Consider the following 115,343-nt stretch of genomic DNA (forward strand, 5'->3'; position numbering starts at 1 on the left):
GCTGCCCGGCGGGAGAAGGCACAGGAACTGCCCGGCTGTCGGCATGGGCGGCGGGCCCGGCGGAAAGAGCCAAGGCCGGAACCGCGGCCGCGCCCATACCGGCCAGCACACTGCGACGACCGGGCCCCGAGACGGAAGTTGCTTTCTCATCACTCACCCGGTGAGTTTCCCCCGCGGACCACGCCCCACCGCCGCGGCACTGTCCCCGCCACCGGTGTCTCACCCGAATGCACCGCCCCCGGACACGGCACCTGTGGACTGATACGACCAGGTGAGCGGGGTGACGTGCTACCGGACGGCGCCTCCAGGCATCACGCCCCTTCCTCGCCGACGCGGCCGACCGCCACACACCCGGCCCACCGGCCGACCGCAGTTGCAGCCACGCTGCCACGGGCTTGGCCAGTCGTGCCTGAGCCGTCCCCGGCCGCCGACGGCGACTTCCTCGCCACCGTCGGGGCACCACGCCTGAAGCTGCGAGCCCTCGACCCGGTCGGCACCACGGCGGCTACGTCGCCGGTGAACCCAGCCGCGGACGACGACAAGGCGGTCGGACGGCGCGAGGCATTCGAGACGTACCGGCCATCGCCGGCCCCGCGGCGCTGCGCACCGCCCGGACACCGATCCCACGCCCAAGTGCTGGGCACGCAACCGGCCGCGCGCCGGTCGTGTCCGCCAGGCTGAGCGCGTCGAAGGTGGTTCGACGGTGGTCATACAGCGGTGAGGGCCAGGATGGCCAGGTCGTCGCGCAGGTGCGGGCCCCACCAGGTGTGTGCCTCGTCCATGAGGGCGGCGGCGATGTGGTCGGCGGGACGTTCCGTTCCCGCGGGGAGCTGATGTTTGGCGGTGATGGCAGCGAGATCTTCGGGTTCGCGCTGGTTGTAGGGGCCTGCTCCTTCGGTGAAGCCGTCGGTGTAGAGGATCAGGGTGTCCCCGGGACACAGATCGATTTCTGTTACCGGGTGCTGGACGTCGCCGAATGCACCGAGTAGCGGGCCGCGTACGTTCAGGAGCCTGGTGGTGCCATCCGCGTGGCGCAGCAGGGGTGCGGGATGACCGGCGGCGACCAAGTGGAGGCGGGCGGGTGTGGGGGAGGGGTCCAGTACGGCGTAGACGAGGGTGCAAAAAGGGGTGTTCTCGCGTCTGAGGGCGTGGTCGACGAGGGTGAGAACGTGAGCGGGGTCGGGGGTGTGCTGGGCCGCGGTCCACAGGGTGTGGCGGACCAGGCCGGTGATGGCGGCTGCCGTGGGGCCTTTGCCGCAGACGTCTCCCAGGACCAGGACGTGGCGGCCGTCGGGGGCGGTGAAGACATCGTAGAAGTCGCCGCCGATCTGCAGGCCGCTGCCGAAGGGGCGGTAGCGGGCAGCGAGGTCGAAGCCCGGCAGCTTGGGCAGGTGCGGGGGCAGCAAGGGCTTTTCCAGTGCCTGGGCGGTGGAGCGCAAACGGTTGAGGAGGCGGTCTTGCTGGATGCCCACGGCGATCTGGTCGGCGATGTTTCGCAGGACGTCTGCTGTCGTGGCCGGTGCTTTCGGTGAGGTGGCCAAGGAGAGGACGCCTATCAGTTCGCCGCCTGAGATCAAGGGGTAACCGACGAACCCGGCTTCCCCGTCGCCGGGCGTGCCGAGGTGGCGGCGACGCTGTGCGGCGATGTCCTGGACCTGCGATTGAACGGAGACTACGTGGTCCTGCGGGTCGCCCTGGCCAGGGTCCGCTGCGGCACAGGCCACGTGCTGAACCCTGCCGCTGGAGGACTCCACGGTCCACACACAGACGAACGTGGCGTGCAGTCGCTTCGCGGCGGCCTGCATGCACCGGTCCAGCCGCTCGTCGAGCGGGCCGGGCGCGGTGATGGCGGCGGCGACCTCCGCGCTGAGCAGGGCCTGGCTGGTGCGTTCGGCCAGCAGCCGCTCCGCGTGCAGCCGGGCGGTGACGTCCTCGACAAGAAGCAGGGTGCGCTCTCGCCCTTCGGCGTCGAGCACCTGTTGCGGTGCCAGGCGCAGGGCCTGGTCACTGCCATCGGGGCGCAGGCGCTCGAAAACCCTGTCCGGGGCAACGGGACGCTGCCGGATCGGGGCGGCGATATGGCCCGCCAGTTCGGCCTGGACACCGGAAGGGAAGAAGGCGGCCAGCGGGCGACCCAGCGAACCCGAATCGATCAGGGAGAGGATCTCGGCGGCCTTGTGGTTCCAGGCGGCCAGCGCGCCCTCGTCGTCCAGCATGAGCGCGCCCACGGGCGCCTGGGTGAGGAACTCGCCAAACAGGTGGTCACCGAGTTGTCGGCTGAGGCCCGCGCCCGAGGTGAGCTGGCGCTGGGCTGCGGCCAGTCCCACCGTGTAGGTATGCCGGCGAGCCATGGACTGGAGCATCTCCCGCGCCAAGTCAGGCAACTGGTCGACCCGGGTGGCCGGCAGTTGTCGTGCCTGATCGGAAGAGAACAGCAGGGGCAGTGTGGCCAGTTTCGCGGCGGTGACGGGTGTGGAGACCGCGATCACCGTCAGGTCACCCGCATGCGGGCGCACCGCGTGCACCAGACCCACCGGTGCTGGCAGCTGCCGGCCGAGCACCACGAGTGTGGGATGCCGCTCACCAGGCACACCCCGGCTATAGGAGACGACCTCTTCGGCGGCGACCTCCTGCAGGTCGGCCACTGGGGCGAGCTCTGTCCGCAGAGCCCCTGCGACCTCGGGGACCACCCCCACCATCAGTACACGGGGTCGTGGCATGCCAGTCACCGTCATTCCTCCAGCAGGGGCTGGTCGAGCAGGGCCCGACCGGTCCAGATCCGCAGTACGTCGGTGACGGGGGACATCACATGCGCGGCACGCGCGTCGCGCAGGAGCCGGTGCAACGGCGAGCTCTCGCCGTAGCCGATCCCACCGACCAGGGACAGCGCGTCATTGACGACCGCCTGCGCGGCCTCGGTGACCTCGGCCTTGGAGGACGCCAGCCCGGCCAGTGCCTCGGCGCCACCGGTCTCGGCTTCCGCAGCCGCGTGGTAGACCAGCCGCCGGGTGCGCTCGACCTGGGCCCACATCGAGCCCAACCGGTGCTGCACGACCGGCTGCGAGGCCAGCGCCCGGTTGCTGTGCGCGTGCCGGCGCCGCAGGAGATGCCTGCGGGCTTCCTCCAGCGCCGCGGCGGCCACCCCGAGATAGGTGCCGGCCATCGCCATCAGGAAGTAGGGGGCGACGACATTGAACACGTACCAAATCTCATCGCCCTCCTCGCCCAGCAAGTGTGAGCGGGGAATCTCCACGTCCCGGAGGTCAAGGGTGCGCGAGGCGTTGCCGCGCATGCCGAAACCCTGCCACGGCGCCCCCCACACCAGGTTCGGCGTATCGACGTCGACCACCGTGCACGAGAACTGGCCCGGCGGCGTGCCCGGATCGGCCGCCACCGTGGAGACGACATAGGAGTCGGCATGCCCCGCGTTGGTGACAAAGCTCTTGGTTCCGTTCAGCCGCAGCCGGTCGGGCCCGCTGCGCTCCATCCGCGTCTGCGGCAGCCAGAACTCACCCCCGGTGGCCGACTCCGACAGAGCCAGCGTGGTCAGGTGCTCGCCGGCCGAGATCGGCACCAGGTACCGCTCCTGCTGCTCCTCGCCGGCCTTCGCGGCGATCACCGCCGAGGCGACCAGATGCATTCCGAAGCAGATCGACGTCGACGCGCACGCCCGTCCTGTCGCCTCCCCGACCTGTGCCACCGCCAGCAGCCCGTGGCCCATTCCGCCGTAGCTCTCGGGCACCACCAGCCCGCCCAACCGGGACTGCAGCGCCAAGATGCCCTTCTGTGGCCACCGACGCTCCGCGTCCACCGTCGCCGCTTGCGGGGCAAGAACGTCCTCGGCGATCTCCCGGGCGAGGGACACCGCCTTGCCCAGTCCAGTTCGCGCCACCGCTGTGCTCCACTTCCCTGATTCCTACCCGTTCGAAGAGAGCATCGGCGGGCCTCCTGGGACCTTCAAAGACGTTGACAGCCCGGTACTAGCCTACCGACGAAGGAATCGGCCAGCGGTCCCCGTCCCCAGGCGCGAGCGGCGGGTCCGTACGGCGGCCTTCTTCAAGCAGAAACCACTGCCCTGGAATGAGCCCCATGCAGCCAGCGGAACCGTAGAAGGCAACCGCTGCCCGTGGACGTGTGGGATCCCAGATCCGGTGTCCCTTTCCCACCGGCGATGTCCACCGAGTGACCGAAAGGACACGGGGACGGAATTTATGCCCCGTGATCAAGTAGTTCCCCTCTTTGGGTACAGAAGCGTCCTGGCCGTCGTCTGCGTTCCTGGCCGGGGCCCCTGCGTTCGACAGCCGACGGGGCCGTCTCGGGAAACGCGGGGGTAGGGGTCCATGGGTACAGCGGTAGCCGCGCCGGTATGGCTGAGTTTCCGGCGTGGTGACGAGTCCGTGGTGGAGGACCAGGAGTGGCTATCGGTGCCGCTCGGGCTGCTGCGGGAGGCCCAGCCGTGGCGGACGTTCCGCTGGTCGGGACACCATGTCGGCGTTGTCACGTTGTGGGGTGTGCGGGTGTCTGGCGGCGTGTCGAGGTGTGGCGGGGCCGGGTGCCGGCTCTGGGTTCGGGCCGTGACAGGCCAGCTGGTGACACCGGTGACCTGCTCCCAGACAGTGAGGCGGACGGTCGTCTCGGCGCGGTGCTGGGTGCCGGTCATCAGGTGGCGGCGGGGGGGCGGAAGTGGGGTGAGATGCCGCTGAACGCGGACAGGAACCGCTGCGCGGCGCCCACGCCGCGGAAGCCTTTCATCGCCCGTTCTCGTTGCCGGGCGGGCTGGTGGCTGTTCTGGGCCCGGTTGTCCAGGCCCTTGTGGCAACGGTGCGGGGCGGAGGACACGACCTCGCGGTGGGCCGCGCCGCAGGAGCGGAGCTCGTCCGTGACGGTCACCCGCCCCGCCCCGCCCGTCTTCGTCGGCAGCGTACGGAAGAAGCGCCTGGCCGCAGCCGTGTCCCGGCGGCTCCGCACCAGGATGCCGGGCACCCTCCCGTCCTGGTCCACAGCCCGCCACAAATATTCCTGCTCACCGCTGATCTCGATGAAGACCTCGTCCGGATGCCACTTGCCGCCGGGCCGAGGCTGTCGGCGGCGCAGGCCGCTGGCGTACTGCTGACCGGACTTCAGGCACCAGCGCCGGACGGTCCCGTACGAGACGATCACGCCGCGCTCCAGCATCAGCTCCTCGACCTCCCGGAAACCGAGCGGGAAGCGGAAGTACAGCCACACGCAGTGCGAGATCACCTCGACCGGATACCGGTGCCCCCTGTACGACGGCGCACTGTCCACGGGCGCTCCCCCTCCACCACGACCAACCCGAAGATCACCCCACCCGGACAGCCAACGTGACAGCACCAGACGAGCTCCTTCTTCAGTACGCCTCGGGCCTGGATGAACGAGCTCTTGTAGATCGTCTCGTGAGACACGTACATACCGTCCTCGGGCGCGAAGGTGCGGGCGAGCCAGCCTGCGATCTGACGCGGTGACCAGTCTTCCTTCAGCTTGCCCGCGACCGTGTCCCGCAGGGCCGGACTCTGTTGCAGCAAACAGGACTTCGGGCGCCGGGGATTGTCCCAGGCCCCCTCGTCCGCGTGAGCGGCCCGGTACTTCTCACGTCCGCCGTGACGCCCCACCTCGCGGCTGACCGTGGACGGTGCCCGCCCCATCCGGCCCGCGATCGCCCGGAAGGAGTCGCCAGCGGCCAGACCCCGGGAGATCTCCTCCCGCTCCGCCAGCGACAGCACTCCGGCCGATCGGGCCCTGGCCGCCGGGACGAATCCGCCGTTCGCCGCGACCACTCCGTGGATTGACCCGGGCACCTTGCCCAGCGCACGCCCGATCTCGCTCAGCGACTGCCCGTCCCGCCATCGTCGCCACACTTCACGCTTTTGCTCGTCCGACAGCCCCGGACGCCCGATTCTCGCCACCCAGCAACACCTCCAGCAGCCGTTCTACCTGGGATGTTGCACCGACCCATTGACCTCACCGCGGTCTTTTTCGCGAAGGAGAGGGACCGATGACCGGGGTGTACGCGTCCATCGAGGCGGAGAAGACCACCCACACCGTTGCTCTGCTGTGCCGGCTGCTGAAAGTGGCCCGGTCCTCCTTCTACGCCTGGCGATCCGGCGAGCCGGCCCGCCGGGTGGGACAGGCCGCCGACGACGCCCTGGCCCACGAGATCACCGTGCTGCACGTCGCCTCCCGGCACACCTACGGTGTCCCCCGGATCCGCGCCGCCCTGTGCCGGCTCGGCCGCCGGGTCAACCACAAGCGGATCGAGCAGGTCATGCGCGAGCGCGGTATCACCGGGGGCACCCGGCGCAGGCACCGGAGTCCGACCCGTCCGGCGAAGCGGGCCGTGCCGGCGGTCGACCTGCTCGGCCGCGATTTCACCGCACTCGAGCCCGGCACGCGGCCGGCCGGCGACATCACGTTCATCGCCACCGACGAGGGCTGGCTCTACCCGGCGACCTGGCTGGATTTGGCCACCCGCGAGATCGTCGGCTACTCGATGGCCGACCACCACCGGGCGAGCCTGGTCGTCGGCGCGCTGGCGATGGCTGTCGGCCGCGGCCGGCTCCGGCCCGGCTGCGTCGCGCACTCCGACCGCGGCTCGGAGTGCACATCCGAAGGACTACGGGAAGAAATGCGCAGGTCGGGGCTGCGGCAGAGCATGGGAAGAACAGGGTCATGTTCCGGCAACGCCGCCGAGTCCTTCTTCGCGGTCCTGAAGGAGGAGATCGGCACCCGCCGCCGGCCCGACCGGGCCACCGCCCGCGCCGAGATTTTCGCCCTCATCGAGACCTTCCGCAACCGCAGGCGGCCGCGAAAACACCCGCACTGGGGCTTGCCTGACCCCGCTGGAGATCAGGCAGCGACACGAGCAAGGACACGCCCTCGCGGCGTAAGTACGGAGTGTCCAGCATCACGGGGAAAGTTCATCCCTTACCGTCGGAGCCGGTTGCGGAGGGGTGACCGGGAGCGGAAGTCGGGCAGGCGTCGTGGCCTATTCCGCCGACGTGCCTGATCCAGGGAAAGCCAAGCAGACCTGGAATCGCCGGGGCCGCCGGGCTGCTGCGTCTGACTCGATTGGGTGCAATCGAAGTTTGCGGCGTTTCCAAATGGGGTGGGCGCGGCGTTAAGCGGTGCGTTCATCTTGTGGTGCGGTTGTATGCCGTGCACTGGGACTGACTGGAGTGCGTGATGGAGTCAACCGCTGTTTCGGTGCCGGGTAGGGCGCATGTTGCGGTGTTCAATGTGCCGATGGCCGGGCATGTCGTGCCGACCTTGGGAGTGGTACGGGAGTTGGTGGATCGGGGGCATCGCGTGAGTTACGCGGTGACGCCCGAGTTCGAGTCTCAGGTGCGTGCGGTGGGGGCTGAGCCGGTTGTATACGACTCGCCGCCGCAGGGCGAGGCGCCGGAGGACATGGCGCAGGGGGTGACGGGCGTGCTGGGGGTGAATCTGGGCGCGCTGCCGCAGTTGGAGGCTGCGTACGCCGGCGACCGGCCGGATGTGGTGCTGTACGACGTCTACGCGTGGGCTGGCCCGTTGCTGGCTGCGCAGTGGAAGATTCCGGTGGTGCAGCTGGCACCGACACACATCCCGTACGACGGGCTGGTTCAGGACTTCTTCGGGCTTGCGGACATCTCCTTGATCCCCGGCTTTCCGGAACTGGCGCAGGCGCTGGCCAGCTTCGGTGTCCCGGGTGGTGTGCATGCGCTGACGCTCGCGCCGCCGCGGTGTGTCGCGTTCTTCCCCAAGCGCTTCCAACGGCGGGCGCACACCGTCAGGGCTGGTGAGGTGCACTGGGTGGGACCGGTGATCGGTGACCGTTCCTTTCAGGGCAGGTGGCGGGCGCCGGAGGGAGCCGGGCAGGTGGTGTACGTATCGCTCGGCTCGCAGTTCAACCGGCGTCCAGAGTTCTATCGAACCTGTGTAGAGGCGCTTGCGGGGCCGGGCCGTCATGTGGTGCTGAGTGTGGGTGAAGAGGTCGCACGGACGGGGATCGGTCCTGTGCCGGCGGGGGTCGAAGTGTATGCCGGGGTACCACAGATGGACGTGCTGGCGGCGGCTTCGGTGTTCGTGACCCATGGCGGCATGGGCAGTGTGATGGAGGCGCTGTCGGCGGGGGTTCCGATGGTGGTGGTGCCGCAGATGGCAGAGCAGCGGGTGAATGCCGAGCAGGTTCGTGACCTGGGAGTTGGGACGTATCTTCCGCGTGAGGAGGTTACCGCTGACGCCCTGCGTGAAGCAGTGCTGGCGTTGGGCTCAGATGAGCGTGTTGCCGGGGCGGTGGCGCGGATGCGGGAGGAGATCGAGGCCGCCGGCGGTGCGGCGGCGGCGGCGCAGGTCGTGGAGAAGGTGTTGGCCGACTGTCCGTTGGCCGCGCGTTGATCTCCACGTCTGAGGCCCGTGGCAGCGGCCGTCTCCGCATGGCGGTGGCGGCCGCCGTTCTGGCTGCGCTGGTGTGCCCGGCCCCAGCCGGGGCCACCCAGAGCGGCTTGACAGGTACCGAATCGGACGTCGGTGCGGGAGAGCAGCTTGATGTCGAGGTCCGAAGGGACACGGTCGAGGGGGCGGACGGGACACGGCTGGCGGCGACGGTGTACGAGCCGGCCATATCAGGTCCTCACCCGCTGCTGGTCGTCCCGGGGCCCTGGATTCGTCTGCCGCTCGATCATGTGACACACGTGAGTCGCTACCGGGCCCTGGCGAGGTCAGGGTATGTCGTGGTCGCCTACGACCCGCGCGGGTTTCGTGCGTCCGGCGGGTACGCGGATCTGGCAGGGCGTGCCGATGTCGCGGATGCCTCTCGTGTCGTGGACTGGGCCCTCGCCCACACAGCAGCCGACCACGGGCGCATCGGTGCGCTGGGAGCTTCCTACGGTGCAGTGATCGCCCTGAACGCCGCCGCACAAGACGCCCGGATCAAGGCGGTCGTCGCACTGTCCGGGTGGGCTGAGCTGTCCGGCGGTTTCCGCGTCAACGGCACCCGGGCGGCGAGTGTGGTGCTGTTCCAGGAACTGTTCGGCCGTGTGGACGGCCGCTATGGTCCCGAGGTTGAACGGGCATTCGACCAGGCGGTGTCCCAAGGGCTGGACGAATCCGATCCCTGGGTGAGGCAGCGCTCTCCCGCCGCTCACACCACCGGGCTCAATCGCAACCGGACAGCGGTCTTCATGGTGGGCGAATGGGATGACCCGATCGTGCCGGCCGGGCAGACGGGCGCCTTTCTGGACCAGTTGACCGGACCTAAAACGTTGCGCATGTACCCGGGCGGGCACGCCGACAGCCACACGGCCTCCACCGGCATCGCGGGCCGGCCGCAGGCATGGGAGGAGGCAATGCTGTGGCTGCGGCATCATGTGCGTGACCCCGGTGACGGCCGCAGGTGGCGGCCGCACCAGCCGACGGTCGTCTTGCAGCCACGAACAGGTGGTCCCTTGGAGGAGTACTCAAGCTGGGCAGTCCTGCAGCAGGCGTCCCGGATGGTGCCGCTCACGGCCGAGCCTGGGAAAGGGAGGTTGGTGGCTGGTCTTCCCTCGGCTGCTGAATCCGGTCCCTTTCCCGTCTCAGGGCCCCTTGACGCCGCCGGAGCCCCGCCGGTGACTGCCTGGCCGCTGCTGACGGCCCCGACGGCAGCCACTTTCACCAGCGGCTCCCACCAGGCGCCCGCAGAGCTGCGCGGCCATGCGCTCGTCGAGGGCACCCTGATCCCGTGCACCGCCCAGGGCACCGTCGTGGCCCACCTCTACGACATCGGCCCCCTGGGTACCGCACGGCTGCTCACACACGCCCCGTACACCTTTTGGGGCCGGCGGCCGGGCGAGGGGCACCGATTCACGGTGCGCCTGCCAGCCACTGCGTGGAACATCCCCGCCGGGCATCGCATTGGCCTCGTGTTCGACACCCTCGACCACCGCTATATCAGCGAGAACCCGATCGGCGCCGCTCTCATCATCGAACCGTCGTCGCTGCGGCTGACCGTGCCACTCATCGACTCGATCAACAGTTGAGCCGTTCAGTAACTTCCTCGGTCGGTGCCGGAGCGGTACCGGTCGAGGCCGCACTGGCCGGCACGAGGACGGCAGCTGCTGTCGCCGCCGCAGCGAGAGCAGCGCCTGCCCAGCATACGGCGGTCAGCCCGCTGGTGAAGCTCACCGGGCCCAAGACTGCAGCGTGCTGGGCGAACAGAACTGACGCGATCGCGACGCCTATCATCGCACCGGCTTCACGTACCGAGGTGTTGAAGCCGGAAGCCACGTCCAGGCGGGCAGGCGGCGCCTGATCGACCAAGGACTGAGGGGCAGCGGTGAAGTACAAGGCCATTCCGGCGCCGCCCGCCACCAGACCCGGCAACTGTGCCAGGTACGGGGTGCCCGGCTCGAGTACCAGTGCGAACCATAGGCAGCTCACAGAGGTCAGCGCGCATCCGGCCGCAAGTACCGCTCGAGCGCCCGATCGCCCCATCACGACGCCCGCCAGCGGCGCGATCAGCACAGGCAGCGCGGTCCAGGGCAGGATCCTCCACCCGGCCTCCCAGGCATTTTGTTCCTGCACTTCCTGAGGGAACTGGACCAGGTAGAGCACCGTGCCGAATACCGCGGCGTGAAGAAGAAAGCCACAGGCATGTACGTGCCACAGACGAGACCGGCCCGGCAAGCGGCCGAGGAGCCGACGGGGGGCATGCCCCGATGGGCGCCCGCGCGCCTCAGCCGCAGGTTTGGCATGCTCGGGCAGGCAGCGGCGTGCGGCCAGGGCCAGGATGCACCCGAGGGGCAGGTTCAGCCAGAACACCTGCCGCCAGCCACCCCACATCAGCACAGCTCCCCCTACGAGCGGGCCGACAGCGATCGCGACAGCCCCCAGGGACCCCCACACGCCCAGCATCACAGGGCGGCGCCGTGGTGGAATCACTGTCGTCACGAGGGTGAGGCTGAGCGGGGTGATCGCCGCAGCCCCGACACCCTGCACCAGGCGGGCGACGATCAGCAGCGAAATGCCGGGGGCCAGGGCGGCTGCTGCGGACCCGGCTGTGAAGAGCCACAAGGCCCAGGTGAAAACCCGACGCCGACCGCACCGTTCAGCCAGCACCCCCAGGAAGGGGGCAGGATCGCGACCGGGAGGATGTAGGCGTTGATCAGCCATCCCAACGCTGCTTCCTGCGCCGCGAAGGTGACGCGGATGGCGGGCATCGCAGTCAGCAGAACGAGATGATCCAGCCCGCACAGGAAGACCGCCACGCCGGTTACGGCGCACGCTGCCCACATCTTTTGCCCGATCATGACGCCGTCGACACCATGGCCGAATTCCTACTCACCGCCAGCCGCTGACCGGGCACGTAGCGGTGCATGGCCACCATCCCGCCGGCCGCCGGGACAGGGATGAAACTGGCCCCCGGCTCGCTCGTCACGCGACGCGCAGCCTGCCGCGTCTGCGGAAACACCACATCTGCCCGCTCCGCCGGAGTTTCCAGCCTGCCCAGCACACGGGCGGATGCCGCTTTCACCGCAACCGCGGCCCTCGTCTCGTAGTACAGATAGCCGTCGGCGTTCGGATGGAATCCATCAGGGCAATACAAGAGATCCGGTTGCCGGCGGAAGACGTCCGTTGTCAAGGACACCACCATCGCCCCTGCCGCCAACGACCGTGCTGCTTGACGACGCGCCAGTGTCTGCGAGCGCCGACTCGCCACATCACGCACCCCCCTGCGCAGCGAGGGAGCGGCACCGATGTCAGCACACGAACCGATGACGACTTCCCATCCGGCAGCGCGTAATTGCCGGACATACCTGCCCAGACGCCTGGCCGAGCGGCCCACAGGAGAGGGCAGCATCACGTCATTGCCGCCGATCAAAATGAGTGCAACGCCACGATCCGTGCGCATGGCCACAGCGTTGACCTGCCGGGCCATACCCGCTGTCGTCACACCTGAGCGGGCCAGTACCTCCAATTCCACCGCACAGCCCAGGCTCGCGACCACATCTCTGGCCAGGCGCGCCCCGTTCGTTTCATCGTGCTTCAGCACCCCCACCGCCAGAGCGGAAGAATCTCCCAGCACCACCAGGGACAGACATTCACCGTCTGCGGGGCCATACCGACCCGCTGACCGAGGAACACTCCGCCCGTCCCACAACTTGCCCCGCACCACCAACGACGCGTAGAAGACGACGACGCCACGCAGCACACTGCGCCGCAATGCCCTTCTCCAACATCTTCTGGCAACCACTACGCACTCCGTTCAAGACGCGCTCCGCTCGTATCAGGCGGACACCGACCGCCCTCAGAGCTCTTCGAGGCCACGGTGGGACAAACCACACACCGCAGATGCTCTGCAAACGATCAGACACGAATGGAGCAACGGCGCATCAACAAGGAGAGTGGGTGCAAAGTCTGCGCCAAAGGGACTGTACGAAGAGGGTCTGTCAATCGTTCGGCTCTGTCTCACATTCGGTGGTAACGGACAGCTACTCTCGTTACATATAGCGTTTGGTGCAGGTCAGCCGCAGCTTGATATCCCGGCTCTGAGTCCGCTGCAGGTAGGGCCAAGAAGTATGGAGTGGGCGTTCACGCGACTCGACCAGGCATTCTTTCCATCACATTCCGTTACCACCGAATGTGAGACAGGGCCGAACGATTGACAGTCCCGGCTGCCGTGCTCCAGCTCCCGGAACGCGCCCAGAAAGCGATCACGGGACGGGGAGGGTTCCTGGTGGTCGCTCAAGGTCACAAGTACTCCTGCGGTTGAGCCCAGGACATGGCGCGGGTATCGCCGGGGAGAAGGTTCTCCGCCAAAAATAATTCCACTGTCATCGGGCCGGCCTGGGGCTGGGCGAGGTCCTCGGTGTCCTTCAGGGCTTGCTGCGTTTCTGGAGCGGCGTCTGCCCTATCTGCGGCGGTTCACTGCAAAACCTCTAGAGCTGGATAAAGCGGGCAATCATTGTCCTGATGCGGCGTCGTTAGGGCAGCGCTATGGCTGCAGCCGTGCCTCGCTGGGACCGGGGGGTCTTGTCTCCGACCTTCTTCGGCGCGATGGTCCGGGGGTCCACCGCCTCGCCGGGGGCGCCGACACGGTAGGAGCCGTCAGGGTCGGTGTCGCGGTCGTGCGGGAGCAAGAAGAACACCCGGCGCTTTTGAAGTCCGCTGTCGGGATCGGCTTCCGCTGTCTCGTCGAGTTCGGTGTAGCCGACAAGGCGCCCGTCGCGGGCGTAGCGTGGCTTGCCGCGGCGACGGGGGGTTTTGTCGAGGGCCTGGCGTACGTAGTCGAGGTTGTCGGGGCTTTCCAGCCACACCACCGCGTCCTCGTGGGCGAGATCGCTCTCGTTCAGTAGCGAGCTCATGGCCGCAGCTCCTCCTCGTGACGTCCGGCCCTGCGGGGGCCGTGATTGCTGTGCGCGTCCTTGTGCTCCTGGCTTGGGGAGCCGGTCGGCGGGTTGTGCCGGGGTGCCGATGAGAGACTTTCTGCCCGGTTCTGGGCAGAGGTATGGGTAGGAGCGTGGTGTTCATCGTACGGCTGTCGTGCCGTGCGTCCCAGTGTGACTGCGGTCTTCATGGAGCAGTCGCCTCGCTTGCGGGCGGGGCGTCGTCGGCGTCGGTAAGCAGTCCGAGTCCGGGGTAGTACTTCTTGCCGCTGGACTTCATCATGTCGGCGGGTGAGGCCAGGCCGAGTTCTTGGCGAATGCGGCTGGCGAAGGAGCGGGAGGTGGCGGGGCGGATGCCTTCGCCGGCGTTGCACCAGGCGCAGTACGTGGCGTAGAGCAGGCCTTGCTCGACTCGGAACTCCGAGGTGTTCTCGGGCCTGTGGGTGCAGCACTCCTTGATGAAACGGCCGATGTGGTCTTCGGTCGTTTCGTACGCCTCGGTGGCGATCCTCACCGATGCCGGTCCGGTCAGCGGGTCGCGGGTGCGCAGGTAGGTCTGGGCGCCCTCGATGAGCCAGTGGAGGATGCCGGGGCCCTCGTCGCGGACGAGTTCGAATGCCAGGTTGTCGATCTTGCGGTGGTTGGGGACGACGCGTTCGAAGGGGATGAGGCGGATACGGCGCCAGAAGGCGTGGCCGCCGGTGCCGACCTCGGGGCGGTGGTTGCCCAGCAGCCAGAGCTTGTGGGTGGGGGCGAAGGAGAAGTAGTCCTGGCGCATGCGGCGGGCTTTGATGCGGTCGCCGCCGGTCAGGAGTTTGACTCGTGATTCGTCGAACTTGTCGTTGGGCTTGAGCTCGCTGCAGACCATGATGCGGCGGCCGTGCAGTTCGGTGAGTTCGGTGGAGTGCTCGGCGAACTTGCCTTTTTCCATCAGGAAGCCGGGCGGGGCGGCGTCCGCGTAGTCGCCCAGGACCTGGATCATCACGTCGAGCAGTACGGATTTGCCGTTCGCGCCGGCTCCGAAGAGGAAGGGCAGGACCTGGGCGCCGACGTCGCCGGTGATGGAGTAGCCGAGCAGCAGGTGCAGGAAGCGGATGGTTTCCTGTCCTTTGGCGTCGTCGCCGAAGGTGTCGTGCAGGAAGCGCTGCCAGCGCGGGGTCGGCATGTTCTCGGGGGCGACGCTGGTGGCACGGGAGTGCATGTCGCGGCTGGGGTCGGGCTTGCGCAGCTCGCCGGTGTGCAGATCGACGACGCCCGCGGGGGTGCACAGGGCGTACGGGTCGCCGTCGAGGACGTCGGGGTCGAGGGTGAGGGCCGGGGAGGCTTTGGCCTGGGTGAGGAGGGCCTTCATGCCCGGGGTGGACATGGTGCGGCGGCGGTGCAGGTAGAGCTCGCGGTCGGTGAAGAAGCCGCGGGGGTCGGTGGCCGGCATCTGCTCTGCCATGTCACCTGCGGCCCACAGGGCTGCTTTCTCTCCGCCGGTGCGCTTCCAGCGGTACTGGTCCCAGGAGTACCAGCCGAGTCCTTCGACGTGACGGAACTGGTCGCTGTAGAGCTGGGCGAACAGCTTGGCGTTGCCGCGGTCCGTCAGTATGCCCGGGAGCAGGCCGGTCTCGGCCGGGTGCGGTGACGTTGCATGGGCAAGGGGGGAGGTGGCTGCGGCATGCCGGACCGGCAGGTTCGTGGGAGCCGCGGCGTTGCTTTGCGAGGCTTGTTCCTGGGCTGCGAAGTCAAGCATCTGCTGAGCGGCGGCAGTGGCGTCGAAGCTCGGGCTCTCGGCGCTGCTCATGGGCGTCCTTGGGGATGGAGTGGGCGGGTCGCGCCTGCCGCGAGGGCGGATTCGATGATCGTGCGGTTGCGCTGAGGTTGATGGGGGCGGGCGGAGTGTGCCGCTTCTTCCAGGAGTTCACGGGCCTGCTTTTCTGGCAGGTGGCCCGCGGCGGTGAGGCCTCCGGCCGTGTAGGCGGCCCGGTTGAGTTTCTCCGTGAAGCTGGCTCCGTGCGGGGTCGCGGCACATGCGGCGACTTCCGCAAGCAAGGGGCCGAGCAGCTTGTGGGCTTTGGCGGGACTACGGGGTACGTACGTGCGCGGGGCAGGACGGACGGGTGCCTGCGTGGGCGGCGTCAGGGCATGACCGGTGCGCTGCAGCTCCTGCGCGAGCCAGTCAGGGAGAGGCCCCGGGAGCTTCGCCGGACCCACCCGGTGGTACGTACCGGCGGGCGTGCGGTTCAGGGGTGCGACGATGTAGCCGTTCTCGGCCCGGATATCCACCTGCCAGGCAAGCGCGACCTTCGAACTTGAGCCAGTGGACGAGCGGTAGCGGACCTGGCCGTGAGGAATCTTGTACCAGATGTGCAGACCGCCGGAGGGGGTCCGTACCCGTAGTGTCTGTTCGTCCTCGGCCGGATTCGGCTGCCGCCGGAAGGCCGCCAGCAATGCGAGGGTGTCGAAGCCCGAGGCAAGGCCGGCGAGGTTTACTTTTTCGTGGATGGGGATGCCTGGCAGGAGGCGGCTGCGGTCGGGTACTTCAGCGCAGTGGGCATCAACATCGATAACAAGTAGGCGGGCTGGACCGCAGGCGACGCCTACTCCCATCCCTGGGGCTTCTTGCCACCACGCATCGATGCGTGCCGGATCAGTGGTAGCAGCGCGGAAGCCGTGACACCAACGGCCTGCAGTCCAGCAGGGGCAGTCTTGTCCGGAGTGACGGCCCTCTGTGCATTCCGGGCAATTAGCTGCCGGGGTCTTCCTGCCAGGGGCCAGCGGGTGTACGGGCCAGCCGTTCTCGGCGCACCAGCGGGCAACGGCGTGCAGCCTTACAGTCCCTGACGGGTCTGTGGAGCTGATTTTGCCGTGGCGCTGCACGCGGTAGTCCTTGTCGGGGGCTGGGGCTAGGCATTCGGTCCAAGTGCGAAAAACCCTGGTCAGGGCACCTGCAGCACATGCCGCAGGGACTGTAGGGACTGAGTTTCCGCATGAAGTTCAGATGCTAGCGCAAGCCGCTGCTTCACCTGCTGATGTATCAACTCTTCAGTCCCTTGAGTCCCTACAGGCGGAGTTTTCTGGCCGACAGCGCGTCCGGCTTGAGGCGCCCGATGGGGTACGGGTCTGCCTTCCAGGCGGAGGGGCTCGTAGGAAGGGGAAGCATCTTCAGAACCGCAAGCTCAGGGACTGATGGTGCTGGCCCAGGAGGCAGCGCTTTGAGTCCCTCCCGTCAGTCCCTACAAGAAACCCCAGGTCAGAGCAGTTGCTTGTTCTGCAGCAGGGACTGAAGGGACTGAAAATCTCAGTTATGAACTGCCCAGCGTTTCTACCACTGTCTTACGCGTGCGCATACACGCACGCGCGCAATTGGCTGCAATCCGCAGGATGGGTCCCTTCAGTCCCTCAGGTCTGACCCGTAAGCCGCTGACCTGGCTTTTTTCGAGAGGGACCAAAACGACAGGGACTGAAGAGCCCCTCCCCCGGTCCCTGAGCTCTGGGCCGGCAAAGCCTTCGAGGGTCCCCAGCAGCCCCGATCATCCGGAGCTTGCCCCGAGCTGCCGCAGAGACTGCTGTCGGCCGACGCAGCGATCCCCCCACTAGCGCCGGCCGGGGACCATCGACAGCGAACCCGCTCCCCTGGCTCCGGCCCCGCAGTGGGGCTGCGCGCCGACGCCCCCAAGTGGGACACCGCCGACCGCCGTAGGACTTCGACGCGCACCTGGACGGCGACCGCGGCGAGCACCGATCCCGCGGACCCCGACGACCACCAGGAGCAGCTTCTGGTCCCGCTCGATGCCGAGGGCGTTGCCGCGAGCGGCAGAGAGCGGGGAGCAGCCGGCCGTACTGGTTCGCCACCGTGCTGCACGGGCTGGCGCTGCCGCGCACGGGCCACGCGAGCGCCGCCGAGCCGGAGAAGTGGTACGCGAAGGTCCGGGAGTGGACACCGACGGTCGACAGGGCAACGAAGACGGGTCATCTCCAGGCCGGTCTGCTGGCCCTGCTCTGCGCGGACGTGGTCCGCCCGGATACGACATGGCTCGCCGTGAACTACTCCAGGCACCTTCGGCCGGCCCTCGCGCAGTCCCGCGACCCAAAGGGATTCGCCAGCCTGGAAGCCTGGATACCTCAGAACGTGCGCGTCACCCGGCACGCTTCGGAAGCGCTCGCGGCCCTCGTCCAGGTGCCGGCGACCCGGGGCGGGAAGCTCCAGGACATCGTCGTCGGGGACCTTCTGGAGCGGTGCTACGCGCCCGTCGCCTACAACCGCACCACTCGCGGAGTGCGCCTCGCCTATCTCTGGCTCCGCGAACGCGGCCGGCTCCCCCACGACGCCCCCACGACCCTGCTGTTCACCACGCGCCGCGTCGGACAGATCACTCCGGCAAAGCTCGTGGACCGCTACGACCTGAAGTGTCAGCCCGTCCGCAGCCTGCTCTTCGACTACCTCATCGAACGCCAGCCCACCCTGGACTACGCCACTCTCAGGAGCCTGGCAGCGATCTTCGCCGGCAACTTCTGGGCCGACCTCGAGCAGCACCACCCCGGCATCGGCTCCATCCGGCTGTCACCCGGGACCGCCACGGTCTGGAAGACCCGTCTCGCGACGAAGACCGCCCGCCGCAGACAAGCCGACGGAACGGTGATCACGGTGACCGAACCGTGGACCAGCGCACCCGCGATCAGGATGACGGTGCACGCGTTCTACCTCGACATCGGCGAGTGGGCTCTGAGCGAGCCCGAACGGTGGGGACAGTGGGCCTCTCCTCCCCCAGTCACCGAGGCCGAGTGCTCCGTCAAGAAGCTGGAGAGGCGCCAGAAGTCCAAGTCCGACCGACGCACCCGGGAACGTCTTCCCGTCCTGCCGACGCTCGTCCGGGTCGCCATCCGCAGGCTGAAAGACGCTACGGCCAGGCTCGACGCGCTCAATGCGGCACCGCTGGGATCCACCTTCACGGCCCTCGGCGAGACCTTCACCGTCCCCAAGAGCAGCGTCCGTCCCGACGGGCACCCCACCGGGGTTCGTGACGCCGCAGGTGAGCGGCGCGACCTGGGCGCGGAGGAACGGCGGGCGTTCTGGGCCTGGGCGGCCATCGAGATCTTCCGTCACACCGGGATCCGGATCGAGGAGCTCCAGGAACTCAGCCACCACAGCGTCATCGGCTACCGGCTGCCCAGCGAAGCCACCAAGTAGCCGCTGCAGGGCCAACTCACCCACAGTTCCGCTCGTTCGAGACCACCGCCAGCTCTGGGCTCGCACCCCACGCCCCGCACCAACTCACGCACGCGTGCCAGGGCTTCCTGGCCGTCGGTGAGTTGCCTGCGCGTCACGATCGTCTTCCTACCGGATCCGCCCCCAGGCGGATCCGGATCGGCAAGCTGTCAGGACGGCACGGCGGGGCAGCTGGTGCCCCGGGGTGGAACTGCGAGGTCGATGAGGTAACTGTCCACGGCGTCCTCCATACACGGGCCGCTGGTGACGCTGCCGTGGCCGTGACCCTCGTAGGTGAGGAGCACGCCGCTGCGGCCGAGCTGCCGGGCCACCGAGACCGCCCACGGGTAGCCGGTGGCGGGGTCGTGCAGCGCGTTGGAAACCAGGATCGGCGGGGCACCGTGTGGGTCCAGGCGGTGCTGCGGGTTGGCGGTCGGCGCGCCCAGACACGCCGCTGCCATGTGTATCGGCAGCAGGTAAGGCAGGTCAGGCGCGGTCGTGTTCATCATGGCGACGAGCGAGGCGTACTCCTGGTAGTCGCGCACCGGCAGGTGCCAGTCCGAGCAGAAGACCGGGGTGGCCGAAGGCAGCGACGCTATCGAGGTGGGCGACGCGGGCAGCGGCTTGCTCGCGTCCATCCCCGCGATCGCCGTGGCCAGACCCGCGTAGTCGGCCTGGTAGAACTTCCGGAACGCGATCTTGTTGACCAGGTCCGAAGAAGACAGCGAGGTGCCCGGCTTCGCCGGGTCCTCCAGCTCGCCGCGCCCGGCCCGGACCAACAGGCCCTGCCAGACGGCGCGGACGTCGCGGGCGTGCAGCGCGCAGTCCGCGGCACCGTCGCACCACTTCACGAACTCCTGGAATGAATCCTCTGCGGTGGCCGCCTCGGACTGCAGGAAGTCACGGGTGGTCGGGACGCTGTGGTCCATGACGCTCTCCAGCACCATCGCGCGCACGCGGCGCGGGTAGGTCTCGGCGTACTGTGCCCCGAGCAGCGTGCCGTACGAGCTGCCGTGGAAGGTCAGTTTCCGCTCGCCGAGGGCGGCCCGGAGGGCGTCCAGGTCCCGGACCGTCTGGGCGGTGTCAAGGTGGTCGAACACTGGGCCGGTATGGGCCCGGCAGTCGGCACGGAGCCGCCTGTTGTACGCCATGGTGGCGTCGAAGTCCGCCTGGCTCTTCAGCTCCGGTGACGGCCGCTTGGCAAGCAGTTCGCCGGAGCAGGTCACCGGGTTGCTGCCGCCCACGCCGCGCGGGTCGAAGCTGACGATGTCGAAGCTGCGGCGGACCTCGGGGCTGAACCGGCTGATACGGCGCACCACCGTCTCCACACCCGAGTCGCCCGGCCCGCCGGGGCCGAACACCATCGAGCCGACGCGTGTGCCGGGGTCGGTGGCCTTGCGGCGGGCCACGGCCAGGTCGAGTCTCGGCCCGTCCGGGTGGGCCCAGTCGACCGGTACCGAAAGAGTGGCGCACTCGGCTCCCAGCTTCGCCGGGTCGTCACACGGTGCCCATCGCAGGGCCCCAGTGGCAGACGGCGACGCGTGGACCGCGGGAGCGGCGGCGAGGCCGGTGATGACGGCCATGGCGGCTCCCACCACCATGGCCGTGCCCCGCGCGGCGATGCTCCGCAGTGCGGATCTGTTCCTTAACGGCATGGATCCTCCTCGTGAAGAGAGCGGTTGTGCCAGACGTGCGGGCCCGGCCGGGGCACCGTCGTCACGTTAGGTGCACTGTCGCCCATGTGGTGCCCCTGTCAGGGGTTTTTCCGGGTCGGGTCGGGGACCACTCAGGGGTGATCGGGGTGCAGGGCGAAAACCGGTCAGGGTCGGGTCAGGGGAAGGAATCCGTCGCGCTCCCAATCGATCTGTCGGCCGCGACGCCGACTTCTGCAAGGAGGGAAACACCGTCGAACTGCTGACCAACAAGCTCAAAGCCGCGGCATCGCCACCCGAAACGACAAGACCCCAGACAGCTACTTCACCGACCTGGTTCAGAGGAGGCGACCGACACTTCACATGGCGCCGCATCGGCACCCACTCCATCCTCACCGGCCCGTGACCGGTGCCGGGCGAGCGCCCGGGGCATGGCCTCCGATCATGGACGTCATCATGTGATCAGCGTGTACGACCTCGCACGATCGTGATTCTGGGACGGGACATGAAGCTGGCTTCCGACGGCCGGCCGGACGGTGTGGAGGCGCCGGCCGAACAGGCCGTCGTCGCGGTGTGCACGCACCCTGGCCGACGACGCCGACCCGACGCGGTGGAGTGCGAGCGCGGTGGAGGACGCGGCCGCCGCCTTGGATGTGTTGGCCGGTGCCCTCGCGCGGCTCGATCCGGAATGGGCGGAGATCCTCACCGTCGTGCCCATCGCCGTGGCCGCCGTTCTGGAGCGGGCCGAACAGGCCCGCGCCGAAACCGGCCCGGGCGAGACTGCCCATGGCCGGGACGCCAGCGGGACGAGCACCGCGCTGCGCCAGGCGCTGACCGCTCACGGCAATCACACAGCACCGCGTCCACCAACTCGGCGCCGCCCTCATCACCGTCACCCTGGAACCGGCCGATGCGCAGACCCCGGCCGCGCTCCTCACACCAAGGGCCGATTCGATGAGGCTGGAGCACTGAGCGGCCAGGTCTTGTACGGAATATTGGCCCTCGCCCTTGGAGATCCGCCTCCTTGTAGTGCTGTGCCCGTACCTCGAGCAGTGACGGCGAAGGGCCGGCTCCTCCAAGAGGAGCCGGCCCTTCGCCTGGTGAACCGTGCACATGCTGGTCACGTCATGGTGTTTCCAGTGGAAACGGCCGGGTAACCAGCTCAACGATCCGAGGTGCGTCATGGTCTTGCGGTAGTCCACGACGGGGCAGGCTGCCTGCGTCCTGCTATGCGGCCAGGAGATCGGCGATCCGATGCAGGATCGTGGCGAGGTCGCGACGGTGTTCAGGCAGAAGTCCCCGACGGAGGTCTTCCGCTACTTCCTCCACGCCGCTGGCCACCTGGAAGTACCGCTGCAGCATGGCGCTGCGTTCCTCGGTGTTGAGGTGGTCCCGCACGTATTCCATCAGGGCCACGCCATCACTCGGCAATGTTGGCGGGGCCTCTTCTGGCGCACCGGTCGGCTGGGAAGCAGGCCGTGGTTCTGGTACGGGTGCTGTGGTCATCGCGACGACGGTTGTGCTTGCCGGGCCTGGTGTTGCTGGTGCGAGTGATTCGCTGGGAGCGCTCTTGGGCTCGGGCTTATCACGGCGTGATAGGTCGCTGGGAGTCTCGGGCGGTTGTGGAGAAGATTCCTTCTCTGATGTCTGAGCGGGCTGGGGGTTATCACGGCGTGATAGGCCGCGCGCGGCTGCGGGCTTGTTCTGCCTGGCCTGGGCTCGAGCGTCGGCCTTCTCGCGCTGCTGCTCAGGCGTCAGGTTGGAGAGGTTGCGGACGTCTTCGATTTTGCGGCGGCCCGTGATGAGGTCGGCTTGGAGGGCGGGGTCGAGGTCGAGGATCGAGAGTTTCGAGGAGATCGTCGACTGAGCCATACCGAGCCTCTTGGCGGCCTTGTTCTGCGAGCCGTAGAAATCCACCAAGGTTCGCAGGGCTTGTGCCTGCTCGAGCGGGCTCATGTCGTCGCGGTGCACGTTGGCTACGAACGCGGCTTCCAGCAGGGATTCGTCCGTGGAGACGCGTGCGTTGTCGATGCTGACGCGGATGGACTGGGCGCCGGCCAGGCGGGCGGCCTCGAGTCGGCGGTGTCCGTCGACGACGATGTAGCGTGCGCCGGCTTCAATGTCGGCGGCGCGGTCCGGGCGTTCTTGGAGGTAGGCGTCGGCGGAGGCGACCGTGATCGCGTTGACCAGACCGATCTCGCGGATGCTGTCGGCGAGGCCCTCGAGGTCGCGGAGTTCGTCTCGGGGGTTGTCCGGGTTCTGGCTGATCTGGTTGAGGGGCAGTTCGGTGGGGTCGGGGACGCCGACTGTAGGGGCTGCGGTTACCGCGCCGATCGCTGCTCGGCGGGCGCTGACGGGGCGGGCTTGGCCGAAGGACGCACCGGCTCCGAGGTTTTTGGCCTTGCTCACTTGCTGATCTCCCGGGCGAGGGCGCGGAGGGCGACGGATTGTTCGCAGCGGGGGGCGTAGGCGAGGAGGGGGCGCTTCACTCGGACGGCTTCCTTCTGTTCCTTGAGATCGCCGATGACGCCGACTACGCGGGGATCCTTTATTTCCATCCAGGACTGGAGGGAGGAGGTGGCGATGTAGCCGCGGCGGGCGTCGTAGTGGTTGACGACGATGCCGAGGTAGTCGAGGTCGAGCGCCAGGTCGGTGCGCATGTCTTCGATCTGTGAGGTGAGCAGGTCGTAGGCGTCGGCGCTGCTGTCTTCTGCCTGGACGACGATCAGGACACCGGAGTTGCCGGGGACTTCCTCGGGGCGGCGCCGTCCGTAGTAGGTGGCGGCGTCCATGCTCAGGCCGAGGCTGGGTGGGCAGTCGATGAGGATGACGTCGTAGTCGGCTTCGATGGGTGCGAGGGCGCGTTCCAGGGCGGCTTCGCGGGCGCGGACCGAGGCCAGGCGTACATCGAGCAGGAACGCGTCGGTGCATGCGGGCAGGAGGTGCAGGTCTCCCCCGAAGCGTTCTTCGTCGATGGTGACGATGACGTCGCGCAGCTCGCCCTTGGCGTCGCCTGCCATGTGGTTGGTGAGGGAGTCACCGGTCATGGGCAGTGGTTCTTGGCCGAGTTGCTTGGTGAGGTGGCCTTGGGGGTCGAAGTCGACCAGTAGGACGCGCTGGCCGAGGCCAGGCAAGTCTTCGAGGGTCAGTGGGTCGTTGTTCTCGTTGCCGTCGTCCTCGAGGAGGGCGGCGAAGTGCTTGGACACGCGGACCGGCACCAGAGCGTCAGGGCTTTCGGCGAGGGCTTCACCAGTACCGGCGGTGATGGCGGTCTTGCCGACGCCGCCTTTCTGATTGCAGACCACGATGCGTCGGACGATCGCGGGTCGCTTCACGGCCGGACCGGGATTGTTGTCCAGCCATACCTGTACGGACTGGGCGAGGCCCTGGATGAGGGAGACGCCTCGATCCTTGCAGTCGGCGCGGAAACCGGTCCACTGCGTGCCTGGCAGGAAGGTGGCGAAGGACTCGGCGCCCGAGGTGTCGATGGGGGAGAGGTTGGAGCCGAGACCACGCCAGGTGGTGATCCCGCTGTCTACGGCGTCTTGGATGTCGATGCCGAGTTGCGCTGCCCGGATCTTCAACTGCTGGCGGAGCCAGGAGGGAAGCTTGGAGACGACCTTCTCCCGGTCGCCCCTGGTGTCAGGTGATGTCATAACGCGTCACTCTACTAACGTTTAAGATCGATTGCCGCATCGACACGTTAGCTAGCTGACTTTAGGGCGCGTTGGGCTTATCACGGCGTGATAAGCCCGCAGGCATCGCACCTCGGCGGTGACGCAGGCAGCAACATCCCGGCCAGTGTTACCGGCGATGTGCGACCAGCCCCCGTGGCCGATAGTTGCTCGCGTGGCAACGCAGGCGCCAGGGTTATCACGCCGTGATAGGTAGAGCGGCTTCCTCATGTGAGAGGCAGCGCGCGCTCCTTGCCGCCGCAGAACTGATCTGCACTCCCCCGATCTCCAGGGGGCGCGTGCTCAGCGCCACGAAGAGGCCTCGGGTACGGATCGGCAGCAGCCGAAACACGACAAGGACCGTCCCCGCTCCGGCCGGGTGATCCGGCCGATGTCACGTTCCGAGGGGCCTCCTGCTTTGGGGACAGGGCAGCACAACCGCGCGGCCAACGTTGGGGGCACAGCGGATCCGGTCACGATCGGTTGGGTGAGTGGCGCTGTGGGCAGGGCGGTGCAGCGTCTGGGGCACAAGCGGGTGAAGGCTCGGGCGGAGGTACGCAAGGCTGAGTCGAACGAACGGGGCTTGTCGGAGCGGACCCGTTTGCTGCCGTCGGCAGTCGGTGGAGCGAGCGCACGGCCGAGCGCGAGACCGAGATCGTCGGCGGCAAGGAGAGTGGACGTGACGGAAGTTCCGGCGGCAGCCGGGCGTACAGGGCCGCAAGGTGCACCTGGGGGAGAAGCCGATGTGGCGGATGTTCTACGAGCCCGTTGCCTGCGCCGAGGAGATCCTGGGCGTTGGCATCGAGGAGCTGGACCTCGCCGGGCGCCGGGCGCCGGGCTCTGGTGAAGGCCAAGGGTGCTCGTTTTGGTGCGCGTCGCCGCGGTGCCGTCCGCGAGGACTTCGTCCTGGAGACGGTCTACTGGGACGCGGGTACTGCCCGGATGCCGCCTCGCCTTCTCACGGGCCGTACGTGCGGGTCGGTGTTCGTCACCCACTGACGACCCGGCCCCGGCAAGGTCGCCAGCCCGCGCGACGACTGCCCGGGCACCGGGCTTGCCCGGCTGTCGTAGGGGCAGGCCCGCGCCCTGCTGGACGGGCACAGGGCTGTCGGCGGTGCGCCGGGAACGGGCTGGGACCTGTGCGGGTGGCGGCACACCGGTCTCACCCGGCTCGGTGAGGCCGGGACGAGCCCGCTCATGCTGGTGACGGAGTCCCGGCACAAGAAACCGGAGAACGGCACTGTCACGTTGTTGAGTGCGTGAGTGCGTGACGGTATGTGGGGTGTGGTGAGGCCGGGTGGCCGTTTTGGTCAGGCCGTGGCAGGTGGGGCGGTGGTGCCGGTGATCTGGTTCCAGATGGCGAAGCGGGTGGTCATCTCGGTGCGGTAATGGGTGGCAGTCATCAGATGGCGGCGGGGTCGGAAGTGGGGTGAGATGCCGCTGAACGCGGACAGGAACCGCTGGGCCCCGCCCACGCCGCGGAAACCTTTCATCGCGCGTTCACGCTGCCGGTGGGCTGATGGCTGTTCTCGGCCCGGTTGTTCAGGCCCTTGTGCGAGCGGTGCTCGACGGAGGGCATGACCTCGCGGTGGGCCGCGCCGTAGGAGCGGAGCTTGTCGGTGACCACCACCCTCGGCACCGCACCCGTCTTCTTGAGCAGTTTGCGGAAGAACCGCCTGGCCGCAGCGGTGTCCCGCCGGTTCTGGACCAGGATGTCCAGCACGGTGCCGTCCTGGTCGACGGCCCGCCATAGGTACTTCTGCTCACCGTTGATCTTGATGAAGACCTCGTCCAGATGCCACTTGTCCCCGGGCCGGGGCTGTCGGCGGCGCAGCGCGCCGGCATAGGCCTGCCCGAACTTGGCACACCACCGGCGGACGGTCTCATGGGAGACGAGCACACCGCGCTCGAACACCAGCTCCTCCACCTCGCGGAACGACAGCGGGAAGCGGAAGTACAGCCACACGCAATGGGAGATCACCTCGACCGGGTACCGGTGACCCTTGTACGACAGCGGCGTACTACCCACGGACAACCCCCTCCACCATGACCAACCCGAAGATCATCCCACCCGGTCAGCCAACGTGACAGCGCCGCAGCATGTGGTTCTCCCTGGTCAGGTGGTGATTTGGGACGCTATCGGGCGAACGGCAGCAATGCGGGCAGGCGTGCGGTCGGCAGTCCGTGCCGCTATCGCACCGTGCCGGAGCGCGGCACGGCTCGTTGATCCGCTCAGTGGTGACGCGTTTCAGCCTTTGCCTGTGGTTCGCCTACCAGCGCCGCGGGCGGGGTATCACCCTGGGGGCTGGCAAGTCCTGCTGAGAGAGAGGCAGTCGTTGTGGGCGATCACCGCAAGCCGGATCCGGATCCGAGCCGGGGCAAGCCTCCGCCGGGAAACTCGGACGGGAAAGCCCCCGACCCGCCGCCGCCCAGCGGCACCCGCCGGAAGTAGTGACCCGTGGACGAGTTCACTGAACTCCGCCACCGGCTCGCGCGCGTCATGGACGACCAAGGGACCTGGCCGGCAGATTCCCCATGGGTCCGCCAAGCCGTCGAGAAGCTGCCTCGGCACCGCTTCGCCCCGGGCCGGGTATGGGCGTGGAACGGGTCGGCGTACATCCCCATAGACCGCGCTCACGACCCGGGGCGCTGGGCCGAACTCGTCTACCCGGGACCCGACGACTCCACCATCACGCAGATCACGGACGGGCTGGCGTCCTCCAGCCTGTCGTGTCAGTCGGTCGTGGTGGACATGCTCGACTCGCTGATGGTCGAACCGGGCCACCGCGTGCTGGAGCTGGGCACAGGACTGGGCTGGAACGCCGCGCTGCTGAGCGAACGGGCGGGCCCGGGACAGGTGACCAGTGTGGAGGTCGACGCCCAGCTTGCGGCCGCGGCGCGCGAGCATCTGAAGGGCGTGGGTGCTGAGGTCGCCGTGGAAGTGGGCGACGGTGCCTGCGGATTCCCGGAACGTCAGCCGTACGACCGCCTTGTGGCGACGTACGCAGTCGACGAGGTGCCGTGGCCGTGGGTAGAGCAGATGCGGCCCGGCGGCCGCATCGTCACCCCTTGGGGCAGACTCGGGCACGTAGCGCTCACCGTGGCCGCCGACGGCCAGTCGGCCAGCGGCTGGATGCAGGGCCTCGCTATGTTCATGCCCAGCCGCGACACCGACCCCGGCAAGACCTTGGGCCAGGTCCGCGGCGACGCCCCGCCCGAGACCGAAGGGCCCATCGCCAGGGACCTGCTGCCACTGCACGCGGACTGGAATGTGCGGTTCGCGCTGCGCGTCGTCCTGCCCGAGGTTCGGATCACGACGGAGGCCGCCGACGGCGTGGCCGCGTGGCTGCACGACGGTCACTCTTCGTGGGCCACCCTCGTCTCACCGGAGACGGGCCCCGCTGTGGCGTACCAGGGCGGCCCCCGGCGTCTGGCAGAAGAGGTCGACCAGGCGTGGCAGAAGTGGCAGGACGCCGGCGCACCGAGCCTCTACGACTTCGGCATGACGCGCACTTCTGAGCATCAATACATCTGGAGTGGCGACAAGGACACCGGACTGCACTGGGCAACGGGAGAGAGCAGGGAACGCGTTCGATAGACGTGACTGCGGCGTTGACCGGTGTCCACACCTAGGCTGACGCATTCATCAGACGGCCTCGCGCAGCCAGGTACGAGCTCGCTCATCGAGTTCCAGGGCCGGGCGCGCCCCACGTGTCCGGAATCGCCCAAGGTCTGAACGCATCGACTGCACGGCCTTACGCGTCCGGGAGGAGCGGATGCCGGTCATCGTGTCCAGCGCTCTGTCCCACGTCGCGCACGCCGCTTCGATCTGCCCCTGTTGCAGCTGGGCGTGGCCTTCTGCCGCAGCCGACAGCGCGGCAATACGCTGGTGCGTTGTCGAGCCGTACCGCTTCCTTGCATGCGCGTGATGCTGCTCGGCGGCGACGTGATCGCCGATCCGCGCGTGGATGGGCCTTGTCCCCGAGGGGTGGACACCTGTTCGTGTCGTTATGCGGCAAGTGTGAGAGTAGCTGACTGTTGTTCGTAAGCGATCGGTGCCTGTTGTCCGAGGCGTGAGTGCCTGCGGCGGGCGTTGTAGCGGGTGGTCCAGCGGAAGACGGCCAGGCGGCAGGCGCGTGCGCCGTCGAAGCGGCGGGTGCCACGGAGCGTTTCGCGTTCGAGGGTCGCGTTGAACGACTCGGCGAGAGCGTTGTCCGCGCTGGTGCCGACCGCGCCCATGGACTGCACCACCTCCAACTCGGCGCACAGGAGGGCGAATTGACGAGAGCTGTACTCCGTGATCACTGTGGAAGACGGCGCCGGCCAGGCTGCCGCGGATCCGGGCGGCAGCCTGGAGCGCGTCGGTGACCAGCGAGGTGCGCATGTGGCCGGCGATCGACCAGCCCACCAGCCGCCGCGAGAAGCAGTCGATCACCGTCGCCAGATGCAGGAACTCGCCGTCGCCCACCGGCAGGTAGGTGATGTCGCCGACGTACTTGGTGTTCGGGGCGCTCGCGGTGAAGTCGCGCCCCAGCCGGTCGGGAACCGGTGTGGCGGACGGTTCGGGCACGGTGGTGACCTGGCGCCTGCGCAGTCGCAGCCCGGCGATGCCGTACTTGCGCATGACCCGTCCGACGCGCTTGTGGTTCACGCGCTCGCCCGCGTCGCGCAGCTCGGCGGTGATCCGGGGGCGGCCGTAGGTGCCGTCCCACTCGGCGTGGACGGCCCTGATCCGCCCGGCGAGCGCGGCGTCCGCCCGCTCACGGGCAGTGCGGCTTCGCGGCCGGCCCGCCATTTGCAGAAGCTGGAACGGGCGACCTCCAGCACGGCACACAACCGCTTCACGCCCCAGGCGCGGTGGTGGTCCTCGATGAACTGGAAGCGGTTGGTCACCAGGTCATCTCCTGTGCGAAAAACTTCGTCGCCTTGCGGAGAATGTCCCGTTCGGTGGCGAGCTTGTGCATCTCCTTGCGGGCTGCCGCCAGCTCCCGGCGCAAGGCCTCGTTCTCGGCCTGGAGCTCCTCGGCCGTCGGCGGGGAATCCACCGTGCTCTTCTCCGTGCTCGTCGTGCTGCCCCCGCCGCGGCGGGCCCGTTCGGCCCGCACCCAGTTGCGCAGCGTCTCGCGGCTGATGCTCATGGCCAAGTCCCGCCACAAGAAGCCCGAGAACCTCCGCCGCTACTTCAAGCCCTCGGCCGAGGCGATCGCCGAAGTCACCAGCCTGCTCGCACCCGGCGACGCCCGGCGCTGATCCACCCAGTCAGCCGGGACGCCGACCCTCACGTGTGGTGGGGTCTGGGCGAGGATCGCCGCTTTCGGCGACCACACCGCGGCTGTCGACCGCGCGTCGCGGGTCCCGGTGCGGGAGGGTCGTGTCCGTTCACAACGGACGGAAAAGAGCAAAGGCAAGGAGGTTACCCACTCCTTGCCACTCTCAACTTATAGCGCACGGGGGGCCTTGCGGCAAGGCCCGGGTCGTGGCGCAGAATCGTCGACCGAGGCCAGAACTTGGGAAATCAGGGACTCGCGAAGTACGTGCGCCTTTATCGACTGCGGGTTCTGCGGGACGTGAAACCGCCGGTGGGACTCGCGGTGTGGTTGCGGGCACGCGGTGCGGAGGTCCGGGTGTGCGCGTCGCCGGACTACGTAGAGCAGCTGGCCGAAATGCAACCTTGTTGAAATGGGGGGTTCATGATTGATGTGATCGTTGCTGGCGGCGGACCGACCGGCTTGATGCTGGCCAGCGAGTTGCGGCTGCACGGCGTGCACACGCTCGTGCTGGAGAAGGACGCGGAACCGACCAGGATCGTCCGCTCGCTCGGCCTGCACGCGCGCAGCGTTGAGGTGATGGACCAGCGCGGTCTGCTGGAGCGGTTCCTCGCGCTCGGCAGGCAGCACCCGGTCGGTGGTTTCTTCGCCGCCATTGACAAGCCAGCGCCGGACCAGATGGACACCGCACATCCGTACACCCTCGGCATCCCGCAGACCACCACCGATCGCCTGCTTGCCGAGCACGCCACCGAACTCGGCGTCGAGATCCGGCGCGGCTGCGAACTCGTCGGGCTGAGCCAGGACGAACACGGGGTGACCGCCGAACTTGCCGACGGCACGCGGCTGCGCTCGCGCTACCTCGTCGGTTGCGACGGCGGCCGCAGCACGGTGCGCAAGCTGCTCGGCGTCGGCTTCCCCGGCGAGCCCTCCAGGATCGAGACGCTGCTGGGCGAGGTGGAGGTGACCGCGCCGCCGGACACGCTGAACGCCGTGATGGCTGAAGTCCGCAAGACCCACAAGCGGTTCGGCGCCATGCCCCTCGGGGACGGGATGTACCGCCTCGTCGCGCCCGCCGAAGGGGTGGCCGAGGACCGCACGGTCCCGCCGACCCTGGACGAGCTGAAGCGGCAGGTACGGAAGCTCGCCGGCACCGACTTCGGCGTGCACTCACCGCGATGGCTCTCCCGCTTCGGCGACGCCACCCGGCTGGCCGAGCGCTACCGGACCGGCCGGGTGCTGCTGGCCGGCGACGCGGCGCACATCCACCCGCCGACCGGCGGGCAGGGGCTCAACCTCGGCATCCAGGACGCGTTCAACCTCGGCTGGAAGCTGGCCGCCGAAGTCAACGGCTGGGCACCGGAGGGACTGCTGGACAGCTACCACACCGAACGGCACCCGGTGGCCGCCGATGTGCTGGACAACACCCGCGCGCAGATGGAGCTGATGTCCGTCGAGCCGGGTCCCCAAGCAGTGCGCCGGCTGGTGTCGGAACTGATGGACTTCGAGGAGGTGAACCGGTATCTGATGGAGAAGATCACGGCGATCGGGGTCCGCTACGACTTCGGCGAGGGGCATGAACTGCTCGGCCGACGGCTGCGGGACGTGGGGCTGAAGCGGGGTCGCCTCTACGAGCTGATGCACGGCGGCCGCGGGCTGCTGCTCGACCAGACCGGCCGCCTCTCGGTGGCAGGCTGGGCAGATCGAGTCGACCACGTCGCCGACATCAGCGAGGAACTGGACGCGCCCGCGGTGCTGCTGCGGCCGGACGGCCACGTGGCGTGGGTTGGTGACGATCAGCAGGATCTGCTCGACCGGCTTCCCCAGTGGTTCGGCGCTGCGGTCAGCTGAGCGCGCATTCGGGGCACGAAAGCCCACCGGGCCTGCCCGGACGGAGCGGGTGCGCAAAGCTGTCACTCGTGAGGAGGCGCTGTACCCGCTCCAGGCCACTGACCAGTACTGACGCGGAGATGGAGTGGGAGGCGGCTCACCGTCCCTTGCACAAAAAGGTGCTCAGCGTCGGCCGCCTGACAGACAGCATTCTCTATCCAGTCCCCGCCCACCCTGTGCCGGCCCCTTCTGCGTGGTGTCCCTGTGGCTGCCGAACGACTCGGACGAGCCGTTCGCCCTCGACCGTATGGGAATCACCGACTGTGCGGCAGGGCCGGATCGGTACTCGCTGCACCTCCAGGTGATTGGTCCAGTGGGGCGCGGCTGTGGTGGTGTTCACGGCGAAGGGATATGTCCGGGGTCATCACGTCGTTACCCCGAAAGGCTTCTCCCTGCCAGACCCAGGAAAGTCAGCACTCCGAAAGTGGCTCGCCCGGAACCGGGATCCGTAGCGTGACGGAACCGTCATGTACGACACGCCTGCCTGAGATCCGGACAAGGAGCCCATTCATGGTGCCCATGGACCACCCGCACGGAGGCCACGGAGGCCACGGAGGCCACGAAATGGGAGGTGTGGTTTCCTCCTTGGACAGCTGGGGTGCCGTCCTGTTCGTCGGATGGGCCGTTGTCATGTGGGCTGCCGTTGTCGTTGTCGCGTACGCCAACCGAGGGCCGGTGCGGCCCTGGCTGTTCAAGACCTCGGTCGCCGTCATCGGTCTCGGCGTCGTCGGGCAGATCGGGCACTTCCAGGAGCACGTCGTCCAGGCAGGCTACTGGGTAGCGAACCCGTACTCTCCCGCCTGGATGACTCCGTGGGCGAACAGCATCGTGCGGGGCATGGGGCAGATCGACCCGACCAAGCCCGCCCTTGGCATGGAGATCCTGCACCTCACCGGCAACTTCATCTTCCTCGCCGGACTCGTCGGCATCGTTCAGATCACCCGCCGCGCCACCGGTGCCCTCAAGTCCCGCAAGTGGGCCAAGATGGGCGTCTGGATGCAGGGGATCCACGGCATCGAGCACATCGTGCTGACCCTGTCGGTCGCGCTCGGTGCCAGCCGCGCCATCGGCCTGTCCACCTGGTTCGGCGCCATCGACCCGGGCCCGGCCCTCGTCACGTACCGCGTGTGGTGGCACTTCGTCGCCAACCTCATCGGCACCGCCATCCTCGCCGCCGCCCTCTTCTACCTGTGGAAGGAGAAGAAGGCAGTCAAGGACGGCTACCTGCCCGAGCCCGCAGCCGCCGCCGACGAGGACCGCGCCCTCTTCCCGGCTTCCGACCCTGTCTCAGACTCCGCGGAGCAGTCCGCTCAGGTTGCGGAGCACGTGCGGGAGCGGGAGCTGGTGAGCCGCTCGTAGGCGCGCCGGCCCGAAGCGCGGGGGGAGGGGCTGTACCCGGTGGACGGCTCCCTCCTCTTTTTTCTCTCGGTGGCCGGTGCGGTGCATCGTCCCGTCGTAGCTGTCGTACGGGCCGGCCGGCGCAGCGCCGGCAGCGGTCGGTCGCCCAGGACGGCCGGGACGACCAGGCGCTCCGCCGGGCCCGTCCCGCTGGTGGAGGAGTGCAGCAGCTCCGCGCCGGTCGCCGCCGCCTGCTCCGCTGCGTCGGGTACGCGTCGATCCGATCGGCGAAGTGGTGCTGGTCCAGTTCGCCCAGGGTGTCCAGGATCTCGACCACCGTGCGGACTCGGGGCCGTCGGCGGGCGCGTGCCGGCTACGGCGCTCGGCGAGTGCGTGGACCGGGGCCAGGGTGTGGGGATCCGCCGTGAGGATCGTGAGTGGTCCGTCCTGCGGGGCGGGGTCGCCAGCGCCTCCAGTGCGTCCAGCCTGGCGGCCCCCCTGCCATGGCATGACAGGTCGGATTCACCGGCCGGCACGGCCACGATGGCCCGGACCTTCGCCACGGACAGGCCGCCGAGCTCGAGCGGAGCCCGGATCAGACGCAGCCGGTGGACGTGGTCCTCGGTGTAGCGGGCCTGGTTGCTGCTGGTGAGGCGGCCTGCGGGAAGCAGTCCCTCGCGGATGTAGTACTTGATGGCGGGCGTGGACACGCCACAGGTGCGGCTGAGTTCCGCGATACGCATGCCCGTTTTGGGCGGTGCGGGGTTCATGGTGTGCCCGCCGGAACGCGCGCGTCCGCATCCTTGGGCAGGCGGGCTCTCTCCTCGGCTCGGCAGCGCCAGCACAGACCGCGCGGGGCCGGGCGTCCGCAGGTTCCCCCGCGGCCCCGGCAGCCGGTGCCGATCTCCGCCGGGGGCCCGGGGACCGGAGTGAGCGCGGGGCGGGCCCGGCATTCCGCGCACAGCCCCGAGTTGCCGTGGTGGTGGGGCCGTTCGCACTCCGGGCAGCACTCCACCACGCGTAGCCGGGTCCCGGCGGCCGGCCTGGTGGGGGAGGGCGGTGCGGTGGGCGGCGGGGTGCCCCGGCGATGGGCCGCACGCTCGGCGATCACCTCGCGGCAGGCCCGGCACTCGACGCCCCTCGACCAGAGCACGCCCGCCTCGCAGTCCGGGTCGGCGCAGCCCCAGCGGGGGAGCGCGACGCCCAGCAGCCAACGGCCGGGGTCCCGGATGTCTGAGACGAGGGTCCGGGCCAGGCGGTTGGTGAGCCGGGCCTGCAGACGGGGGACCTCGGTTCCGTGGTCGAGCTGGCGGGCGATCTCCCGGCCGATGCGCCGCTGCAGGTAGGTGTTGATCTCGGGAAGCAGGAAGTGGACCGGTGCCAGGACGGCGTGCAGTCGCGCGCTGAACGTCAGCTGGGGCCCCCGGTAAGGGCTCTTGCCGTCGCTGTGAGTCGTGGGGGAGGGGGCCGGAGCCGTGCCGCCCGCGCGCAGCGCGTGATCACCCGGTGCCTCGGTGGGGCGCGCTGCTGCGAGGCGGTTGTCCACAGCCTTGTCCACCGGTACTTCGCCTACGGCGGGTGACACAGGTATCGCGTCGTTCTCGGGTCGGTCAATCCTTAGGTCTTCCTTGTTCACGAGCGAACGCGCATCAGGTTGGGGACCTGACCGGTCATCAAGGACAGAAGGTCTGGGGGCCTGTTGGTCATGGACGAGGAAGAGGTGGCGCCCCCTGGACCCGGCTCGCCGACGGACGCTGATCCAGCCGGACGCCGCCAGTTCGTCGACGATGCGGCCCGCCGCTTCGGCGGTGAGGGCCTGGCCGGCGCGTCGGCCGGAGTGATGGCGCAGGAAGTCGGCGAGGACCCCCTCGGTCAGGGGGATGCCGCGCACGACGGCGTAGGCGATGACGGCGTACGCGCGCAGCAACCGGGGCCGCAGGTGTTCGCTCGCCGCGACGGGCAGCCAGATGAACCGTTCGGTGGGGTGCAGTGGACGGACCCGGCGGCGTGCGGTGGTTCCGCAACCGCCCGGGAGGGATCGGCGCCGGCTGTCGGGAAGCTCGACCACGCCGTCGGGAGCGACGGCTCGCAGTTGCGCGAGGCCGCGCTGCACGGTCGAGGGGGAGACGCCGAGGTACGACGCGAGGGTGGCCACGCCCGCGGTACAGCCCTCCGGGCGCAGCCCGAGTGCTTTGACCTTCATGTAGACGCTCAGGGCCGCGTCGGCGTAGTACGGGGACTCGACGAGTCGCATCGGTACCTTCACCCGCCCGCGAGGGAGGGAGGCGGGCGTGGAACGGTCGGTTACAGCCCGGGAATGGCTGGATTTTGGGGATGAAGAATGGCCATTAATGTAACTTTCCGTCTCGGAAAGGTGTGCAAGGGGCTGGAGAATTACAGAACTTTGGTTCATCATGAGGTGGTCTCCTGGCAGGAGGCATGAAGGAGCCGCTGTGCGGCGGCTTCACGGTTCTGGCGGAACCTGACATCGCGCGTCTCTGGGGTGGCACCCAGAACGGGCCTTCGCCCGTCGAGTTGGCAACTCGACGGGCGGTATGAGAACGACCGTGGACCTCAGTGGTGGCTCACTGGGTTCCGGTCGACGCCGGTCCCTTGGCAGGCACCGGTCGCCCTATACCCTCACATGGCTTCCCCCTCTCCTTCCTTCACCCGATGCTCCGGGTGAAGGGCTCTTCTCAGAGCGAGGCCACGTCCGCCAGCTCCGCGCTCGCGCTGAGCGCGAAGGCACCCCCCTGAACCGCGTTGACGCGAATCGTTCGGCGGCTGCCGTCCGACGACGCGGTGTCCACCGGCTCGGCCTCGATCCAGCACGGTTCGTCGAACTCGACGTAGCGGTTGAACGAGACGTCCATCGAGACAGGCAGCACTGCACCGGCGCTCGACGGCTGCGTGGCGTGTCCCGCCTGTCGTACCGACTCCAGGAGCAACATACCGGGAACGTGGTCGAGAGCGTGGTCGAAGAGAACCGGATGACTTGTGTCCACGCGGAGTTGCCAGCGCCGGCGGTCCGGGGTCGGAGCGAGCACGATGTCCTGCTTGCGCAGGCGGCCGACGGTGCTCCGTGAGACGGGCTCCGGCGGCTGCGGCGCGCGCGCGAAGATCTCGCCGGCCTCGCCCCGGCCCGCGCGCAGTCGCTGGTAGACGGCGGGGGAGTGGCTGCCGAAGCGCACACTGGCCATGGCCAGCAGAGAACCGCGGCGGACGGCTTCCATGTGCATGGACATCGTGACGGGTATCGCGCGGTGGTACCGGATGTCCGAACAGGTCACGTGCAGTTCGACGTCCGCCGGTGTGCCCTCGATCCGCAGAGCCTGCGGGTTGACGGCGAACTGCAGGCGCGACCACGAGAGGCTGTGCCCGAACGGGACGTTGTAGCCGACGTGTGCCAGCAGGGTGCTGGCCTGCCGGATCGTTTCGCAGAGCAGCAGAGGGTCGTGCATCCCGTGCTCCGGGACGTAGAAGCTGTGGCTGCGGGGCCACTGAGCGGTGACCTTGAAGGTGTCGCGGCCTGCCATGTTCCAGCCGGTGAGGAACACTTCCGACAGGGCCGCCCGGTGGACGTACTCCCTGGCTACCGTCGTGGTCAGTGCCGGTCTCGCCTGAAGTTCCGTAGTTGTTGGCAGCATGCCTCTCCCCAGGGCGTGCGTGTGGGGGTCCCCCCCAGTACCCCCTACCGGTCGGTGGGGACGGGCTATAAAATATGGTCGTTCTTTTTTTTTGTCGAGAGGGAGGCCGGGATCGATGGCCAGGCCGCAGCAGGACCGTGCGTTGAAGACGCGGGAAGCCATTGTCATGGGGGCCGCGGAGGTCTTCGACGAGTACGGATTCAGCGGTGCCAGCATCAGCAAGATCATGAAGCGGGCCGGGGTCTCCCAGGGTGCGATGTACTTCCACTTCAAGTCGAAGGAAGACCTGGCGCGCGCGGTGATGAACGCGCAACCCGAGACGGTCATCCCCCGGCTGGGTTCGCACGGTTTGCAGCGCATCGTGGACACGACGTTCGTATGGGCCTGGCAGATCCAGAGCGACGTTCTCCTGCGCGCGGGTGTCCGTCTCACCAACGAGCAGGACGGCACCGGTGTGCGCGACGCGACGCCGTACACGGACTGGTCCCAGATCCTCGAAGTGACGCTGCGGGAGGCTCAGTACGACGGTGAGCTCCGGGAGTCCGTCGACGTCAAGCAGCTCTCCGAGTTCCTCGTCAGCACGTGCACCGGGATGCAGATGTACTCGAACGCCGTGAGCGCGCGCCAGGACCTGCCGGAACGGACCGTGGCCATGTGGAAGCTCCTTCTCCCCAGCATCGCGGCGGGACGGATCGTAGAGTCCATCGACCTGGACGTGAACCGTCTCCGCTGACCGCGGTGACGCCCGGCCTCTCTCTCGCACGACCTCTCGCACCGTCCGCGCCCCGACCGACTCAGGAGATCCCTCGTGTCCTCAGGACTTCGACAGCTGCGCCTCGCCGCGCTCAACATCGACGGCGTGTTGCTGAACGACACCTTCAGCCCGGTCATCCACAACTTCATAGTGAGCCGGGGCGGTGTCTGCACCGCCGAGGTGGAACGGCACATCTTCTCCCAGCCCCAGCAGGTGGCAAGCGCCTACATGTCCGGCGTGGTGAGCGTGCCGATGACGGCGCAGGAGGCACTGGACGCCTACTTCGTCGAGCGTGACGCCTATCTGCGCGAGGACCCGGTACGGCTGATCGACGGTGCCGTCGACCTCGTGCGCCGCCTGCGAGGCCTCGGGCTGAACACGATCTGCTACGGAGGGCTCGGCAAGGAGCACTTCGACCGATTCCTGGGGGAGTGGGCCCACCTCTTCGACGGCCCGGGATACGTGTGCACCAACGACTTCCGCCCCGGCATCCGCGAGATCACGACCGAGACCTTCGGACTCGCCTACGACCAGGTGGTGTTCATCGACGACGTGGCTCGCGTGGCCGAGAGCGCCAAGGAGCTCGGCGCTGCGTTCATCGGCCACCCCAGTGCCTTCGAGCACAGCCATCAGCGCCAGCTGATGAGGGAGGCGGGCGTGCGACACCTCGTGGACTCGCTGCACGCGATCGACGAGGCGAGGCTGCGCGCCGTCGACGCCGAAGCCGCCGCCGGCGACTTCTGGGCCCCTGCGACCATGCGCCTCGTACCGGCATAGGCCCGGTCGGGCCCACAGAGCTTTCTCTTCTCAGTCAACAAGGGGTACGGACATGAACGAGAGTACGGGTGGAGCCGGCGGTCTGCTGAGCGGCAGGGTCGCCATGATCACCGGGGCTTCCAGCGGTATCGGGGCGGCGGCGGCCCGTCTCTTCGCCGCGGAAGGGGCAGCCGTCGTGCTCATGGCGCGACGTGAGGAGGAGCTGGGGAGGATCGTCGAAGGGATCGCCGCCGAGGGGGGCCGTGCCCTCGCGGCGCCGGGCGATGTCACCCGCTCCGAGGACGTACGCCGCGTGGTGACAGCGGCGGTGGACACCTTCGGACAGCTGGACGTGGCCTTCAACAACGCCGGCTGGGGGACGGCCGGCACCGACCTGCACGAGACCGAGGACGCGGTCTTCGACCAGGTGATGGACGTGAACGTGCGCGGCCTGTGGAACTGTCTGCGGCATCAGCTCCCCGCGATGCTCGTCCACGGGTCCGGCTCCGTCGTGAACACCGCCAGCACGGCGGGCGTGGTGGCCACCGGCGCCGGAGCGCCCTATGTCGCCGCCAAGCACGCCGTTATCGGCATGACGAAGGCCGCTGCGGCCGAGTACGGCGGGCGCGGCATCCGGGTCAACTCCCTGGTGGTCGGAACCACTCGCACCGAACTCATCGAAGGGGCGATCGCGGCTCATCCCCACCTCGAGGAGTTCTTCGTCGCGCGCCAGATCCAGAAGCGCATGGCTGATCCCGACGAGGTCGCCCAGGCCGCGCTCTGGCTGGCCGGTCCGCGTTCCTCGTTCGTCACGGGTGCCGCACTGGCGGTGGACGGCGGGCTGACCGCGGTCTGACGACCGGAAACTGGCGGCCCGTCGGGCGGACGGGAGAGATCCGCCCGACGGACCGTCAGCGTGTCGCCTCCTGGTCCGCCCCCTCGCCGGCCGGCGGTTCCGGCTGCCGGGGCATGCCCGACGCCTCGGCGGAGACGCCCACGAGCGCGAGGTGCCAGACGCGCTTGAGCTGGGCGACGGCGCTCTCGAACGCCGGGTCCGAGCCCATGCGCCCGCGCAGGTACGCCTCGGCCCCGCTCGTCAGGTGCTCCACCAGCGTCGTCACGTCAGCGGGCAGGGCGTCCGTGCGGAGCTGGCCGTCCTCATAAGCCCGGTCGAGCAGTCCCCGGACCATGGGCAACCAGGCGTCCGACCAGGCCTCGGTCCCCGGACGTTCCCGGCCCAGGCGGATCGCGGAGCGTACCGACGGCTCCTGCTCCATCAGCCGGGTCAGCTCGAGGGTCAGGTCGATCACCATGCGCAGCGGCGCCACCGGTTCGGCCGCCAGGCGTTCCAGGGCGGCCAGCGTGACCGCCCGCCCTTCCTGCTGCACCGCGTCCGCCAGGTGCGTCTTGGTCGGGAAGTGGAACGTGATCGCGCCGAGCGACATGCCCGCCACCGAGCTGATCCGCGACAACGACGTCCCGTCGTACCCGCGGAGGTCGAACTCCTGGGCCGCCGCTCTGATCAGGACCTGGCGCGTACGCAAAGCCCTCTCCTGTTTCACCACACCGTCTCCCGAAGAGAGCTCATCGCCGCCGGATATGTACGGACCCTGACTCCGTCTCGATGGCGCACCGTCGGGACGTCCCGTAAGGAACAGACGTTCACCCTCCCGTCCAACGCTCGCGCCTCCTTCCTCTTGTGGGCAAGGGCGAGTTGCCCAAGATGTTGTGGATCAGTGCAGGTCACAGGGGTGATTCGGCCCCCGACGCGGAGGGCGGCGGGGGCCGACTTGGCGAAGTGCATGCGGCAACTCTCCTGAGTCGCAAAAAAAAGAGGGCGTTCGCTATTATTTTAGCCGAGACGGCCGCCAGGGGCCGGGAACAGGGGAGGGAACCAGCCATGGTCGCGTACGCTCTGAAGGCCACCGGCACCTCGGTGCCGGTGTTCACCGAGAGGGTTTTCGAAGGCCTTCCGCGGGTGGATCAGCGGCGTTGGGCCCAGGCGTACATGCAGGGCCTGCTGACCACACCGGGGAAGAAGTCGGTCCGCCGGCTCGCCGCCGCCATCTCACCCGAGCCGGCGGTCTCCCAGTCGCTGCACCAGTTCGTCAACGCCAGCCCGTGGGACTGGATGCCGGTGCGCGCCGAGCTCGCTCGCTGGGTCGAGCACGAGATGACGCCGCGCGCCTGGGCGATCGGCCAGGCCGTCCTGCGCAAGCGGGGCGAACACTCCTGCGGTGTGCACCGCCGCTTCCTGGCCTCCACCGGCCGCTCGGTCACGTGCCAGGTCGGCGTCGGCATGTTCCTCTCCTCGTACGACCAAGCCGTTCCGGTGGACTGGCGCCTGCTCCTTCCGGGCTCGTGGACGAAGGATCCCGAGCGTCGCGTCCGCACCCGTATCCCCGCCGACGTGAGCTCCCGCTCCGTCGAGCAGCATGCCCTGGACCTCGTCGACACTCTGGCCGACACCAGCCGTACCGTGCCCCTGCCGGTCGTCGCCGACCTGGAGGCCCTCGGCGGCACCAGCGCGACCGCTCTGATCCACGGACTGGCTCTCCGCGGACGCGACTTCGTGGTCGCCGTCCCGGACAGCCTCCAGGTCGCCGTGGGACGTCACCTGCGGGTCCACCGTTCCCAGGGAGGCGACGGCCACGGCCTGGTGCTCGCCGCCCGCAATCTCTTCGAGTTCGACGCGGGCACGCTGACCCATGTGGAGAACGTCGCCCCCTGGGACGGGCGCGGTCGGCACACCACGGTCATGTCCAGCTTCGTGCGCATCCCCCAGCTGGGACGGGGCGGCGAGCGGGTCCACCGCACCTACCGGCTCTTCGCGGTCCGCCCCGACAACGGGCGGCAGCCCGTCCAGCTGTGGCTGACCAGCCTCACGCACACCCGCATGGAGTCGGTGCTCGCCCTGACGCGGACGCTCCCGAACGCGGGGGAGTCCGTACGGGAGATGTCCGACGGCTTCGGCCTCCAGGACTTCGAGGGACGCTCCTACCCGGGCTGGCACCACCACATGACCCTGGTCTCCGCCGCGTACGCCTACAGCCGCTTCAACGGGCGGCCCGCACCCACCGGCGGCGGAGAGCGGCTGCTGGTCGCCGCCTGAACAACCGGGCGCGTTCTGTGGCGACTTCGCCAACTCAGGGTTCCTTCACGCAACTCTCCCCGACCTAGAGTGAGCGCATGTTGAAGCACACGTACGAGGGACAGGACTGCAATCTCGCCCGCTCCCTGGAGGTGATCGGCGAGCGTTGGACCCTCCTGATCATCCGTTCGGCGCTGCTCGACATCACCCGCTTCGACGGATTCCTCTCCCACCTGGACATCGCGCGCAACGTGCTCTCCACCCGGCTGTCCCGGCTGGTCGAGCACGAGATCATGGAACGCGTGCCTTATCAGGACAAGCCCGTGAGGTACGAGTACCGGCTCACCCCTGTGGGCCGGGACCTGACCCGGGCCGTCATCGCTCTGATGCAATGGGGGGACCGCAACCTGCCGCAGGAGCTGGGTCCGCCGCGCCGCGCCGACCACATCGGCTGCGACGGCTCCGTCCACGTCGAGCTGCGGTGCGCCGACTGCGGGCGCGCCGTGCACGACGAGGAGGTGGACGTCCGCCGCATCCGCTGAACACCACGGGGAAGCGCAACGGGGAAGATGCCGCCCCGCAGCCCGTCTGCCGACGATGACAGCCCCCGCCGCCCATGTCCGGAGCGGGCTCGTACGAGGAGGCAACTGTGCCCGCACTGGGAGCGCTGCGCAGGCTGATCCTGGCCCCGTCCCTGGACGACGTGAGTTTTGCGGGGCGAGGGTTCGCCGTGGAACCGACCGAACGCACACGGCAGCTGGAAGCCGTGCCGCAAGCGGTCGTGACCGGCTTCGAATGGGGCATCGAGGACGGGGACCTGGCGACGACCGAGCGTCGGCTCGCGCTCGTCGATCCGCTGAACCGGGGTTTCGCGTACGAGGGCGCGACCATGGCCTGCGCGATCCGCGACACCATGGGCCCCCGGGGGCACCGCGCCCGTGACCTGCTGCGAGGTGGCGGCAGGCCGCACATCTTCCTCAACTACATCGGCATCGGCTTCGCCATGGCCAAGCTGCCCAGGCCGCTGTGGAAGAAGCTCGTCCCCGACTTGACCGAGCCGGAGCTCTATCCGGCGATGAGCTGGCTGTGCGTGGACGGCTACGGCTTCGACCGGGCCTACTTCGACACCGACACCTGGGTCGGCGGACAGCGTCTGGACACCCCGTACGGCTGGGACGGTGACCTCTCCTACTGGCAGCGGGCGTTCGACCAGGGCGTCGGCCGTGCGCTGTGGTTCATCCACGGGGGCCACGTCGGGAACGTCTCCGCGGCCGTGCGGGCCTTCGCCGGCGACCGGCGGGCGGACCTGTGGAGCGGCGTCGGACTCGCCGCCACCTTCGCGGGCGGAACCGCGGCCGCGGACCTGGACGCGCTGCGCGAGGAAGCGGGGGAACTCGCCGGCCACCTGGCGCAGGGCGCGGTCTTCGCGGCCAAGGCCCGGCACCACGCCGGCTTCGTCCCGGAGCACAGCAGCGCCGCCGTGCACGCGTTCACCGGGCGCACGGTCGAGGCCGTGGCCCGCCTCGCCGACGACTGCGCGGCGTCCGCTCCCGAGACCGGCGTCGGACCCGCCTACGAGGTCTGGCGGCGAACAGTGCGTACGCGCCTCAGCGCCGTGGTCGTTTGAGCACACCGGAAGTAGACGGCCCTCCCGGACCCCTGGCTAAATTCGATCCGCTGGGGAATTCCAGGGATTCGAGAGGGGCGGTTTACTGCCGTGTCCAGTGCTTTTGGTGCGCTCCGCCGCAGGTTGCTCACACCTCCTATTTCCGAGACGACCATGGAAGTACGTGGCTTCCATGTGAAGAACGCGGAAGCAAAAACGCGACTTGAATACATCGGGGAGGTGTTTCTCCAGGGATACGCCTACGCCGTAGAGGCGGGTTCGCCCGTCGAGGCCGAGGAACTTCTCGAGACCGTTCCGAGGGACATGCGAGGCTTCGCCTACGAGGGTGCCGGTATGGGTGCGGCGGTGTACGACTCGCTGCCCGGGCACAGCGGCCGCCTGGACGGGCTTCTGGCGGGCAGAGGCCGTGACCACGACTACATGATCTACGTCGGCGTCGGTTGGGCGATGGCCCGGCTGCCGAAGCTCCTGTGGCCCGACATCTCGGCCACCGACCCGATGCTGCGCTGGCTGGCGCTGGACGGATACGGGTTCCACCAGGCGTACTTCAAGACCGACGCGTACGTGCGCACACCAGGGATCCAGCACCCGTTCCGCTGGAACGGCGGGCACAACCACTACACGGCCAACGCCGTCGACCAGGGCATCGGCCGCGCTCTCTGGTTCGTCGGCGGCACCGACCCCGACGTCGTCACCGCGCTGATCCGTGCCTATCCCGAGCGTCGTCACAGCGACCTCTACGCGGGCGCCGGGCTCGCCTGCGCCTACGCGGGCGGTGCAACCGAGGGCGAACTCGCACGCTTCGTCGAGGGCGCCGGCGAGCACCGCTGGGCGCTGGCACAGGGATCCGCCTTCGCCACCGAAGCCCGTGTCAAGGCGGGCACGGTCATCGACCACACCCACCTCGCGGCCCGTGTCGTGTGCGGCACGACGGCCGGGAGGGCGTCCCAGGTGTGCCGGGGCACCCGGCCCCGGGCGTTCACCGGGGGCGTGTCCCCGGCCTACGAGACCTGGCGGCACCGTATTGCCGCGGAACTCGCTTCTCTCTCGCTCATCTCGAAAGGTGCCGACCAGTGACGGTCACAAAGAACTGGCTCCGCAGGAATTCACCGGGAATCGTCGCGCTCGCCCTGATGGTGAGCACATTCTACGCCGTCCGGCTGCCCGAGTCCTCGGCCGCCGAGATCGACAAGCTGGCGAATAACTTCGCATTCGAGCCGATGTCCATCGCCATGCCCGCCGGATTCGAGAAGCAGGAAGTCCGGAAGGTCAACAAGGCGTACCAGCACATCGAGGCCTGGATCTCCTCGGTCGGCGCCGGCATCGCCGTCAACGACCTCGACGGCGACGGTCTGGACAACGACCTCTGCGTGAACGACGTGCGGATCGACCAGGCCGTGGTCACCCCGGCACCGACCCGCAAGGACAAGTACGCGCCGTTCGCGCTCGATCCCGCGCCGCTCGGCACCAGCGAGACGATGGCCCCGATGGGCTGCATGCCCGGTGACTACGACGAGGACGGCCGCATGGACCTCCTCGTCTACTACTGGGGCCGCACGCCGGTCATCTTCGTGAACAAGGGGGAGAAGGGGAAGCCGCTGACCGCGGCCTCCTTCACCCCCACCGAGCTGCTGCCCGGCAAGCGCGGTGCGACCTACACCGGCCCGCTGTGGAACTCCAACGCCGCCGCCGTGGCCGACTTCGACGGCGACGGCCACAACGACATCTACATCGGCAACTACTTCCCGGACAGTCCGGTTCTCGACCCGTCCAAGGACGGCGACGTCACCATGAACGAATCGCTGTCGCACGCCCAGAACGGCGGCGGCGGGCACATCTTCCGGTGGACGAAGGACGGCTACGAGAAGACCGACGGCGCCATCCCGCAGAACCTGAACAAGGGCTGGTCGCTCGGCGCCTCCGCCGCCGACCTCGACGGCGACCGGCTGCCCGAGGTGTTCCTCGCCCACGACTTCGGCACCTCGGCGCTGCTGTACAACACCTCCACCCCGGGCAGGATCAGGTTCTCCGAGGTCAAGGCCGTCCACAGCGGCACGGTCCCCAAGTCCAAGGAACTGGGCCGCAGCTCCTTCAAGGGCATGGGCGTCGACTTCGGAGACCTCGACAACGACGGTCTGTACGACATGTTCGTCAGCAACATCACCACGTCCTTCGGCATCCAGGAGTCGAACTTCGCCTTCATCGGCGACGCCGACAGCCGTGCCGAGCTCCAGGGCCGCCTGAAGGAGGGCGAAGCCCCGTACGAGGACAAGTCCTCCGACCTGCGCCTCGCCTGGTCCGGTTGGGGCTGGGACGTGAAGACGGGCGACTTCGACAACAACGGAGACCTGGAGATCACCCAGGCCCTGGGCTTCGTCAAGGGCAAGAACAACCGCTGGCCGCAGCTCCAGGAGCTCGCCACCGCCAACGACGCCCTCACGCCGAATCCCCTGTGGTGGCCCAACGTCAAGCACGGTGACGACCTCGCCGGAAGCCAGCGCATGCGCTTCTTCGCCAAGGACCCCGACACCGGCCGGTACCACAACCTCTCCGTCGCTCTCGGCATAGGCGAGCCCCTTCCCACCCGAGGCCTTGCCACCGGCGACGTCGACGGTGACGGCCGGCTCGATCTGATGGTCGCCCGGCAGTGGGGCGAGCCGGTCTTCCTCCACAACGTCAGCAAGAACCCCGGTTCCTACGTGGGTCTGAACCTCACCCACCCGGACGGCTCCCCCGTGGTCGGCGCGGAGGTCTGCGTCGAACTGCCCGACGGGACCAAGCGCATCACCCGTCTCGACGGCGGCGGCGGTCACTCCGGCAAGCGCAGCACCGACGTCCACATCGGTCTGGGCAAGGACGTCCGGGACGCAGTGCCCGCCATGATCACCTGGCGTGACCGGACAGGCCGGGTCCACGAGCAGAAGCTGAAGCTCACGCCGGGCTGGCACAGCCTCGAGCTGGGCACCGAGGCCAAGGAGAAGTGACGATGTCCGCACAGAAGACCGCCGCACCACGCCACAACCCGAAGGTCACGACGGCGCTGCGCCGCTTCGCGATCTCCATCTCCGTACTCAACATCTTCGGCTACACGGTCCTCGGCTTCGAGCAGCCCTGGACCTGGCCGCTGATCGCCCTGGCGACCGGCTACACCGTCGAGATCGTCCTCGAACTCCTCGGCGCCCGCGCCGAGGGCCGCGCGCCGCGCTTCCTCGGCGGCGGGTTCAAGGGTCTGGTCGAGTTCCTCTTCCCGGCCCACATCACCGCGCTCGCCGTGAACATGCTGTCGTACGTCAACGACCTCGTGTGGGTCATGGTGTTCGGCGTCATCGTCGCCGTCGGCACCAAGTGGGTGCTGCGCGCCCCGGTCAAGGGCCGCATGCGGCACTTCATGAACCCGTCGAACTTCGGCATCGCCGTCATCCTGGTGCTCTTCCCGTGGGCGTCGATCGCCCCGCCGTACCAGTTCACCGAGTACCTCGACGGCGGCTTCGACTGGCTGGTGCCGGCCATCATCATCACCCTCGGCACGATGCTCAACGCCAAGCTCACCGAGCGCATGTGGCTGATCCTCGCCTGGGTCGGAGGTTTCGCCCTCCAGGCGATCGTCCGCGGTCTGCTGTTCGACACCTCCATCCCCGCCGGCCTCGCGATGATGACCGGCGTGGCGTTCGTGCTCTTCACGAACTACATGATCACCGACCCCGGCACCACGCCCTCCTCGAAGTGGGGCCAGATCGCCTTCGGCGGCGGCGTCGCCGCCCTGTACGGCGTGCTGACCGCGATGAGCATCGCCTACGGCCTCTTCTTCGCCACCGCCCTCGTCTGCGCCGTCCGCGGCGCCTTCCTGTGGACCGCGGACGTCGTGTCCAAGAAGCGCGCCGAGGAGGCCCTCGCGCTGGCCGCCGTCACCCGGTCCGTGGCCCAGGCCGACACCGCCGCGACGGCCGCCGGAGCTGCTGCCTGCGCGTGCCCCGAGGGTGCCTGCGCCTGCCCGTCCCCGGCGACCGCCGAGAACCCCGCCTGCGGGTGCCCGGAAAACGCGTGTGCGTGCCCCGGCCCGGCGACCGATGCCGAGACCAAGAAAGTTCCGGTGGCCGCATGACCAGGATCGCCATCGTCGGCATGGCCTGCCGCTATCCCGACGCCACGAACCCGAACGAGCTGTGGGACAACGCCGTCGCCGGACGGCGCGCGTTCCGCCGCCTGCCCGACGTCCGGATGAACCTGGACGACTACTGGGACGCCGACCCGACCACCCCCGACACCTTCTACGCCCGCAACGCCGCCGTCATCGAGGGCTACGCGTTCGACCGGATCGCCCACAAGATCGCGGGCAGCACCTTCCGGTCGACCGACCTCACCCACTGGCTCGCCCTGGACACCGCGGGCCGCGCGCTCGCCGACGCCGGCTTCCCCGGCGGCGAGGGCCTGCCCCGCGAGCGCACCGGCGTGGTCGTCGGCAACACCCTCACCGGCGAGTTCGCCCGCGCCAATGTGATGCGGCTGCGCTGGCCCTACGTACGACGGGTGATGGCCGCCGCCCTCAAGGACCAGGACGACTGGGACGAGACACGCGTCGCGGAATTCCTCGACGACGTCGAGACCGCGTACAAGGAGCCGTTCCCGGCGATCGACGAGGACACCCTCGCGGGCGGCCTCGCCAACACCATCGCCGGACGGATCTGCAACCACTTCGACCTCAACGGCGGCGGCTACACCGTCGACGGCGCCTGCTCCTCCTCGCTGCTGTCGGTCACCACCGCGGGCACCGCCCTGATCAACGGTGACCTCGACGTCGCCGTCGCGGGCGGCGTGGACCTGTCCATCGACCCCTTCGAGATCATCGGCTTCGCAAAGACCGGTGCCCTGGCCAAGGGCGAGATGAAGCTCTACGACCGCGGCTCCAACGGCTTCTGGCCCGGTGAGGGCTGCGGCATGATCGTCATGATGCGAGAGGAAGACGCCCTCGCGGCCGGCCACCGCATCTACGCGACCGTCGCGGGCTGGGGCGTCTCCTCCGACGGCCAGGGCGGCATCACCCGTCCCGAGGTCAGCGGCTACCAGCTGGCCCTGCGCCGCGCCTACGACAAGGCCGGGTTCGGCATCGAGACCGTCCGGCTCTTCGAGGGCCACGGCACCGGCACCGCCGTCGGCGACGCCACCGAGCTCACCGCCCTCATGGGCGCCCGCCGGGCCGCCGACCCCAAGGCACCGCTCGCGGCCATCACCTCCATCAAGGGCATGATCGGCCACACCAAGGCCGCAGCCGGTGTCGCCGGCCTGATCAAGGCGGCCATGGCCGTCAACCACCAGACCCTGCCGCCCGCGATCGGCACCACCGACCCGCACGAGCTGCTCGGCGACGAGAAGGCCAACCTCAAGGCGCTGCGCAAGGCCGAGGCCTGGCCCGAGGACGCGCCCCGGCGCGCCGGTGTCACCGCCATGGGCTTCGGCGGCATCAACACCCACGTCGTCCTGGACGAGCCCGCCGGACGGCGCCGCACGGCCCCCAGCCGTCGCTCCGCCGCCCTGGCGCACGCCCCTCAGGACGCCGAACTGCTCGTCGTCGAAGGCGAGTCGGCCAAGGCGCTGCGCGCCCGGCTCAACGAGGTCGCCGCCTTCGCCGCGCAGGTCTCCTACGGCCAGGTCGCCGACCTCGCCGCCACCCTGCAGCGCGAACTGCGCGGCCTCGCGCACCGCGCGGCCGTCGTCGTCACCTCCCCGGAGGACGCCGAGCGCCGCCTGACCCACCTGGCAGACCTGCTGGAGTCCGGCGAGACGACGTACACCGCCGCCGACGGTCGCAGCTTCCTCGGCCGGGCCTCCGGGCCCGCCCGGATCGGCTTCCTCTTCCCCGGCCAGGGATCGGGTAATGGCACCGGCGGCGGCGCGCTGCGCCGGCGCTTCGCGGAGGCGGCCGAGGTCTTCGACCGGGCCGCGCTGCCCACCACCGGCGACATGGTCGCCACCGACGTGGCCCAGCCGCGCATCGCCACCGGCTCCGCCGCAGGCCTGCGAGTCCTCGACGCGCTGCGCCTGGAGGCCTCCGTCGCCGTCGGCCACAGCCTGGGCGAACTCTCCGCCCTGCACTGGTCGGGCGCCCTCGACGAGGACACCCTCCTCGAGGCGGCACGGGTGCGCGGCAAGGCGATGGCCGAACACAGCTCCTCCGGCACCATGGCCTCGCTGAACGTGAAGCCCGAGCGGGCCGAGCAGCTCATCGAGGGCCTGTCCGTCGTCGTCGCCGGATACAACGGCCCCGAGCAGACGGTGGTCGCAGGACCGGTCGAGGAGATCGAGGAGGTCAGGCGCCGGGCCGAACGGTCCGACATCCCCTGCACCCGCCTCAACGTCTCGCACGCCTTCCACTCGCCGCTGGTCGCCGACTCCGCCGCCTCCTTCGGCGACTGGCTCGCAAACGCCCCGGTCGGCACCCTCACGGGCCGGGTCGTCTCCACCGTCACCGGCGAGGAACTGACCCCCGCCACCGATCTGGCCGCCCTGCTCGCCGAGCAGATCACCGGCCCGGTCCGCTTCACCCAGGCCGTCAGCGAGGCCGCCCGCGGCATCGACCTGTTCGTCGAGGTCGGCCCCGGCCGGGTGCTGAGCTCGCTGGCCCGCGTCACCACCGGAGTCCCGGTCGTCGCGCTCAACACCGACGACGAGTCGCTGCGCAGCCTGCTGCAGGTGGCCGGCGCCGCGTACGTCACGGGCGCGCCGGTCGACCTGGAGCGGCTGTTCCAGGACCGGCTGATCCGGCCCCTGAAGGTCGGCCAGGAGTTCTCCTTCTTCGCCAGCCCCTGTGAGCAGGCCCCGCGCGACCTCCCGCAGGCCGAGCGCGCGCCGCGCGCCGAGCGGGCCGCCAAGGCCGCCGCCAAGGCGACACCGAAGGCTGCCACCCCCGCCCACGACACCGTCGGTGCGGCCCCGGCCGTCGCGGAGGCGCCTGCCGTGCAAGGCGCCGCCAGCGACGTCGACGCGCTCGAAGTGCTGCGCGCTCTTGTCGCCGAACGCGCCGAGCTGCCCGCCGACCTCGTCGACCCGGACAGCCGGCTCCTCGACGACCTGCACATGAGCTCCATCACCGTCGGCCAGATCGTCAACCAGGCGGCGTCCCGCCTCGGGATCGCCGCCGCCCAGGTGCCGACCAACTTCGCCACCGCCACCCTGGCCGAACTGGCCGAGGCGCTGGACACCCTGGTCAGCACCGGCGGCGCCGCCCCGGAGCCCGAGACGCCCGTCGTCGCGGGCGCGGCCCCCTGGGCCCGGCCCTTCGCCGTCGACCTCGACGAGGTCGCCCGGCCGTACGGCGTGGCCGACGGCACCGACGGGGCCTGGGAGCTGTTCGGCTCCGCCGGCCACCCGTACGCCGAGCAGCTCCGGTCGGCGCTGGCCGCCGCCCGACTCGGCTCCGGCGTGCTCGCCGTCCTCGCCAAGGACTGCCCCCGCGAGGAGATCGGGGAGGTCCTGGCCGCGGCCAAGAGCGCGCTCGCCGGGGACCGGGCCCGCCGCTTCGTCCTCGTCCAGGACGGCCGCGGTGCGGCCGGTCTGGCCAAGACGCTGCACCTGGAGGCCCCGCACCTGCGCACCACCGTCGTCCACACCCCGCAGACCGAGGACGTCGTGGAGCGGGTCGTGGCCGAGGTGGCGGCGACCACCCGGTTCGCCGAGGTCCACTACGACCGTGCCGGAGCACGCCGGGTGCCGACGCTGCGGGCGCTGCCCGTGAAGCCCGAGCGCACCGACGTCCCGCTCGACGAGACCGACGTGATGCTCGTGACGGGCGGCGGCAAGGGCATCTCCGCCGAGTGTGCCCTCGCCGTGGCCCAGAAGACCGGCGCCGCGCTCGCCGTCCTGGGCCGGTCCGACCCGGCCCAGGACACCGAGCTCGCCGAGAATCTCGACCGGATGCGCGACAGCGGCGTGCGGGTGCACTACGCCCGCGCCGACGTCACCGTCGCCGAGCAGGTCACGGCCGCCGTCACCGAACTGACCGAGGCGCTCGGCCCGATCACCGGCCTGCTGCACGGCGCCGGGCTCAACCAGCCGGGCGCGCTGACCGGGCTCACCGGCCAGGACTTCGACCGCACCTTCGGCCCCAAGGTCGACGGACTGCGCACGGTCCTGGACGCGGTCGGCCCCGAGCGGCTCAAGCTGCTCGTCAGCTTCGGCAGCATCATCGGCCGGGCCGGACTGCGCGGCGAGGCGCACTACGCCACCGCCAACGAGTGGCTGGCTGACCTCACCGAGGACGTCGCTCGCACCCACCCGAACATCCGCGCCCGCTGCATGGAGTGGTCGGTGTGGTCCGGTGTCGGCATGGGCGAGAAGCTCTCCGTCGTCGAGTCGCTCTCCCGCGAGGGCATCGTGCCCGTCTCCCCCGACCAGGGCGTGGCGATCTTGCTGCGGCTGATCGGGGACCCGGACGCCCCCGTCGTCACGGTCATCAGCGGCCGGACCGAAGGCATCGACACCGTACGGCGCGACCTGCCTGCGCTGCCGATGCTGCGCTTCACCGGCGACCCGCTGGTGCGCTACCACGGCGTCGAACTGGTCACCGAGGTCGAGCTGAACGCGGGCACCGACCCGTACCTGGCCGACCACCTGCTCGACGGCAACCTGCTGCTGCCCGCCGTCATCGGCATGGAGGCGATGACCCAGGTCGCATCCGCCGTCACCGGTCGCACGGGCATCGCCCCGGTCATCGAGGGCGCCAAGTTCCTGCGTCCGATCGTGGTGCCGCCGAACGGCAGCACCCGGATCCGGATCGCGGCGACCGTCACCGACACCGACACCGTCGACGTGGCCATCCACGCCGAGGACACCGGCTTCGTCGCCGAGCACTTCAGGGCCCGGCTGATCTTCGGCGGGACCCCGGCGCCGGACGGCCCGCCGCTCCAGGTGCCCGAGGACACCCCGGTCGTCCCGCTGGACCCGGCCGTCGACCTGTACGGCGGGGTGCTGTTCCAGGGCGCCCGCTTCCAGCGGCTGCGCCGCTTCCACCGGGCCGCCGCGCGGCACGTGGACGCCGAGGTCGCCGTCCAGCAGCAGCCCGAGGGCTGGTTCGCCGGCTTCCTGCCGGGCGAACTGCTGCTCGCCGACCCGGGCATGCGCGACGCGCTCATGCACGGCAACCAGGTGTGCGTCCCGGACGCCACGCTGCTGCCCTCGGGTGTGGAGCGGATCCACACCCTCGGCTCCGGCTCGCACGTCCCCGACCATCTGCGCTACACCGCGGTCGAGCGCAGTCGGGACGGCGACACCTACGTGTACGACATCGCCGTACGAGACGCCGACGGCACCGTCGTCGAGCGCTGGGAGGGGCTGACCCTGCACGCGGTGCGCAAGACCGACGGGTCGGGCCCGTGGGTCGCGCCGCTGCTCGGCCCGTACCTGGAGCGCTCCCTCGAAGACGTCGTCGGCAGCCGCGTCGCGGTCGCCGTCGAACCGCACGGGGACGCCCCGGCCGGTTCCGTCGCCCAGCGGCGCGGCTTCACCGCCGACGCCGCAGCACGGGCCCTGGGCAGCCCGGTCGCAGTCAGGCATCGTCCGGACGGGCGACCCGAACTGGAGCCGGGCCGGCACCTGTCGATGTCGGCGGCACACGGCCTGGGGGTCACCCTCAGCGCCGTCTCCGACACCGAGGTCGCCTGCGACATCGAGGCGGTCAGCATGCGCTCGGCGCACGAGTGGCGCGGGCTGCTCGGGGACCACGCGCCGGTCGCCGAACTGGTCGCTAAGGAGACCGGCGAGGCGCCGGACACCGCTGCCACCCGCGTGTGGGGGGCCGTGGAATGCCTGCGCAAGGCCGGCATCATGGCCGGCGCCCCGCTGACGGTGCTGCCGCGCCGCAAGGACGCCTGGGTGGTGTTCGCCGCCGGGGACCTGCGGATCGCGACCTTCGTCACCGCGCTGCGCGACGCCCTGGAACCCGCCGTCTTCTCCTTCCTCACCCACGAGACACCTCTCGCCGAAGGGCGGTCCTAGACCATGGCGGACGACTACTTCGAGTACCGGCACACGGTTGGTTTCGAGGAGACCAACCTCGTTGGCAACGTGTACTACGTGAACTACCTGCGCTGGCAGGGACGCTGCCGGGAGCTGTTCCTGCACCAGAAGGCGCCGGACGTGCTGGCCGAGGTCCAGGACGACCTCAAGCTGTTCACGCTGAAGGTGGACTGCGAGTTCTTCGCGGAGATCACCGCCTTCGACGAGCTGTCCATCCGGATGCGTCTGTCCGAGCTGGGCCAGACCCAGCTGGAGTTCACCTTCGACTACGTCAAGGTGACCGGCGGGGCCGAGGTGCTCGTCGCCCGCGGCCGCCAGCGGATCGCGTGCATGCGCGGACCGAACACCAACACGGTGCCCTCGCGCATCCCGGACGGCCTGGCCCGCGCCTTGAAGCCGTACAGCACCCCGAACCGGGCGCTGGTCGGACGGGCCGCATGAGCACCCTGGCCGTCGCACCGCCGCGGGACGCCGTCACCGGCGACCCCGCGCGGCTGCGGCGGGCCCTTGGGTCCTTCGCCACGGGCGTCACCGTCGTGACGGTCGGCGGCGCGGTCCCGCGCGGCATGACCGCCAACTCCTTCACGTCGGTATCGCTGGACCCGGCCCTCGTGCTGCTGTGCGTGGGCAACGACGCCGTCATGAACCGGGTCCTCGCCGAGGCCGAGACCTTCGCGGTATCGGTACTCGGCGCCGGTCAGGAGGACGTGGCCCGGCACTTCGCCGACCGCTCCCGGCCACTCGGCGCGGCCCAGTTCGACGCCGTCGACTGGCTGCCCGGCCAGGCCACCGCCGCCCCCGTGATCGCGGGGGCGGCGGCCCATTTCGAGTGCGCCCGGTGGCGCGCGTACGACGGCGGCGACCACACCATCCACGTCGGCCGGATCCTCGCCCTGGACGAGCTCCCGGGCCGCGAGCCGCTGGTGTTCCACGGCGGCCGTTTCCGGCAGGTCGTGCCGCAGCAACCGGAGGGCAGCCGATGAGCGTCCACCCACCCGGCCCACCGGTCCGGGCGCTGCCGGGGCTGCTGCGCAAGCTGGCGGTCGACCGGCTCGGCATGATGCGGGACGCGGCCGAGCTGGCCGACGCCGTGCGCGTGAACATGGGCCCCAAGAAGCTCTACGTCTTCAACCGGCCCGACTACGCCAAGCACGTCCTCGCCGACAACGCGGCCAACTACCACAAGGGCATCGGCCTGGTGGAGTCCCGCAAGGTCCTCGGAGACGGGCTGCTCACCAGCGAGGGCGAGTTGTGGCGCAAGCAGCGCCGCACCGTGCAGCCCGCGTTCAAGCCGGGGAGGATCACCGCACAGGCCGGCGCGGTGGCCGAGGAGTCCGGACGGCTCGTGGAGCTGCTGCGCAGCCGCGCCGGGGACACCCCGGTCGACGTCCTTCAGGAGGTCACCGGGCTCACTCTCGGGGTGCTCGGCCGAACCTTGATGGACACCTCCCTGGAGGGGCACGACGGCATCGCGCACGCCTTCGAGGCGGTGCAGGACCAGGCCATGTTCGACATGGTCACGCAGGACCTGGTGCCGACCTGGGTACCGTTCGGCACCCAGCGCCGGTTCCGTGCCGCCCGCCGGGAGCTGACCCGGACCGTCGGCGAGCTGGTGGCCGACCGGGGCTCCCGGATGAGCCCGGGTGACGGGGCGGACGACGCGTTCGCCCGGATGATTCTTGCTGCCCGGGCCCACCCGGACCCGGTCGCCGGACGCAGGCTGCTCCAGGAGGAGCTGGTCACGCTGCTGCTCGCCGGGCATGAGACGACGGCGAGCACGCTCGGCTGGACGCTGCTGCTGCTCGCCCGCCACCCGCACGTGCGGGACCTGGTGCGCGAGGAGGCCAGGGCGGTGCTCGCGGGCGGCCGGCTGCCGGACGCCGAGGACCTGCACAAGCTGTCGTACACGACACAGGTGGTGCAGGAGGCCATGCGGCTGTACCCGCCGGTGTGGATCCTGCCCCGGATCGCCCAGGCAGCCGACGAGGTGGGCGGGTTCACGGTGTCGGCCGGGGCCGGCGTGCTGGTCTGCCCGTACACGATGCACCGGCACCCGGACCTGTGGGACGACCCGGAGCGCTTCGACCCGGGCCGTTTCGACCCGTCGCGGGTGGCGAACCGGCCGCGGTACGCCTACCTCCCGTTCGGCGCGGGACCGCGGTTCTGCGTCGGCAGCAACCTCGGGATGATGGAGGCGGTGTTCGTCACCGCGCTCGTCACCCGCGACCTCGACCTGGCGGTGGTGCCGGGGCACAAGGGCATCGCGGAGCCGATGATGTCGCTGCGGATGCGCGGGGGACTGCCGATGACGGTCCGTCCGGTGGACTGAGCGCACGCGACTGCTCCCGGGACACGACGAGAGGGCCGGCCACGATTCTTCGTGGCCGGCCCTCTCGTCGTGTCCCGGGAGCGAGGAGGCGGGCCCGGGGGAGGGTCAGCCCGCGATGCGATCGAGCGCGTCGGTGCGCAGGTCCAGCAGGGCCATCAGGACCGGCGGGTCGAGCGCGTCCAGCGGGCGCAGCGTGATCTCGGCGGACATCAGCAGGGTGTCCTTGTACGCGGCCACGGGGCCGTAGCTGCCGACCGAGACGACGTCCGCGTCGCCGATACCGGACGGCAGGTGCTCGAGGCCGTAAGGGACGGAGTGCACGAGCACGTACCAGGTGCCGACCGGCACGTCGCGCAGTTCGAAGGAGCCGGGTCCGTCCAGGACGGCGCAGCACACCGGTCGTCCCTGCGGGACGGGGGTGGGGAAGAGGCCCACGAAGCAGCGGCCGGGCTCCCGGTCCTCCGGCAGGTGCACCCGCCCGCGCAGTGTGCCGTGCATGATCGGGACCTCGCCCGTGGCGGCCGGGCCGGAAGCGATCTCCGGCGTGAATCCGCCCAATTCCCGGAACATGCTCGGAGATACGCCGACACAGGTCTTGAAACGGGAACTGAAGGTGCCGACGCTGCTGTATCCGACCTGGCTGCTGATGTCGGCCACGCTGAATTCGGTTTCGAGCAGGAGGCGCTTTGCCTCCTGAAGTCGCAGGGCGGAGAGAAAACGCCCGGGGGACGTACCCGTCACGTCCCGGAAAACCCGGGTGAAATGGAACTTGCTGAACATGGCGGTGTGGGCCATGTCGTCGATCGTGAGTTCCTGGCCGAGATTCGCATGCATTTCATCGATCACCCGGAGGACAGCGGCTTCGATGGCGGTGGTGGTCACCGTTTCTCCCTGTCGTTGAATCATGCTCCCTGCCGAGGGGCGGAAGCCGCGTGTCGTGACGGATCGGGGGTGGCATCGGTCAGTCGCCGCCGGGCGAGGTCCTCGGCGAACCTCTTCCACGCGTGGGAGCACTGGAGGGCCAGTTCCGCGACGGTGTCCGTGCAGTGCGGGGGTACGGCGGCGGCCTGCCGCCGCCAGGCCTCGTCGACCATGACGTGGGTGTGCAGCCAGCGCAGGAAGTGCCGTCCGGACTCCGAGTGCCGCAGCGACGGGTCGCCGGCGAGCCGCCGCAGCAGCTCCATCGAGCCGCGGGAGCTGCCGGTGCCGGCCGTCGGGGCGGGGGTGGTCGCGGTGGGCGGCGCGGGTGCGGGGGGGCGTTGGGCGGGCGGCTCGGAGGTGGCGGCCGCGGTGGACGAGGTGAGGGCCGCGGCGCGGCGGGCGGCTGCGGCCCGGCGACCCTCGGGCACCGGGGCCTCGCCGCGCTGCAGCCGTCGGCGCACGTCGTGCGCGGTGCCGAGGGAGAGTCCGGTCTCCTTGACGATCGCCCGCAGCGGCAGGTCGGGGTGGTGGGTCATGAGCTCTGCGGCGCGCAGTCGCTCGGCCGTGCGGTCCAGCGGGTGGGCCCGGCCGTCGGCGCCGATCCGGATGTTCGGTTGGGGATTGTCCGCGGTCGAACGGGGACGGATCGTGGCGACCGTCTTGGCGTCGAGGCCGGTGCAGGAGGCGACGGACCGGTCCGACAGGTCTGGCCGGGAGCGCAGGATGCGCTCGGCCGCCGCCTTGCGGTCCGCCACGGAGAGTGGGAGGCCGTGGGTGATGTTGGCGGTCACCGAGCGAAGGAACGTTTCTTCGTCAGCGCCGTCGAAGTACTGCACCTCCACGGAGGTGAGCCCCTGGTGCGCGGCGGCCGCGACCCGGTGCATGCCGTCGACCACGCGCAGCGTGCTCCGGTGCACGAGGACCGGCGGCAGCGAGGCGTAGACGCCGACCAGGCGTCGCACGTGCTCCTCGTCCAGGCCGTTCAGGCGGGGTGAGTCGGCGGGCAGCAAAACCTCGATCGGCAACCGGTGGGTAAAGCGGGCCGGCAGCGTCAGAGTTCTTTCGTCGCCGTTCACCTCTCCCCTTCCCCCTTCGGCGAGATCGAAGTGTTCCCGGCCGCCCCCAAAACTCCATGGAAAAGGCCCGGATCACCGCAGAGAACTGTGCATTCGTGAGGAGCATAGCGAACGACCTGTTTTTTTCTGAGCGCCAGTGCAGAGACAACGCGACTCCGGTTAGTTGCATCAAAGGACCAGCGTTCGGGCGAACACGAAACGGGTTGGTTGTTTGAAAGGACTCGATGCTCCTAGCTTTCTCCCCACACCACCAGGAACCCCAACCGACCGGAGGACGAGTTGCATAGAGCACGGAGAATCCCCGAGCGGAGGGTCGACATCGGGGAAGAAGCCACCCTGACCCTCGAGGCCTATGCGGACACCATCGTCCCGGGCGAGAAGCGCTGGCCCGGTGACAGGGCGATCGCCGGTGTCAGCACCGGCGGCGGCGCCGTCACCAGCTGCGCGCTCGACCTCCTTCGCTGGGACGCCACCGGCATCCACGACGGCCTGGAGGACCTGGCCGAGCTCGTCAACGAGCACGCCGTGGTCTACGCAGCCAAGACCGGCCTGACCCTCGACACCGACGTCCCGGCCTTCGTGGCCCTCGACTACGACGACCGGGTCGCCCTGATCGTCGAGCTCACCGCCATCGGTCACCCCGAGAAGGACTTCTGGGTGCTGCTCTCCCTCTTCTGCAACATGGCCTTCGACTCCGCCGCCCACGTCCACACCGACGACGCGCTCGCCGCCGGTCACCCGGGCCTCACCGCCATGGGCATCACCGCCCCGGACGCCGACGGACTGTGGCGCTTCCAGGAAGCCGGTTACGGCCGGCAGCTCGCCGACCTCCACCCCGACACGACCCCCTCCGGGAGCCCAGCATGAGCACCACGATCGAGAAGACCGACGTCCTGGTCATCGGGAGCGGTTTCGGCGGGGCGATCGCCGCCTACCACCTGGCTGCCGGCGGTGCGAAGGTCACCGTCCTCGAGCGCGGTCCCTGGCTGAAGAACGACGAGTTCGAGCACGACTACAAGCTCGGTTCCTCCTACACCCGGATCTTCGACTTCGTCGTCGGCGACGGCATGAGCGTGCTCGGCGGCAACTGTGTCGGCGGAGGCAGCGTGGTGTACTTCGCGGCCATGCCGCGGGCTCCGAGGTTCGTCTTCGACCGGCACGGCAGCATCGGGCGCCGGATGTGGCCGAAGGCGGTCAGCCGGGACACCCTCGACCCGTGGTACGACCGGATCGAGGAGTCCCTCTCGGTCAGCAAGCAGGGCTGGGAGGACGCCTCCTACGCGGGCGGCCTGTGGGCCGCGGCCTGCGACCACGCCGGCCGCACCGCCAACCCGCTCGCCGCCGCGATCGACAACTCCAAGTGCGTCAACTGCAACTTCATGATGGCCGGCTGCCGCTTCGAGGCGAAGCAGTCCCTCACCGTCAACTACCTCCCGGCCGCGCTCGCCCACGGTGCCGAGATCCGCCCGCTGCACGAGGTCCAGCACCTGACGCGGACCCCCGAGGGCGACTACCGGGTCCACTACAACACCGTCGACGACGAGGACTACCGGTTGCGGACCGGCTCCGGCGTCATCGAGGCCAAGATCGTCGTGATGGCTGCGGGCGCCGGCGCCACCCCGGTCATCCTGCAGCGCAGCGAGGCCCGCCTCGGCGCCATGCCGCACGCGGTCGGCCGCTACTTCTCCGGCAACGGAGAGCGCCTCAACACGGCCGTCATCAACGAGGACAAGGCCGCCGAGATCCTCGGCCTGACCCGCGGCGACGGCAACCTCCCGTACGGCGCCAACGCGATCGGCAAGGGCCCGACCGTGGCCAGCTGGGACAAGCTCGACGGTTCGCTGCCCGAGTACTCCCGCTACTCCCTGGAGCAGCTCTACTTCCCGCCGGGCCTCGGCACCATCCTGGCCCAGGTGCCGGACGCCTCCGGACCGACCTGGTTCGGCAAGGAGAAGAAGGAGATCCTCAAGAATTGGAAGTCCTGGCTGACCATCTTCTGCATGACGGAGGACGACAACGAGGGCGTCTTCGGCCCGCCGCCCGCCACCGGCAACTCGATGCGCATCTCGCAGCAGATGCTCGGCCGCGGCAACCTCTCCTACAAACCGACCAAGAACACCTGGAACGGCTGGAACCAGGCCGACGCCGACGTGAAGGAGATCCTGGAGAAGGACGGCCTCGCCAAGGTGATGCCGTGGACCAACGACCTGGTCGGTGCCTACACCGTCCACCCGCTGGCCTCCTGCCGGATGGGCGACGACCCGGCCACCTCGGCCCTCGACGACACCAACGAACTGCGCGGCCACACCGGCATCTTCGTCACTGACGGCTCCGCCGTCCCCGGCGCCCTGACCGTCAACCCGGCGATGACCATCGCCGCCCTCGCCGAACGCGCGGTGCCGCACATCGTGGCCGCCGCCCGGGCCAGGGGAGTCGCGGTCACCTACGGCGCCCCGGCCCCCACCGGCTACAAGAGCGGACGCGACGGCGTGCTGCCGCTGCTGAAGCAGAAGCGCCTGGTCACTGCGTGATCCCCTCGGACGGCTTCCTGCCGGCCAGTGAGTTGCTTCACGAAATCGACCCCATGACCAGTGGGTTGCGCCATGCAACCCCGATGCGCAGAAGGAGGCGGCCGTGCGACCGCTCGTACGACTCATGCTGAAGGGCTCGCTCCGGCAGATCCGGCACATCACGGTCGTCCCGCCCACCCGGTCCGACGACACCGTCACCGAGGTCTACGCCCAGGCCCGCCGCGAGTTCGGCGTCGTCGCCCCGCCGCTGGCCCTGCACTCCCCGGCCCCGCAGACGCTCGCCGCCTCCTGGCTGCTGCTGCGCGAGACCCTCCTCGCCGAAGGCCGGGTCTCCCGGGCCGCCAAGGAAGCCGTCGCCGCCGGGGTGTCGCGGGCCAACGACTGCTCCTACTGCGTCGAGGTCCACGAGGCCAAGCGGGCCACCCTGCCCGGCACCGACGCCCACCGGTCCCTCGCCGACTGGGCGACGGGCGCCACCACGGCACAACACAGAGAGGAGCACCTGCCGTTCGAGGCGGCCGACGCCCCCGAGATCCTCGGCACCGCCGTCACCTTCCACTACCTCAACCGGATGGTCAGGCTCTTCCTGCCGGACTCGCCCGTCCCCGGCGCGGCCCCTGCCGCCGGCCGCGGACCGGTCATGCGCCTGGTCGCCCGCGCCATGAGGGCCGACCGCGGCGCATTGGTGACGCCCGGCGCCGCGCTGGGGCTGCTGCCCGCCGCCCCGCTGCCCGCCGGACTCGACTGGGCCAAGGCCACCCCCACCATCGCCGAGGCCCTCGGCCGGGCCGTCGCCTCGGTCGACCACGCTGCTGAACGCTGGATCCCCGAGGCCGTCCGCGAACTGCTGCACACCGTCCTCGCCGCCTACGACGGCACCGTGCCCGGCCCCGGCCGCGGCTGGCTCGCCGAGGCGACCGCCTCGCTCGACGAGGCCCACCTGCCCACCGGGCGGCTCGCCCTGCTGACCGCCCTCAACCCCCACCAGATCACCGACGCGGACCTCGCCGACTTCCGCGCCGCGCACCCCGGCGACCGCGAACTGGTCGAGCTCGCCTCCTGGGCGGCGCTCACCGCCGCCGTCGACATCGGCACCCGGCTCCCCGTACCCGGCAGGACGCCCCGCCCCACGGCCGCCGCCACCCCCTGAACCCGCGCCACCCGCCCCGTCCCACCCCCTTCCCTTTCGCTCCCCGTCAAAGGAGACACCACCATGAACGCCACGAACGACGTCCTGAAGGCCCTCGCCATCGACATCGAGGAGACCGCCCGCCTCGTCGAGGGACTGGACGAGCAGGCCTGGCACACCGCCACCCCCGCCCCCGGCTGGAGCATCGCCGATCAGATCGCCCACCTCACCTTCATCTTCCACCTGGCCGGCACCGCCGCCTCCGACCCCGGCGGCTTCGCCAAGCTCGCCGCCGGTGCCTCGGGCGACTTCGACGGCGCCGTCAACGCCGCCCTCAAGCAGTTCAACGGCTTCCCGCCCGCCCAGCTCCTCGCCCGCTTCCGCGCCCTCGGCCAGCACTCCGTCGACGCCCTCGCCGCCGTCCCCGAGGGCCAGGTCGTGCCGTGGCTGGTCAACCCGCTCCCGGCGGCCGTCCTCGCCTCCGCCGGAATCATGGAGATCTTCGGCCACGGCCAGGACATCGCCGACGCCCTCGGCGTGCGCCGCGAGCCCACCGAGCGCCTGCGCCACCTGGTCTTCTTCGCCTTCCTCACCCGGGACTTCGGTTACCTCTCGCGCGGTCTGACCCCGCCCACCGAGCACTTCCGCATCGAGGTCACCGCCCCCAACGGCGAGCTGTGGGCCTACGGTCCCGAGGACGCCACCGACAAGATCACCGGCCCCGCCGAGGACTTCTGCCTGCTCGTCACCCGTCGCCGCCACCGCGACGACCTGGCCCTCATCGCCACCGGAGCCGAGGCCGACCGTTGGCTCGACATCGCCCAGGCCTACCGCGGCCCGGCCGGTGAAGGCCGCACCCCCGGCCAGTTCGCCCACGCCCGCTGCGAGCACTGAGCCGCCGTGACCGCACGACCCGCGGCCCCGCGCCGCACCCCGGCCGCCCTGCCCCGGGGCCCACCAGGCACCGGCTCGCCCACCCCCTCCGTTCCAACCGCCAGGAGTTCCCATGACCGCCGCCACGCTGCGTACCGCCGTCGTCATCGGCTGCGGCACCACCGGTACCTCCGTGGCCCTCGCCCTCACCGGCGCGGGTGTCGAGGTCACCCTCCTCGACGACGATCCCCGCGCCACCGCCGAGGCCGTGGCGCTCGGCGCCGGAACCGCCTGGACCCCCGAGCGCCCGCCCGCCGACCTGGTCGTCGTGGCCACCCCGCCGTCCGCCGTCGTCGACGTCCTGTACCGCGCGCAGAGCCAGGGCCTCGGGCACGCCTACACCGACACCGCCGGAACCAAGGACATCATCAGCTCCGACGCCGAACTGCGCGGCTGCGACCTCAAGGGCTACGTGCCCGGCCACCCGATGGCCGGACCCGACGCCCCCGGCCGGGCCGACGCCGACGCCGCCCGCTTCAGCGGTTGCGTCTGGGTCCTGTGCCCGTACGAAGCCACCCCCCGGTGGGCGCTGCGGACGCTCGAGGCGCTGCTCGACGCCTGCGGCGCGCAGCGCCTCGACCTCTCCCCGCAGGTCCACGACCGGGTCGCCGCCGAACTGTCCCACGCCCCGCACCTGGTGGCGGCCGTCCTCTCCGGCCGCTTCGCCGACAGCTCCTCGTCCTTCCTCGGTCTCGCCGAGCAGAGCCTGCGCGACGCGGTCCGCACGGCGGGCGGCGACCCGTGGGTGTGGGGCGACGTCCTCGCCCACAACGCCGGCCCGGTCGCCGACGTCCTGGACCGAATCGCCCGACAGCTCACCCGGGCCGCCGTGATCCTGCGCGAGGGCAACGACTCGACGCCGCTCGAACTCGCCCTCACCCTGGAGGAGGGCAGGCGCGGCCAGACGGCACTGGACGGCACCAAAGGCGTGCGCACCCCGAGAGATGCACCAGCCGCCGGACGGGTGTGACGGTCGAGGGATGACCGTCACCACGTCCTCACCCCCGCCCGAGCCGCGACGCGGCGGCGTGCTGCGCCTGCCCGCTCCCGCCCTGCGGCTGGCCGAGCGCCTCTTCACCTCCGCCTACTGGTCGCTGTCCGACTACGGCTGGGCGTGGATCGGCGCGACGACCACGACGATCCCGCTCGACCACGGCACCGCCCCGCAGGACCCGCCCCCCGGTCACCCGGAACGGCTGACCGCACTGCCCCTGACTCCCGTGGAACGCGCCCTGGAGCGGCAGCTGACCGACGACCGGGACCCGGGCCACCGCTAACTCCGCAAACCAGGAGATGACCCCGCCGCCATCCGCCGGACAGGCTCTGGGCACGACCGCCGCAGGAGGAGCCGTCCATGTCGCAAGAGAACCGCGGGGTGACCGTCACCCCGCAGGACGACCGGTACCCCGGTCTGGTGGAGGGATACAACCACCGCTTCACCGGGCAACCCGAAGCGATCCGCCTCGCCGCCACCACCCAGGATGTCGTCGACGCCGTCCAGGACGCCCTCGACACCGGCCGTCGGATCGCGGTCCGCAGCGGCGGCCACTGCTTCGAGGACTTCACCGCCTCACCCGACATCCAGGTCCTCATCGACCTCTCGCCCCTGTCCGCCGTCTCCTACGACGAGCAGATGGCGGCCTTCGCGGTCGGCGGCGGCACCCGCCTTGACCGCCTCTACCGGGAACTGCACGACGGCTGGGGCGTGACCGTTCCGGCCGGCACCTGCTTCGAGGTCGGCGTCGGCGGCCACATCTGCGGCGGCGGCTACGGACATCTCTCCCGACGCGACGGTCTGGTCGTCGACCACCTGTACGCCGTCGAGGTCGTCACCGTCGACGACACCGGCCGGGCCCAGGTACTCATCGCCACCCGTGAACCGGACGACCCCCACCACGACCTGTGGTGGGCCCACACCGGAGGCGGCGGCGGCAACTTCGGCATCGTCACCCGCTTCTGGCTGCGCTCCGCCGGCCCCCGGCCGACCGCCCCCGAGCACGCCCTGCCCCGCGCCCCGCGCCGGATCCGCCGCGCCGACGTCGTCTGGTCCTGGGACACCCTGGACGAGCAGGGCTTCACGGCGCTACTGCGCGCCTACACCGACTGGCACGAGAAGAACAGCGCGCCGCACTCACCGGGGCGCCACATCTGGAGCAACCTGATCGTCCTGCACCGCTCCGCCGGATCGTTCGTCCTCAACTCCGTCATCGACGAGGACGTGCCCGGCGCCGCCGAGCTGATGGCCGAGCAACTGGCCGCGCTCACCGGCCCGAGCGGCGCCGCACCGGCCCACGTCGAAGAGCAGGTGGTGTCCTGGATGGACACCTGGATGCCCTCCTACAGCTGGCCCAGCGACCCGCGCGGCCGGTACAAGAACAAGGCCGGATACCTGCGCACGGGCTTCACCGACCACCAACTGGCCGCCGCCCACCGCCATCTGACCGATCCCGGCTACGACAACCCGATGGCCTGCCTGGTCCTCACCGGCTTCGGCGGCCAGGTCAACGCGGTCGCCCCCCACGCCACCGCCGTCCCCCAGCGCGACTCCATCCTCAAGGCGTCCTACTCCGCGGGCGCCTGGACCGCGCCGGAGGAGGACGAACTGCACATCGCCTGGGTGCGCCGCTTCTACCGCGACGTGTACGCCGAGACCGGCGGCGTCCCCGAGCCCGACGACGTCAACGACGGCTCGTACATCAGCTACCCGGACGTGGACCTCGCCGACCCGGCCTGGAACACCTCCGGCACCAGCTGGCCCGTCCTCTACTACAAGGACAACTACCCCCGCCTGCAACGGGTGAAGAAGCGCTACGACCCACGGAACGTCTTCCGCCACGCGCTCTCCGTCGCACCGTCCTCCTGACCGGCCCGCGCCGCCGCGTCCGCGGTGGCCCGCAGCCGTCCCCGCCCGATCGAGAACAAGGAGATCCCACATGACCGCCACGACCACCGCCACCGCCCTCGCCGAGGACACCGCCGCTGTCGCCGCAGTGCCGCAGCGCATCGTCGCCGCCTGGGCCGCGCACGACGGCGCCGCGTTCGGTGACGTCTTCACCGAGGACGGCACCATGGTGCTGCCCGGCGTGTACGAGACCGGCCGCGAGCGGATCGCCGGCTTCATGACGCAGGCGTTCGCCGGACCGTACAAGGGCACCCAGGTCACCGGCACGCCGCTCGCCGTCAAGTTCCTCTCGCCCGACAACGCCGTCGTCGTCACCCAGGGCGGCGTCCTCGCCCCCGGAGAGACCGAGCCGGCCGCCGAGCGCCAGGTCCGTGCCATCTGGGTGCTGACCAAGCAGGACGGCGAGTGGCTCATCGCCGCCTACCAGAACACGCCCCGCACCACCCCGTGACCGGCGTCAACCCGAAGGAGGAGAACACCGTGGCCCACACAGCCGCACACCGGGCGGTGGTGCTCGGCGGCAGCATGGCGGGGCTGCTCGCCGCGCGCGTGCTCGCCGACACCTACACGGAGGTCCTGCTGGTCGACCGCGACCGGCTCGTCGACGTCTCGGGCCCGCGGCGCGGCGTGCCGCACGGACGGCACGCCCATGGCCTGGTGGCCCGCGGCCAGCAGATCCTGGAGGAGCACTTCCCGGGGCTCACCGACGACCTCGCGGCCGCCGGTGCACCACCGGACGACTTCGGCCACGCCTGTCACTGGTACTTCAACGGCCGGCGCATCGCCCCTGCCGACACCGGCCTGATCTCCATTCCCGCGGGCCGTCCGGTCCTCGAGGAGCAGGTGCGCCGCCGGGTGCAGCAGCTGCCCAATGTCCGCTTCCTGGAAGAGCACGACATTCTCGGACTCACCACCACCGCCGACCGGACCCGGGTCACCGGCGCCCGGATCCAGTCGCGCCACTCCGGCGGCGAGCCGCAGGAACTCGGGGCCGATCTCGTCGTCGACACCACGGGCCGCGGCTCGCGCACCCCGGTCTGGCTCGCCGAACTCGGCTATCCGGGCCCGGAGGAGGAACGGGTCGAGATCGACCTCGCCTACACCACGCGCCACTACCGCCTGGACCACGACCCGCTCGGCGACGCACAGGCGATCATCCCGGCGGCGACCCCCGAGCATCCGCGCGGCGGCCTGTTCTACCGGCTGCCCGGCGACGGCGACATCTACGAGCTGTCGCTCACCGGCATCCTGGGCGACCACGCCCCCACGGACCCCGAGGGCTTCGAGGCGTTCATGCGCTCGCTGCCCATCCCGCACCTGTACGACGCCGTGGCCGACGCCGAGCCCGTCGACGACCCGGTCAAGTTCCGCTACCCGGCGAGCGTCTGGCGCCACTACGAACGCCTGACGCGGTTTCCCGAAGGGCTGCTCGTGATGGGCGACGCCGTGGCGAGCTTCAATCCGGTCTACGCCCAGGGCATGACGGTGGCCGCACTGGAGTCGCTGGCGCTGCGTCGTCACCTCGCCGTCCCCCGCGGCCGGAAACCTGCCGCGTACTTCAAGGACGTCGCGGCCGCCATCAAGGCGCCCTGGGAGCTGGCCGCCGGTTCCGACCTCGGCTACCCGGGCGTCTCCGGACGCCGCACGCTCAAGATCAAGATGGCCAACGCCTACGTCGCACGCCTTCAGGCCGCCGCCGAGCACGACCCGGAACTGAGCAACGCTTTCATTCGCGTCGCCGGTCTCATCGACCCGCCACAGGCCCTGATGCGCCCGCGGCTGATGCTGCGCGTCCTGCGGGCCTCCCGCGCAGCCCGGCGCACCGGACCCGCCACCACTGCACCGCACCGGCGGCCGCAGGCCGCCGCCGCACCCCACTGACGCCCACCACGCCCGCTCCGGCACGCGCACCACGAGAGGCTGCCATGCGCCCCTTCCGCATCGAGATCCCACAGGCCGACATCGACGACCTGAACGAGCGCCTTGCGCGCACCCGCTGGCCCGAGAGCGAGATCCCGGACGCCGACTGGTCGCGCGGCGTCCCGGTCGAGTACCTCAAGGAGCTCGCCGAGTACTGGCGCACCGGCTTCGACTGGCGGGCCGCCGAGGCCAGGCTGAACCAGTACCCGCAGTTCATCACCGAGATCGACGGCACCGACGTCCACTTCCTGCACGTCACCTCGCCGGAGCCGAACGCGAAGCCGCTGATCATCACCCACGGCTGGCCGGGCTCCGTCGCCGAGTTCCTCGACATCATCGGTCCGCTCACCGACCCGGCCGCGCACGGCGGCGACCCGGCCGACGCCTTCCACGTGGTCATCCCCTCGATCCCCGGCTACGCCTTCTCCGGCCCCACCCGCGCGGCCGGCTGGGACACCCGCCGGGTGGCCCGCGCCTGGGCCGAGCTGATGAGCCGCCTGGGCTACGAACGCTACTTCGTGCAGGGCGGCGACTGGGGCATGCCGATCTCCCTGGAGCTGGGCCTCGCCGACCCGGAGCACGTCGCCGGCGTGCACGTGAACATGTTCGTCACCTTCCCGCCGCAGGACCCGGCCGCCTTCGAGGGCCTGGACGCCACCGACCTGGGCCGCCTGGAGTTCGCCGGGCGCTTCCAGCAGGACGGGATGGGCTGGCAGCGCATCCAGTCGACCCGGCCGCAGACCCTCTCGTACGGGCTCACCGACTCTCCGGTCGGCCAGCTCGCCTGGATCGTCGAGAAGTTCAAGGAGTGGACCGCCGCGGACAAGGTTCCGGAGGACGCGGTCAGCCGCGAGCACCTGCTCACCAACGTCTCGCTCTACTGGTTCACCGGCACCGCCGGTTCCAGTGCCCAGCTCTACTACGAGTCCGCGCACGGCGACGAGGCCTTCGCCCGCACCTGGGGCGGCCCCTGGCCGCTGAAGGCCCCGGTCGGCGTGGCCGTCTTCCCCGAGGACGCCGCGCTGCCGATCCGCCGCTGGGCAGATCCGTTGCTGCCGACGCTCACGCACTGGACCGAGTTCGACAAGGGCGGCCACTTCGCCGCCCTCGAGCAGCCCGCACTGCTCGTCCAGGACGTCCGCGCCTTCGTCCGGCCGCTGCGCCAGGGCTAGGCCGCTTCTTTCGGATCAGGGTCGGACAGGCCCTGGTCCCGCACGAAGCCACTGGGGTGGCCGGCTCCTTCCGGAGCCGGCCACCCCTTCGTCGTACCGACGGCGCGGCCGTAGGGCGGGTACGGCGAAGGGGTGCCCCCGCCGTGGCGGCGGGGGCACCCCTGGGGCCGTACCGGGTGGGTCAGACGGAGGTCAGGACGCCCTGTTCCGACGAGGACGGAGAGCCACCCCCGGGGCCCTTCGGGCCCGACACGGACGCCTCGTCCTCACGGCGCTGCGAGCGGCGGTCGAAGAGGCCGCGCAGCTTCTTGTTCAGCGGCTCCTCGATGACGTAGTGGCTGGCCAGCGCGGTCACGAGAGTGCCGAGCAGGACCAGGCTCACCATTTCGGCGAAGCCGACGGTGCCGCGCAGCATGCCCGAGTTGACCGCGGACTTGCCGAACATGCTGCCGTTGTGGAGCACGACGTGGATGAAGAACACGTGCCACAGGTAGATGCCGTACGAAATGCGGCCGAGGAAGGCCATCGGACGGTTCGCGAGGACCAGGTTCATGGTCTTCGAGCGGGCGCCGGGGGCCACCAGCGGGATCACGACGCACAGGGAGAAGACGAGGAACAGGATGTGCAGCGTCATCTGCTGGACGAGCGCGCCCCAGTCGCCCATGCCGGGCTCGCCGAACGGGTGCGGCACGTTGGCGAGGTAGGCGATCAGAGCGACCAGCCAGAAGCCCATGGGCCACTTGGCGGCCCAGCGGAACAGCGCCGGCCGGCGCGGCGCCACCTCGGCGTAGGAGAGCATCACGGCCAGGGCCATGCCGCCAGCGAAGTAGCCGACGTAGCCGAAGGGCCAGAAGGACAGGTACCAGACGTCGGCCGTCATGGACGGCAAGAAGCAGTAGGCGGTCCAGGCCATGCCGATGAGGACCAGGGCGACGAGCGGGACGAACATCCGGCGGGCGCGCTGGGCCGGGGTGGCGCCGCGCACGGCGAACTTGTGGATGCCCCGGGCGATGACGGGAAGCGCCAGGTAGAAGAGCATCTCGGTGGGAACGGTCCAGGTCGGCTCTATGCCGGTGATCCACTCGGCCCGGCTGAAGAAGTGGATCATCAGGAGCGGCCGCAGGAAGAACCAGGCGCCGTCGATCTTGTCGTAGTCCAGGAGCAGGATCGAGGCGAGCACCAGGACCCAGAACGCGGGAACGATGCGCACGAAGCGGCGCCAGTAGAAGGGGGCGACCCGCGGGGCGGTGCCCTCGGCGGTCACCGTGCGGCGGGCGAAGGGCCGGTAGAGCATCAGGCCGGACAGGACGAAGAAGGGAGGCAGGAAGACGCCCATGCCCTCGGTGAGATAACCCCACAGGTTGTCGCGCGGGTCCGCGAAGTGGTTGCTCACGCCCGCCGTGTAGGCGACGTGATAGACGAGGACTGCGACCGCGCACAGTCCGCGCAGACCGTCGAGGACGGGAACTCTGCGCTTTTGGGGGAATTCAGCGGCGCCTGTCCGGACATTGCGAGATGCCACGTTTCGCGCTCCCTTGGAAGTCGATACCTGATGGGCCGCGAGTCATGCTGGCGTCGGCGCCGTACCGTCGCACCTTCGAAAGTGCGGTGTTTTCAAAACGGGTTTAGACAGGGAAACCACACGCGGACGTGGGTCGGCACGCCACCCGGGGGTGGCGTGCCGACCCACGTCACAGCGAGAGCGGGCGGTGTCGGTACGGACCTCGGCGCGGGCCTCAGGCTGCTGAGAAGTAGTCGAACTCCACGCCCTGGCCGTCGAGGGCCGTGCGCAGTTCGGCCAGGGCCATGGTCACCGCGGCGTTTACCGCCGGCACCCGGCAGTCGGCCGACAGCTCCTTCAGGGCCGTGTAAGCGCCGAGCAGCCGGGCCTCCTGCTCAGGGCTGAGAAACGAGTACGCGTTCGTCACGGAGCCTCGCCGCCTTCCATTCCTGCCGGGGCAGAGTGCCCTCGGGGGCCAGCTCCACCTCGGGTCGTATGCCGATCTCCCGCTTGAACTCCTCGGCGATGCGCCGGGCCAGGGTGGTCACGTCGCCGCCCGGCACGTGCCGCGGCTCCACCCGGACGAAGACCGTGTCCAGGCCGCGCACCGAGCTGATCGACGTCGAGAACTCGCTGACCTCGTCGAAGCCGCGGACCACGTCCTCGATCATCACCGGAGTGACCGACACCCCGCGGATCTTGCGCATGTCGTCGACCCGCCGGATGATCCCGCCGTCGTAGAAGTCCCAGGTCCTGCCGCAGCCGCAGGCGGCGGCGGGCTGCTTGACGACCACGTCCTCGGTCCAGTGCCGGAACAACTGCATGCCCTCGCGGGACAGTCCGGTGGTGACCCGCACCCCCTCCTCGCCGTAGCCGACCGGCAGCCCGGTCTCGGGGTGCAGCACCTCCTCGATCGTCGAGGGCTCGATGATGTGGCAGGCGCCCCGGCGCGAGGGGCACTCGAACATGAAGACGCCTCCGAACTCGGTGGTGCCCGCGGCGTTGAAGACGCGCGCCCCGAAGGCCTCCTCGATGGTGCGCGTGGTGAACTTCGACCGGGGTTCGGCGCCCGCCAGGATGATCTTGACGTTCGCCTCCTTCGCCAGGTCGACGCCCATCTCACGGGCGGTCTCGATCAGACGCATCGCATAGCTCGGGGTGAGCCCGACGACCTCGATGCCGTAGTCCACGAGGAGCTTGATCCGTGTCCGCGAGTCCAGGCCGCCGGCCGGGACGACCGTGCAGCCCATCCGCTCCAGGCCGTAATGCATGCCCCAGAAGCCCATGAAGAGGCCGTATCCGAAGGCGACCATGCCCTTGTGGTGCGGGCGCACGCCCATCGCGTACAGCGCCGTGCAAAAGGTGTCCGTCGACCAGGTCCAGTCGCCCGCGGTGTCGATGGTGCGCACGGGGGGATTGCCGCTGGTGCCGCTGGTCTGGTGGTGGCGGATGCCGCGGGCGGGGTCGATGGAGGGCCAGGTGCCGTACGGCGGCGCCTGCTGCTCAGCGGCGAGCAGGTCCGCCTTGTGCAACAGGGGCACGCGCCGGGCGTAGTCCTCCATCGAGGTGATGTCGCGGGGCAGCCGCTCACGCCAGAAGGGCGAGCGGGCGCGGGCGTTGTGGAGCGCCCGCTGTAGCCTGCGCCACTGCCACGCCTCGAGTTCGTGGCGTGGCATGGTTTCTGCTTTGGGGTTCCAGTACTCCACGTCGCCTCCGTCGCCGGTATGGTGCCCTCGCATCCTCGTCGGCGCGCGCACGCCGCCGCATCTCCTGGTGTGCTCGGCAGGGCGGCCGGGTCAGTCGGCGGTGATCACCACTTTGCCGATGTGGGTGGCGGCCTCGAGGTGCCGGAACGCGGTTTTGGCCTCCGAAAACGGGAACTCCCGGTCGATCACAGGCCGGATGCGCCGCTGCTCCAGGGCGCGGTTCATGGCCCGGAACATGTCTGCGCTGCCGACCTGGACGCCCTGCACGCACAGCACCTTGCGCAGCAGGGGCACCGGGCTGATCCCGGTCCCGCCGCTGAGTACGCCGATGACGCTGATCCTGCCGCCGACCCGGGCCGCCGTGATCGACTGGCGCATGGTGCCCGCCCCGCCGACCTCGATGACGTGGTCGACGCCGCCGCCGCTCATCCCGGCCGCGTGCAGGCCCCACTCGGGCTCCTGGACGTGGTTGATCACCTCGGCCGCCCCCAGCTCGCGCAGCCGCTCCAGCTTGGCCGGGCTGCCGGAGGTCGAGATCACCCGCGCGCCGCCCGCCACGGCGAACTGCAACGCGAACACGGACACGCCGCCGCTGCCCAGGGTGAGCACCGTCTGGCCGGGATGCAGCCCGCCGACCTCCACGACCGCCTGCCAGGCGGTGAGCGCGGCACACGGCAGGGTGGCGGCCTCGGCGAAGCCGAGATGGGCGGGGACAGCGACGACCGCCTCCTCGTCGAAGACCACGTACTCGGCGAGGACCCCGTCGACGGACCCGCCCAGAGCCCGGTCGACCCGGGGGGGTCCGGAGCGCCAGTCGGGCAGGAACAACCCGGCGACCGCGTCCCCCTGCCGCCAGGCGGTGACCTCCGAACCGGTCTCAACGACCTCGCCCGCGCCGTCCGACAGCGGTACGAGGCCGGGCACGATGTCACGGCTGTAGCGTCCGTGCGCGATCAGCAGGTCACGGTGGTTGAGGGACCAGGCCCGCATCCGGACCAGCACCTCGCGCGGGCCGGGCCTGGGGATCTCGCACTTCTCCTCGCGCAGCGAGGCCGGACCGTCGAAGCCGGTGAGCCGGTAGCGCCTCACGCGGCGACGCCGCTGTCCTGCCAGGACGGGAACGCCGCGGTCGCGCGCACGAAGTTGTGGATCATGCGCATGCCGCCCTCCGTCCGGATGGACTCCGGGTGGAACTGCACCGACTCCACCGGCAGCGTCCGGTGCCGAAGACCCATGACGTAGCCGTCGTCGACGGAGGTCGCACTCACTTCCAGGACCGGCGGAAGGCTGTCCTCGACCACTACGAGGGAGTGATAGCGGGTGGCCTGAAAGCCCTCGGGCATGCCCTCGAAGAGACCGCGGCCGTCGTGGCTGACCCGGCTGGTCTTGCCATGCATCAAGTGCTCCGCCGGTACCACGGACGCCTCATAGGCCCGCCCGATCGCCTGGTGACCGAGACAGACGCCCAGAATGGGCAGCCGGCCCGCGAAGGCGCGCACCAGTTCCACGTGCCCGCTGATGTCCGGATGGCCCGGGCCGGGGCCGAGCAGCAGTGCATCCGGCCGCAGCTCCGCCACCTGCTGCTCGCTCATGGTGCGGGACCGCACCATGAGCGGCTCGGCCCCGGCGGACATCAGGTACTGCCGCAGGATGTCGACGAAACTGTCGAAGGCGTCCACGACGAGGATCCGGGGCCCGGGGCCCGGCCGCCCCACGCCGCTGTTCAGGGCGGTCACGCTCACAGCAGTCCCTTTCCGGTCACCGCCCAGTAGGCGGCGCTCATCTTCGCTAGCGTCTCGGTCCATTCACGCTCCGGGGCGGAGTCGGCGACCACTCCGGCGGAGGCTCGCGTGCGGTACATGCCGTCCTCGTGGAACAAGGTGCGGATGCACAGGGCGAGGTTGGTGTAGCCACCGATGTCGATCACGCCGATCGCGCCCGCGTACAGTCCCCGGCGGCTGCGCTCGATCTGCTCGATGATCTCCATGGCGCGGATCTTCGGCGTCCCGGTCATCGTGCCCGCGGGGAACAGCGCGGCGATGATGTCGTAGGTGTCGCGACCCGGTTCGGCCTCGCCCACCACCGTCGAGACCAAGTGCAGCACGTGGGAGTAGCGTTCGACGATGAGCTCGTCGGGCACTTCCAAGGTGTCCGCGCGGCAGATCCGGCCGATGTCGTTGCGGCACAGGTCCACCAGCATGATGTGTTCGGCGATCTCCTTCTCGTCGGCCAGCAGCCGGGCGCCCGCCGCCTCGTCGTCGCCGTCGCGCGGGACGGTGCCGGCGATCGGGCGCATGGTGACGGTGCTGTCCTCGACCCGGACGAACAGTTCCGGGCTCGCGCCGAGCACGGTCTGCCCCCGGACGTGCGCCAGATACATGTACGGCGAGGCGTTGTGGGTGCGCATCCGCTGGTAGACGTCGATCGGATCGACGGCGCTGCGGATGGTCAGTTCATGGCCGAGCTGCACCTGGTAGATGTCGCCGACGGCAATGTGCTTCAGGGCCCGTTCGACGTCGCGACGGTACGCGTCGGGGTCGGTGTCGTCCGAGGTGGCCGAGGCCGGCACGGGGCCCGCGGGGGCCACCGGATGATCCGTCTCGGCCCGCGCGAGCAGCGCCGTCACCTCGGCCGCGTCGAACGCCCGCCAGTGGTCGGACTCGTGCAGGAGCAGTTCCCCCTCGCCGCTGTCGAGGTCGGTGACCACGCAGCCCTGGTGCAGCACCAGGTGGACGTCGGGCAGCGGGGGACGCTCGTCGATGATGTACGGCAGGTCCTCGATGTAGCGGACCGTGTCGTAGCCGAAGTAGCCGAGGAAACCGAAGCGGAACCGGTTCGGCGAGCCCTTGGCGTCGAACAGCGCGTGCAGCTCCCGCAGGACCGACCACAGGTCGCGCCGGGCGCGCAGCCGCAGTCCGCCGGCCGTCTCGTCGAGCAGCGGGGCGATCCGCCGCAGCAGCGCCTCGCGCAGGGCCGGGACGCCCTCGACGCTGACGACGCTGTCCGTGACGGACAGCGAGAGCAGCTCGCCGAACCCGACGAACTGGTACTTGCGGTCACGCTCCGGTCCCGCGGCCGATTCAAGCAGGTAGACCTGCTCCTTGCCGAAGCGGTGGGCGAGCGCCTGGTGCACCGGGAGCGTCGGGTACGACGGCAGGACCTCGCGCCGGGTGGTCACCCGGATCGTCGCGGGCTCCGGCCTGGGGTCGGGCATGGTGTGTCCTCTCCGCTCAGGTGGTGATCGCGTACCGGTGAGCGACCTGACGCGCCACCAGCACCGACGTGTCCAAGGGGCCCCGGTCGTCCAGCACGCGTGCCGCCTTCCAGCTGACGAAGGAGCCGGTGTGGGTCACCGGGTCCAGCTCGTCCTCCACGACGACCGTCGCGTCGAGACCGGTCAGCGCGCGCAGCCGGGCGGCGACGCCGGCGGCGGTGCCGTCCCGGTCGGAGTGGTCCGGCAGCAGGTCGAGCCGTACGGTGACGCGGTCGTCGCCCGCCTCGTCACGGTCGATGACGACCTGGTAGCCGAGGCAGCCGGAGACCGTGTCCAGGACCGCCGTCTCGAGCTCGGCGGGCTGGAGCACGGCGTGACCGAGCCGGATGCGGTCGGCGGCCCGGCCGACCACCTCGACGACGTCGCCGGGCAGTGGGGAACCGGGCGGAGCCTCGGTGATCCGGACCAGATCGCCGGTCCGGTAGCGGATCAGCGGTTTGATGCCGTCGACCAGCATGGTCAGGGCGAGTTCGCCCTCGCCCCGGGTGCCCAGGAACTCCCCGGTGTCCGGGTCGACCAGCTCGAAGAGGTAGTTGGGCTGCGACAGGTGGAGCTGTCCGGTATCGGCGCCGGTCGCGATGCACAGCGACTCCTGGGAGCCGTACAGCGTAGGCCGGACCTGGGCGTGCGGCCACACCGTGGCGACGTTGGCGGCGAACTCGGGGGTGCAGATCTCACCGAGCACGAGGAAGAGCTTCACCGGCAGCCGCGCCAGGTCGTAGCCGTAGTGCAGGGCGGCCTTGGCCAGGCTCAGGCAGAGCGCGGGAGCGCAGACGATCACCTCGACGCCGAGGTCCTCGATCAGACGAAGCGCCTTCTGGAAGCCGACGCGCGGGGACTCCGGCCAGATCTTGACGTGACAGGCGCCTAGCGCGGCGGTCACCGCGGTGAACACGTCACCGAAGGCGTACAGCTCCGAGGGTCCCATCAGCCCGACCACCGGCATCCGGTCGCCGAAGTGCGCGCGCAGCATACGCCGCCAGGACTCCTCCACGGCCGCGTTGCTGGTCACGACGTCCCGGGCGCCGCGCGGGCAGGGCGTGGACGGCCCGGTGGTGCCGGTCGTCTCGTAGAAGACGGCGGCGTCGGCCGGACTGCCGGAGAGCACGTCGTACATCTCGCGGCGCAGGTCGTTCTTGGTGGTGAAAGGGAGCTCGGCGAGGGTGGCCGGGGTGACCTGTGCGACGTCCACGCCGGCGAGGTGGCGGCGGTAGAACGGCGAGCGCTCGGTGACGTGCCGCAGGACGGCGGTCAGCCGCTCGGTCCGCCAGCGCTCCAGGTCCTCGTCGGCCAGGGCGCCGTTGTGGAAGGCGCGCAGCACCGGCTCGTACGACTCCCAGAAGGCGGGCAGGCCCGGGTCACCGGCAGAGAGCGGGGCGATGGTGCTCATTCGGCGCCCACCAGCTCGTTCAGCGGCAGGCCGACCCGCTCGTTGCGGTCGCCACCGGCCAGCGCGTCACGGCCGGTCAGCTCGCGGTGCTCGCGCAGCAGCGTGATCATGTCGGACATGCGGTCGACCAGACGCTCGACGTTGCGCAGCCCCTCCTCGTCCTTGGCCGCGTCGCCGCGGTGCAGCGCGTGCACGGTAGCCGGGAAGCCGCTGCCGACCAGGATCATGCGGTTGAGCAGGGCGTTGACGGTCAGCTGGGCCCACACCTCACCCGCGCTGTAGCGGCGGGCGACAGAGATGATGCCCGCGACCTTGTTGCTCAGCGGACGGTCGAAGCGCAGGTAGCCGACCCCGGCCCGCTCGATGAAGGTCTGCATGAGGCTCGCCGTGCCGAAGCCGTGCACCGGGGCGGCGAAGACGATGCCGTCGGCCTCGATCATCCTGCGTACCACGGAAGGGATGTCATCGCCCACGGCGCAGGCGACCGTGCGGTCGTTGCAGTCGCCGCACGGGCCGCACCGCTCCATCCGGATGCTCCGCAGGTCGACGACCTCGAACTCGACGCCCAGCGCACGGGCGCGCGCCGCCGCATACCGGAGCACGTCCGCGGTGTTGCCGTCCCGCTCGGAGCCGTTGATGGCGAGGATCTTCGGTGCTGCGGTCATGGTGGTGCCTCCTAGGAATCGGGGCGGCGGTGACGGAGTGGGCAGCGCCGGACGCTGCCGGGCATCGCGGGGGCACGCGCGCACCGGTGGTGACGGGCGCACCGGACCGGTCGTCGGAATCGTCGCGGCTGGGGACGGACTGCGCATCTCCTTGCTTGCTTGCTTGAGACCCCGTGCGGCAAGACGGCCGGCGGGCATGCCGAAGGGGCGCGACGCGCTCGCGCCGCGCCCCTTCGGGCGTCGGTATCAGACCTTGGTGCGCTCCGCTGTGGGTGCCCCGGCCGTGGCCTCCGCCTCCGCCGGCTCCGTCGTGTCGGCCTGCTCCGTCGGGTTCTTCTCCCGCAGCTTGAAGGCGACCGCGACCGCCACGGCGGCCATCGCGGCGGACGCGACCCAGCTGACCGTGTGCAGTGAGCTGGTGAAGGCGTCACGAGATGCCGCCACCAGGTCATGGGCGGCGGGGCCGGTCAGCTCGCGGGCGGCGGCGGTGCCACCGGCCACGGTCTCCCGGGCGGCCTCGGCCAGCGGGGCGGGCAGCGAGGCAGGGATCTGCCCGGCCATCTCGTCCCGGTAGAACGCGGCGCCCAGGGTGCCCAGGAAGGCGAGACCGAGCGTCGAGCCCAGCACGTTGCTGCTTTCGGACAGCGAGGCCGCGGCACCCGCCTTCTCCACCGGCACGGCACCCACCACGAGCCCGGTACCGAGTGCGAACAGCGGGCCGACGCCGAAAGCAACGAACGCGATGCAGACGACGACCCCGACGACCGCGCCGTCGTCGCCGACCTGGGTGAGGGCAAGCAGCGCGAGGAAGGAGACGCACAGCCCGCCCACCATCGCAGTCAGCGGCTTCATCCAGCGCAGGAACAGCGGGGCCAGCAGCACGCCCGCGGCGATGCCACCACCGGTCGGGGCCTGCCAGAGCCCCGCCGCGGTCGGACTCAGCTCCGCCACGGTCACGATGTACTGGCTGGTGAGGAACGAGGTGCCGGCGAAGGCGCCGGAGGCCACGGCCATGCCTGCGAGAGCGAAGGAGAAGGCCGGCCTGCCGAACAGTCCCAGGTCCACGAGCGGGTCGGCCAGGGTGCGCTGGCGGCGCAGGAACATCGCGCCCGCGCCGAGTCCGACGGCCAGCGACAGCAGCGCCAGCGGGGTCGAGCTGTGGGCGCCGCCCGCAGCGAGTTCCTTGACCCCGTAGATCACCGGGAGGATCGCGAGCAGCGACAGCGCCACGCTGATCAGGTCGAGCGGGCCGCTCGCCCTGCCCGTGCGGTACTCGGGGAGCAGCAGCGGTCCGGCCACCAGCAGCACCACCATCACGGGGACGCCGAGGAGGAAGACCGAGCCCCACCAGAAGTGGTCCAGCATCAGCCCGCCGACCAGCGGACCGACAGCCGAGCCGCCGAACTGGCAGGTCGCCCAGAGCGAGATCGCAAGGCCGCGCTCCCGATCGTTCCTGAACATGTTGCTGATCAGGGCGAGGGTGGAGGGGTTGAGCGTGGCGCCGGCGATGCCCAGCAGGGCGCGAGCCGCGATCAGCATGCCGGGACTGCTCGCGTAGGCGGCGAGCAGGGACGCCGCGCCGAACGCGGCGGCACCGATCAGCAGCAGCTTGCGCCGCCCGATCCGGTCCCCCAGGTTTCCCATGGTGATGAGGAACCCGGCGAGCATGAACCCGTAGATGTCGGTGATCCACAGCTGCTCGGTGCCGCTGGTGCCCAGGTCATCGCTGAGCTGGGGCAGCGCGAGGAACAGGACGCCGATGTCGAGTGCGATCAGCAGGGTCGGCAGGGCCAGGACGCCGAGGCCGATCCACTCGCGTCGTCCCGCCTTCGCCCCGGCGACGGCCTGGGCTGCGTTCGTCATGACGGATACCTCTCTGTCACCGGTCCGTTCAGGATCCGGCGACGGCCTGGGTGACGATCCCGCTGACGCGCTCGAAGGCGCTCGCCTCGGTCGGGTCGAAGCGGTTCTTGGTGAGGGCGAAGGCGACCTTGGTGCGGGTGTCGGCGTAGGCGCCACTGCCGCCCATGCCCTGAGCGCCGAAGACGTTCAGGGACTGCTGCGGGTCGTCGCCCGGGCGGCCGAGGAAGTAACCGAGGCCCTTCGGGGACGGCGCGAACACGACCTGGTCGAGGTCGTTGACGGCCACCGCGCTGATCTGCTCCAGGCGCTCCTGCGAGACGAGGCGGACGCCGTCCACCTCGCCCAGCAGGGCCGCGTACATCTTGGCGACACCGCGGGCGGTCATCGTGCCGCCGGCCGGGATGTCGGAGGCGAGGATGTCGGAGCGGTTGCCGTAGGAGGCGTTGGGCATGATGGCCGGCGGCGCCGCCTTGAGCAGCGGGAAGTCCTCCGGCATGTCACCGAACGCGGCGGGGTCGATCGGCGCGTCTTCCAGACGGGCCAGCAGGCCCTGCTCGGCCTGCGGGACGCCGAGGTAGAGCTCCCTGGCGATGCCGAGCGGGGTCGACACCTCCTCGAGCAGTATCTGCGAGATCGGCTTGCCGGTCGCCCGGCGGACGATCTCGCCGAGCAGGTAGCCGAAGGTGACCGCGTGGTAGCCGGTCTGGGTGCCGGGCTCCCACCAGGGCTCGGCGGAGGCGACGATGGACGTCATCTTGCCCCAGTCGGTCAGGTCGTCCGGGGTGATGTCGCCCGGCAGACCGGGGACGCCCGCGGAGTGGGTCAGGGCGTGCCCGACCGTCGCGTTCTCCTTGCCGTGCACGCCGAACTCGGGCCACAGCTCGGCGATGCGGGTGTCGTAGTCGAAGAGGCCCTTCTCGACCAGGGTGTGCACGACGGTGGCCGTGACGCCCTTGCCGGTGGAGGCGCTCCAGAACGGGGTGTCGGAGGTGACCGGGCGGCCGGTCTCCGGGTCGGCGACACCGGAGACGGCGTCGACGACGAGTTCGCCGTCCACGTAGACGGCCGCCTGCAGGCCGGTCTCGGCACCCGACTCGGTCAGCTCGTCCAGCACGGTCTGAACGTGCTTCTGAAGGTCGCTCATGTCTCTCTTTCCTCGTGTGCGTGGTGCGGGGTGGGGGGAAGGCCCGTCAGAGGAGGTCCGACGTGCCGGTCATGGCATCGGGCCGGAACAGCCCGTTCGGGTCGTACGCCAGACGGACGCGGTCCACGGCAGCGATGTCCGCCTCGTCCAGATGGCCCTGCGGCTGGTCGGGGCTTTCTACGAACCCGGGCGCGGTGCGACCGGTGTCCCAGGGGGCGAGCGCGGCGCGCAGGCGCGCGCAGCGCTCCCGGATGGCGGACGCCGGATGCAGGCCGGAGAGTCCCGCGGCCATTACCGCGTAGGTGGCCGGCAGATGGCCGAGGACACCGCCGCGCGGGTCCGGCTCCGCCAGTGCGCCGCCGAGCTGCCGCAGTTCGGCGGCGACCAGTGGGGACGCAGAGTCCGGTCCGACCGCGTGGAGCAGGGCCCCGGCCCCTTCCCCGCGCAGGTCGCCGACGAGCAGATGGTCGCCGAGCACCTCCACCGGTCCCGGCGGGTCCTGGTGGGCCTGCGCGACCGCCGGGGTGGCGCCCGGCGCCCAGCTGTCCTCCAACGGGGCAGCGACGGCGCGCAGTGGCCCCAGCAGGTCGTCGGCCCGGCGTTCGGCGATCGCCAGATCACCCCTGGTCGGGGCGAGTACCGCACCGGCCACGCACACCACGGGCCCCGAGCGCAGCTCGACCGGGATCTCGGGCACCGGTGGCAGGTTCATGATGCGCAGCGAGGTGGACACCTCGCGCGGCGCGTCGGCGGCCCAGTCGAGCCACCGTTCGAGCAGTCGCTCGGCGTGCCGGCCGGCCCAGAAGGCCGCTCCGGTGACCACCCCGGCGGCCGGGAACAGTTCCAGCTCCACACCGGTGACCACACCGAGTCCGCCGCCGCCGCCGCGCAACGCCCACAGCAACTCCGGTTCGTGCCCGGCGTCGGCCCGGCGTACCTCGCCGTCGGCGGTCACGACCTCGACGGCCGTCACCCCGTTGGCCGCGATGCCGGTCCTGCGGCCGTACAGGCTCACTCCGCCGCGCAGGAGATAGCCGACGGCGCCGACGGTCGGCGACGTGCCGTGCGCGGCGGCCAGGCCGTGCTCGGCCGCCGCGGACACCACCTCGGCCCAGCGGGTGCCGGCCGGGATCCAGGCGGTGCGGCGCGCAGGATCGACCCGGACCCCGCCGCCGAGTTCGGTACGGATCAGCAGATGACCGTCCATCGGCCGGGCTGCTCCGGCGGAGTGGCCGGTGGTGTGCACCCGGACCGGCAGGCCGGCGGTGCACCCGTACCGTACGGCTGCGCGCACCTCGGCGACCGTACGGGCGGTCAGCGCCGCCGCCGGGCGGGCCGGCGCGGCCTCGTTGAAGACGGCCGCGGCACGCGCGTACTCCGGCTCGCCGGGAAGCGCGGGCCGGACGTCCGTGGCGGCGGGGGCGATCACGAGTGGGCGCCTTCGGTGACGCCGAAGCGGACCTTGGCGTACTCGCGGGTGGCGACGCTCTGCAGCAGCACGCCGATCCCGGAGTGGCTGTGCTGGGTCGACATGTCGCGCCAGATCCGCTCGATGCGCTCGCCGGAGCGCACCGCGCTCGATCCGGCGGTCGGGAACAGGTGCCGCTCCACCGCGCCCCAGGCGAGCTTCAGTACCTCGCGGCAGATGGTGGCGAGCCGCAGGTCCTCCTCACGGGTGAAGTCCTCCGGTGCCCTGGCGCACAGCTCCTCCCACTGGCGCACGGCGTGCAGCAGCGCCGCCTCGGCGGTCGCGATCATGCCCGAGGCGTGCCCGTACCAGTATTGGTAGTCGGGGTCCTCGGCGCGCGAGGTGCCGGTGAAGATGGTGGTACGCGAGCGCATCAGCTCCTCGTAGGCGTCCAGCGCGCCCTGCGCCATGCCCACCGCCACGGCGGCCGACTCCAGCAGCATGAAGCTCAGCGGGCCGCCGCCGTACTGCCCGTTGCCGTGCAGCGCCCGGCCGGGCGTGCCAGCGCTGACGTCGACCTCGCTCAGGTGAGTGGCCTCGATCGCGTAGTGCGCCGGGACCCGCCCGCCCTGGAAGGAGACGCTGTGCGAGCCGCTGCCCTTCAGGCCGAGCTGGCGGCCCCAGTCGTCGAGCATCGTCCACTCGGAGCGCGGGGCGACGAACAGCAGCAGCTTCGGCTCCGTGCCCTCGCCGGGCTCCTCGTCCTCGATGACGGTGTGTCCGATGAAGTGCGTGGCGTAGGGAGCGCCGGAGCAGTAGGGGAAGGTGCCGTCGATGATCCAGCCGCCGTCGGGGGCGCGCCGCGCGATGCCGGCCGGGGTGATGGTCGCCGGGCTGATGAAGTCGCCGTCGGCGAACAGCTCGACCTGCGTGCGCTCCTCGAACAGCGAGGCGACGGCGAGGGAGTGCGCCGCGCCTAGGCAGTACATCCAGCCCGTCGACGGACAGCCCCGGGACAGGGCCATCGTGACCTTGAGGAAGGTCTCGGCACCGAACTCGTACCCGCCGTATCTGCGGGGCACCAGGATCCGGTAGAGACCGGCCCGCGCGAACTCCGCGTGGGTGTCGGCCGCGTAGTAGGTGCGCTGTTCGGTCTCCGCCTGCCGGGCCACGAGGCCGGCCGCGAGCCGCTCGGCGCGGCGCACCACCTCCTCGGAGGTGAGGCCCGGCTCCGGCGGCGCGACGCCGACGCCCGGGACGTCCGTGGCGACGAGGGTGGTCATGGGGATGTCCTTCCCGTGGTGAGCGTCAGGCCCGCGCGTGCGGAGCCACGTTGGCGTTGCGGGAGAACACGTTCTCCGGATCGTAGGCGTCCTTGACCGCCCGCAGCCGCTCGTACGTCTCCGGCGGGTAGACGGCGGCCAGGTCGTCGGCGTCCAGCTCGCTGAGGAAGCCGCTGTAGGCACCCTCGGTGAACGGGGCGAGCGCCGACCAGAACGCGGTCAGCTCCGGCAGAGCGGCCTCGTTGTCGGCGCGCGAGCCGAGCTTGGCCGTGTTCACCATGACCTCCGCGTCCCGGTGCCCGAACGCGGTGGCGCCGGCCGGCACCCGGCCCAGGGCACCGCCCAGGCTGCGCAGCTCCACGAAGAGGTTGTCGAAGGAGGCCGCACCGGTGAGCAGGATGTCGACCAGCTCGTCGGAGCACTCCCGCGCGAAGCGGTTGCGCACCATCGGCTCCCAGTCGGGCGGGAGCTCGCCCGCCTGGTCGAGCACGTCGGGGTAGGCGACCAGGTTGACATCCTTGCTCTCCGCCGTGCCCAGTTCGAGCAGCGGGGCGATGGCGGCGTCCGCGGCGGCGACGTCGTCACCCGCGTAGCAGACCAGGATGTTCACCGGCGCAGGGTCACCGCCGAACGACGGGAACAGCTGCACGTGCGAGGTCAGCTCCTCGGGCGCCTCGCGCATCGCGCGGGCCCAGCCCTTCACCACCGAGGCCGCCTCGGCCGCAGGGTAGACGATGGAGCCGAAGTGCACCTTCGGCAGCGCCTTGGCGGCTACCTCGAAGGAGGTCACTACACCGAAGTTGCCGCCGCCGCCGCGCAGCCCCCAGAACAGGTCGGCGTGCTCGTCGGCGGAGGCACGCAGCACCCGACCGTCCGCGGTGACGACCTCGGCCGCCACCAGGTTGTCGATCGCGAGACCGGTGGAGCGCACGGTCCAGCCGATGCCACCGCCGACCAGCAGACCGCCCACGCCCACTTGGTCGGTGTCACCGGAGGAGAAGGCGAGGCCGTGCTCCGTCAGCACCCCGGTCACCTGGCCCCACTGAGCGCCGGGGCCGATGCGGACCAGGCCGCGCTCGGCGTCGAGGACCTCCACACCGTTCAGCGGCGAGACGTCGACGACCAGGCCGCCGACGTCGGTGCTCAGGCCCGCGTTGCTGTGGCCGCCGCTGCGCACCGAGACGCGCAGGCCCTGCTCGCGCGCGAACGCGAGGGCCAGGCGCACGTCCTCGGTGCCGTGACAGCGGACGACGACGTCCGGCCGCCCCTTGTGGACGAAGATGTCCTTCACGTCGTCGTAGGCCGCGTCGCCCGGCAGGACGACCTCGCCGGTGACGGACTCGGCCAGGGCGGTCGCCGCAGCGCTGTTCATATGGGCTCTCCCATGGTGGTTCGGAGTGGGCTTGGTCGTATCCCGGCAGGGACGACCGGATCAGTGGTGGAACTCGCCGCCGTTGACGTCCAGGCACTGCCCGGTGACGGCCCGGGACAGGTCGGACAGCAGGAACAGGACGCTGTCGGCGATCTCCTGCGGCTCGGGCAGCCTGCGCAGGTCGAGGCCGGCCGCGACCTCGTCGTACACCTGCTGCTCGGGGATCCCGCGCTCGCCTGCGAGGTAGGCGAAATAGCCCTGAAGGGCGGGCGCCCAGATGTATCCGGGAGCGACCGTGTTGACGCGGACGCCCTGCGGGCCGAGTTCGCTCGACAGGCTCTGGGCGAGCGCCAACAGGCTCGCCTTGGCCATCTTGTACGTACCGAAGAGCGGCTTGGAGTGCCGGATCGCCACCGAATTGATCATGACGACGGAGCCCTTGGCCTCGGCCAGCGCCGGGGCGAAGAGCCGGGTCAGCCGCAGCGCCGCGTACACGTTGGTCTCGAAGCCGGAGCGGATGTCGTCGATTGCCACATCGGCGAGCGGCGCCATCGGGGGCACCGCGAAGGCGTTGTTGACCAGCCCGTCCACCCGGCCGAAGGCGTCTACGGTCGTCTTGACCAGCGCCTCGACGGCGGCCTCGTCGGTGATGTCGGTCGGTACGGCGAGGGCGCGTCGGCCGGTCTCCCCGACGGCCGCGGCGGCCTCCTCCAGCACGGAGGCGGTCCGCGCCGCGAGTACGACGTCGGCGCCCGCCCGCGCGGCGCCCAGCGCCAGCGCCCGGCCGAGGCCGGGACCGACACCGGACACCACCACGACCTTGTTCCGCAGCAGTTCGCTCACTTGGATCCTCGTTCCTTATGTTCCCCGGGCCGCCGGTGGCGGGCGCTCAGACGATTTCCTTCAGCGGACGGTCGGCAGTGCGGTTCAGCCACCACTGGACGAGGAAGAGGTTGATGACCCAGCCGAGCCACGGCGCGGTGCCCGCGACCTGCGACCAGATCGCCTGGTTCTGCACGCCGAGGCTCATCAGCAGGACGACGAAGACCCGGCCCCACACGATGTTGATGGCGAAGGCGAAGCTGTAGAGCATCCACATCCGGTGCGCCAGGATGCGTCCCTGCACCGCGCGGGCGAAGCCCATGCCGGTGGTGAACAGCCACAGCACGCCGCCGAGGGTGGTGCCGACCGAGGGGCCCATCGACAGCGGTGTGATCAAGAAGGCGAGCACCGCGGAGGGCAGGACGCCCGCGAAGACGTAGGTTCTGCCGATCAGTCGGTGTGCGGCGGGGTGGCGGCGGCGCAGCCACGGCCACAGCTGCAGCACGACCGTCACCAGCGAGATCGTGCCGGTGGCGATGTGGGCGACCAGCATCGGGTAGTGCTGCGGGGCCTCGGGCCGGATGGGTATGAGCGAGGCCTTCGGGTCCAGGCCCAGGTAGGGCGGCCACACGAAGCTGAGGAACGCGAACACCACGACGCCGAGCGGGAGCACCCACGGGCGCCGCCACCACGCCGGGGCGGTGGGCCGCTCGGCCGCGGGGCGCGGCTTCACCACGTCCGGGGCCGGCCTCGTACGGGGAGCCGTGTCCAGGTTCTGCGCCACTGTGTTTCCTCCAGAGAAAAGTCCTGTGCGAGCCGGGTTGATCAGCCGACCCGGAAGCGGCGCGGCCCGCGCTGCCCGGGCACCAGGCCGAGGCAGTGGGCGTTGTGGTCGTCGAGGAGGCGCTGTGCCTCGGACCTGGCGAAGGCGAACCGCTCGGCGGGGTCGGCGCCCGCCGTGAGCACGTCGTGCATCGCTGCGGTCAGCGTGTCCTGGATCCCGACGAAGTCGCCGACCAGTGCGCCGTCCGCGGCGGTCGTGCGTCCGCCTGCGGCGAGCTGGTCGAGGGCGACCCGGTGATGGGGGTTCGCCTCGAACCAGCCCTCGTCCTCCAGGAGCGTCCGGGCGGACTCGGTGACGGGGATGAAACCGCTCGTCTTGTGGCGTTCGGCGGCGTTGCGCGGGGTCAGGAACGTCAGGAGGAAGGCGAGCGCGGCATCGCGGGCAGCAGGTTCGAGCCCGGCCGTGAGCCACAGCGAGTCGCCCCCGATGACGTTGCCCGCGTAGGGCACCTCGCCGCTGTACGGCATGGGTGCCGCCACGACCTCGAAGCCTCCGTCGCGGCCCGCCTGCACCATCCGGTCGGCCTCCACGGAGGTGCTGAGCACGAACGCGACCCGCTGCTCGGCGAAAGCACGGTAGTTGCGTTCCCACGCCGGGTAGGTGTCGTCACCCGCCGACCGCAGGCCGGAGTAGAGGTAGTGACCGTCCGCGTGCAGCCCCTGCCACCAGCGGGCGAAACGCAGCACCGCGGGCGAGTCGGCCTCGACGGCGGTGGCGCGCCCAGTCCGCCCGTTGCCGGGCGTGGCGAGCAGGGCGCCCTGCTGGGCGACCGCCTGCTGGAACAGCCAGCCGTGGTTGGGCCAGGTCACCCCGTGCGAGGGTCCGCCGTCCAGGCGCGCCACCGCCGCGCAGGCTGCGGTCAGTTCCTCCCAGGTACGGGGCACGGAGCGCACCCCGGCGGCCTCCAGCACGGTGGTGTTGGCGTACAGCAAGGTCGTCGACGTCAGCGGCGGGAGGGCGAAGAGCCCCTCGCCGTCGAAGGTGTAGTAGTCGCGGGCCGCCCGCACCAGGTCGTCGAGGCGCACCGGCACACCGAGGATCTTGTCGCGGCCCCCGATCGCCCGCTCCACGGAGGTGAACAGCGGCGAGCCGTCGGCCGCGAGCAGGTCGCGGGAGAGCTGCGTCGAGGTGTAGAAGCTCTGCACGATGGCCGGCGGACGCCCCTCGCGGGCGGCACGGGCCACCTCTTCGGGGAGCTTCAGGTGATCGACCCCGCGAACCTGGATCCGCACTCCGGGGTGGGCTCGCTCGAACTCCTCGGCCAGTTCCCTGGTCTCGCTCAGGAACAGCGGAACGACCGGGTAGTCGTTGAGCCAGACGTCGAGAACGACCTGGTCGGGCATGGGATTCGGCCTCCGCTCGGGGAAACTGCGCAAGACAGTCGGCGCCCATTCTTCGTGTGCGGAACGAGCCCTGCATCTTCTGTCGTGCTCTCAAGTCGGCAATCTGGGATAAGGCCTCGCAGGGCCCGCGATGCCAGACTCGCTGCCCTGGGCGAGGAGAGGAACACCATGGCCGAAGAGCGCCGCAGGACACGCCCGTTCACCGGCGATGAATACGTGGAGAGTCTGCGCGACAGCCGCGAGGTCTACATCTACGGGGACAAGGTCAAGGACGTCACGACGCATCCGGCCTTCCACAACCCGATCCGGATGACCGCCCGCCTCTACGACGCGTTGCACGACCCGAAGCGCCAGCCCGCCCTCATCGCCCCCACCGACACCGGCAGCGATGGCTACACGCACCGCTTCTTCACCACGCCCCGCTCGGTCGACGACCTCGTCGCCGACCAGAGGGCCATCGCCGAGTGGTCCCGCCTCAGTTACGGCTGGATGGGTCGCAGCCCCGACTACAAGGCGTCGTTCCTCGGCACGCTCGGGGCGAACGCGGACTTCTACGGCCCGTTCGCGGACAACGCGCGGCACTGGTACCGGGAGTCGCAGGAAAAGGTCCTCTACTGGAACCACGCGATCGTCCACCCGCCGGTCGACCGCAACCTGCCCCCGGACCAGGTCAAGGACGTGTTCGTGCACGTCGAGAAGGAGACCGACGCCGGCCTGGTGGTCAGCGGCGCCAAGGTGGTGGCGACCGGCTCGGCGCTCACCCACTACAACTTCATCGCCCACTACGGGCTGCCGGTCAAGGAACGTGAGTTCGCGCTGGTCGCGACCGTTCCCATGGACGCGCCCGGGCTCAAGCTGATCTGCCGCCCGTCCTACTCCGCCACGGCCGCCCTGGCCGGCACCCCCTTCGACTACCCGCTGAGCTCGCGCCTCGACGAGAACGACACGATCCTCGTCATGGACAAGGTGCTCATCCCCTGGGAGAACGTCTTCATCTACGGGGACCTGGGCAAGGTCCAGATGTTCACCGCCAAGTCCGGCTTCCCCGAGCGGTTCACCTTCCACGGCTGCACCCGCCTCGCGGTGAAGCTGGAGTTCCTCGCCGGGCTCCTCGCCAAGGCCCTGGAAGTCACGGGAACCAGCGAGTTCCGCGGCGTGCAGAGCCGCCTCGGCGAGGTGCTCGCCTGGCGCAACCTGTTCTGGGGGCTCTCCGACGCCGCCGCCCGCAACCCCGTGGAGTGGAAGAACGGCGCCCTGCTGCCCAACCCCGAGTACGGCATGGCCTACCGCTGGTTCATGCAGATCGGCTACCCGCGCATCAAGGAGATCGTCCAGCAGGACGTCGCCAGCGGACTGATCTACGTCAACTCCAGCGCCGACGACTTCGCCAACCCCGAGATCCGCCCCTATCTCGACAAGTACGTGCGCGGCTCCGGCGGCACGGACGCCGAGGGGCGCATCAAGGTCATGAAGTTGCTGTGGGACGCGGTGGGCACCGAATTCGGCGGCCGCCACGAACTGTACGAGCGCAATTACGCGGGCAGCCACGAGAACACCCGTGTCGAGCTGCTCCTCTCCCAAACCGTCAGCGGCCAGTTGGACCAGTACAAGAGCTTCGTCGACGAATGCATGAGCGAGTACGACCTGGACGGCTGGACCGTCCCGGACCTCTCCTCCTTCGACGAGCTCAGGAAGACCAGAAACGAAGCGTTCCGTGACTGAGGAGAACACACCCGTGACGAACAGTGTCGAGGAGACCGCCACCCGCATCTGGACGGACATCCTTCGTCCGGCCGCAGGCAAGGAGGAGCGCACCTTCTTCGCCCTCGGCGGCCAGTCGGTCTCCGCCGTGCGGATCGTGGCCCGGGTCGAGTCGGACCTCGGTGTCGAGCTCGACATCCGCGTCCTGTTCGAGGACCCGGACCTGGCCGCCTTCCGGCAGGCCGTCGGCGAAGCCGTCGACGCCGCGGCCGAGGGCAGGGCCGCGTGACTGTCGCCGACCTCGCGCCGACCGAAGGGTTCCCGCTCGCGGTCCAGCAGGAGTTCCTGTGCCTGTGGGACAAGGGCGATGACATGGGACCGTTCGGCCCCCGCTTCCACATCGTCGACGGCTGGAGGGTGAGCGGGCGCGTCGAAACCGCGCTGCTGCAGGCCGCCCTCGACGACGTCGTCGCCCGGCACGAGGCACTGCGCACCACCGTCGTCCGGAACGCCGAGCCGCGTCACCAGCGGATCCTCGCCCCCGCGCCGGTGCCGCTGGAGGTCCGGGAGCTACCCGCGACCGACCCGGCCGACGAGGAGGGCCGCCACCTCGCCGGTGAAGAGCTGCTCAACGAACTCGCCGCCGACACCATCGGCGTCCGCCGCATGCCGCTGCTGCGCGCGGTCCTCGGCCGCTTCGACGACGAGGACGCGGTCCTCGCACTGATCGCCCACCACACCGCGGTCGACGCCTGGTCGATGCAGGTCATCCTGCGCGACCTCGCCGTCCTCTACGCCCGGAGAGCCGGAGCCGACCTGCCGCCGCTCGCCCCCGCGCCGCAGTACCGCGAGTACGCGCACTGGCAGCGCTCCGACGAGGCCCGCGAGGCCGAGCGGTCCGCCCGCGCGTTCTGGCGCACCAAGCTCGACGGCGCCCGCGCCCTCGCGCTGCCCACCGACCGGGCCCGCAGCGAGGCACCGGAGTTCTCCACCTCCTGGTACCGGTTCGGCTGGGGCGCCCGGCTGCGGGAGCAGGTGACGACGCTGGCCGCGGGAACCCGCAGCTCGGCCTTCATCGTGCTGCTCGCCGCCTTCAACGTCTTCCTCAACCGGCGGACCGGCGACACCGACGTCGTGGTGCCCACCTTCACTCCGGGCCGCACCCAGGCCCGCTTCCAGGACGCCGTCGGTTCCTTCTTCAACTTCCTGCCCCTGCGCACCGACCTGACCGACTGTGCCACCTTCCACGACGTGCTCGCCCGCACCCGCGAGAGCTGCCTGGACGCCTACACCCGGGAGATCCCGCTGGCGCACGTCCTGGACGAGGCCCCCGAACTCATGGCCCGGGTCGGCGTCGACGGCCTGGCGTCCTGCGTCTTCCAGGTCATCCAGACCCCGTTCACGATGGCGGGGGAGCGGATCGGGCCGCTCGCGTACCAGGCCGTGCGCCGCAAGGTGCTCTCGCAGAGCATCGGCTCGGACATCCCCGACGGCACCCTGCTCTGCCTCGAGATCTCCCCGACCGGAGAGCTCATCGGCGAGCTCGGCTTCAGCAGCAACCTCTACGACGAAAGGACGATCCGGCGCCTGGTCGCCGACTTCCACGACGTCCTGAGCGAGCTGGTGGCCGACCCCGGCGCCCCGCTGCCGGCCCCCACTGATTTCCCCCCAGCCCCGAACCAGGAGTGACGACAGGTGAAGTTCCTGCTCATCATGCACATGAACCCCGTCCTGTGGGACAAGCTCTCCGAAGAGGAGCAGCAGGAGGTGTTCGACGGCCACGACCGCTTCCAGGAGATCATCCGCGGCAGTGGTGAGATGGTCGGCACCAAGGCCCTCGACGCCCCCACTGAAACCGTTACCGTGACCGTCAGGGACGGCGCCGTGCAGTCCGCCCGAGGACCGTACGTCCCGGGCGAATCGTTCCTGTGCGGCTACTACGTCGTCGATGTCGCCTCCGAGGAGCGCGCCGTCGAACTCGCGGCACTCATCCCCGACGCGAAGTTCACCGCCGTGGAGGTCCGCAAGGTCGTCCACGACGACGGTGCCGAGTAGCTCGCACCAAGGACAACGGGAGGGGGCCCGCCGCTCACGCGGCGGGCCCCCTCCCGGGTTTTCCGCGTCACCGGGACGCGGGGTGTTCAGACGCGAGGCCTGCGGACCGTGACGATGCTGTACGCGATGCGCTCGGAGCCCGGGCCGAAGAAGTCGGCCATCGCCTCCTTGAGCCCGGCGACCGCCTCGTCGCCGAAGGCGGCGCGCAGCGTCTCCCGGCCTTCCTCGGCGGCCTCCACGTACTTCGGTCCCATGCCGAACACGCGCGGGCCGCACTGGGTCCACTCCTCGGTGTGGAAGCCCGCCGCGCGCAGCGCCACCAGCCACTCCTCGACCGGCTGGAGCAGCGGCAGGGCGAGCCGCTCGGCGAGCACGTCCCGCTCGTCCTGCGCTACGCCCGGGGCCAGCGTGTAGTCGGTCATCGTCAGGGCACCGCCCGGACGCACCACCCGGAACAGCTCGGCGAGCGCCGCGGCCAGGTCCGGCGCGTACTGCAGCGACTCCATCGCCATCACGGCGTCGAACGAGCCGTCGGCGTGGTGGCCGAGCTCGGCGTAACTGCCGTGCTCGAACCGGAGCCGGTCGGACAGGCCGCGCGCGGCAGCCTTCTCCGCACCGGCGCCGGCCTCGAAGCCGCTGACCGTCACGCCCGTGACGTCGGCGCCGGTCTCCTCGGCGACCAGCAGCGCCGGTCCGCCGGGCCCGCAGCCCGCGTCGAGGACCCGCTGACCGGCCCGTACGCCGAGTACGTCGATGACCTTGCGGGTCAGCCGGCGCGACGCCTCCGCCATCGGGGTGTCGTCGTCTGGGCCGAACCAGTAGCTCAGGTGTGCCTGGCCCTCGTTGAAGACGTCGGAGACCGGGGACGACTGGTCCCAGCGCTCCCCCTCGCGGATCGCCTGCGCGGTCGTTGTGCTCATCTCTCCAGCTCCTGGCGGTGACGGCGGATCGGTGGCGGATCAGTAGGTGACGACGGCCCGGAACCGGACCTCGCCCTTGGCGGCCAGGGCGACCGCCTCGGCGATCCGCTCCTTGGGGAAGACCTCGACGACAGGGTCGACCTTGCCCTCGGCGACCAGCCGCAGCGCCTCGGTGAGCTGCTCGAGACCGTTGTGGGTGGCGCCGATGATCTGCTGGCGCTGTGCCCAGACCGGGCTGGTCGGCCCGATCGAGAAGGAGCCCTCGGGGTCGATGGTGGCGAGCACCAGACGGCCGTTGGGGCGCAGCCCCTGGAGCGCGTCGGTGGCCGCCTCGTACGAGGTGCCGGTCACCAGGATCACGTCGGCACCGCCCGCGGCCGCCAGCTCCGCGCCGTCGGCCACGACGGTGGCGGCCCCCAGCTCCCGGGCCAGGTCGTGCTTGTCGGGGGAGCGGGTGATCGCGACCGTGTCGAAGCCGCAGGCCCGGGAGAACTGCAGCGCCAGGTGGCCGAGGCCGCCGATGCCGAGGACCGCCACCCGCTCGTGCGGCTTGGGGTCGGCGGCGCGCAGCGCGCTCCACGAGGTGTAGCCGGCGCACAGTACGGGTGCCGCCTGCACGTAGCTGACCTCGTCGGGCAGCAGCACCGTCGAGTCCGCGAGCACGGCGACGTACTCGGCGTGGTGGCCGGGAACGGTCAGACCGCTCATCACGGGCGCCGCGCAGTTCATGCCGGACTGGCCGGTCAGCGGCAGGTTGAGCCTGCAGTAGTCACACGTCCCGCAGGTTCCCTGCACCCAGGTCGCGCCGACCCGGTCACCGACCTTGCGGCGGGTGACGCCCGGGCCCACGGCGACGACGTCGCCCGCCGCCTCGTGACCGACCACGACCGGCTCGAATCCGGGGAACGGGAAGTGGCCGTCGGTCAGCCAGAGGTCGTTGTGGCACAGGCCGCTGGCCCGCACCCGGATCAGCACCTGGCCGGGGCCGGGCTGCGGCACGGGGATGTCCCGCAGCTCCCAGGTGGCACCCACCTCGGGCACCACGGCGGCCTTCATGGTCGTCGGGCGGGCGTCGAGCAGCACCGGCAGCTCGGCGACGCCGTTCATGATGAACGTGCCCTGTGGGGCGATGGACCCGGCCGGCACGGCCAGACCCAGGTGCGGGAATCGCTCGAACAGCGCGGCAAGCGCGATCTCGGCTTCCAGCAGGGCCAGTGGCTGGCCGATGCAGCGGTAGATGGCGTGTCCGAAGGAGAGGCTCTCCTTGTTGGCGCGCGTGATGTCGAAACGGTCGGCGTCCGCACCGTGCACCTCGGGGTCGCGACCGATCGCCGCGTAGTTGACGAGCACCGGCTCGCCCTTGGGGATGGTGACACCGCCGATCTCGACGTCCTCCACGGGGAAGCGGAACGGCAGGTGCGCCACCGGCGCCTCCACACGCAGCGTCTCCTGGATCACGTCCTGCCAGGTCGCCTCGCCGGAACGGACCAGAGCGAGCTGTTCGGGGTGCGTCAGCAGGGCGAGCACGGCGTTGGCGATGAGGTTCTTCACCGGCTCGGTGCCGGTGGCGAGCATGATGTGCAGCGTGCCGACCAGCTCGTCGTCCGACAGCAGCGAGCTGTCCGCCCGCTGGGCCGCGACGAGGTCACTGGTCAGGTCGTCGCCCGGCGAGCGCCGCTTGGAGTCGACGAAGTCGAGCATCTCCTGGTGCCAGCGGGCCACGTTGGCGGCCGCCTCCTCCGGCGAGATGCTGGTGTCGACGTTGACCTCGCCGCCGCGCAGCATCTCGGCGCGGGCCTCCGCGGGCACTCCGAACAGGTCGCAGATGGCGCGGGCCGGCAGCGGGTGGGCGAACAGGCCCTTCAGGTCAACCGGCTCCCCGGCGGGAAGGGCGGCCAGCTCGTCCAGCAGCTCGGTGGTGATCGCCTCCACGGCCGGCCGCAGCGCCTCCACCCGGCGCGGGGTGAAGGCGTGTGCGCACGGCTTGCGCAGCCGGGTGTGGTCGGCGCCGTAGGCGGTGGTCATGTTCTCCATGAGCACCCAGCCGATCAGCGGGAAGTCCTCGCCGACCGTGCCGTCGACGTAGGCGTCGAAGTGTCGCCTGCCGTCCTTGGAGAAGCGGTGGTCGCTGAGGATCTCCCGGGCGGCGGCGTGGCCGGTGACCGACCAGGCCTTCACACCGCCCGGCAGCTCGATCCGGGCCACCGGTCCCTGCGCCCGTATGCGGGTGCCCTCGGCGTGGATGTCGGCGCCCAGGGGGTCCAGGGCGACAGGGCAGCGGCTTTCCATCAGGAAGTCCTCCGGCGGATCTCGGGTGGGCCTACAGGTAGACGGTGTTGGGCTCCTGGCCGCAGACGATCCGGCCGTACAGCTCGAGGTTGGTGTTGGGGTGGAGGATCGCGTGCAGGTTGATGGTCTGCACGTCCCGCTCGATGCGCTGGATCGGCACCGAGCTGTAGACGGAGGAGCCGCCGCTCGCGGTGTTGAGGAGGTCCACGGCCTCCTTGGCGCGCTGGGTGACGGCGCCGAGGTCGAGGCGGACCCGGGCCCGCTCCTCCAGCGTCCACTCCTCACCGGCGGCACCCTTGGTGTCGACCATCTCGGCGGCGCGGTGGGCGTGGAAGTCCGCCTCGTCGATCTTCACGGTGGCCTCGGCGACCTGGAGGTGCGTCAGCGGGGCCTCGGCCTGGCTCTCGTACGCGGTGTACGTGATCTTGCGACCGGGCAGCCGGTCCAGGAACGCGTCCTTGGCGGCGCGGGCGAGACCGAGGGCCGGGGCGGAGATGGTGGCACAGGCGGTCGGCATGAACGGCGCGCTGTAGAGAGGGGAGCCCGCGTTGAGCACCGAGCGGTGCTGGCCCATGAGCACCGGCACCATCGGGAGCACGCGCTCCTGCGGCACGAACAGGTTCTCGGCGATCGTGCTGACGCTGCCGGTGCCGCGCAGTCCGGCGGTGTGCCAGTCGTCCACGATGGTCAGGTCGGAGATCGGGACGGCCACCATGATCGGCTGCGGTTCGCCGTCCTCACCGATGAGGATCGCGGCGTTGGTGTTCCAGTGGCTGTGCCGGACACCGGAGTTGAAGGACCACTTGCCGTTGAGCACGATGCCGCCGGGGACCGGGGCGGCCATCGCGGTCGGGCTGAGGATGCCGCTGATGCGGACGTCGGGGGTTGAGAAGACCTCGTCCTGGACCTCGTCGGGGAAGAGGCCGACCATCCAGGAGCTGATCGCCCAGACCGAGGCGGTCCAGGCGGCGGAGCCGTCGCCCCGGGCGAGCTCGGCGAGCGTGTCGACCACGGTGCGCATGTCGGACTGGTAACCGCCGTAGCGGTGCGGCACGCGCATCTTGAGGATTCCGGCCTCGGTGAGGGCGTCAACCGTTTCCTGGGACAGGTTGCGGTTCTCCTCGCCGACCGGCGCATTCCGCTGGAGCAGCGGAATCAGGTCCGTCGCACGGCGGACGAGTTCTTCGCGGGACGGCGCCTCGATGGTCTGCATGAATTCTCCTGAATCGGTCACCGGAGTTGGGCCGAAAGGATCGTTGCACCGAGCAAAGGGCGGTTCCATATTCAATGTTGCTCAGTGCGAATCCCGGTGCTCGGTGGACCCGTGGGATCCACCGAGCACCGGGACATCGGGCCGTGCTCTTTACGGTTTTTCCGGAATGCCGGACGTGGCGTCAGCGCTTTTCCGCGGTGATGATGACGAAGGTGCCGGGACCGGTCTCGGCCACCGGCGAGAGCCCCGCCTCGTCCAGCCAGGCACGGACCTGTCCGGTCTCGAACAGCTTGATGCCGTCCGGGCTGCCCGGGAACGCGTGCGAGCCCTGGAAGTAGCGGTAGACCGGGTCGGACGCCCAGCGGAACGTCAGCAGCGTCAGCCGGCCGCCCGGCCGCAGCGCGCGGCCGATCTCGGAGATCGCCTTGCCCGCGTCCGGCAACGCCTGGAGCGCGTTCCAGCAGTTGACCGCCGCCAGTGAGGAGTCCGCCACCGGCAGCGCGAGGGCACTCGCCCGCAGTGTTGCAATATCGGGCAGCCGGGCCCGTAGACCCGCCAGCATGGGCGCGATCAGGTCCAGGGCCAGCACCCCGCCGTCCGCGGCCGCCTCGGCGACCACGGCGGTCCAGCGGCCCGCCCCCGCGGCAACGTCCAGGACGGGGCCGTCGACCGCGGACAGCTGCTCGGTCAGATAGGCGTCCTCGTCGACGGGGCTGATCGCCCCGCCCCAGTTCTGGCCCATCACCCGCAGGAACGCCGGGCGCAGCACGTTCTCGTAGTGGAAGCCGATGCCCTGCAGACCGGCCGCGTTCTGCAGCACGTCGTCCTCGTCGTGCTCACCGGCACCGGCGGACAGGTCGAGCACACCGTGCGGCAACGCGTAGCTCCGCCCGCACCCGGTGCAGGACGCGCCGGTGGCCGCGAACGACAGCGTGGCGCGGCAGGCGGGGCAGCGCAGCACGTCCGCGAAGCGGCTGAACTCCTCGATGCGCGGGGCCGGCGGCTCGGTCGGGCGGGCGTCCGCGTGGACACTGGTGTCACGGACAACCGTCGGGCGGCCGTTGCGCAACGCCCACACGGCCTTCGCACCGGTGTACGCGAGCACCGAGCGGGTGTCGCCCGACCAGGTCGCCGCGAGCTGCTCCGGGGTCAGGGCGCGGATCCAGTCCTGGTCGAAGGCCAGCTCCTCGGCGCCGAGCTGCCACTCGTGCGGTGAGGGCCAGACCCGGCCCAGCACGGCGTTCTCGGGGTCGAGCGGCTGCAGGCAGCGCTCCAGCCGGGTGCGGTCGTCCGGGGTGAGCTCGGTGCCGGCCGCGGCGGCGAGGATCCGCTCCCGGTCACCACCGAGGTGGGAGAGCAGGTACAGGGCGGCGAGCTGGGTGGGACCGCCCGGCTCGGAGCCGGTGAGCAGCGGCAGGTAGTCGGCGAGCCCGGCCCGTACGGCCTCGGTCAGCGGGCCGCCGCCCGCGGTGTGCTCGGTCTCCACCAGCAGCCCGAGCAGCAGCGCGAGGTACCCCTGGCGCAGCTCGTCGGCGCCGGACAGGGCGGCCACCAGCCCGGGCACCTCGGCCAGGGCCCCGTCCGTGGCCACGCCCTCCTTCCACAGCGCGTCGGTCAGCCGCAGGAACTCCGCGTCGGCCTGGTCGGGCGAGGCGGTGAGCAGGGCGTGCGGAAGGGCGTCGGTCGGCGGGGCGACCGGGGCGACAGTCATGGGGTGTGGGGTCCTTTCGGGCAGCGGGCCGGGCAGGGGGCGGGACGGCCGGCCGCGTTGTGCGGCCGGCCTCGCGCGCCGTGGATGAGGAGCGCCGGGTGTCCGGCGCGTCGGGTCAGCGCAGGACGACGTCGGTGTGGCGGCCCAGGGCCGCCAGGAACTCTCCGCGCGACAGGGCGGCGGCGATCAGCTCGATGTCGTCGGCCATGTAGCGGTCCACGCCCAGCGTCGGGACCAGCGCACGAACGGCTTCGTACGTGGTCCTGGCGGCCGGGCTCAGGCCCTCGAAGCGACGCGAGATGTCGACGGCCTGCGCTGCGGCGAGGAACTCGACGGCGAGGATGCGGTTGTTGTTCTCGAGGACGCGGCGAGCGTTGCGGGCGGCGATCAGACCCATGCTGACGACGTCCTGGTTGTCGCCGTTGGACGGCACGCTCTGGGTGCTGGCGGGGCCGATCGTGCGGTTCTCGGCGACGAGCGCGGTGGCCGGGTACTGGGCACCGGCGAAGCCGCTGTGCAGGCCGGGGTCGCCGGCTACGAGGAACTCCGGCAGGCCGTAGCTCAGGTGACGGTTGAGCACCCGGTTGATCTGCCGCTCGGCGAGCACGCCGAGCTGGGTCAGCGCGATGGTCACGAAGTCCATGGCGAACGCGATGGGCTGGCCGTGGAAGTTCGCGCCGTGGAAGATCTCGTCCTGGCCCTCGAAGAACAGCGGGTTGTCGTTCGCCGAGTTGAGCTCGATCTCCAGCTTCTGCACCGCGTGGTAGAGGGTGTCGCGGACGGCGCCGACGATCTGCGGGATGGCCCGCAGCGAGTACGCCTTCTGCAGGTAGATCTCGGAGCGCTGGACGTCCTTGTCGGTGTCCTTGTCGGCCTGGAGCTCGCGACGCAGGTCGGCGTGCTCGACCGTCAGGTTGCTGCCGTCCATCAGCGCGCGCATGTTGGCCGCCGTGTCGATCTGCCCCTTGTGCGGGCGGGCGATGTCGTGACCCTCGGCGAGGAACGGGCTGGTGGAGCCGCGCAGCGTCTCGATGAGCAGTGCCGTGACGATCTCGGCCTGACGGGCCTGGGTGAGGGCGCGGCCGACCACGAGCGAGCCGAGACCGGTCATCGCCGAGGTGCCGTTGATGAGGGCCAGGCCCTCCTTGAACTTGAGCTGGAGCGGCTCGATGCCCAGATCGTCGAGGACCTTGCGGGTAGGCACCGGCTTGCCGTCGCGCAGCACGTAGCCCTCGCCGATCAGGGTGCTGGCTACGTGAGACAGCGGGGCGAGGTCACCGCTGGCGCCCAGGGAGCCGATCTGCGGGATCGCCGGGGTGATGCCGAGGTTGAGGTAGAGGGCGAGACGCTCCAGGATCTCCGGGCGCACCGCGGAGTAACCCTTGGCCAGCGTGTTGAGGCGGGCGGCGACGACGGCGCGCGCCTCGTCCTCGGCGAACAGCGGTCCGACACCGGCGCTGTGGCTGCGGACCAGGTTGGTCTGCAGCTCGGTCTCCTTGGACTTGTCCACCTGCATGTAGATCATTTCGCCGTAGCCGGTGGTCACCCCGTAGATCGGGATGTTCTGCTCGGCGATGCCCTCGAAGATCTCCCTGCTCCTGCGGGCCTTCGCCATCGCCTCACCGGGAACCGCGGCCTGCGCGCCCTCCTCGGCGACCTGACGCACCGAGTCGATGGTCAGGCTCTCGCCGTCGAACGCGACCGGAACGGTGGAAATCTCAGTTGTCGTCAACGTACTCACTCCCAGTGAAATCGGATGAAGGCAGGTGATGCGGGGTCAGGCCGCGGCGGTCGCCGCCCGCAGGCGCGAGCGGTCCACCTTCCCGGCGGCGTTGCGCGGCAGGCGGTCCGGTGCCTCGTGGAACGTCGCGGGCAGGGTCAGGGAGCCGAAGTGGCCGCGCAGGTGCGCCCGCCATTCGGCGGCGGCACCGAGCGGCCGACCGTCGGCGTCCCGGTGCGGCACGACGTGGACGTCGAGTCCGCGCACCAGGCCCGACGCCGGTTCGGCGACCGGCACCACGGCGCACTCCAGGACGGAGGCGTGTGAGGCGAGCGACCCTTCGATCTCGGTCAGTTCGACCCGGTTGCCCGCCAGCTTGATCTGGAAGTCCTCGCGGCCCCGGTACTCCAGGGTGCCGTCGGGAAGTCGCCGCCCGAGATCGCCGGTGCGGTACCAGCCCCCCTCGGCGCCGGGAGTGTCCAGCCACTCCACTGGGCGGAACGAGGTGCGGTCGGCACTGCCCAGGTAGCCCGAGGTCACATAGGGGGAGCGCACCACGATGCTCCCGGTGGCCCCGACCGGGCAGGTCAGGTCGTTCTCGTCGAGGACGAGGAGCTGGCGGCCCGGGATGGCCCGGCCGATCGGCACCGGTCCCTCGGTCAGGCCGGTGACCTCGTGCCAGGTGGCGGCGACGACCTCGGTCGGCCCGTACAGGTTGAAGACGCGCAGCGCGGGCAGCTCCGCGGCCAAGCCGCGGAGCAGCTCCGGCGGCAGCGCCTCGCCCATCAGCAGCAGATGGCCGAGGGCGTCGAGCCGCGGCCCCGCTCCGGTCCGGGCGATCACGTCGAGGATGTCGCGGGCGAAGCTGGGCACGGTCTGCAGGTGCGTGATGCGGTGCTCGGCCAGCCACGGCACCAGCAGGTCCGGGTTCACCCGCACCTCGTCGGGCACGACGTACAGCGTCCCGCCGGTCGCAAGCGTCGCGCCGACCTCCGCGAGCGCCGGATCGTGGTCGGGGGAGACCCACTGGGCCACTCGGGCCCCGCGACCCATCGCGAACCGGGTGCCGAGCCAGCCGGTGAACTGGGTGAGCGCGGCGTGTGTCTGCGGGATGCCCTTGGGGCGTCCGGTGGAGCCGGAGGTGAAGGCGATGTACGCGGTGTCGCCGGGCGTGACGTCGGATGCCGGGGTCACGGGCGGGGCGGCCTCGCCGGCGGCCACGTCGACCACCCGGCCGCCGAGCTCGGTGCGGTACCAGTCGAGCAGCTCGTCGACGCCGTCACCCTCGACGACCACGCAGGCCGGTCCCAAGGCGGTGAGCACCGAACGGCCGCGCTCACCGGCGGGGCCGGGGGCGAGCCAACACAGCTTGGCGCCGTGGGCGAGGACGCCGAGCAGCGCGGCGATCCGCAGCGGCCCCGGCGGCATCCGGACCACCACGGCGTCGCCCGCGGCCACGGAGGCGGCGGCGAGCCGCCGGGTGACGTCGCGGGCCGCCGCGTCCAGCGCGGCGTAGCCAGTGGTGCGGCCGTCCCAGACGACCGCGGGCGCGTCGGTGACGGCATGCGCCGCCACCTGTACGGGCAGGGGGTCGGTGTGACCGACCGGCTTGAACACCGGCAGGGCGGCGTAGCGTTCGATCAACGCGGCGGCGGGAAGCGGTGGCGGCAGTGTGTCGACCGGTGTGTCCGGCGCGTCCAGCGCCGCCGCCAGTAGGGTGCGCAGCCCGTCGAGCAGGTTCGCGGCCGAGTCCGCATTGTAGAGCGCGGTTCGGTACTCCAGGCGGCCCGAGAGTCGTGGAGCCTCGTCCTCGAGGGTGTCGACGACGAGGACGAGCCCGGCCGGCAGCATCACCCTGTCAGGGAAGACGGGCCGAGCGCGCAGGCCCGCCACCCGGTCGACGGCCGGTGCCGCGGACCGGTCGGCGAAGACCGCGTCGAGCTGTGGGAGGTCGCGGTCACCGCGCAGTGGGTGCGGTTCGAAGCCGAGCAGCGCGCGCAGGGTTCCGTCGCCCGCGTGGCCGCCGTGGCGCAGCAGCAGTGCTCGCAGTGCGGCAAGGAGGACACCGGTCGGGGACGCGCTTTGTTCCGCAGCGACCTCGGCGACCCGGCGGGCTAGCTCGCCGTCCCACACGAACGGCAGCGAGGCCCCTTCGTACCGGTGTGTTCTGGTCCGGAGGGTGCGCACGACCGCCTCACGGGCCGCCGCCTCCTGGGCTGTCGCCACCGCCACCGCCACCGGGGCCGGTGCACCGTGGCACTCGTGCGCGTACGCGGCCGACAACGTGTCGACCAGCCGGGAGACGTGCGCCTCGTCCAGGGCCCCGTCCACCGTCACGAACAGCAGCAGGTCGGCCGGGGCGATCCGGGCGGTGTGCAACCGCGCGTGCGGGCCCGCCGCGACCGCCGTGGCGGACTCGGCTTCCCGGACCGCCGGGGCCTCGGTGGCCCACTGGCCGCACAGCGCGGCGGCCAGCGCATCGACATCGTCCACCGCCACGGCGGTGAGGTCGGTGAAGCGCAGTGGCTCGGCCGTCACGGCGTCGCCCGGCCGGGCGCTCACCGTCGTGTCCCAGGCCCGGCGCAGCGCAGCCAGGTCCAGGCCGCCCGCCAGCCGGAATCCCGCAAATCGGGGGGACACGGGAGGGTGCGCCGGGGACCTGTCGCCCGGGTGGTCTGCTGCCGCTTCGAAGTTCACGGAGCCATTGTTCGACCGCGTGGCCGGGCCGTGCTTCTCCTGGAGTGCGGAGGTGTCCGTACACCCGCTCTCTGGACGGTATGGCCGCCAACACCGTGGTTACTTCGCCATGTCGGGCCCGCGTGGACCCGAACGGGCGCCGGCCCCGGGGTCAGATGTCGCCGGGCGCCGCCTTGAACCAGAGCCCCGCCTTGAACCAGATCTCCGCCGCCCGGATCCGTTCCTCCGTCTCGGCCCGGTCCGCGCCGGTGACGACGAACGCGGCGAGAAAGTCCCCGGAGTGCGATGCGTCCTGGACGGTGTCGCCGACTTCCGCGTACGTCGTGTACTTCACGACGCCCTCCGGCAGCGTCGCCGGGTCCGGCAACGAGGCCAGCACCCCGGGCCGCTTGGTGAAGAGCAGCTGCCCGGCGAGCTGCGCCGGGTCTGCGCGCTCACCGGTGGGGGCGGGCAGCCCGAGCTGGCGGCGGACCGGGTACTCCATCGGGTCGAAGCCGAACAGTGCCCGCTGCACGTCGCGTACGCCCGCGCCCCCGGCTCGGGAGGCCGCCTCGCACAGCACCAGTTCGTCGTCGGTGGTGTGGAACACCTCGATGTGGAAGGCGAAGTGCTCGGGGCCGCCGAACGCCTCCAGGACCCGTTCGCCGAACGCGATGAGCCGCCGCGCCAGCGGGTCGGCGGTGCCGAGCGCGATGTCGACCCGTCCCTTGCGGTCGCGGAAGTCGGCCAGGGCGTACTGGTACTGCGACGGCCACATCGTCGCGATTCGGCCGTCCAGGACGGTGCCGTCGATGTGGCACATGGAGCCCTCGACGAACGTCTCGGCCAGCCACTCCGGTTCGCCGTCGGGGCGCATCAGCTCCGCGTCGCGCGCCCAGCCGGCGAGCTCTTCGCGGGTGCGCAGCACGGACACGCCGACGGACAGCAGCCCCTGACGGGGCTTGACCACGACCGGCAGGCCGTGGGCGTCGGCGAAGGCGTCGAGTTCTGCGGCCGAGCGCAGCAGCACGTGCGCGGCGACCGGGATCCCGGCGGCCGTGGCGAGCTTCTTCATCTCCCACTTGTCGCGGTACACCAGGGCCGACCCGGGCCGCTGGCCCGGCAGCCCGAAGCGCTCACGCAGCGCGGCCGCCCGCAGGATGTCGAACTCCTGGCAGGCCACAATGTCGGTGACGCCGAACTCCTCGATGAGTTCGGCGGCCCGCCGCTCCACGTGGGCGCCGGTGTCGTAGTCGGTCAGTACCTCGGCGTGCAGGTAGGGGGCCCCGGTGGGCAGTTCCTCGCCGAACAGGGCGAGCTGTTCGGCCGAGCCCACCAGGACGATCTTCTCTCCGTGGCCGGCGAGCCACCGCTCGTACGGATTGGCGCGCAGCGAGCCGCGGTGGAGGACGAGCGTGGTCACGCGAGGGCCCCTTCGTTCCAGATGCTGACGTAGCGTTCGCCGGTGTCGGGCAGGATCGTGACGATCGTGCGGCCCGCGTAGACGGGGTCCCGGGCGAGCCGGAGCGCGCCGTGCACGGCGGCGCCCGAGGAGAGCCCGGCGAACAGCGCCTGTTCCCGGGTGAGCGCTCGGGCGGTGCCGAGTGCTTCGTCGTCGGAGCAGGTCAGCACCCGGTCGATGAGCGTCACGTCGGTGGTGGGTGAGACGAAGCCGCCGTTCAGTCCGGGGATCCGGTGGGTGCCCGCGTATCCCTGGGAGAGCACCGGCGAGCCCTCCGGTTCCACTGCGACGATCTCCACGGCGGGGTTGTGTTCGCGCAGGAAGCGTCCGGTGCCGGTCAGGGTGCCGCCGGTGCCGACCCCGGCGACCAGCACGTCGACCCGACCGCCGGTGTCCGCCCAGATCTCGGGTCCGGTGGACTCGTAGTGGGCGCGGACGTTGTCGGGGTTCTCGTGCTGGCGCACATACCAGGAGCCGGGCGTGGCCGCCTCGATCTCCTCCGCCTTGGCGATGGCCCCGGCGAACCGCTCGGCGCTGGGCGTCTGCACGATCTCCGCGCCGAGCGCGGCCAGCAGCCCGATTCGCTCGGGGGTGACGCTGTCGGGCAACACGACGATGCAGCGGTAGCCGCGCAGGGCGCTCAACGCGGCGAGCGCGATCCCGGTGTTGCCCGAGGTCGCCTCCACGACGGTGCCGCCCGGGGCGAGGTCGCCGCGCTGTTCGGCGCCGCGCAGCATCGCGAGCGCGGCCCGGTCCTTGATGCTGGCGAACGGGTTGGTGGACTCGATCTTGGCGAGGACCTCGGTGCCGGGCGCGGCGTCGGGGACGGCGAGCCGGACCAATGGAGTGTTGCCGACGAGTTCTTCGAGGCCGGCGGCGACGCGCCGTCCGGCGGGTGCAATGAGGAGGTCGGGGGTCACCGGAAGGCTCCAGAAGCGGGGGACAGGGGACGGAGGACGAGGAGAAGAGGAGCGGGGGCCGGAGCGGTCGTGGGGGTCACCAGGAGCCGGCCGAGGCGAGCTCCCGTACGGCGTCGGAGACCGACAGCGGCGGCCGATCGCCCACGGAAGTGCCCACGGCCCCGCCGGACCGGCCGGCGACGGGCGGGACGCCGGGACCGGCGGTGCCCATACGGGCCACCGGCACCGGACCGGCCTCGAGCGGGGGCACCGCCCGTGGCCCCGGCGCCGGACGGATCACGGAGCGGGCCGCGTACACCCGGGCTCCGGGCGGCAGGTCCTCGGTGACCGTGGCCATCGCTCCCACCAGGGCATGGTCACCGATGGTCACCGGGCCGAGCACGGTCGCGTTCGCGCCGAGGATCACGCCGTCGCCGACCACCGGGTGGCGGCGGGCACCCGGGGGGCGGTGGTTGTCCGCCCACCAGCCCACCGCACCCAGCGTCACCTGCTGGTAGATCGTCACGTCATCGCCGACGACGGCGGTCTGGCCGATCACCACGGACGCGCCGTGGTCGATGAAGACCCGCCGCCCCAGCACCGCACCGGGATGGATCTCCACCCCGGTCCGCCGCCGGGAGATCCGGGCGATCGTACGTGCCGCGGTGCGCATCCCACGGCCGTACAGCCGGTGTGACACGCGGTGGGCCCATACGGCGGACAGGCCGGTGTGGCCGAGCGCCTCTCGGCGGCTGGTGAGGGACGGGTCCCGGGCGACGACGACGGAAAGGTCCTCGGCCAGGGTCCGCAGCAGTCCGGTCTCCTCGGTCATGGGGTCGGCTCCTTTCGGTGCGGCCGTCGTTCAGGCGGCCAGGGCCGGGGCCGCCGCGACGGCCGGTTCGACGTCGATCCGGACGGACTCGCGGACCAGCCGCTCGCAGAGCGCGACCGCGCTGTCGGTGTCGGCGGCCGTGACCACGACACTGCCGAGCCGGTCCCAGTTGTCGCGCAGTGGCCGGACGGTGTCACCGGGTCCCACGTCGACCTGCGCGGCGAGCACGTCGGGTCGCGCCCTGACCTCGTCGACGCCTGCGACGGCGGTCACGGTGCCCGGCTCCCGCACCACCGCGCGCATCACCGCGGCGCCCCTCGGCTCGGGGGAGACGGCGAGCGGCTCGACCAGGCCCAGCGGCCAGGCCGTGCCGTACGCGATCATGTCGATGCCGTACGCGGCCTCGACCAGCTCCACGATGTTGTCGCCGCCCAGCCGGTTGTGCGACTCGATGACGAGGGGCCCGCGCGAGGAGAGTCGGATCTCGGTGTGGCTGGGGCCGTCGGTGACACCCATCGCGGTCAGGAACTCCTCGACCGCGCCGGTCAGTGCCGCCCGGCCGTCCGCGTCGAGCCGTGCGGGCACCGCGTGCCCGAGCTCGGCGAAGTGCTTCTCGCTGGTCAGCTTCTCGGTGACGGCGACGATGACGTGGCGGCCCGCGAAGCTCAGCGCCTCGACGCTGAACTCGGGCCCGTCGATGTACGACTCCATCAGGAAGCCGTCGACGGTGAACATGGTGGAGCCGCGGTCGGTGCGGCCGCCGTCCATCTCCTGGATCCGCGCCCACACCCGGTCCAGGTCCGCGCGGCTCTCCGCGCGCAGCAGCCCGAAACCCGCTGTGGTGGACACCGGCTTGACGATGAACGGGTAACCCGCCCGCTCGCCGAACGCGTCCAGAGAATCCCGGCCCCCCACGAGCTCGGCGTGCGGCACCGGAAGCCCGCTCTCGGCGAGGTGCCGGCGCATCAGCGACTTGTCGCGCATCCGGCGGCTCACCTCGTGGCGCCGCCCGTCGGTCAGCCCGAACAGGTCGCCGAGGCGGCCCGCCGGGGTCACCCCGGGCTCGGTCAGCGACACGACGGCGTCCACGCCGTACACGGCGCGGGCGGCCTCGGCGAACGGCCGGACGGTGTCCCAGTCGGTGTAGTCGACGACGAGCAGCACATCGGCGGCGCGGGTCTGGTACTCGGTGACCTTGTCCGGGTGCTGGATCAGCACGATCGTGACGCCGAGCGCCGCGCAACGCTCCACATGGGCGTCGACGCCGCCGATCAGCAGCACGGTCTTCCGGCCGGTGGGCGCGGCCGGGACGGGGGCGGGGACGGGCGCGGTGTGCTCGGTGGTACTCATCGGTGGGTTCCCTTCGGGGTGGCCAGAGTGGTCTCGCGGACGTCGACGCGCAGCAGCCTGCGGACCCGGGCGATCCGGTCGGCGGCCTCGGCGGGCGACTCGGCGTCGACGACGACATGGCCGTGGCGAGTGAACGAGTTGGTGGTGGTCGGCAGCTCATCCCCGGGGGAGTGGGGGAAGTGCAGCGCCTGGACGTAGGGCAGGGCACGGATCGCGTCGAGTCCGGTGACCGACCGCAGCTCACCGGCGGGCAGCAGGAAGAAGCCGACGGACGCGGTGTGCCTCGGCTGCGGCGGCTCGACCGGCTCACCGGCCAGCGTCCGGAAGATCGCGGCCTCGATGTCGTAGTCGGAGGCGGTCTCGATGAGCAACGGGATCCGGTCGCCGCCCAGCCGGGTCTGCGACTCGACGACGCGCGGGCCCCGGTCGGTGAGAACGACCTCGGTGTGCGCCGGGCCGAAGCGGTAGCCGGCCAGGTCGAGCAGCCCGATGACGACCGCGTGGATCGCGGCCCGCTCGGCGTCGGCCAGCGGTGCCGGGTGGACGTGCGAGGTCTCCACGAAGTACGGCGCGCCGGTGGTGTGCTTGGCGGTGATGCCGATGACGTGGTGCACCCCGTCGACGGAGAGGGTCTCCACGCTGAACTCGGGGCCCTGCAGGTACTCCTCGATCAGGTACGGGCCGGGCAGTTCGGCCGCGGTGACCCGCTCCGTCCACTCCTCGAGGTCGGCCGCGTCGCGGATCAACGCGACGCCCCGGCTGCCGGAGGCGCGGGCGGGCTTGACCACCAGGGGCAGCGGCAGCCCGGCCAGCGCGCCGGGCACCTCGTCGGCAGTCGCGACGGAGACCGAGCGCACCGCCGAGAGATTGTGGGCAGCGAGCAGTCCGCGCATCGCGGCCTTGTCGTTGAGCACTCCTATCGCGGCCGCCGGGTTGGGCGAGACGCCGAGCGCTTCGGCCTCGGCGTAGGCCGGGGGCATCGACTCCTCCGCACCGAGGTGCAGCACGTGGCCGATGCCGTGCAGGCGGACCGTCGCGGCAATCAGGGCGCGCAGCCCCTCCTCGTCGGAGAAGTCGGTGAGCAACAGCTCCTGGGCGTGTTCGGCGACCTCGTCGAGGTACTCCCGATCGCGCAGCGAAGGGTCCCAGATCGCCCAGACCTCGAAGCCCGCCTCGGCGGCCTTGCGGACGAACTGGCTGTAGGGCATCACCATCAGCAGCCGCTCGGGCGCGCCGGTGGGGGTCATGTCGGGGGCTCCGTTCTGGTCCTGGTCGGTGACTCGACACGGGGCCGCCGCCGTTCGACGGCCCGCGAGGCGCGGCGACTTCACGAAGAAGTGCCGAGTCCCGGCGGGCGTCTTCCGGTGCGGGAGCGGGTCGGTATCGTTGTGTCGGACATCGGGACGGACTCGGTCGGGAGTGCGTCCCCGCAGTGGCCGGACATCCGACGGGCGCAATATGCGTCCGTCGGAGGGGTTCAGGTGCCGCTCAGCCGGAAACGGGTGAGGGCGCGCGTAGCTGTCACGGCGAAGACGGGCACGAGCGCCTCGGCGCCCTGCACGTCGCCCGTCTCCAGCGTGGCCAGGGCGCGTACGGCGCCACGGGCACGCAGTTCGGCGAGCCCGGCGGTCAGCAGGGCAAGGCCGATGCCGAGCCCGCGGAAGGCCGGCGCGACCGCGGCCTCCAGGACCCGGCCCTCGCTCCCGGCCACCTGTGTCAGGACGTGCCCGGCCGGACGCTCGGAGACTTCCAGGAACAACGCCTTTCCGCCGTTGTCCCGCGACCGGTGCAGCGCGGCGCCGAAGAGCGCCGCGTCCTCGGTCCTGGGGCCACGGATCGCGCGGCGCAGATGCAGCGTGTGCAGGGCCGCGAGGGCACCGGGGTCGTCGAGGTCGGCCGCGCGCACCGAACCGCCGTCGGGCAGCACCATGGGTAGCGCGTCCGCCGTCAGGTCGATGTCGTACTGACCGGTCGTGGCACCGCGGACGAAACCCGCCTCCTTCAGCACGGCCGGGACCAGCTCGTCGCCGTGCAACACGTCGCCGACGGTGACGGAGTACGGTCTGCCGTCCTCCGCCGTGAGCTCGTCGGCCCGGTCCAGCAGCAGGCACAGCAGCGTGCGGGCCGCGCTCGTGCCGTGCCGGCCGGGCAGCGCGGTCAGCACGGCGTCGAGCTCATCACCGCGCGGGGTCAGCGCCGCCCAGGCGATCACTTCGTCACCGGGGCCGGTCAGGCACCAGCTGTTCTCCTCGTAGCCGGGGTGCCCGATCGTCCGGAGTACGTCCTCGCGGGTGTACGTGGCTGCCCCGGTGAGGTTCTTCTCGTGTGTGCGCATCAGGTGGACCAGGCTGTCCGGCGGGACGTCGGTCGGGCGTCTGACGGTGAGCTGCCCGTGCGGGGTCATCGGTGCCTCCCGTCCTTGGGGAATCGGGTCCGGCGGTCGGGCCGGAGCGTCCGGGAGCCCGTGGCGGGCCGCTGTCGGCGGCGGCCCCCCGCCGGGCGGGGCCCGGAATCCGGTACGGGCGGTGAAAGGAATGCCGTGGAACGGAATTCAACGGTATTCACAGCACTCCTCCCTGTTCCTGACCGACCGGATTCCGGCGCCGGTACGGGGGGGCCCGGCGTAGTTCGAGATGCTACGTGCCGGAGCTGTGCCGTTCTTCTCCGAGAATGCTTGGTGCTCCTGTCCATGATTGAACACGGCCGGACGCAGCACGAACCGAGATGCGTCGACGCCGCCCACGAGACGCTTCGGCGAACAAACCCTAAGGCCAGAGCGGGTACGAAGGGGTGATCGCGTGCACGGCGGCGTCACCGGAGCGAGCGCGGACACATCGCTCGCGCAGCGGCACCACGGTCGAACGTCCACTTCCCCGGCGTCGGTTCACACCGCTGTGGAGGACGTCGTTCCGAAGCTCATCGACGTACTTCTACGGAACCGCCACGAATTGCTCACGGTGCTCACCGAAATCGCCACCGCGCAGGCCGCGGGTGACGAACTTCTGCGCTCGGTGAGGGCGTTGGCGGGTGTCCCCGGGGAACTGCTCCGCAATTCTCCTCGGCGGCCCGCCCGCCTCGCCACCTTCCTGCCGTCGAACAACCTGCTCTACTCCCAGGTGCTGTCCGGCGTCGTCCCTTCGCTCTGCACCGACGAGCTCCGGCTGCGTCCCTCGGCCCGGGGCGCCCGCGCCGCGCTCGCCGTCCACGAGGTCCTCGGCCCGTCGCTGCGCCGGCTCGGCGCCGGACGGATCGTCATGACCCCGTGTCCCCGGAAGGAGTTCCTCACCGACCGCGCCCGCTCCGACGCCGTCGTCTTCACCGGCCGCCCGGAGAACGGGGCTGCCGTCGCCGCCCGGCTGCCGGCCGGGACCCTGCTGCTCTCCTTCGGCTCCGGGCCCGACCCCGGTGGTCGTCGGACCCGGCGCTGACCCCGACACCGTGTGCCGCGCCGTGCTCGACGCCCGACTGCACAACTCCGGCCAGGGCTGTCTGTGCACCGACCTCGTCCTCGTCCACCGCTCGCAGGTCCGCGCGCTGGTCCCGCGGCTCGCCGACGCGCTGGCCGGGATCCGGATCGGCGACCGGCGCGACCCCGCCACCGGGGTCGCCCGAGTGGGTTTCATGAAGCAACCTGGAAGATGTGACGGGGCGTCAAGGTCACTAGATTCATTGGTGGCCGCCCGGAACGGGAACGGCCGCTTCCCTCTCCCTCGAACCCTGGAGTTCTCGCATGTCCGTCAAGAACAAGCTCGGCCTCATCGCTCGTGTCGGCGCCACCGCCGCCCTTGCCACCGGCCTGGCCGTCGCCTTCCAGCCCGCCGCGATGGCCGCGGCCCCGGTGGTCTCGGTGACCCCGGCCAGTGGCCTCACGGATGGCGCCAAGGTGACCGTCACCGGCACCGGCCTGACCCCGGGCGTCGTCTACCACGTCGCCCAGTGCGAGATCGTCGCCTCCGGCGACTACGGCTGTGACCCGGCGACCGTGGTGGACATCACCGCGGACGCGCAGGGCAAGCTCAGCACCCAGTTCACCGTGCACAAGGTCTTCCAGGCCGTGAAGGGCGCCCAGGGCACCCCGTCCGGCACGGTCGACTGCGGTGTCACCGCTTGCCAGGTCGGCCTCGGCGACTCCCAGGGCGTCGGCGGCGGCCAGCGCATCACCTTCGCCTGAGCACCGGTCGCCTGACGACGTCGCGTGGTCCGTGGCGCCGCCGCACCCGAACCCCCGTCAGGGAGCCTGGCTCCCACTCGGGGAGGGTGCGGCGGCGGCCAGGACCACCGCGACCGTCTCCGGCTCGAAGTTGACCGCGCTGGACCAGCCGCCGATCGTCAGCCGGAACCAGACCGCGCTGGTGATCACCCCGTCCCTGTGCTGGTCCTCCACCACCTCATCACCCGGTGACCAGCCCTCGGCCTCGTAACCGACAGCCGTGTCCGGCGGCAGCAGCCGGATCACGGGGCTGTCCAGGGACGGTCCCGACCGGACGTTGGCGTCACGCCAGACGGGCCCGAGCAGGGCCGGCAAGGGGTGGAACTCGCCGGACTCGGAGGACGATGACATCCGACCCTCTCCTTCTCTCTGCGCTTCTGTGTGCTTCTCTTCGGCTTTCCCGCCGCTCCCGGCCCTCCGGCCGGGGATTCTTCCCGCCCGCGTACCGACTCAGGCGACGGCTCCCAGGACCGCCTTCCTGTCGGCGGCGCGCGCACCGCCCAGCCACACCACCTGGGACACCATCTGCAGCAACCGCGCCGCGTCCGGCTCGGGCTCCCCACCGGTGGTGTCGGCCGCCGGCACCCGGTCGACGGCCACCCCCACCGGTGTCGGCCAGCCCCGCAGCGCGTGCCCGATCGTTCGCAGCGTCGTCAGCGTCGAGACCGCGCCCTGCGCCGCCGCGCCGACGGCGACCGTGCCGATCGGCCGCCCTTCCAGGTACGGCACCGGACCGCCGATGTCGTTGACATAGTCGAGGGCGTTCTTCAGCAGCCCCGAGACGGTGGCGTGGTAGGTCGGCGACACCAGGACGATGCCGTCGGCGGCCCGCAGCTCGTCGAGGAACCCGGCCACCGCCGCGTGTGAGGTGGCGAGGCCCGGCCGGTACGCCGGGAAGTCGATCTCCGCGCCGGTGAACACGCGTGCGGACGCGCCCTGCTCGGCGCAGTGCTCGGCACACCAGTCGGCCACCCGGTCGCAGGTGGATCCCTGGCGCAGCGATCCGCTGATCAGGACGATGTGCGGTGCGGACATGGCGGAGGTCCCTTTCTTCGTACGGAGGGTGGTCATCGAAGAGGTCGGCCCGGCGGTCCGTTCGGGACCCCGGACCCTGGGCCGCCAGCCCAGGACGTCGGTGAGCGCCACGTCCTTGCGGCCGGCGGAACGCACGTGGGCATTGCGGCATTCCTCGGCCGCCCGGTCGGCGCCTTGGTCGAGGGAGCCCTGACGACGGGAGGCCAGGACGACAGCCCCGGCGCGCGGCGCGCGCTCGCGGGCGTAGGAGGCGAGCGCGTCGGGCACCTCGGCGGCCGAGGCCAGCGCCTCGGACAGCACCAGCGCGTCCTCGAGGGCCATGTTGGCACCCTGGCCGAGGGCCGGGACCATCGGATGGGCGGCATCGCCGAGCAGCGCCACCCGGCCGTCGACCCAGCCGTCGACCGGGTCGCGATCGTGGATGTCGGTGACGACGATGTCCTCGGGGGTGGCCTCGCGCACCAGGGCGACGACCGGCGGGTACCAGCCGTCCATGGCGCCGAGCAGCGCAGCCCGGGCGCCCTCCGGGCCCAGCGCGGGCCACACCCCGGCGGCGCGGTGATCTTGGCGGTCCAGTACAGGGTGTCACCGCCGACCGGAGCGACGAACAGCTGGATGCCACGGCCGTTGACCACGTGCCCGCGCGCGCCGAGGGCCGAGCCACTGGTTCGGCCGCGCACCGAGGTGTAGCCGCGGTAGTGCGGCGGCCCGTCGTCCAGCATCCGGGCCCGGACCGCCGAGTGGATGCCGTCGGCGCCGATCAGCGCGTCGCAGTCGATGGTGTGCCCGTCCGAGAGGACCGCGGTGACCTGGTCCGGCCCGGCGACGTAGTCCGTCACCGCGGTCGCGAGGCGGACGGCGGCCCCGGCGGAGAACGCCTCGTCGAGCAGCGCCCGGTGCAGCGCCGTGCGCAGCACCGGAATCTGCGGAGCCCCCGGCGCGGCCGTCGATGTGCCGACTTGCTCCTCGGCGAGCACCGTGCCGTCCGCCTCCATCACGATCCGCACCTCGTCGCGCCGGGTGACGTGCCCGACGTCACGGATCCGGGCCCCGAGGCGGCCGCTCAGCGCGTCGACCGCGCGTACCCCGTTGGGGTACAGGACGAGCCCCGAGCCCCTTGCGCCGATCCGTCCCGCCCGTTCGACGACGGTCACGTCGAGGCCGCGTGCGGCCATGCCCGCGGCCGCCGCGAGTCCTCCGATCCCGCCGCCCGCCACCACCACGGACCGTCTTCTGGTCATGTCATTCCCCTCGCGCGGCGAACGCCGCCGTCGGTGTCGTGTCCCAGGTCGTCGCGGACCGAAGGCTCGTGTCTTCGGGGTCCACGTCGCCGGCGGCCGGGGCCGTCCCGAGCAGCCGGCCGTCGTATGCGCCGAACGTCCCCGACCCGGCGTCCCACACGGTCCGCCCGGCCCGCAGCGTGCGCTCGACCCGGCCGGTGAACGTCCAGCCCTCGTAGGCCGACCAGCCGCACCTGCTCTCCACGTCGTGCGCCGAGAGCATCCACGGTGTGTCCGGCGCGAAGACCACCAGGTCGGCGTCGGCGCCCGGCGCGATCCGCCCCTTGCCAGGAAGCCGGAACAACTCGGCGGGCAGCCGGGACAGATGCCGCACCAGCCGGGTCACCGCCACGTCCGGATCCTCGTCGGGACGGCGGCGGCGCATCCCCGTCCACACGGCGACGGCCAGCTCCTGCACGCCGGGCAGCCCCGGCGGTGAACCGGCGACCGAGCGGGTCTTGTCCTCGACGGTGTGCGGCGCGTGGTCGCTGCCCAGCGTCGAGGCCTGCCCCTCGATCAGCGCCCGCCACAGCCGGTCCTGGTCCAGCTGGCCGCGGATCGAGGGCGAAAGCCGGGTGCGCGCCCCCAGCCTGCGGGTGTCTTGGTCCGTGAATGACAGGTGGTGGCCGGTGACCTCGAAGGTCACCGGGTATCCGGCGGCCCGCGCCGCGCACACCAGGTCGGCCTCCTCGGTGCTCGACAAGTGCAGAATGTGCGCGGCGGTGCCGTACCGCCGGACCAGTTCGATGACCTTGGCGACGGCGACGATGCCGCCGGTGCGTGGGCGGTGCCGCTCGTACTCCAGGTAGCTGCCCGGCTCGCCCCACCAGGCGTCGAGCAGCGCGAACAGGCCGTCGTCCTCGGCGTGCAGGACCAGCTGGACCCCGCCCTCGGCCGCCGCGGCGAACGCCCTTTCCAGCACCACTGGGTCGCGCACCACCGTCGGTGCCGTGTGGTGGCCCGCCATGAACACTTTCGCGCTCGTCGCCACCGCCGGGTCGAGCTCCGCCAGCAGCTCAGGCCTGGCCGGGTCAAGTCCGATGTGGAAACGCAGGTCCACCAGTGAACGGCCGGCCACCAGCCGGGCCTTCTCGGCCACCGCGGCCGGGTCGAGCGTCGGCGGCACCGTGTTCGGCATGTCCATCACGGTGGTGACGCCACCGCGCACCGCCGCCCTGCTGCCGTGCTCCCAGTCCTCCTTGTGGGTCAGGCCCGGCGTACGGAAGTGCACGTGGGAGTCAATGAGGCCGGGCAGCACGTAGCGGTCCCCCGCGTCGATCCGTTCGACGTGGGCCGGGGCGGTGTCGGCGCCGGTCACGGCGGTGATCCGCCCATCGGCGATCAGTACGTGGCCCGCGCGCACCCCGTCCGGGGTCACCAGCCTGCGACCGCTGACCACGAGGTCGGGCACCGTGCTCAGCCCGTCCATGACGCCGCCACCAGTTCCCGGCACAGGTCGTTGGTCGGACCCATGAACGCGATGCCCCGCGCGTCGGTCAGGAGCCGTCCGATCCGCGCGCCGTCGCGGTACCCGGCCGAGCCGAGCATTCGCGCCACGTCGAGGCAGATCTCCTCGGCCGTCGTGCTCGCGTGCAGCTTGCTGTGCAGTGTCGTCAGGCCCGGATCGGCCGAGGTCCGTGCCCCCGCGCGGTCCACCATGGCCCGCGCTGCCTCGAGCCGGGTCGCCAGCTCCACCAGCCGGTGCCGCACGGTCGGCAGCGTGAGCAGCCCGTGGTGCTCCGCGTGCTGTACGGCCACGTCGAACGCGCCCTGGGCGATGCCCACCGACACTGCGCCCAGGCTCGCGCCCGACTCCCGCACCCCGGCGATCACCGAGGCGGCCCCGCCGATCGGTCCGAGCCGGTCGGCGTCCGCGACCACACAACCGTCCAGCGCGACCAGGCCGGTTGCCGAACCGCGCATCCCGGCGAGCCCGAAACCGAGTTCCGGGACCACACCCGGGGTGTCCGCCCCGACCAGGAAGAAGGTCTGCCCGTCCGCCCCGTACCCGGTCGGCATCACCGGCGACGCCTCGGTGGCCGTCCGCACCAGCACCAGATAGATGTCGGCGATTCCGGCGCCGGTCGCGAACGCCTTCGAGCCGTCCAGCTGCCACCGGCCGTCGGCAAGCCGCGTCCCGGTGCTCGACAGGTTCCGCTTCGCCGCCCCCGCACCCGTCTCGCTCCACGCCGAGGCCGCCAGCACGCTGCCGTCGGCCAGTTCCGGCAGCCAGCGCTCCCGCTGCTCCTCCGTGCCCCACTCGGCGATCCGGGCGCTCACGGCGAAATGCTGGAATGCGACGATCGCCACCGACGGATTGACGGCGGCGATCTCCGCGACGACCCGGTTGATCGCCACCGCGTCCCCGCCCGCACCGCCGTGCCGGACCGGCACGGCGGTGCCGAGCAGACCGCTCGAGCGCAGCTGGGCCAGCATCTGACGGTCCGGCTCACCCGCCGGATCGGTCTTGTCGGCGGATTCGGACAACCGGGCGCGCAGCTCGGCCGTCAACAGCGGTCTCATGCCGCCCCCGACAACGCCAGGCATTGGGCGACCTCCTTGAATTGCAGATGGCTCAGGGGCGTCAGGACGAACGAACCCTGGAAGGTGACGCTCTTGCGTGCGACGGTCGCCCACAGCAGGGCGCCCTCGCCGCCGGCCGCGCCGGGTGCCGCCGTGACCGCCGTGACGGCCGTCCGGCCGCCCGTCGTCTCGATCTCCAGCAGTCCCGTGTCGGCCCCGTTCTCGCGGGCGATCCGCCACGGCACGGTGCCCGGGATCCGTACAGCCGTCCCCAGGCACACCACTCCGGTCAACGCGATCGAGGGATGCCAGCCCGGCACCGTCACGGCCCGGGCCGCGATCCCGCCGTCCACGGAGGGCAGCACCGCGGCGATCTTCGGAAAGGCCCCGTCGGACGGCCAGCCCAGTCGGTCGGCCGCTGCCGCGCGCAACGCCTCCAGCCGGCCGAGGAGTTCGTCGCCCGCGTCGAACAGCGCCGCCTGGTCGGGCACCCCGAGCTCGCGGGCGTCCACGAAGGCATACGCGTTGGCGCTCGCGACCAGCGACACCTCGGTCCGGTCGGCACCCGCCACCAGCTGTGTACGGGGCGTCCCGGCGGGCAGCAGTTCACCGAACGGCACCGGCGCCGACTGCACGAAGGTGACCGTGAACGCGGCTCCGTCCCGCTCCACCCGGTCGACCTCGCACACCACGCTGTCGCCGTTGTTGAGCACCTGGACCCGGATCCGCGCCCCCGGCACCAGCCGCGGCAGCATCCCCGAACGGGCCGCGGCCACCACCGCCGACAGGACCGAATGACCGCACGAACCCCGCAGATCGAACCGGTCGGGGGCGCCGGGCAGAGCCTGCACGAACCGGTAGTCCAGATCGAACATCGGGTGCGCGGACGGCTCCACCAAGGCGATTTTGAGCACATGCGCGCCGCCCGCCGACACCAGGTAGCGGCGGGCTTCGGCGAGGTGCGCGAGCAGCGCATCGTCGTCCCGCGGCAGCCGTCCGGCGTCCAGCACGAAGGTGGGGCAGGGGCTGCCCGCCGCGTACGCGAGATGGCCGATCACGCCGCCACCGCCGGCGTCCGCGGCCCGTCCGGCACCACCGGTGTGATCCCGGGGAGGGCCACGGGGCGGCGGAACTGCTCATGCCACACCTCGTAGGCGAGCAGCGCCCACAGTGCGAGCGCGACGCCGTCGTCCGGCCGCTCGGCCTGCGTCGCGAAGAGCGCCTCGACCGCCGCGCCGTCCAACTGGCCCCGATCCGCGAGCCGGCCCACGGCCAGCAGGTCCCGGGCGTGCTCCCACAGCGTGGTACCCGGCCGCAGCATCGCCGTCACCGGCAGCGTGAACGGCTGCTTCGGGCGGGTGAGCACCCGCTCCGGCAACAGCCCCGCCGCCGCTCCGTACAGCGTCCGCTTCACCTGTCCGCCCTGGATCCGCTGGTGGTCCGCGAGCCCCCGGCCGAGCGCGACCACCGACCGCTGACAGAACGGCACCCGCGCCTCCACCGAGGAGGCCATGCTCAAGTGGTCGACCCGGCGCAGGTGGTAGGCGGGCAGCCGCTGCTCCAGCTCGAACCGGGTGATTCGGTCCAGGACCGTGCCGGGGCCGTGGAGCAGCTCGGCCAGGACACCGGCGGGCAGCGCCGGATCGGCCGCGACATGGGCCCGGTAGTCGGCGGTGTACA

Annotated in this window: 88 protein-coding genes and 8 pseudogenes (2 of these 96 cut by a window edge); 39 read left to right on the forward strand and 57 right to left on the reverse strand. The window is 70.7% G+C overall.

The features are described from left to right. From guaD to BN1555_RS36670, 5 genes and pseudogenes are all read right to left on the reverse strand, one after another. Positions 1–22 carry the 5' portion of a guanine deaminase gene (guaD, locus tag BN1555_RS36650; RefSeq protein WP_255306559.1) on the reverse strand. The gene continues 1,334 nt to the left of window position 1, outside the view, so only the first 22 of its 1,356 coding nucleotides appear in the window; its start codon is at positions 20–22; its stop codon lies beyond the left edge, outside the window. Between the two features lie 685 nt (positions 23–707). Beyond that, the gene (locus BN1555_RS36655) at positions 708–2,720 is read right to left on the reverse strand and encodes a SpoIIE family protein phosphatase (protein WP_176710375.1); all 2,013 of its coding nucleotides are present in this window, start codon (positions 2,718–2,720) and stop codon (positions 708–710) included. A gap of 11 nt (positions 2,721–2,731) precedes the next feature. Continuing rightward, positions 2,732–3,892, reverse strand: coding sequence for an acyl-CoA dehydrogenase family protein (locus tag BN1555_RS36660; protein WP_093804245.1), 1,161 nt, complete (start codon positions 3,890–3,892; stop codon positions 2,732–2,734). 699 nt (positions 3,893–4,591) lie between these two features. Then, positions 4,592–5,286 (reverse strand): annotated as a pseudogene (locus BN1555_RS36665) (IS6 family transposase); the annotation flags it as partial. Further along, positions 5,238–5,816, reverse strand: coding sequence for a helix-turn-helix domain-containing protein (locus BN1555_RS36670; RefSeq protein WP_255306575.1), 579 nt, complete (start codon positions 5,814–5,816; stop codon positions 5,238–5,240). The pseudogene BN1555_RS36665 and the gene BN1555_RS36670, both read right to left, overlap by 49 nt. A 197-nt stretch (positions 5,817–6,013) precedes the next feature. On the opposite strand from BN1555_RS36670, the gene BN1555_RS36675 reads away from it, so the two are divergent. The 3 genes from BN1555_RS36675 (at position 6,014) to BN1555_RS36685 (ending at position 10,016) form a co-directional block, all read left to right on the forward strand. Further along, a complete protein-coding gene (locus BN1555_RS36675) occupies positions 6,014–7,024 on the forward strand; it encodes an IS3 family transposase (RefSeq protein ID WP_093804247.1) in 1,011 nt (336 codons plus the stop codon). A 176-nt stretch (positions 7,025–7,200) separates the two neighbouring features. Then, on the forward strand, positions 7,201–8,394 hold the full coding sequence (locus BN1555_RS36680) for a macrolide family glycosyltransferase (RefSeq protein WP_093804248.1): 1,194 nt from the start codon (positions 7,201–7,203) through the stop codon (positions 8,392–8,394). A 38-nt stretch (positions 8,395–8,432) separates the two neighbouring features. After that, on the forward strand, positions 8,433–10,016 hold the full coding sequence (locus tag BN1555_RS36685) for a CocE/NonD family hydrolase (RefSeq protein WP_141662988.1): 1,584 nt from the start codon (positions 8,433–8,435) through the stop codon (positions 10,014–10,016). Here BN1555_RS36685 and BN1555_RS36690 read toward each other — a convergent pair. The 5 genes from BN1555_RS36690 to BN1555_RS36710 all read right to left on the reverse strand — a co-directional run bounded on the left by BN1555_RS36690 (position 10,006) and on the right by BN1555_RS36710 (position 16,226). Further along, positions 10,006–11,148, reverse strand: a complete 1,143-nt coding sequence (locus tag BN1555_RS36690) for an MFS transporter (protein ID WP_093804250.1) — start codon at positions 11,146–11,148, stop codon at positions 10,006–10,008. The genes BN1555_RS36685 and BN1555_RS36690 overlap by 11 nt on opposite strands. Positions 11,149–11,281: 133 nt before the next feature. Further along, on the reverse strand, positions 11,282–12,229 hold the full coding sequence (locus BN1555_RS36695; protein WP_093804251.1) for an SGNH/GDSL hydrolase family protein: 948 nt from the start codon (positions 12,227–12,229) through the stop codon (positions 11,282–11,284). Positions 12,230–12,959: 730 nt separating this feature from the next. Beyond that, complete coding sequence (locus tag BN1555_RS36700) at positions 12,960–13,340, reverse strand: DUF6009 family protein (protein WP_093804252.1); 381 nt, start codon at positions 13,338–13,340, stop codon at positions 12,960–12,962. Between the two features lie 208 nt (positions 13,341–13,548). Next, entirely contained in the window at positions 13,549–15,150 is a 1,602-nt protein-coding gene (locus BN1555_RS36705) for a DNA primase family protein (protein ID WP_093804253.1), read from the reverse strand. Continuing rightward, on the reverse strand, positions 15,147–16,226 hold the full coding sequence (locus tag BN1555_RS36710; RefSeq protein ID WP_093804254.1) for a bifunctional DNA primase/polymerase: 1,080 nt from the start codon (positions 16,224–16,226) through the stop codon (positions 15,147–15,149). Before BN1555_RS36710 ends, BN1555_RS36705 begins: the two co-directional genes overlap by 4 nt. Positions 16,227–17,202: 976 nt before the next feature. On the opposite strand from BN1555_RS36710, the gene BN1555_RS36715 reads away from it, so the two are divergent. Further along, positions 17,203–18,537, forward strand: a complete 1,335-nt coding sequence (locus tag BN1555_RS36715; RefSeq protein ID WP_093804255.1) for a hypothetical protein — start codon at positions 17,203–17,205, stop codon at positions 18,535–18,537. 23 nt (positions 18,538–18,560) lie between these two features. On the opposite strand, the pseudogene BN1555_RS41225 reads toward BN1555_RS36715, so the two are convergent. From BN1555_RS41225 to BN1555_RS36735, 4 genes and pseudogenes are all read right to left on the reverse strand, one after another. Then, positions 18,561–18,653, reverse strand: a pseudogene (locus BN1555_RS41225) (NADP oxidoreductase); the annotation flags it as partial. A gap of 72 nt (positions 18,654–18,725) precedes the next feature. Next, the gene (locus BN1555_RS36720) at positions 18,726–20,210 is read right to left on the reverse strand and encodes an alpha/beta hydrolase (RefSeq protein ID WP_093804256.1); all 1,485 of its coding nucleotides are present in this window, start codon (positions 20,208–20,210) and stop codon (positions 18,726–18,728) included. Between the two features lie 1,224 nt (positions 20,211–21,434). Continuing rightward, the gene (locus BN1555_RS36730; protein ID WP_093804258.1) at positions 21,435–22,616 is read right to left on the reverse strand and encodes a ParB/RepB/Spo0J family partition protein; all 1,182 of its coding nucleotides are present in this window, start codon (positions 22,614–22,616) and stop codon (positions 21,435–21,437) included. Beyond that, positions 22,613–23,863, reverse strand: coding sequence for a ParA family protein (locus BN1555_RS36735; RefSeq protein ID WP_093804259.1), 1,251 nt, complete (start codon positions 23,861–23,863; stop codon positions 22,613–22,615). The genes BN1555_RS36730 and BN1555_RS36735 overlap by 4 nt, the downstream gene beginning before the upstream one ends. Before the next feature lie 734 nt (positions 23,864–24,597). Between BN1555_RS36735 and BN1555_RS41230 the strand changes: the two are divergent. After that, positions 24,598–25,117, forward strand: a pseudogene (locus BN1555_RS41230) (site-specific integrase); the annotation flags it as partial. Between the two features lie 197 nt (positions 25,118–25,314). Here the strand turns inward: BN1555_RS41230 and BN1555_RS36745 are convergent. Then, positions 25,315–25,910 (reverse strand): annotated as a pseudogene (locus tag BN1555_RS36745) (IS6 family transposase); the annotation flags it as partial. A gap of 429 nt (positions 25,911–26,339) precedes the next feature. On the opposite strand from BN1555_RS36745, the gene BN1555_RS36750 reads away from it, so the two are divergent. After that, positions 26,340–27,479, forward strand: a complete 1,140-nt coding sequence (locus BN1555_RS36750) for a methyltransferase domain-containing protein (RefSeq protein ID WP_369689052.1) — start codon at positions 26,340–26,342, stop codon at positions 27,477–27,479. A 410-nt stretch (positions 27,480–27,889) separates the two neighbouring features. Here BN1555_RS36750 and BN1555_RS41235 read toward each other — a convergent pair. Beyond that, positions 27,890–29,013: pseudogene (locus BN1555_RS41235) on the reverse strand (IS3 family transposase); the annotation flags it as partial. Between BN1555_RS41235 and BN1555_RS36765 the strand changes: the two are divergent. The 3 genes and pseudogenes from BN1555_RS36765 to BN1555_RS36775 all read left to right on the forward strand — a co-directional run. Further along, positions 28,991–29,131, forward strand: a pseudogene (locus BN1555_RS36765) (site-specific integrase); the annotation flags it as partial. The pseudogenes BN1555_RS41235 and BN1555_RS36765 overlap by 23 nt on opposite strands. Positions 29,132–29,571: 440 nt before the next feature. Beyond that, positions 29,572–30,999 (forward strand): rifampin monooxygenase, encoded by a 1,428-nt coding sequence (gene rox / locus BN1555_RS36770; RefSeq protein ID WP_093804261.1) that lies wholly within the window; start codon positions 29,572–29,574, stop codon positions 30,997–30,999. A 558-nt stretch (positions 31,000–31,557) separates the two neighbouring features. Beyond that, a complete protein-coding gene (locus BN1555_RS36775) occupies positions 31,558–32,397 on the forward strand; it encodes a DUF6008 family protein (RefSeq protein ID WP_255306577.1) in 840 nt (279 codons plus the stop codon). Here the strand turns inward: BN1555_RS36775 and BN1555_RS36780 are convergent. From BN1555_RS36780 to BN1555_RS36790, 3 genes are all read right to left on the reverse strand, one after another. Further along, positions 32,349–33,146: a MerR family transcriptional regulator gene (locus BN1555_RS36780; protein ID WP_369689053.1), complete on the reverse strand. Its 798-nt coding sequence runs from the start codon at positions 33,144–33,146 to the stop codon at positions 32,349–32,351. The two genes, BN1555_RS36775 and BN1555_RS36780, sit on opposite strands and share 49 nt — an antisense overlap. Beyond that, entirely contained in the window at positions 33,143–34,630 is a 1,488-nt protein-coding gene (locus tag BN1555_RS36785) for a hypothetical protein (RefSeq protein WP_176710377.1), read from the reverse strand. The genes BN1555_RS36780 and BN1555_RS36785 overlap by 4 nt, the downstream gene beginning before the upstream one ends. A 442-nt stretch (positions 34,631–35,072) precedes the next feature. Next, positions 35,073–36,023: a ScbA/BarX family gamma-butyrolactone biosynthesis protein gene (locus tag BN1555_RS36790; protein ID WP_093804263.1), complete on the reverse strand. Its 951-nt coding sequence runs from the start codon at positions 36,021–36,023 to the stop codon at positions 35,073–35,075. Positions 36,024–36,138: 115 nt separating this feature from the next. Here BN1555_RS36790 and BN1555_RS36795 point away from each other — a divergent pair, with 115 nt between their 5' ends. From BN1555_RS36795 to BN1555_RS36805, 3 genes are all read left to right on the forward strand, one after another. Beyond that, positions 36,139–36,756, forward strand: a complete 618-nt coding sequence (locus BN1555_RS36795) for a ScbR family autoregulator-binding transcription factor (protein ID WP_176710378.1) — start codon at positions 36,139–36,141, stop codon at positions 36,754–36,756. 75 nt (positions 36,757–36,831) lie between these two features. Then, positions 36,832–37,554: an HAD family hydrolase gene (locus BN1555_RS36800; protein WP_093804264.1), complete on the forward strand. Its 723-nt coding sequence runs from the start codon at positions 36,832–36,834 to the stop codon at positions 37,552–37,554. Between the two features lie 52 nt (positions 37,555–37,606). Next, positions 37,607–38,389 carry an SDR family NAD(P)-dependent oxidoreductase gene (locus BN1555_RS36805; protein ID WP_093804265.1) on the forward strand — a complete coding sequence of 261 codons (783 nt, stop codon included), beginning with the start codon at positions 37,607–37,609 and terminating at the stop codon, positions 38,387–38,389. A 55-nt stretch (positions 38,390–38,444) separates the two neighbouring features. Here BN1555_RS36805 and BN1555_RS36810 read toward each other — a convergent pair whose 3' ends face one another. After that, positions 38,445–39,077, reverse strand: a complete 633-nt coding sequence (locus BN1555_RS36810) for a TetR/AcrR family transcriptional regulator (protein ID WP_176710379.1) — start codon at positions 39,075–39,077, stop codon at positions 38,445–38,447. Between the two features lie 356 nt (positions 39,078–39,433). Here BN1555_RS36810 and BN1555_RS36815 point away from each other — a divergent pair, with 356 nt between their 5' ends. The 10 genes from BN1555_RS36815 to BN1555_RS36860 all read left to right on the forward strand — a co-directional run bounded on the left by BN1555_RS36815 (position 39,434) and on the right by BN1555_RS36860 (position 54,588). Beyond that, on the forward strand, positions 39,434–40,645 hold the full coding sequence (locus tag BN1555_RS36815) for an IS701 family transposase (RefSeq protein ID WP_093804266.1): 1,212 nt from the start codon (positions 39,434–39,436) through the stop codon (positions 40,643–40,645). A 77-nt stretch (positions 40,646–40,722) separates the two neighbouring features. Beyond that, positions 40,723–41,166, forward strand: coding sequence for a winged helix-turn-helix transcriptional regulator (locus BN1555_RS36820; protein ID WP_093804267.1), 444 nt, complete (start codon positions 40,723–40,725; stop codon positions 41,164–41,166). 107 nt (positions 41,167–41,273) lie between these two features. Continuing rightward, positions 41,274–42,251, forward strand: coding sequence for a DUF1702 family protein (locus BN1555_RS36825; RefSeq protein ID WP_093804268.1), 978 nt, complete (start codon positions 41,274–41,276; stop codon positions 42,249–42,251). A 90-nt stretch (positions 42,252–42,341) separates the two neighbouring features. Continuing rightward, on the forward strand, positions 42,342–43,328 hold the full coding sequence (locus BN1555_RS36830) for a DUF1702 family protein (protein WP_093804269.1): 987 nt from the start codon (positions 42,342–42,344) through the stop codon (positions 43,326–43,328). 56 nt (positions 43,329–43,384) lie between these two features. Next, the gene (locus BN1555_RS36835) at positions 43,385–45,235 is read left to right on the forward strand and encodes a CRTAC1 family protein (RefSeq protein ID WP_093804407.1); all 1,851 of its coding nucleotides are present in this window, start codon (positions 43,385–43,387) and stop codon (positions 45,233–45,235) included. Positions 45,236–45,237: 2 nt separating this feature from the next. After that, on the forward strand, positions 45,238–46,353 hold the full coding sequence (locus BN1555_RS36840) for an enediyne biosynthesis protein (RefSeq protein ID WP_093804270.1): 1,116 nt from the start codon (positions 45,238–45,240) through the stop codon (positions 46,351–46,353). Further along, positions 46,350–52,238, forward strand: coding sequence for a type I polyketide synthase (locus tag BN1555_RS36845; RefSeq protein ID WP_093804271.1), 5,889 nt, complete (start codon positions 46,350–46,352; stop codon positions 52,236–52,238). Before BN1555_RS36840 ends, BN1555_RS36845 begins: the two co-directional genes overlap by 4 nt. Before the next feature lie 3 nt (positions 52,239–52,241). Continuing rightward, entirely contained in the window at positions 52,242–52,700 is a 459-nt protein-coding gene (locus BN1555_RS36850) for an acyl-CoA thioesterase (RefSeq protein ID WP_093804272.1), read from the forward strand. Continuing rightward, entirely contained in the window at positions 52,697–53,242 is a 546-nt protein-coding gene (locus tag BN1555_RS36855) for a flavin reductase family protein (RefSeq protein WP_093804273.1), read from the forward strand. Before BN1555_RS36850 ends, BN1555_RS36855 begins: the two co-directional genes overlap by 4 nt. Further along, positions 53,239–54,588, forward strand: a complete 1,350-nt coding sequence (locus BN1555_RS36860) for a cytochrome P450 (protein ID WP_093804274.1) — start codon at positions 53,239–53,241, stop codon at positions 54,586–54,588. Before BN1555_RS36855 ends, BN1555_RS36860 begins: the two co-directional genes overlap by 4 nt. A 105-nt stretch (positions 54,589–54,693) precedes the next feature. Here the strand turns inward: BN1555_RS36860 and BN1555_RS36865 are convergent, their stop codons facing one another. Together BN1555_RS36865 and BN1555_RS36870 are read right to left on the reverse strand one after the other, a co-directional pair. After that, the gene (locus BN1555_RS36865) at positions 54,694–55,470 is read right to left on the reverse strand and encodes a helix-turn-helix domain-containing protein (RefSeq protein WP_093804275.1); all 777 of its coding nucleotides are present in this window, start codon (positions 55,468–55,470) and stop codon (positions 54,694–54,696) included. A 20-nt stretch (positions 55,471–55,490) separates the two neighbouring features. After that, positions 55,491–56,585 carry a ParB/RepB/Spo0J family partition protein gene (locus BN1555_RS36870; RefSeq protein ID WP_255306561.1) on the reverse strand — a complete coding sequence of 365 codons (1,095 nt, stop codon included), beginning with the start codon at positions 56,583–56,585 and terminating at the stop codon, positions 55,491–55,493. A gap of 279 nt (positions 56,586–56,864) precedes the next feature. Between BN1555_RS36870 and BN1555_RS36875 the strand changes: the two genes are divergently transcribed. From BN1555_RS36875 to BN1555_RS36920, 10 genes are all read left to right on the forward strand, one after another. After that, positions 56,865–57,452 (forward strand): DUF5987 family protein, encoded by a 588-nt coding sequence (locus BN1555_RS36875; protein ID WP_093804276.1) that lies wholly within the window; start codon positions 56,865–56,867, stop codon positions 57,450–57,452. Continuing rightward, entirely contained in the window at positions 57,449–59,116 is a 1,668-nt protein-coding gene (locus tag BN1555_RS36880; RefSeq protein ID WP_093804277.1) for an FAD-dependent oxidoreductase, read from the forward strand. The genes BN1555_RS36875 and BN1555_RS36880 overlap by 4 nt, the downstream gene beginning before the upstream one ends. 103 nt (positions 59,117–59,219) lie before the next feature. Then, positions 59,220–60,266 carry a carboxymuconolactone decarboxylase family protein gene (locus BN1555_RS36885; RefSeq protein WP_093804278.1) on the forward strand — a complete coding sequence of 349 codons (1,047 nt, stop codon included), beginning with the start codon at positions 59,220–59,222 and terminating at the stop codon, positions 60,264–60,266. A 63-nt stretch (positions 60,267–60,329) separates the two neighbouring features. Then, entirely contained in the window at positions 60,330–61,139 is an 810-nt protein-coding gene (locus tag BN1555_RS36890) for a TIGR03084 family metal-binding protein (RefSeq protein WP_093804279.1), read from the forward strand. Between the two features lie 112 nt (positions 61,140–61,251). After that, the gene (locus BN1555_RS36895) at positions 61,252–62,148 is read left to right on the forward strand and encodes a prephenate dehydrogenase/arogenate dehydrogenase family protein (RefSeq protein WP_093804280.1); all 897 of its coding nucleotides are present in this window, start codon (positions 61,252–61,254) and stop codon (positions 62,146–62,148) included. A gap of 10 nt (positions 62,149–62,158) precedes the next feature. Beyond that, the gene (locus tag BN1555_RS36900; RefSeq protein WP_093804281.1) at positions 62,159–62,455 is read left to right on the forward strand and encodes a DUF6059 family protein; all 297 of its coding nucleotides are present in this window, start codon (positions 62,159–62,161) and stop codon (positions 62,453–62,455) included. A 77-nt stretch (positions 62,456–62,532) separates the two neighbouring features. After that, complete coding sequence (locus BN1555_RS36905; protein ID WP_093804282.1) at positions 62,533–64,041, forward strand: FAD-binding oxidoreductase; 1,509 nt, start codon at positions 62,533–62,535, stop codon at positions 64,039–64,041. 70 nt (positions 64,042–64,111) lie between these two features. Further along, positions 64,112–64,531 (forward strand): SgcJ/EcaC family oxidoreductase, encoded by a 420-nt coding sequence (locus BN1555_RS36910; RefSeq protein WP_093804283.1) that lies wholly within the window; start codon positions 64,112–64,114, stop codon positions 64,529–64,531. Positions 64,532–64,560: 29 nt separating this feature from the next. Next, positions 64,561–65,961 (forward strand): FAD-dependent oxidoreductase, encoded by a 1,401-nt coding sequence (locus tag BN1555_RS36915; protein ID WP_255306562.1) that lies wholly within the window; start codon positions 64,561–64,563, stop codon positions 65,959–65,961. 44 nt (positions 65,962–66,005) lie between these two features. Further along, positions 66,006–67,172 carry an epoxide hydrolase family protein gene (locus BN1555_RS36920; protein ID WP_093804284.1) on the forward strand — a complete coding sequence of 389 codons (1,167 nt, stop codon included), beginning with the start codon at positions 66,006–66,008 and terminating at the stop codon, positions 67,170–67,172. A gap of 181 nt (positions 67,173–67,353) precedes the next feature. On the opposite strand, the gene BN1555_RS36925 is transcribed toward BN1555_RS36920, so the two are convergent. From BN1555_RS36925 to BN1555_RS37000, 16 genes are all read right to left on the reverse strand, one after another. Then, complete coding sequence (locus BN1555_RS36925; protein ID WP_093804285.1) at positions 67,354–68,694, reverse strand: acyltransferase family protein; 1,341 nt, start codon at positions 68,692–68,694, stop codon at positions 67,354–67,356. A 214-nt stretch (positions 68,695–68,908) separates the two neighbouring features. After that, positions 68,909–69,100 carry a DUF6052 family protein gene (locus BN1555_RS36930; protein WP_093804286.1) on the reverse strand — a complete coding sequence of 64 codons (192 nt, stop codon included), beginning with the start codon at positions 69,098–69,100 and terminating at the stop codon, positions 68,909–68,911. Continuing rightward, positions 69,069–70,349, reverse strand: coding sequence for a phenylacetate--CoA ligase family protein (locus tag BN1555_RS36935; RefSeq protein WP_255306563.1), 1,281 nt, complete (start codon positions 70,347–70,349; stop codon positions 69,069–69,071). Before BN1555_RS36935 ends, BN1555_RS36930 begins: the two co-directional genes overlap by 32 nt. A 120-nt stretch (positions 70,350–70,469) precedes the next feature. Further along, positions 70,470–71,468: a zinc-dependent alcohol dehydrogenase family protein gene (locus BN1555_RS36940; protein ID WP_093804288.1), complete on the reverse strand. Its 999-nt coding sequence runs from the start codon at positions 71,466–71,468 to the stop codon at positions 70,470–70,472. After that, positions 71,465–72,121 carry an anthranilate synthase component II gene (locus tag BN1555_RS36945; protein ID WP_255306564.1) on the reverse strand — a complete coding sequence of 219 codons (657 nt, stop codon included), beginning with the start codon at positions 72,119–72,121 and terminating at the stop codon, positions 71,465–71,467. The genes BN1555_RS36940 and BN1555_RS36945 overlap by 4 nt, the downstream gene beginning before the upstream one ends. After that, complete coding sequence (locus BN1555_RS36950) at positions 72,118–73,593, reverse strand: anthranilate synthase component I family protein (protein ID WP_093804290.1); 1,476 nt, start codon at positions 73,591–73,593, stop codon at positions 72,118–72,120. The genes BN1555_RS36945 and BN1555_RS36950 overlap by 4 nt, the downstream gene beginning before the upstream one ends. Before the next feature lie 16 nt (positions 73,594–73,609). After that, the gene (locus tag BN1555_RS36955) at positions 73,610–75,043 is read right to left on the reverse strand and encodes a phenylacetate--CoA ligase family protein (RefSeq protein WP_093804291.1); all 1,434 of its coding nucleotides are present in this window, start codon (positions 75,041–75,043) and stop codon (positions 73,610–73,612) included. Further along, positions 75,040–75,708, reverse strand: coding sequence for a flavodoxin family protein (locus tag BN1555_RS36960; RefSeq protein WP_093804292.1), 669 nt, complete (start codon positions 75,706–75,708; stop codon positions 75,040–75,042). The genes BN1555_RS36955 and BN1555_RS36960 overlap by 4 nt, the downstream gene beginning before the upstream one ends. Before the next feature lie 246 nt (positions 75,709–75,954). Continuing rightward, positions 75,955–77,571, reverse strand: coding sequence for an MFS transporter (locus BN1555_RS36965; RefSeq protein ID WP_093804293.1), 1,617 nt, complete (start codon positions 77,569–77,571; stop codon positions 75,955–75,957). A 28-nt stretch (positions 77,572–77,599) separates the two neighbouring features. Next, a complete protein-coding gene (locus BN1555_RS36970; protein WP_093804294.1) occupies positions 77,600–78,715 on the reverse strand; it encodes a serine hydrolase domain-containing protein in 1,116 nt (371 codons plus the stop codon). Between the two features lie 46 nt (positions 78,716–78,761). Beyond that, positions 78,762–80,144 carry an FAD-binding oxidoreductase gene (locus tag BN1555_RS36975; RefSeq protein WP_093804295.1) on the reverse strand — a complete coding sequence of 461 codons (1,383 nt, stop codon included), beginning with the start codon at positions 80,142–80,144 and terminating at the stop codon, positions 78,762–78,764. Continuing rightward, entirely contained in the window at positions 80,141–81,406 is a 1,266-nt protein-coding gene (locus BN1555_RS36980) for an acyl-CoA dehydrogenase family protein (protein WP_093804296.1), read from the reverse strand. Before BN1555_RS36980 ends, BN1555_RS36975 begins: the two co-directional genes overlap by 4 nt. 25 nt (positions 81,407–81,431) lie before the next feature. Beyond that, positions 81,432–82,778, reverse strand: coding sequence for an FAD-binding oxidoreductase (locus tag BN1555_RS36985; protein ID WP_093804297.1), 1,347 nt, complete (start codon positions 82,776–82,778; stop codon positions 81,432–81,434). Between the two features lie 60 nt (positions 82,779–82,838). Beyond that, positions 82,839–83,621, reverse strand: coding sequence for an SDR family oxidoreductase (locus tag BN1555_RS36990; protein ID WP_255306565.1), 783 nt, complete (start codon positions 83,619–83,621; stop codon positions 82,839–82,841). Between the two features lie 46 nt (positions 83,622–83,667). Beyond that, on the reverse strand, positions 83,668–84,384 hold the full coding sequence (locus BN1555_RS36995) for a DUF2306 domain-containing protein (protein WP_093804298.1): 717 nt from the start codon (positions 84,382–84,384) through the stop codon (positions 83,668–83,670). 41 nt (positions 84,385–84,425) lie between these two features. After that, positions 84,426–85,787 carry an extracellular solute-binding protein gene (locus tag BN1555_RS37000; protein ID WP_093804299.1) on the reverse strand — a complete coding sequence of 454 codons (1,362 nt, stop codon included), beginning with the start codon at positions 85,785–85,787 and terminating at the stop codon, positions 84,426–84,428. A gap of 168 nt (positions 85,788–85,955) precedes the next feature. Between BN1555_RS37000 and BN1555_RS37005 the strand changes: the two genes are divergently transcribed. From BN1555_RS37005 to BN1555_RS37020, 4 genes are read left to right on the forward strand one after another with little or no spacing between them, the layout of a single operon-like run. Continuing rightward, positions 85,956–87,509, forward strand: a complete 1,554-nt coding sequence (locus BN1555_RS37005) for a 4-hydroxyphenylacetate 3-hydroxylase N-terminal domain-containing protein (RefSeq protein WP_218058279.1) — start codon at positions 85,956–85,958, stop codon at positions 87,507–87,509. A gap of 13 nt (positions 87,510–87,522) precedes the next feature. Beyond that, complete coding sequence (locus BN1555_RS37010; protein WP_093804300.1) at positions 87,523–87,777, forward strand: phosphopantetheine-binding protein; 255 nt, start codon at positions 87,523–87,525, stop codon at positions 87,775–87,777. After that, positions 87,774–89,177 carry a condensation domain-containing protein gene (locus BN1555_RS37015; protein ID WP_255306566.1) on the forward strand — a complete coding sequence of 468 codons (1,404 nt, stop codon included), beginning with the start codon at positions 87,774–87,776 and terminating at the stop codon, positions 89,175–89,177. Before BN1555_RS37010 ends, BN1555_RS37015 begins: the two co-directional genes overlap by 4 nt. A 6-nt stretch (positions 89,178–89,183) precedes the next feature. Then, positions 89,184–89,543 carry a YciI family protein gene (locus tag BN1555_RS37020; RefSeq protein WP_093804301.1) on the forward strand — a complete coding sequence of 120 codons (360 nt, stop codon included), beginning with the start codon at positions 89,184–89,186 and terminating at the stop codon, positions 89,541–89,543. An 86-nt stretch (positions 89,544–89,629) separates the two neighbouring features. Here the strand turns inward: BN1555_RS37020 and BN1555_RS37025 are convergent, their stop codons facing one another. From BN1555_RS37025 to BN1555_RS37080, 12 genes are all read right to left on the reverse strand, one after another. Next, positions 89,630–90,463: an SAM-dependent methyltransferase gene (locus BN1555_RS37025; protein WP_093804302.1), complete on the reverse strand. Its 834-nt coding sequence runs from the start codon at positions 90,461–90,463 to the stop codon at positions 89,630–89,632. Positions 90,464–90,502: 39 nt separating this feature from the next. After that, positions 90,503–92,752, reverse strand: a complete 2,250-nt coding sequence (locus tag BN1555_RS37030) for a cytochrome P450 (protein ID WP_093804303.1) — start codon at positions 92,750–92,752, stop codon at positions 90,503–90,505. Between the two features lie 31 nt (positions 92,753–92,783). After that, positions 92,784–93,965 carry an acyl-CoA dehydrogenase family protein gene (locus BN1555_RS37035; RefSeq protein ID WP_093804304.1) on the reverse strand — a complete coding sequence of 394 codons (1,182 nt, stop codon included), beginning with the start codon at positions 93,963–93,965 and terminating at the stop codon, positions 92,784–92,786. 181 nt (positions 93,966–94,146) lie between these two features. Next, positions 94,147–95,676: a class I SAM-dependent methyltransferase gene (locus BN1555_RS37040; RefSeq protein WP_093804305.1), complete on the reverse strand. Its 1,530-nt coding sequence runs from the start codon at positions 95,674–95,676 to the stop codon at positions 94,147–94,149. Between the two features lie 115 nt (positions 95,677–95,791). Beyond that, positions 95,792–97,408, reverse strand: a complete 1,617-nt coding sequence (gene cmdF / locus BN1555_RS37045; RefSeq protein WP_093804306.1) for a tyrosine 2,3-aminomutase — start codon at positions 97,406–97,408, stop codon at positions 95,792–95,794. 45 nt (positions 97,409–97,453) lie between these two features. Continuing rightward, positions 97,454–100,036 carry an AMP-binding protein gene (locus BN1555_RS37050; RefSeq protein ID WP_255306567.1) on the reverse strand — a complete coding sequence of 861 codons (2,583 nt, stop codon included), beginning with the start codon at positions 100,034–100,036 and terminating at the stop codon, positions 97,454–97,456. A 208-nt stretch (positions 100,037–100,244) separates the two neighbouring features. Next, complete coding sequence (locus tag BN1555_RS37055; RefSeq protein ID WP_093804308.1) at positions 100,245–101,495, reverse strand: ATP-grasp domain-containing protein; 1,251 nt, start codon at positions 101,493–101,495, stop codon at positions 100,245–100,247. Then, complete coding sequence (locus tag BN1555_RS37060; protein ID WP_093804309.1) at positions 101,492–102,454, reverse strand: PLP-dependent cysteine synthase family protein; 963 nt, start codon at positions 102,452–102,454, stop codon at positions 101,492–101,494. Before BN1555_RS37060 ends, BN1555_RS37055 begins: the two co-directional genes overlap by 4 nt. Positions 102,455–102,530: 76 nt before the next feature. Further along, positions 102,531–103,265: a serine O-acetyltransferase EpsC gene (gene epsC, locus BN1555_RS37065; RefSeq protein WP_093804310.1), complete on the reverse strand. Its 735-nt coding sequence runs from the start codon at positions 103,263–103,265 to the stop codon at positions 102,531–102,533. A gap of 30 nt (positions 103,266–103,295) precedes the next feature. Then, positions 103,296–104,615: an ATP-grasp domain-containing protein gene (locus BN1555_RS37070; RefSeq protein WP_093804311.1), complete on the reverse strand. Its 1,320-nt coding sequence runs from the start codon at positions 104,613–104,615 to the stop codon at positions 103,296–103,298. Beyond that, positions 104,612–105,862: an ATP-grasp domain-containing protein gene (locus BN1555_RS37075; protein WP_093804312.1), complete on the reverse strand. Its 1,251-nt coding sequence runs from the start codon at positions 105,860–105,862 to the stop codon at positions 104,612–104,614. The genes BN1555_RS37070 and BN1555_RS37075 overlap by 4 nt, the downstream gene beginning before the upstream one ends. 230 nt (positions 105,863–106,092) lie before the next feature. Further along, on the reverse strand, positions 106,093–107,019 hold the full coding sequence (locus BN1555_RS37080) for a GNAT family N-acetyltransferase (RefSeq protein WP_093804313.1): 927 nt from the start codon (positions 107,017–107,019) through the stop codon (positions 106,093–106,095). 490 nt (positions 107,020–107,509) lie between these two features. Between BN1555_RS37080 and BN1555_RS37085 the strand changes: the two genes are divergently transcribed. From BN1555_RS37085 to BN1555_RS37090, 3 genes and pseudogenes are all read left to right on the forward strand, one after another. Beyond that, a complete protein-coding gene (locus tag BN1555_RS37085) occupies positions 107,510–108,043 on the forward strand; it encodes a hypothetical protein (protein WP_093804314.1) in 534 nt (177 codons plus the stop codon). 22 nt (positions 108,044–108,065) lie between these two features. Further along, positions 108,066–108,161: pseudogene (locus tag BN1555_RS41860) on the forward strand (hypothetical protein); the annotation flags it as partial. A gap of 184 nt (positions 108,162–108,345) precedes the next feature. Continuing rightward, the gene (locus BN1555_RS37090) at positions 108,346–108,786 is read left to right on the forward strand and encodes an enediyne antibiotic chromoprotein (protein ID WP_093804315.1); all 441 of its coding nucleotides are present in this window, start codon (positions 108,346–108,348) and stop codon (positions 108,784–108,786) included. Positions 108,787–108,843: 57 nt separating this feature from the next. On the opposite strand, the gene BN1555_RS37095 is transcribed toward BN1555_RS37090, so the two are convergent. The 7 genes and pseudogenes from BN1555_RS37095 to asnB all read right to left on the reverse strand — a co-directional run. Then, positions 108,844–109,176: an SH3 domain-containing protein gene (locus tag BN1555_RS37095; protein ID WP_093804316.1), complete on the reverse strand. Its 333-nt coding sequence runs from the start codon at positions 109,174–109,176 to the stop codon at positions 108,844–108,846. Between the two features lie 99 nt (positions 109,177–109,275). Further along, the gene (locus tag BN1555_RS41400; RefSeq protein WP_304364564.1) at positions 109,276–110,406 is read right to left on the reverse strand and encodes an NAD(P)H-dependent oxidoreductase; all 1,131 of its coding nucleotides are present in this window, start codon (positions 110,404–110,406) and stop codon (positions 109,276–109,278) included. A gap of 236 nt (positions 110,407–110,642) precedes the next feature. Continuing rightward, positions 110,643–111,101 (reverse strand): annotated as a pseudogene (locus tag BN1555_RS39780) (NAD(P)-binding protein); the annotation flags it as partial. Position 111,102: 1 nt separating this feature from the next. After that, positions 111,103–112,569, reverse strand: coding sequence for a dihydroorotase (locus BN1555_RS37105; RefSeq protein WP_093804317.1), 1,467 nt, complete (start codon positions 112,567–112,569; stop codon positions 111,103–111,105). After that, positions 112,557–113,687 carry an acyl-CoA dehydrogenase family protein gene (locus BN1555_RS37110; protein WP_255306568.1) on the reverse strand — a complete coding sequence of 377 codons (1,131 nt, stop codon included), beginning with the start codon at positions 113,685–113,687 and terminating at the stop codon, positions 112,557–112,559. Before BN1555_RS37110 ends, BN1555_RS37105 begins: the two co-directional genes overlap by 13 nt. Next, on the reverse strand, positions 113,660–114,721 hold the full coding sequence (locus BN1555_RS37115; protein ID WP_093804319.1) for a PrpF domain-containing protein: 1,062 nt from the start codon (positions 114,719–114,721) through the stop codon (positions 113,660–113,662). The genes BN1555_RS37110 and BN1555_RS37115 overlap by 28 nt, the downstream gene beginning before the upstream one ends. Continuing rightward, positions 114,718–115,343, reverse strand: the 3' end of a protein-coding gene (asnB, locus tag BN1555_RS37120) for an asparagine synthase (glutamine-hydrolyzing) (protein ID WP_093804320.1). It continues 1,216 nt past the right edge of the window; 626 of the gene's 1,842 nt are visible here — the last part of the coding sequence; its start codon lies beyond the right edge, outside the window; its stop codon occupies positions 114,718–114,720. The genes BN1555_RS37115 and asnB overlap by 4 nt, the downstream gene beginning before the upstream one ends.

Origin of the sequence: Streptomyces sp. Wb2n-11 (assembly GCF_001049855.1) — a bacterium.
Classification (GTDB): Bacteria; Actinomycetota; Actinomycetes; order Streptomycetales; family Streptomycetaceae; genus Streptomyces; species Streptomyces altiplanensis.

Bases quoted from the DNA above. Each gene is read 5' to 3' on its own strand.
- BN1555_RS36655 (WP_176710375.1), bottom strand. From the start codon at position 2,720: ATGCCACGACCCCGTGTACTGATGGTGGGGGTGGTCCCCGAGGTCGCA.
- BN1555_RS36675 (WP_093804247.1), top strand. From the start codon at position 6,014: ATGACCGGGGTGTACGCGTCCATCGAGGCGGAGAAGACCACCCACACC.
- BN1555_RS36680 (WP_093804248.1), top strand. From the start codon at position 7,201: ATGGAGTCAACCGCTGTTTCGGTGCCGGGTAGGGCGCATGTTGCGGTG.
- BN1555_RS36685 (WP_141662988.1), top strand. From the start codon at position 8,433: ATGGCGGTGGCGGCCGCCGTTCTGGCTGCGCTGGTGTGCCCGGCCCCA.
- BN1555_RS36690 (WP_093804250.1), bottom strand. From the start codon at position 11,148: ATGGCTGATCAACGCCTACATCCTCCCGGTCGCGATCCTGCCCCCTTC.
- BN1555_RS36700 (WP_093804252.1), bottom strand. From the start codon at position 13,340: ATGAGCTCGCTACTGAACGAGAGCGATCTCGCCCACGAGGACGCGGTG.
- BN1555_RS36705 (WP_093804253.1), bottom strand. From the start codon at position 15,150: ATGAGCAGCGCCGAGAGCCCGAGCTTCGACGCCACTGCCGCCGCTCAG.
- BN1555_RS36720 (WP_093804256.1), bottom strand. From the start codon at position 20,210: ATGCCGTTAAGGAACAGATCCGCACTGCGGAGCATCGCCGCGCGGGGC.
- BN1555_RS36735 (WP_093804259.1), bottom strand. From the start codon at position 23,863: ATGACATCACCTGACACCAGGGGCGACCGGGAGAAGGTCGTCTCCAAG.
- rox (WP_093804261.1), top strand. From the start codon at position 29,572: ATGATTGATGTGATCGTTGCTGGCGGCGGACCGACCGGCTTGATGCTG.
- BN1555_RS36775 (WP_255306577.1), top strand. From the start codon at position 31,558: ATGGACCACCCGCACGGAGGCCACGGAGGCCACGGAGGCCACGAAATG.
- BN1555_RS36780 (WP_369689053.1), bottom strand. From the start codon at position 33,146: ATGAACCCCGCACCGCCCAAAACGGGCATGCGTATCGCGGAACTCAGC.
- BN1555_RS36785 (WP_176710377.1), bottom strand. From the start codon at position 34,630: ATGCGACTCGTCGAGTCCCCGTACTACGCCGACGCGGCCCTGAGCGTC.
- BN1555_RS36790 (WP_093804263.1), bottom strand. From the start codon at position 36,023: ATGCTGCCAACAACTACGGAACTTCAGGCGAGACCGGCACTGACCACG.
- BN1555_RS36795 (WP_176710378.1), top strand. From the start codon at position 36,139: ATGGCCAGGCCGCAGCAGGACCGTGCGTTGAAGACGCGGGAAGCCATT.
- BN1555_RS36805 (WP_093804265.1), top strand. From the start codon at position 37,607: ATGAACGAGAGTACGGGTGGAGCCGGCGGTCTGCTGAGCGGCAGGGTC.
- BN1555_RS36815 (WP_093804266.1), top strand. From the start codon at position 39,434: ATGGTCGCGTACGCTCTGAAGGCCACCGGCACCTCGGTGCCGGTGTTC.
- BN1555_RS36820 (WP_093804267.1), top strand. From the start codon at position 40,723: ATGTTGAAGCACACGTACGAGGGACAGGACTGCAATCTCGCCCGCTCC.
- BN1555_RS36835 (WP_093804407.1), top strand. From the start codon at position 43,385: ATGGTGAGCACATTCTACGCCGTCCGGCTGCCCGAGTCCTCGGCCGCC.
- BN1555_RS36840 (WP_093804270.1), top strand. From the start codon at position 45,238: ATGTCCGCACAGAAGACCGCCGCACCACGCCACAACCCGAAGGTCACG.
- BN1555_RS36845 (WP_093804271.1), top strand. From the start codon at position 46,350: ATGACCAGGATCGCCATCGTCGGCATGGCCTGCCGCTATCCCGACGCC.
- BN1555_RS36850 (WP_093804272.1), top strand. From the start codon at position 52,242: ATGGCGGACGACTACTTCGAGTACCGGCACACGGTTGGTTTCGAGGAG.
- BN1555_RS36855 (WP_093804273.1), top strand. From the start codon at position 52,697: ATGAGCACCCTGGCCGTCGCACCGCCGCGGGACGCCGTCACCGGCGAC.
- BN1555_RS36860 (WP_093804274.1), top strand. From the start codon at position 53,239: ATGAGCGTCCACCCACCCGGCCCACCGGTCCGGGCGCTGCCGGGGCTG.
- BN1555_RS36880 (WP_093804277.1), top strand. From the start codon at position 57,449: ATGAGCACCACGATCGAGAAGACCGACGTCCTGGTCATCGGGAGCGGT.
- BN1555_RS36890 (WP_093804279.1), top strand. From the start codon at position 60,330: ATGAACGCCACGAACGACGTCCTGAAGGCCCTCGCCATCGACATCGAG.
- BN1555_RS36895 (WP_093804280.1), top strand. From the start codon at position 61,252: ATGACCGCCGCCACGCTGCGTACCGCCGTCGTCATCGGCTGCGGCACC.
- BN1555_RS36900 (WP_093804281.1), top strand. From the start codon at position 62,159: ATGACCGTCACCACGTCCTCACCCCCGCCCGAGCCGCGACGCGGCGGC.
- BN1555_RS36905 (WP_093804282.1), top strand. From the start codon at position 62,533: ATGTCGCAAGAGAACCGCGGGGTGACCGTCACCCCGCAGGACGACCGG.
- BN1555_RS36910 (WP_093804283.1), top strand. From the start codon at position 64,112: ATGACCGCCACGACCACCGCCACCGCCCTCGCCGAGGACACCGCCGCT.
- BN1555_RS36920 (WP_093804284.1), top strand. From the start codon at position 66,006: ATGCGCCCCTTCCGCATCGAGATCCCACAGGCCGACATCGACGACCTG.
- BN1555_RS36935 (WP_255306563.1), bottom strand. From the start codon at position 70,349: ATGCCACGCCACGAACTCGAGGCGTGGCAGTGGCGCAGGCTACAGCGG.
- BN1555_RS36950 (WP_093804290.1), bottom strand. From the start codon at position 73,593: ATGCCCGACCCCAGGCCGGAGCCCGCGACGATCCGGGTGACCACCCGG.
- BN1555_RS36955 (WP_093804291.1), bottom strand. From the start codon at position 75,043: ATGAGCACCATCGCCCCGCTCTCTGCCGGTGACCCGGGCCTGCCCGCC.
- BN1555_RS36960 (WP_093804292.1), bottom strand. From the start codon at position 75,708: ATGACCGCAGCACCGAAGATCCTCGCCATCAACGGCTCCGAGCGGGAC.
- BN1555_RS36965 (WP_093804293.1), bottom strand. From the start codon at position 77,571: ATGACGAACGCAGCCCAGGCCGTCGCCGGGGCGAAGGCGGGACGACGC.
- BN1555_RS36970 (WP_093804294.1), bottom strand. From the start codon at position 78,715: ATGAGCGACCTTCAGAAGCACGTTCAGACCGTGCTGGACGAGCTGACC.
- BN1555_RS36980 (WP_093804296.1), bottom strand. From the start codon at position 81,406: ATGACCACCCTCGTCGCCACGGACGTCCCGGGCGTCGGCGTCGCGCCG.
- BN1555_RS36985 (WP_093804297.1), bottom strand. From the start codon at position 82,778: ATGAACAGCGCTGCGGCGACCGCCCTGGCCGAGTCCGTCACCGGCGAG.
- BN1555_RS37000 (WP_093804299.1), bottom strand. From the start codon at position 85,787: ATGCCCGACCAGGTCGTTCTCGACGTCTGGCTCAACGACTACCCGGTC.
- BN1555_RS37005 (WP_218058279.1), top strand. From the start codon at position 85,956: ATGGCCGAAGAGCGCCGCAGGACACGCCCGTTCACCGGCGATGAATAC.
- BN1555_RS37025 (WP_093804302.1), bottom strand. From the start codon at position 90,463: ATGAGCACAACGACCGCGCAGGCGATCCGCGAGGGGGAGCGCTGGGAC.
- BN1555_RS37030 (WP_093804303.1), bottom strand. From the start codon at position 92,752: ATGGAAAGCCGCTGCCCTGTCGCCCTGGACCCCCTGGGCGCCGACATC.
- BN1555_RS37035 (WP_093804304.1), bottom strand. From the start codon at position 93,965: ATGCAGACCATCGAGGCGCCGTCCCGCGAAGAACTCGTCCGCCGTGCG.
- BN1555_RS37040 (WP_093804305.1), bottom strand. From the start codon at position 95,676: ATGACTGTCGCCCCGGTCGCCCCGCCGACCGACGCCCTTCCGCACGCC.
- epsC (WP_093804310.1), bottom strand. From the start codon at position 103,265: ATGACCGAGGAGACCGGACTGCTGCGGACCCTGGCCGAGGACCTTTCC.
- BN1555_RS37070 (WP_093804311.1), bottom strand. From the start codon at position 104,615: ATGAGTACCACCGAGCACACCGCGCCCGTCCCCGCCCCCGTCCCGGCC.
- BN1555_RS37075 (WP_093804312.1), bottom strand. From the start codon at position 105,862: ATGACCCCCACCGGCGCGCCCGAGCGGCTGCTGATGGTGATGCCCTAC.
- BN1555_RS37080 (WP_093804313.1), bottom strand. From the start codon at position 107,019: ATGACCCCGCACGGGCAGCTCACCGTCAGACGCCCGACCGACGTCCCG.
- BN1555_RS37090 (WP_093804315.1), top strand. From the start codon at position 108,346: ATGTCCGTCAAGAACAAGCTCGGCCTCATCGCTCGTGTCGGCGCCACC.
- BN1555_RS37095 (WP_093804316.1), bottom strand. From the start codon at position 109,176: ATGTCATCGTCCTCCGAGTCCGGCGAGTTCCACCCCTTGCCGGCCCTG.
- BN1555_RS37105 (WP_093804317.1), bottom strand. From the start codon at position 112,569: ATGGACGGGCTGAGCACGGTGCCCGACCTCGTGGTCAGCGGTCGCAGG.
- BN1555_RS37110 (WP_255306568.1), bottom strand. From the start codon at position 113,687: ATGCCTGGCGTTGTCGGGGGCGGCATGAGACCGCTGTTGACGGCCGAG.